This window comes from Fibrobacter sp. HC4 (assembly GCF_023373925.1).
Lineage (GTDB): Bacteria > Fibrobacterota > Fibrobacteria > Fibrobacterales > Fibrobacteraceae > Fibrobacter.
The window spans coordinates 1-115343 of record NZ_JALCZV010000009.1 but is presented as its reverse complement, the minus strand read 5'-3'; the positions used below and the strand labels follow the sequence as shown (position 1 = coordinate 115343).

Genomic DNA, 115343 nt, shown 5'->3' with positions numbered 1-115343 from the left:
GATTCGCTGTAGATCGCGCCGTAGACGGGCATTGTTGTGCAGAACTGTTAAGCAAGGCAAGCGACAATTACTACAACATAATCCTTATGGACATCCAGATGCCCAAAATTAACGGTTATGAAGCAACTCGCATTATCCGCAGTCTGAGCGACACCAAGAAAGCGACAATTCCAATTATTGCTCTCACAGCTAACGCATTCGAAGAAGATAAACGAGCCGCATTTATGGCAGGCATGAACGGCCACCTATCCAAGCCAATCAATGTCAAAATGCTCTTGCAGGAACTTACGAGAATTCTCGGTAACCAAAACTAGAGAAGGAGTCCATGACACAACCATCTAACAAAAATTCAAGATCCGACAAGATTCATGTTTATCTGCCCCTAGTTTTCATTTGCGTTGTACTGGAATCGATATTCATCATTTCCACCTATTTCTCCGTAGAAAAACAAATCAAGACAGAAGCCAAGGCCCACGCAGAAGAGATTGTGGCCAGCATCCAGAGCGAGCTCAACAAGAGTTTTGAAACGACCAAGTTGTTGATTGACCTCCACAAAGTTTATGGGGACGTATTCCTTAAAGACTTTAACGAAATCTGCCTAGAACTGACCCGCGACAATCTGGCCATCGGTAGCATGTACTTTGCACCCAAGGGAATCATCAAGTATGCATTCCCCGACGAAGTGGATTCTGCTACGGCGAATTTCAATATGTTAGAAGATCCCGTTCAGGGATTAAAGTCACAAAAAGCCCTAGAAGACCGCAAGGCAACCATTGCCGGCCCCCACAACCTGATAGAAGGCGGCGAAGGCTTTATCCTACGAAATCCTGCCTTTATCAACGAAGAATTCATTGGATTTTCCATTGTCGTTCTGGACAAAGGTTTACTTCTGAACCAGATATCGAACAATCTCCATTTTTCTAATTACAATTTTGCCGTATGGAAGGAACCGGACTCCACTGCAGTTCTAGATAAAAATGGATTTATCCTGACCAATTTCAACAACGGAAAGATTGGTAAGGATGTTCAGCTATCATTTGACATTCTTAACGATACCTGGCACATTACCTTGGAACCTATAGGTGGTTGGAACACCCTAAAGGCAATGAGGGGATCCCTTCTCACATCGTTCCTGATTTTAGCAACACTACTTTTCCTGTTATACATGCATTCCCTTGCAGCAGTCCGCAAAAGAGAACTGCAGATGCAGATTTTTGCTAACAAGGCAAAAAGCAGTTTCCTCTTTAGCATGAGCCACGACATTCGTACACCCATGAACGCCATCATCGGCTTTGCCAACCTGATGCAAAAGAATTTAGGCAATCCAGAAAAAATCGCAGACTATCTAAACAAGCTTCAGGCCTCCAGCAAATTTCTCCTTTCCCTAATCAACAATGTTCTTGAAATGGCCCGCATCGAAAGCGGTAAGATGACTCTTGAAGAAGACATCATCTATGTAAAGAATTTCCAGAATGTTACCGATGCCGTATTCACCGATCTCGCACACGAAAAAGGGCTGGATTTTCGCAACGATTCTAACCTGATCAACGATTACGTCATCGGCGACGAAATGAAGATTAGGGAACTAGTGTTAAATATCGTAAGCAACGCCATCAAGTACACCCCTTCTGGCGGCTTTGTTCACCTATCCCTGACAGAATCTAAATGCGATCGACCCGGCTACACCATGTATACAGCCATCGCAGAAGATTCAGGCATCGGCATCAACAAGGATTACCTCCCCCACATCTTCGAGGAATTCTCTCGAGAAAAAAATTCCACGGAGAGCAAGATTAGCGGAAGTGGTCTTGGCATGCCCATTGTCAAGCGCCTGATCGATTTAATGAACGGCACCATAGACATTCAGAGTAAAGTCGGCAAAGGAACGAAGATAACCATCGTTCTTTACCTGCGTCTCCCCACGGCCGAACAAATTTACGCCGCAAAACAGGTAAACGAGAACGCCAACGGGAAAGTCCACGAAGAATCAACCTCGGAATCCAAATCCTTCCAGGGGAAGCGAATTCTCCTCGTAGAAGATAACGACCTAAACGCAGAAATTGCAGAAGCACTCCTTGAAGAACTAGGATTCACCATAGAACGAGCAGCCGACGGGCAATCCTGTATCAAGATGATAGAGGCCCAGGATTACAATTATTATGACATAGTTCTCATGGACATTCAAATGCCGATTATGGATGGGTATGAAGCCACTCGACATATTAGGCAATTCAAGAATAAAAACAAGCGAAAAATTCCCATTGTGGCCATGACAGCAAACGCCTTTGACGAAGATCGTCAGAAAGCACTGAATATCGGTATGAATGGGCATGTCGCAAAACCAATCAACACCGCTGATTTGGTAAAGGCATTGACCAACGCACTTTCGGACAGGCAATAATTTTTTAAATTTGCCCCCACTATGCCCGAATGGTTTAAAAATTTTTCCTGGGAACGAATATTCGACGCATTGGCCGCCGTTTCTCCGACCCCTATAAAGATTGCAGTAATCGCTGGCAAGTCTTTCCTGTATTTCCATGGTCTTACCCGTGCAGCAGCCTTGACCTACACCAGTTTCTTGGCTGTGGTCCCCATGCTGATCCTGCTGACTTCCATAACTATTTCTGCCGGCTTTGGTAGTTTCTTCTCTGATTACCTCCCCCACCTCTTTGACATTCTTGATTTGGACTGGCCCACAGAACCCCTGGTAGCCATCGTGCAGAATGCAGAACACGTACCTATCGGTCGACTGGGCTTCATCGGCGCATTGGGTCTTTTCGTCACCTTCATTCTGTCTTTCGGAAGTCTGGAATCCAATTTCAACGTCGTTTGGGAAAACAAGACTTCTCGCCCCCTCCACAAGCAGATCCGTATCGCCATCCCCCTGTTGCTGGTATATGCAGGCATCATCGGCATTTACGCAGGTCTTGTAAACCAGCTGCAGGAAGCCCTTTCCCTGATCGTGGTAGATGGTTTGCATTTCCCGCCCTCTGTCATCAAGACCCTCATTAATGCATTCTGGTTCTCTTCTTTCCAGTTTGCTGTAATCTTGATGATTTTCATGGTATTGTACGCCTTGCCGGCCCGGCCCGCAGAAAAGCGATCCTACACCAAGAAGCAACTGATATTGACCTCTATCGGAGTATCCCTGCTGGCCTGGATCTGCATTATCGCCTATGTGAAGATTTTGGTGCTCATCCAGACCGCACTGGTCACAAGAATGTCTATTTTCTATGGGTCCTTAGCTTTTATTCCCCTGGTGCTTTTCCTCGTTTTCGGAATCTGGATTATCATCTTGTGCGGCAACAGTCTGGTATGGACCATTTGCAACTGGCCCGAAGCCGCAAACCGTACCTGGAACTGGGATGGAATTACAGCCGAAGGGCACGGACTTACAACGGAGGATCGTCTATGATTTTCAAGAAGATTTTGATTACGGGCCTTGCCCTCATGGGTTTGGCATCCACCGCCAACGCCGAACTGCAATCAGTCAAGTTCACCCCCGAAGAAAAGGTGAATGACGGTTGGAAGGCCTTCCTTGGCATCGGTGGAGGTAATTCCCTGGTTGCTGACGACGGAGCCATCTTCGCCAATCTGCGAATCGGTATCCAGTGGAACAACCTGCTGGCCTCCGGCCTTTTCGCCAACTTCCTCATCAGCGACATTCGCAATTATAATGTGCCCCAGAAGCAGATGTTGGACTACAATTCCTTTGGAGCCTTCATCGAACTGTTCCCGGTGCGCATCAATGAAGCATTCAGCATTTCCGTTCCCATCGAAGTGGGTGGCGGCGCCATCAATGTCATCGAAAATGGCGACAACAATTTTTCTTCCGAAGATTACTTCTTTGTAGCCGACATGGCCGTTCATTTCAACTATCGTGTAACAAAGATGTTGGAAGTTTCCATCGGTGGAGGCTACCGCATGTTTAACGGCATCGAAGAAAACGGATTGGAAAATCTGGACTTCTGCACCCCCTTTGGCGAACTCCGCTTTACCATTAAGGAATAGGGTTCAGTACGTCTGACTTTATAACACTTCGTGGATGCAGACTCCACAACCTAAGGAATGTGGATGTCCAATTCCCCTTGGGGAAGATTACGGTTGTCTGTGGACCTTCGGGGTGTGGAAAGTCGACCCTGGTCCTTGATACATTACACGGAGAATCCAAGCGCAGGTATCTAGAAACCCTATCGCCCTACGCAGCCGAAATGCTGGGCGGTCGTAAGGTTATACCCCTTGACAGTGCTGACGGTCTGCCCGCTAGCCTTGCCATTGGCCCAAGCCACGGAGAAGCCAGCGCCAAGTCCTACGCCTTAAGCATTTCTGAATGCGACAGCAGTTTGCGAACTCTATTCGCAGCTTTCGCCAAACCGGCCTGCCCTGTTTGCGGCAAGCCCATGGAAAGCACTAGCCGCGAAGACATTATCCGCCAGGTTGCGAGCCTTCCCGAAGGAACCAAACTGCAATTTTTCGCCCGAATCGACACCGGTGCAAGTGAGGACGCCTCCGGTCGCAAACGTAGCGGCCAATCGCTAGACAAACTTTCAGCCGCTTTCCTGGCCCAGGGTTTTACCCGTGCCGTTGCTGACGACCAAGTCATTTCTCTAGCAGACCTAACAGACGATCAACGAGCAATCTGCCCCAGTGAATTCTTTATCGTTGTGGACAGAATCATAGTCCGTTCCAACACCCGCACGAGAATTGCCGAAGCCGTTGACGGAGTCCTTAAGCTAACTCACACCGAAGTTACACTAGATGAAAACGGCAATCGCCGAGTATTTAGCACAGTCCCCAGCTGTAAGGAACACGGTGCTGCGGACTTTCACGCCTTGGACGCCTCGGACTTCTCCCCCTACTGCAGAAGTTCCGTCTGCCCCACCTGTGGTGGAACCGGCACCTGCGAAAAAGACGGCAACATCGAAGATTGCACGGAATGTAAAGGTCTCCGTCTCAAGAAAGGTCTGCTCAACGCCACAGTTCAGGGAACCCGCTGGAGCGACTTGCTGACGACACCCTTCGCAAACCTGGAAGAAAAAATCCACGCGGTTTTTGACGGTCCCATACAAGAAAGTAGGCAGGCAACTTTGTCCCGTCTTACGGCATCCCTGTCCGAACGAATTCAAGCCATCAACGAACTTGGCATCGGTTACTTGACTCCGGGCCGCGCAGGCACCACCCTTTCCGGAGGCGAAATCCAGCGTCTCCGTTTGGCAAGCCTTTCTACAGGTCATTTAAACAATTTGCTGATTGCGCTAGATGAACCGGCAAGTGGTCTCCACAAAAACGACGTGGAAGCCCTCTGGAACGTCCTTAAAAAAGTGCAGGCCCGCGGGAATACTCTAGTCCTTATAGAACACAATCCAGCCATTATCGAGAAAGCTGACTGGATAATAGAAATGGGACCGGGCGCAGGAGAAAAAGGCGGAGAAGTGCTGCACATGGGATCCGCCGCAGAGATTTTGAACAACCCCGTCTCCCCCACCGGAAACTGGATTAAGTATTTGAAAGGCACGAGGCGCGAGACTGAACGTCATTCTGAGCCGAAGGCGATATATGAAACTAGGGACTTTAGTCCCCTAGTTGAATTAGGTTCGAAGGAGCAGAATCCAGGAGCATCCATTCTCGTTCGCGATTTTGCCCTCTTCGATATGAAATCCGTTTCGGCAGATTTCCCTTTAAAGAAATTCAGCGTGATCACAGGCCAGAGCGGTAGCGGTAAGTCTACCCTCATGTTCAAGAATCTGGCACCTCGCGCAGAAGCCGGCGAATTCGCCCCCTTGGGAATCGATGCCCTATCCATACTTTCTACAGGCGATTTTCATGGAAACCGTCGCAGTACGGTATTAAGCGCCACCAACATGAGCAACCTTTTGCGGGACCTTTTCGCAAAAATGCCCGAAAGCAAAGTCCGTGGTTACAACGCCGCCAAATTCGCCACCCACGCTGCTGGCGGACGCTGCGAAAACTGCAAGGGAGAAGGCGTCATCCTGGACCCCTCCGGCTATGAAGAAAACGAATGCCCCGTTTGTCTGGGCAGACGTTTCAAGGATGAAGTCCTAGACATCCGTTTCAAGAGCAAATCCATCGCCGACATTCTGGATATGGAAATCGGGAACGCCTACAAGCTTTTCTACGACATGAAGCCTTTCGCCGATAAGTTGAAACCTCTTGTAGACACAGGCCTCGACTACATCCGTCTGGGGCAAAGCACGGCCCACATGTCCGGTGGCGAACGAGCCCGCTTACGACTTTCCATCGCTCTCGCCCGTGCGAAAGCACCTAACACTCTTTTCCTGTTTGATGAACCCGCCCGCGGTCTCCATCAGGTCGATATCAATCACCTGCTAGAGCTGATCCGCGGCCTCACGGAAGCGGGCCACACCGTAGTAGCTATCGAGCATGCACAGGACTTTGTGAATGCAGCCGACTACGTGGTGGAATTAAGCAGATAGAAACTAGTCTTGGAGACAACGAACCGACTTTGCGAAGTTCTTGTTGCTGTAGTTGAGTATCGCACTCTCCTCAGCGGAGTCCAGGTCCAAGAAGAAGGCGTTGTTACTATAGTCCTCACCCGACGACCAGAAGTTAGCGTCGTAACCGATATAGTCGAATTCACCGGCGATTTCTCTGCCGCCACCGGGGAGCGCAGAGAAACCATAGGTATCCGTTCCGTTGCCTCCAAATTTCCAACCGGACTTGGACTTCAAGAACTCGCCCGCAGTAGATGAACTGACGTTACTGGCATGTCCATATCCGAATGACGGATCAATGTAATTGATCAATGTTTCAAATTCCCTATAGCTCGGCAAGTGCCAGCCCTGGGGGCAAACACCGCGAACCGGAGTTGTTGGATTAAGGGAAACTCCGCAGGTTTTGCCATAAGTACAGGCAGCTTCATCCATGGCAACTTCCCAAGTATACAGACGACCGTATGTTGTACAATTTGCAGCAATTTCTTCAGCAGTCAAATTTTTATTACTGGAATAATCGTAGCCTCCGTCACCGTAACAGCCGCTCCATGCGTAGGAGCCCATACTAGAGACATCGCCCGGGTTATAGTTCAAGTTCTCCGCCATCCAGGTCTGGGTTCCGATGGTTATTGTCTTGTAATTTTGACCGTCGCGAGAATCAGTTAACGATCCATATTCAACGCTGGAGGAAGAGGAAGTTTCGCTCCCCTCGCTAGAGTCCCTGAGACAACGAACGTAAGCACCGGAGTTCAGCTTATTGAGCCATGCGTCGGGCACGTCGTCGATGTTGTAGTTGAAGAACCAACCGTACGCATAGTTTCTATAGAGTTCAGTAGAACTCCAGAAGATTGTGCTTTCGCCTTCGTCGTAGGAATGTTCATCATCGCCGCGATAGCCTGCCGGCAGAACCGCGAAGTCGAAGGAATCGGTACCATTGCCACCACTAAACCAACCACTGGTAGATTTCAGTGACCTACCGGCAGAACTGATTCCACCTACGGCAGTCCACAGAGTATCCCATTCCGTGTAACTTGGTAAGTGCCAACCTGTAGGGCAAGCATCCATAGCAGCAGACCATTCATATAAACGGCCATACTTAGAACAATTTCTTGTTTCACTTTCATAGCAGTAACTTTTGTTTGTATTGTAGTTCAAGTTCTCCGCCATCCAGGTCTGTGTACCGATGGAAACGGTCTTGTAAGTTCGACCGTCGCGAGAATCGTTTAACGAACCATATTTGACGCTGGAGGAAGAGTTCGTCGGCTTCGCCTGCGAGCTCGACGAGGAGGCTCCGACCCCCTCGTCGGAATCCCTGAGACAACGTACGGAATAACCTTCGTACTTTTCGACGCGGATACGGGCCACGTCGCCGTAGTCGCAGTGGAATGTCCAAGAGTACGCGGAGTAGCTCTTGTACTCACCAGAACTCCAGAAGTCAGCGATGTCTTCCTCTCTCATGAAATCGCCATCATCGATGCCGCGGAGGCCTGCCGGAAGAACAGTGAAACCGAAGGAATCAGTACCGTTACCTTTATGGTACCAGCCGCTGGTAGATTTTAGTTTTGCTGCGGCAATCCTGGTTCCACCTACCACAGTCCACAGAGTATTCCATTCAGCATCGTTGGGCACATGCCAGCCTTCGGGACAAATACCGCGGTGGGGGCTGTTGGGGGTGCAGGTCTTGCCATAGCCACACTTGGTTCCTGCATTTACATTAAACTGGGCAGCACTATCCATCACGGCACTCCAGGTATAAAGGCGACCGTACTTGTCGCAGTTGGAAGCCTTGTTTTCGTAGCACCAGCTGGTGGAATCGGAAGTGTAACCTTCGTAGTTGAACTTCACGCCAGTGTATGCGTAGTTCAGGTTTTCGGCCATCCAGGTCTGGGTGCCGATGGTGACTGTCTTGTAAACTTGACCGTCGCGTTCATCAGTAAACTCGCCGTAGTCAATGTCAGGGTTCAGGTAGGACCAATTCGCCTTGGAACTGCTGGATCCTTCGCTATCGCTCAGGATGACACTAGAGGAGGAGCTCAGGATGACACTGGAGGAAGAAGAGTCGTCATCATTAGCCGGTCCGTTTGAAGATTCGCCGTCGCCACAGGCGGCAAGACCCAAAGCCATGGCAAAAGCACCAACTGCAATCGCACTAAATCCAAAATTCGGCTTCATATTTTTCATAGATTCCTCAAACCACCCGTTTTTCAAGATTTATTCTACAAACAAATCCATAAATTACTTTCTCAAACACCCTGCGTATTGGAACAAACTAAGTCCAAATTCAGGCAGCACCGCAATCAGGTGGTCAAATATGTCAGACTGGATTCCTTCGTAGGCCACCCACTGGGTAACATTAGCGAAGGCATAAATTTCCAGAGGCAGACCTTCGGGAGTTGGAGCCAGCTGGCGAGTCATCAAAGTCATGTCCTGCGCCACATTTTTTAGAGAGCGTAAGTACGCCGTACAATAGGCGCGGAAAGTTCCGATGTTAGTCATGTGACGACTATTCACCATGTCCAGCTCCGTAGGCACGGCACCTTCTCCGTACTTGGCGGTAAATTCCGAAGCCAACTCTACGCGCTTTTCATCCATGTAGGGTTTCAAGATTTCAATCTTAGACAATCGTTCGATTTCTTCTTCTGTCAAGAAGCGGATACTCTGCTGATCAATGAAAAGTGAACGCTTGATTCGGCGACCACCGGATTCTTCCATTCCGCGCCAGTTCTTGAAACTGTTGGTAATGAGGTCATAAGCAGGAATTACCGAAATGGTCTTGTCCCAGTTTCTGATTTTCACAGAGGTAAGAGTAATGTCGATGACTGTACCATCAGTATGGTGACGTTCAATCTCAATCCAATCCCCTTTGCGGAGCAAGTCAGACAAATTAATCTGGATACCCGAAACTACGCCCAGAATGGAATCCCTAAAGATCAACATCAAGATGGTTGCGGCGGCACCCATAGCGGAGAGTATGAATACGGGGCTCTTGCCAATAACCTGCGATATGACAACAATGGCACAAACGCAGAACAAAATCAGTTTAACCGCCTGGAATGTTCCGTGGAAAGATTTGTTCTTTCGTCTTTGGTTCTGGTCGTTCAAGGTTTCGACCACATCAAAGAAGGAGCTTCCCGCCGCAAAGGCAATCAGGGCAAACCATACTGCAGAAACACGGGTACAAATATCGTACACAAGGGACTGCTGCTCCACAAAGCGGGCAAAGGCTGCGCTAAAAATTGTTGCGGGAACAAGCTGCAAAGCCCTAGAAAAGAACCGTTTTTCTACAAGGAGATCGTCAAACTTGTTGGGAGTCTTTTCTGCAATTTTTCGGGCAATAGGATTCACCACGAACATGCAGAGTAGAAGAACAACGAGAACTATGCTTAAAAAGATTACAAAATTCAAGCTCATAGCCCTAAAATACAAAAATGAAAACAGCCTAAACGGTATGCTCTAGCCTGGAAAAGAATAAATTGCTAGATTTTCGGCCATGAAAAAGTCAGTACCTATTACAGTGCTCACCGGTTACTTAGGAGCCGGAAAAACTACTCTTCTCAATTACGTTCTTAACAACCAGCAAGGCTATCACGTCGCCGTTATCGTTAACGACATTGGCGAAGTGAATATCGACCAGACCCTGATTGAAAAGGGCGGAAACATCACTAAGGCCGACGACGGCACCGTGGTTCCCCTTTCCAATGGCTGCATCTGCTGTTCCCTGAAGCAGGACATGCTGGAACAGATTGCCGAAATTCTCGAAACAGGCAAGTTCGACTACATTCTTATTGAAGCAAGCGGTATTTGCGAACCGGTACCTATCGCACAGACCATCTGCATGGCCGGCATGCAGCTCCAGAGTACCAAGGGCGAACCTCTCCCCTGCCACCTGGACAACGTGGTTTCCGTGGTTGACGTCTGCCGTCTGGCCGACGAATTTGGCGGTGGCCAGAAGCTCCTTCAGAAGGATCTTGAAGAAACCGACATCGCAAACCTTCTGATCCAGCAGATCGAATTCTGCAATACCATCATCATGAACAAGGTGGATCAGCTTTCCAAGAACGATCTCGAAAAGGTGAAGGCCGTGGTTCGCGCCCTCCAGCCCGAAGCCAAGATGATCGAGACCAACTTCGGTAAGGTTGAAATGTCTGACATTCTGGACACCAAGCAGTTTGACTTTGAAAAGGTGGCAAATTCTGCTGCCTGGGCAAAGGAACTGGGTAAGTCCGTAGACGAAGAAGACATCGACGAAGACGATGACGATCACGACGATCATCACCATCACGACCACGACGAAGACCATAGCGACTGCGACCATGAACATGGCGTCTGCCATCACCACCATGATGATGACGATGATGACGAACATGAACATCATCATGACCATGACGAAGACCACAGCCACTGCGACCACGAACACGGCGTCTGCCACTGCGGTCATCACCACGACAAGGATCATCCCCATGGCGATGAATACGGCATTTCTACCTTCGTGTATGAACGCCGTCGTCCGCTGATCCGCGAACGTTTCGAAGTGTTCCTGGATAACTATCCCAACGCCATCATCCGCACCAAGGGTCTCCTGTGGTTCGAAGACGAGCGCGATACAAGCTATCTGTTCGAACAGGCCGGCAAGCAAGCCTCTGCCCAGAATTTCGGTCCCTGGTTCGCCTCTGAACCCGAAGCCGAACAGAAACGAATCCTCAAGGAAAATCCGGACCTGTTGAAGGTCTGGGACGAAAAGTACGGCGACCGCATTGTTCGCTTGGTCTTTATCGGCCAGCACATGGAAAAGAAGAAGGTTATCGCCGCCATGGACGCTTGTCTCGGCGAATAATCTCGCAAAACCAATCCATTAAAAAATCCGGTTTCGTTCGTCGCGAAATCGGATTTTCATTTTTTAAAGTTTCGGTGGATTACCCCAAATTCTCACACCGTTGCGATACACCGCTATAAACGGATTTATAGGAACATCAGCAACGTCTCCATAATCCTTATCTTCTTGCGGCATTCCCACATAATCAATTCCATCTACATCAGCAGAATGGGGCATCCACGACCAGTCCTTTTCATTGGGAATCAAGAAACGTTTCTTTGCAGGTTGTCTAAACGTTTCACACCAATCATTCGCATAAATACCATAAGAAAAACCAACATCAAGTCTCATCGAAGATTTCGAATTTATCACCGCAGAAGCTAAAGGTACTGTTATGACCCAAACGGACTCTCCTGTTACAGGATCATAAGAATTCGTTAAAGGAAGAGGAACAACTTCACGCATCGCACCTCTCATAGAAGCATCTGCATATTCGCCATTCTTTCCTAAGCAAGGTTGATTAAATCCGTTTTCATCATAGGCTTGGCAAATATCAGCATCTACAAGCAAAGGGCATGAACCAATTTTATCGTCAACACCCGCTACAACTTTAATCTCTTCAGGTTTTGCTTTTGCATACAATCTCAACTCAACACTATCCAATATAAATTCTTCATTATTTACAATTCTTAACTGAAGAAAATCAAGACCGCCAAATTCATATTGATAGGAACGGACTTCCATATCATAAAGTTTTTCCGCAACAAGTTCCCAAGACGAAGAGGAAACTACGTCATTTGAACTAGAACTATAATCCTGTAAAGAAATTTCAGATGATGATGACGTTCCAATCGTCTCCGGAATTGAATCGGTAGAAGATTCGATCTTACTTTTTTCTGAGGAAGACGATTCCGCCTCATTTAATTCGGAAGAAGATTCAGCTTCAATTTGCCCGGAAGAACCAGTATTTTGTTTATGCGAAGATGAAGAAAGCTCTTCGACAATCACATTTTCATTGGCATCGAGATTGACGTCCGAGCAGCCGGTCAAAAAAGCCAGTCCACAAAGGGCAGCACTCAAGGTACGTTTACTTTTAAACAAACAGTTCATTTGCAAAATCCTTCATCCTTTATCATACCAATCTAGCTTAATTATTGTTATTAGTGTCCGGTAAAAAATATAGCCAAAAATAAAAATGGCAGGCTCCTCAGACGAAGAAGCCGCCTCAACGGGCTGCCCGGATGGCTGGGACGGCTCAAAATCATCGATTCCACAACGGAGACGCTGTTCTCCAACCTGGTTTTCAGGGGGGTCGGCAGGGACCCGAAAATTGGAAAGAAGAAAGGCGGTATAAAGGTCCATACAGTCATCATCGCGAACCTTCTCCTGACCCTTGTGCAGCGCAGCCTTGAACGGTACTGGGAACGCATGCTGCAGCATCCACCTTGCACATCGTAGCACCCAAATTTCTAGGGAGGGGGCTTGCAACGGCAAAATAAAAGTCTAGACCGCGTAAAATCTGGAGTCTAGACATTTTGAAAATTTTCTCCGTACACTAATAAATTATTATATTTCCCGTACGTATGGAGGATACGACTGTGATTTTCAAAGCAAATTTTTCTTGTTTAGGAATATTCATTATTTCCTTAATCTGTGCCTGTTCAGATAATTCAAGCGGACCGTCTACCGAAAGTTGGGTATCCAATCCAGCAAATGCAGGCGAAGAGGTTTATTCAAACAAGAACGGAGACCGACTTAACGGCATTGAATGCAGCATTTACGCAAGCGAAAATGCTGTATACGAAGTTTCAACAACAAATTCTTCGGGTTTTCATGTAACAACGACTGTCCAAACGATAATAAAGTACCCAACAGCCAGTACCACTGTTTACGTTGAAGCGGATCCATCCTCAGAAGACGTCATGGAGGCACTTTGTTTATCCGTCAAAAAGGATAACCAAGATGCAGACATTGAATGCACCAGGAACTACGTAAAGCTAAACAATAGCGGAGCAGTCAATGGACCTTTTAAAGATATTTTTGATTACGTAATTCAAAACGCAATCAGCCGTTGTTCCAACATATAAAAAGATATTTCATACTAAATTTTTTCGAAAAAACAATGGGGGTTCTATGAAAATGAATAAGCGTCCTTTTTTCCTTGGTGCATTGTCCTTGGGAGCAATTCTATGCGCCTGCACATCAGAAAATTCTTCCAACGCAACAGCTTCTTCTGTTACCGAGGAAAACTGGTTCAAGGATCCTGCCAGCACAGGCAGGGAAGTGTACACAAGCTCCAATCAGAAGGGCGATAAAAGTTACAGCTGTTCCATCTACGCTACAGAAAATACTTTTACAGTTGTTTCAAGGACTAGCCAACCCAGAGAAACAACAACCTCAACCGGCCACTCCACCTACACCCCAGGCTATCTTGAAACCACCTCTTATACAGAGTCTTCATTAGCATCTTCGCCAACTATGAAATCACTGTGCGAACAAGCCAAGACCATGTATGAAGCCATGATTAAATCTGGAAAGGCAAATATTGATTGCGAAGACAACCATGTCCAGATCTACTCCAGTGCAAATACATCCATGGATATGAATCAAATTATTCAAGTCCAGATTAGCCTTTGCAAAGCGGGGGAGCAGGAGTTCTTGGCAGGTTCCAGCACAAGCGATACTGTCACAAATGACGTGCCAGTAACAAACGATCCTCTGCCAGAAACATCACCGAATGGTGGAAATTCAACGACTCAGGAAAATTCCATTTCCTGTCAAATATCGCCCAGCGACCCCTATACTATGCAAATTGTCACTGCAGACGGCCGGTCGGAAACTTCATATATGACGATAAACAGTAATGGAGCATCCATAACCGACACCTATACCGGCATTGACGCAGAAACATTTACAAAAATCTGCCAGAAAGTCCAGGAAGAATTCAACGCTCAATGCGAAGACTATACAATTTACATAACCGATCCAGAAATGACTCCGGACCTGCTTCCTCCCTCAACCATCGTTGAAATGATGGAACAGGACTGCATCGATTTGTTGAGTGGAGCCATCACGTTTGATGAATACATCCTGGACTAAAGTTTCGTGAGCAGGCTTGGCATAAATTTTGCAAGATTTTTCTAGATTTTTAGCCGAAAAATCTAAACACAAAACCACCATAGCAGTGAGTTATGAGTAGTGAGTGATGAGTTTAAGTTAGGCGCCCTCGGTGCGACTATTTAGCTCACAACTCAAGACTCGTAGCTGATAGCTTCAGGAGACACTATGCTTTTCAATTTCGACATGATCCAGAAGGTCTATGCCAAGATGCCAGCCCGCGTTGACGGCGCCCGCAAGCTCCTTGCCCGCCCCCTCACCCTTGCAGAAAAGATTCTCTACACCCATTTGATCGACGGTGCAGAATCCAAGCAGTATGTTCGTGGTACTGATTTTGCCGAATTTAACCCGGACCGCGTTGCCATGCAGGACGCAACCGCCCAGATGGCACTCCTCCAGTTTACAACTGCTGGAAAATCCAAGGTCGCTGTTCCAAGTTCTGTACATTGCGACCACTTGATCATCGCCAAGGAAGGTGTAGAAGTCGACCTTCCCAAGGCAAAGCAGGACAGCAAGGAAGTGTATGACTTCCTCCAGTCCGTTTCCGCAAAGTATGGCATCGACTGCTGGCTCCCGGGCGCAGGCATTATTCACCAGGTGGTTCTCGAAAACTACGCATTCCCCGGTGGCATGATGATCGGTACCGACTCCCACACTGTGAACGCAGGCGGTCTCGGCATGCTGGCTATCGGTGTTGGCGGTGCTGACGCTGTGGATGCCATGGTTGGCCTCCCCTGGGAATTGAAGTACCCGAAGATGATCGGTGTGAAGCTCACCGGTAAGCTCCAGGGCTTCGCAACCGCTAAGGACATCATCCTGAAGCTCGCTGGCATCCTTACTGTTAAGGGTGGCACCAACGCTATTATCGAATACTTCGGCGAAGGCGCTCGCAGCCTCTCCGCTACCGGCAAGGCAACCATCGCCAACATGGGTGCAGAAGTGGGCGCTACCTGCTCTACCTTCAGCTACGATGATTCCATGAGCCGTTACCTCAAGGTCACCGGCCGTGCAGAAGTTGCCGAAGCCGCCGACAAGATCGCTTCTTACCTCCAGGCAGACCCGGAAGTTGAAGCCGAACCGGAAAAGTACTTCGACCGCGTTGTGGAAATCGACCTTTCCACTCTCGTTCCCCATTACAATGGCCCCTTCAGCCCGGACCGCGCTTACGCAGTTACCGACATGGCTGAATCCATCAAGGCTACGGTCGCCAAGCCGGAATCTACCCCGGTGGTTTCCGCAGCCCTCATCGGTTCCTGCACCAACTCCAGCTACGAAGACCTCTTCATGGCTGCAAGCATGATCAAGCAGGCTCTGGCAAAGGGTCTTACCCCCAAGTGCCCGCTCATCATCAACCCGGGTTCCGAACAGGTCCGTTACACTGCAGAACGCGACGGTCTCATCGATCTGTTCAAGCAGTTTGGTGCCACCATCATGACCAACGCCTGCGGTCCTTGCATTGGCCGTTGGGACCGTGCAGGTGCCGACAAGAAGGAACTGAACACCATCGTTCACTCCTTCAACCGTAACTTTGCAAAGCGCGCCGATGGCAACCCGAATACTCATGCATTCGTAGCTTCCCCGCTGATGGCTGTGATCGCCGCCCTCTCTGGCGACATCCGCTTCAACCCCATGACCGACACTCTCACCAACATGGAAGGCAAGGCTGTGAAGCTGGATCCTCCTGAAAAGTGCGAACTCCCGGTCAACGGCTTCGAAGTGAAGGACGCAGGCTTCCAGGCTCCGGCAGAAGATGGTTCCTCCATCACCGTGACCATCAATCCGGAAAGCAAGCGCCTCCAGGCTCTGGCTCCGTTTGCAGCATGGGATGGCAAGGACATCATGGGTGCTCCGATCCTGATCAAGGCCAAGGGCAAGTGCACCACCGACCACATTTCCATGGCTGGTCCGTGGCTCAACTACCGCGGTCACCTGGAAAACATTTCCAACAACATGCTCATCGGCGCTGTGAACGCATTCAACGGCGAAACCAACAAGGTTCTCTGCCAGTGCGGCGAATACAAGGAAGTTCCGGAACTTGCCAAGGTTTACAAGAACAAGGGCATCGGCTCCATCGTTATCGGTGACGAAAACTATGGTGAAGGCTCCAGCCGCGAACACGCCGCCATGGAACCCCGCTTCCTGGGCGTCAAGGCTGTGATCGTGAAGAGCTTCGCCCGCATTCACGAAACCAACCTGAAGAAGCAGGGCATGCTGGCCCTCACCTTCGCTAACCCGGCAGACTACGACAAGATTCAGGAACAGGACGTGTTCGACATTCTCGGCCTCACCGAGTTTGCTCCGGGCAAGCCCCTGACTCTCGCTATCCACCACAAGGATGGCTCTGAAGAAAAGATCCAGCTGAACCACACCTACAACGAACAGCAGTGGGCATGGTTCAAGGCAGGCTCCGCACTGAACTTGATCAAGCTGAACAACAAGTAAGCCGAGCGCAGCGCGGTGCTCCCGTGCGTCCATAAAAATTCAAGAGTCATTTCCTTAGGGAAATGGCTCTTATTTTTTTACAAATCAGCATTACTTTACTTATATATATTAATGAAGATAAGCAACCCTTTCTACAGTTTCTATGCAATCTTTTTTGCATTGGCGATGTTAAATGCCCCCCCCCCTCGAAAAAGACATCAACTGCTACCGATACAAAGCCGAAGCCTACATTGTTATTGAGACTTCCATCCCAGAACAGGTGGAGGACACAGTCACACATCACCCTGCCGGTTTCAAATGCTTTAAAGACAGTTTAACTTGCGAAAAATCCTTAACATTCCCTGACCCCCAAAGCTTCCCAATTTTTACGGGCAGCGTTTCCGCGGAAGTCAAAGCGAAACCAATTGCAACACAAGCAAAACAAAACGCACCGAGCAGGAATTTGATGTTCTGCTTATGGGCTTCTGCGAAAAAAACGATCCCGGTAGCCCACTACTGCGTACACGAAGGAAAAAAGCCTGCCCTACAACGGACCGAAGTTTTTGAATGGATTACTGTAAAAGTAAATAACCCACTTAAAAGGCCTAAATACGTCAAAAAAGCCCAAAAAGAACGTGCAGAACCACATCTTTGCAGTTTTTTTGGGCCATATCTTGACCGAATAATTTAATTATCATATTTTTGTTACAAAGTTTGACATCGCAGTCAAAAACCACGTTTTTGCAAGGAGATTATTAAAATGAAAAAGTTTTTTGTCGCCGCATTGTCTGTTGCAGCTCTTTTGATTGGTTGTTCCAGCACTCCCCAGCAGAAAGCAGCAAGCGCCATGACCGAAATGCAGAACCTCAAGACCAAGTACATCAAATCTGAACACAAGATTGCTGGCCTCGGCAAGGGCGTTTCCTCTGACGAACAGGTTGCATACGAAAAGGCAGACCAGAATGCCCGCGTTGACCTGGCTCGCGCTGTGGACATTCAGGTCAAGGCAATCACCAAGAACTTCAAGGAACAAGTTGACGTCGAAGGAAAGGAAGCCCTGGTGGAACACTTCCAGACCACTTCCAAGACCAAGATCGACACCCACCTGAACGGCGCTACCTTTACCGATGTGAAGGTTGAAGTTTCCGAAGACGGTAAGTTCAACGTCTATGGCGTGATGGTCCTGGACGTAAACCTGGTTGACGAACTGATTGCTTCCATGAAAGAACGTAACGACAAGCTGGATGAAGCCACTGTGCAGAAGGTTCGCGCCCTGGCAGAAAAGTCCTACGCAGAACTGGACTAATCCTTTAGGTTTAAAAGTCTAAATTCAAAAGCCTTGCAGTTTATCTGCAAGGCTTTTTTCATAGGCTTACCTAAATAATAAAAGAATTAACGATGCTCGTTGGTCGTAGGTTCAAGACCGCGGAAGAACGCCAGGCCATCACAGTCATTCTTTAGTGCCTGCACACATTCGCCAATCATGTAGAGACTCCCCGTAATCAGCACGGGAGCCGCATCATCAGCAGAAGCAGCAGCGCTCACCTGATCCAGGAACTCACGAGAAAGTAAGCCCTCACTGGCCACATTCAAACCGAGCCCGGCAAGAAGTTCACGCAGGTCATCCAGTTCTCTAAACCTAGGATAAGGTGTCTTGGTAATATGCCAATGACTTACATGGGGTGCCATCAGCTTCAGCATTTCACCAACATCCTTGTCTTTCAGGGCTCCAAAAACACAATGGAACTTCTGCCCCGGATAATACTGCGACAGCGTTTCCACCAGGCGTTTAACGGCATGGGAATTGTGAGCTCCATCCAAGATGAAACGCACCTGACCATTTGAGTCTGACAGGGTCTGCATACGACCAGCCCAACTGCGGGTCGCCAAGGTTCGTACCGCCAGAGCATCATCAAAAGCCATGCGTCCAGCCATTGAATTGCAGAACATCTTCGCCGCCATCATCGACAGGCTGGCATTTTCCACATAATGACGTCCAAGATTCGGAAGCACAATGTCTCCACGGATTTCAGGCACGGCTAAAGTGGCACCACGATTTTCGGCAAATAGACGAGCCTCTGCCAAAAGTTCCTGCGACAAGCCTCCAACTACAAATGTCTTTCCGGGAAGGTCGCCCTCCCCCAGCACAGCCATCTTTTCTTTCAAGATTGCCGATTCCGTTGTCCCGAGAACCTCCGTATGTTCTAGACCGATGCTGGTCACCACGGCAATATCGCCCTCGGCAACGGCAGTGCTATCCAGTCGACCGCCCATACCCGCTTCCAGAACAACAACATCTATTTTCTGTTCCGCATAATAGAGGAATGCCACAAGCGTAAGCACTTCAAAGAAGGTGGGTTCGATTACCACTTCCGCGGCACCGGCGTTAATGGACTCTGCAGCAGACTTTACCTTCAGAAGCAGGCGATCCAGATCTTCGGCACCAATGGGCAAATCGTTTACGCGAATACGCTCCTGCAAACTCACCAAATGAGGGCTGGTATACAAGCCCGTTCTATAGCCATGGGCCTGAAGGATTCCCGCCAGATAGAAACTGGTAGAGCCCTTGCCGTTAGTACCCACCACATGGATGGTCTTAAACTTTTCCTGAGGGTTGCCTAAGGCCTCGCAAAGTCTACGAGTCGATTCGAGCCCCGGCATCATCCCGAACATCAGTCGGGAATTCAAGTATTCCATACCTGCGTTTTGCATGCGCCAAATTTAAAAATTAATGTACCTTTATAGCACATCCATTTTTTATATCGAGTATTCTTTATATGTCCAGAAAAAAAGCGGGAGCACGCCATTTTTTTACGTTTATACTGCTGGCCGTAATTTGCGGTCTAGCCATAATTGTCCAGGCCAAGGTCGATCCGGAGGCCAAACCCAGGCATTATAATTACCGCGAAGCAGGCAAGCAGATGCGCCGCATCTATTATGGGGAACTGCAGGAAACCCTGTACTGCGGCTGTCGATACCTAGACAAGAAAACCGTAGACTTTTCCTCCTGCGATTTCGAGCCCCGCCACAACCCCAACCGCAAAAGCCTGAAACGCGCCCACTCCATCGAATGGGAACACATCGTGACCGCCCACAACATGGGCCACTTTCTCCCCTGCTGGAAAGATGGGGGCCGCAAGAACTGCAGCGCCAACGATTCCACATTCAAGATCATGGAAGGGGACCTTCATAACCTCTACCCGGCCATCGGCGAAGTGAACGGGGACCGCAACAACTTCATGTACAGCCAGTGGACCAACAATCCCGAACCCATGTACGGCAAGTGCAAGACCATCGTCGACTTCAAGGAGAAAAAAGCCCAGCCTAGAGAAGAAGCGAGAGGCATTATTGCACGAGTCAGCTTCTACATGGAAAAGACTTATGGGATTAATTTGTCTAAACAAGACCGCAAACTTTTTGAAGCCTGGGACAAAATGTACCCAGTCACAGAAAAAGAATGCGAAAGAGACCGTCGAATCTTCAAAGTCCAGGGCGACCACAACCCATTCGTCTACGAAAAATGCCGGTAAAGCCTAAACATTGTATGTTTTTGGTAAGAAATACTCCATTTTGAGCCTTCCTTAAATAGGTGTTTTTTTTACTTATGTAAATTTCTAGTTATATTGTATAACATACGAGGTTTTAAGTATGTGTAGAGGTTTTAGGTTTATTCTGGCGGTTTCCGCCCTATTTGCAAGCAATATTTTTGCCCAGGTGGAATTTCCCCTGGGTTCCAAGGTCATCAACGTCACCAAGGATCCGTATCACGCCAAGGCCGACGGCAAGACCGACGACACCGAAGCCATTCAGAAGGCATTGAACGACCATCCGGATGGAGACTACATCATCTATCTCCCCCATGGCATCTATAAAATTACCGACCAGCTGGTTTGGCCCACCACAGAAAAGGCAGAAAATTCCAGCAGACGAACCATTCTTCAAGGTCAGAGCATCGGCGGAACCATTCTCCAGTTAGCTGATAGTACCTACGGCTTTGACAATCCGGACTTCCCCAAGGCAGCCATTAACACGGGTATGGGTCCCGAGCCCAGAATCCGTAACGCCATCCGCGATATGACCATCCGTACCGGCAAGGGCAACCCCGGCGCCATCGGTATCCAGTTCAACGCCTCCAACCAGGGCGCCATCAACAATGTAAAGATTTACTCCGGCGACTCTACCGGTGTGTATGGTATTGACCTGGGCTTTAGCGAAGGCGTTGGTCCCCTGCTCCTGAAGAACGTGGAAATCCGCGGTTTCCAGGTCGGCGTTTACGCCAAGGGCGAACAGGGAACGGTCACCATGGAACACGTCACCCTGGGCGGACAGACCAAGTACGGTCTGGAAAATGAAGACATGAACCTGGCAATTAGAGCCCTACGTTTCAAGGGATATGTTCCTGCAGTCTACAACCACGGCCCTTATGCCATCATGAGCCTTGTAGACGGAACCCTGGAGTTTGACAACGAACAGAAGAAGGGCAAGCCCACAACCGCAATCAAGAACGAAAGCGAACTGTTCGCAAGATCCATGAAGGTCAGCCGTTTCAAGACCATGCTGACCTCCAAGAAAAAAGGCGTCATGGACGCCCTGTCTAACAGCGAAATCATTGAATTTACCACTCAGGAAAGCCGCCAGCTCTGCCATAGTCCCAAGCAGACTATGCGTGTTGCCGTGGCAGAAACCCCCAACTACGCAGAACAGAAGGCCGATAACTGGATTACCATCGCAGGCGACTACGGTGGACGCTCCAATACCGGTTCCGATGACTCCAAGGCCATTCAGGAAGCCATTGATGACGGTGCAGAAACTCTGTACTTCCCCCCGGGAGGCCGCTGGACCATCAACCGTGACATTTATATTCGTAACCGAATCCGCAGAATTATCGGTATCGAAGGTCGAATCGACGGCAAGGGCAAGTTCATCGTAGAAAACGGAGCCTTCAATGAGTTGACCATCGAACGATTCTCTGAATTCGGTAGCGGCATCATCCAGAAGTCCACCCGAAGCATTTTGATCAAGAACACCATGCTCCGATCTCTGGAAACCGATGAACACGGCCGAGGCGACTTCTTCCTGGAAGACGTGGCTGTTGGAACAATCCAGCTGAACCACAACCAGAAGTTGTGGGGCCGTCAGGTTACCATGATGGGCGACACCAAGGGTCCCAAGATTACCAACAATGGCGGTACAATCTGGATTTTAGGTCTTACTGCCAAGAAGGGTAACACCATCCTTCAGAACTTCAACAAGGGTTCCGCAGAACTGATCGGCGTGCAGGTGGTGGATAGCGACAAGGCCAAGGACCGCCCCATGTTCATCAATGACAACGCAGGCCTTTCTATTGTTGGCCTCCGTGAAACATTGACTCGAGGCAACCCCTTCCACAAGGTTATCGAGGAATCTCGACAGGGATCTGCAATCAAGTCCCTCCTGGGCACAGAACTTTCCCGAACCGAAAGCGGCGGTGCATTGTTGCCCGTGTTTGTGGGCTATGCTCCTAAGCAGGGTTCCAACGAAAAACCCATCGCCAAGATCCCCGACGAATTGCTGATTGTTCAGCCGAACCGCATCCGCGTTACCGGCACGATTATCGATGACGGTCGTGGCGACGGTCTTTGCGAAGTGCCGGTCCACTGGAAAAAAGGCGCCGGTCCGGGTAAGATTATTTTCTCTGACAGTTCCGCATACGAAACCGACATTTCCTTTACGGCAAGTGGACGTTACAATGTGATTTTCTCTGGCGATGACGGTTACCAGATTGGATACGATACCGCAAAGGTTTACGTGTTCGACAAGCGCTACACCACTCTCGACAACGATGGAGACAACATCCCCAGCGGTCGCGGTGCAGCCACCTGGATTTCTGAATTCGACAACTATAGCCCCCACAACACAGACCCTGAACTGCGAGTTTCAAACACCGCCGGTTCCGTGGGAAAGATTTACCTCAAGTTCGACCTTTCCGCATTGCCCGGCCCTCTGTTTGACGCAGCCCTTAAGTTGGAATTCGATCCAGCAACCGTGGACTCCATCAAGAAGCCCATGCAACTGAACATCTTTGGCCTCAAGGAAACTGGAAAGGACATGAAGTTCGGCGACCAGAAGCTAGGCGTTGACTGGCCCGACTACGAACTTACCTGGGAAAACGCTCCCGCCAACCTTCCCCAGCCCGGTGGTCAATTCAACATCCGCAAGAATTCTGGTGGCGGTGTCGACACCAAGTATGCAGACTTCCTTGGCATTATCACCTTGAATCCCAAGGCTCCTCTTGGTGCATTCCTCCGTACACCTACACTTACAGAATTCTTCAAGCGCAAGCATCCTTCCAACCTGTACACCTTGATCCTAACCGCAGTCGACACCAACGACGTCGTTCTTCCGTCTCATAACGCTGGCAAAAACTTTGCTCCGTCCCTGATGGTCGGCTACTTCGACAACACCAAGTCCGTAGGTGGTGACGCCATGGATGGTGGTTATACCTTGACCAAGGTCGTTGTAGATATTTATACTCTCGAATGCAGCTTTGACTTGACCGTCGGTTACCCGCAGTTTGTTCAAATTGAAATCTTGAACGAATTCGGCAAACGTATGCTTACCGTTGCCGCCCGCGAACTGGACGGCGAAAAGAAGACCACGATCAAATTCAAGGCAAAGGCCTTCCCCACCGGCAAGTACGTTCTTAAGGTGGTTGGCGAAGCATTCTCTGCCGAACAGAAATTCTATATCTTGAACTAGGGAACAATTATGAGCATCAAGAACATCTTTACTCTAGGACTTAAGTTAGCCGCCATTGCCGGCACCACTTGTCTCCTTTTCGCATGCGGAGACGATTCCAGTTCCAATTCAGAACCGGAAGAATTCGGTTATGTACCTTCCAGTTCATCCATCAGCACCCGAGCCGACATCGACTACGGTGACACTATCGTTTTGAACAAGAAGATGGACTTGAACATCGAACTGATCAAGGATACAGCCGATGCAAAAGACAGTAGCGAAATCTACATCGACAGTCTCGCCACAAAAGTTCCTCTGTACATCGGTGAACTCACCCGAGGCAGCCGCATCAGAGTCAAGGCTTCCGTGGCAAACATTGCCAGCGAAAAAATCCGCATTAGAAGCGAATACGGCGAAGCACTGAAGGCTCTTACGGCAATTCCTCGTAACGATGCCCATCGTGATTCCATTTATGACAACTACATGGTACCCAGTCTGGGAACAAAGCCGGACTCCACCTATAGGGACTCCAACCAGTTTGTCGTATTCACCCCCAACCACTACTACCTGGAAATCGAGGGTGAATTCACGAACGAATCTACGGCACGTCTTTTTGTTCAGATTGACACATCCTATTACAAATACACCGGCGAAAACGATTCCGTTTCCATGGAAATGAGCGACACCTTGCGTGGCATCATCCTTATGGGTGATGACGCTCCCGAAAACATCACGATTGATTTCGCCGCCAGCGAAGGCCACAGCCTGAACCTGACCACCGAAGGAACCAACCTGAACAAGTGCGAACTTTTCGAAAACGATTCCCTGCTGAGCGAAGCCGTATCCGAAATCGACACCATGATGATTCCCAACGACACCACAAGCTGGTCTCTGAAGATTACTCCGGAAACTTTCTCCAGCGTGTGGAGCGGTCCTTTCGCATTCTTTACCACAACCACCCGTTCCCGCGAACTCGAAAAGGGCGAATACTTCGCCAACCCGGATTCCATCAAGTATCCTGGCGAAACCTTCCAGACGGACCGTCCCAAGGATCTCCCCGAAGCAGAAATCTACCGTTACAACCTGCGTCAGGAACAGTTCGTTTGGATTGGTAATTACGAGAAGGGCGATTCCCTGATGGTAAAGCACTGGATAGCAAACTACAGTGAAGATAATTTCAACAGCCCCTCCACCTGCGAAATCCTGAACAAGGACAAGAAAGTGGTCGCCTCCATCAGCTGCACCTATGGTGGGGAACTGAAGGTTCCTGCAAAGGGCCCCTACTACCTGCACTACCTGCGTCTGAATTCCTACGCCCTTTCCGGTGTATCGGATTCCCTGAAATACGTGCTGCAGCTTTTCGTGATGGTTCAGCAGCCCGGCCTTCTGAAGAGCATGAACTTCTACGACCTCGAAAAGGATGAACCAATGACTCTCATTAAGAAGTCTGCCGGTTCCGTCCTCCGCTTCAAGGACATTAACAACTTCAACTTCGAAGCAAAGAGTTCCTCCCAGTGGAAGGAAATTGGTTCCGATGTGAGCTGGTTCGTTCCCTGCGAATCCCTGAACTACATCAACCGCGACAACTTGTACCGTTGTAGCGATGATGATGATGAACAGGAAATTTCTTCTGATTACCTGATGATCCAGGAAAGCGGTATTGGAGAAACAGCCAAGATTATTGCCCAGAGCAAGGCTGACCCCTCTATGCGCGACACCCTGAAGATTTCGATCATCAAGGCCGCAGACTAAAAAGGATTATTCTTCCCAAATCTGATTGGGAAGTTTTCCGATATCGCGAAAGTCCAGCTTGCCGGCTGCGGGTGCAGCGACACTCACCAGGCGAGCCAAGGGCTTACCGGCACGTTCAATAACAATCTCTTCGTCCTTAATGGCAACCTGGTTCAACAGGTTGCCAAAATTTTGACGTGCTTCCATTGCAGATACAACTTTTGCCATAGTTCTATAAAAATAAAATTTTGGTCTGCATAAATAATTATATTCTGCCCCATGGCGCAAGAAATCAAGTCCTTTACCGTTACCCAGTACCTGACATCCCTAAAAAAGAGGGTTGAAGAAACCCCTTCTGTATGGGTTCGCGGGGTTATTACCCGAATGACGGTAAAACCCAACATTGTCTACATCAGTATCGCCGACTTTGTGGAAGGAAGTGTCAAGCCCGTTGCCGCCCTGGACTTGACTTGTTTTGCCAGCCGTTTTGCCTACATCCTCGCCAAGATCCAGAGTTTTGAACAACCCTTCGAATTACGGGAAGAATTAAAGGTAAGCTTACAGATTAAAGCAGACCTTTATATTCCCACCGGGAGATTACAAGCCCAGATTCTGGACATTGACCCGGTATACACCGTTGGAGAACTGGCCCTTACAAAGAGTGCCATTCTAAAACGTCTGGCCGTAGAAGGCTTGCTAGAAAAAAACAAGAGTCTGGATCTTGCCGAAATGCCCATGCGCATCGGTTTAATTACCGGCGAAAAGACAGCCGCCTTTAAGGATTTTACATCAAAGCTATCAGACTCCCCTTTCGCATTTAAGGTCATGACCGTTTACGCCAAGATGCAGGGAGAAGAAACAGAAAAGTCGGTATTGGCTGCGCTTGAAAAACTTGCCCGCGAGCCTTCTCTCGATGTAGTTTGCATCGTCCGTGGAGGAGGTTCTAAAACAGACCTGAATTACTTTGATAGCGAAGCACTCTGCCGAGCGGTAGCGAACTACCACATGCCTGTATTCACCGGCATCGGCCACGAAATTGATAAAAGTTTGCTGGACGAGGTGGCCTACCAAAGTTGCATCACGCCTACAGATACCGCCAAGCGCATTATTGACCGAGTCAATGATGGCTGGAACAAAATGCTTGTAGCCGCCCAAAATGTAGCCATCGGCGCCAAGGACGCAATCCTTCGGGAAAACCAGACCTTGGCCAATGCAGGTGCCCGCCTACAGCAAAAAGTAACAGCTAAAATTCAGAACGAAAAAACAAAGTTAGCCGTTTGCGGAAGCAATTTAAAACGAGACCTGAATTACATCATTCGAGACGAGAGTGCCCGACTGGACCGAAACACGGAAGGTTTAAAACAAGGATCCCGCAAAATTCTTGACCTCGCCAAATCCAAATTTACTCTATCCGAAGTACGTGTAAAAGCGGCAGACCCGGCAACCACTTTAGCCAAGGGATATTCCCTCACTCTGGACGCCGCAGGTAAGTTTATACGTAACGCAAGTCAGTTAAAAGCTGGCGACAAGATGACCACTCGCCTTCGCGACGGAGAAGTCACCTCCGTGGTGCAGTGACATCAAAATCAAGAACAGCCACTTATTGGAATATTGGCAAAGTCTCAATTTTTTCGAAACGTTTTGTTGTTCCGTCTAGCTTAAAATAACGGACCCCATCCCCAAGGGATAGCATCACATAATTGGGAGTCAAAATCTGCAGGTACTTGTTTAACTGCTGCTGTAAAGCAGGCCAGTTGTATTCCCCGGGAGCCTTGCACTCCACCAGAAGCCAAGGTTTGTCTATCGTAGCACCGTCACGGAAGTTATGGACCATAATGTCCACACGGTCGTCCGTCTTCGGATCAACGACATTCAACGAAAACTCTACCGCAATCAAATGTTCCGGAACTTTCACCTGGTCCAGCAAATAACGGATAGTCGCCTGGCGCACGTGTTCTTCGGGCGTTGCGGGAACATCCTTCTTGCGAATGGGATCATATATGGTTTCAGAAGCCATGTACAAAATGTAAAAAAAATAGGCAGGCTTTTTTCATTTTTTGGGCTCCACACGCCCGCATTTTGCAGATTTGGAGCCCAATATTACACATAAACTAACAATAAAATTCACTTTAACTGAATCCAATGGGCTCCATATTCACAGCAACTCCCATTTTGGAGTCCATTTCAATGAACGTCCCCTCAAAAGCATTTTATACAAACTAAAAACACAGGCTCCAAATCGGGAAAAATCTTAATTTGGAGTCCAATTTTCCCAAAAAAAAGACTTTTTATGCCTTGACTTACATAAAATCCAGAAGTATATTTTTGGACATGAAAATGATTCTTGAACAGAACATCATCGCAGCAGCGATTGCGGCGGGCGCGGCGGAAGCACGAGCCTGTGTTGAATCATACGCGACTGTTCAAGAATTGTAAAGGGTCTATACGCAACCAACAAGCGAATCAGACAAAAAGGAATTCAAAGGGCAGTCCCGCAAGGACGGCTCTTTTTATTTTAGCCAATTTTAAACCAAAAACAACAAACAAGGAAAATTCAAAATCATTTTTTATCTATTATTAAGCGGTAAATTATTTGAATTTTCAATACGATACAGGAGTATAAAATGAGAAAGCGTTTGCTTACCGAAGGTGCCAAGGAACTGTCTTACGAAATTCGTGAGATCGTTAAGAAGGCGAACCTCCTGAAAACGCTGGGCATGCCGAAGATCCACTGGGAAAACATCGGCGACCCCATTGAAAAGAAGTGCCAGGTTCCCGAATGGATCAAGGACATCGTTGTGGACCTTTCCAAGGAAAACCGTTCCTATGGTTACTGCCCGTCCAAGGGTATGTTGGAAACCCGCGAATTCATCGTGAAGGAAACCAACAAACTGGGCGGCGCCCAGATTACCGTTGACGACATCCTGTTCTTCAACGGCCTCGGTGATGCAATCGCCACATTGTACAGCCTCCTGTCCATGACCACCCGTATCATTGGACCGTCTCCTGCATACAGCACCCACAGCTCTGCAGAAGCAGCACATGCACACTCTGCTCCTATCACCTACAGCATGAAGCCGGAAAACCACTGGTATCCGGACCTGGAAGAACTTGAAAACAAGGTGAAGTACAACCCCTCCATCGCTGGCATCCTGATTCTGAATCCGGACAACCCCACTGGCATGGTCTATCCTCTTGAAATTCTCCAGAAGATCGTTGATATCGCAAAGCGTTACAACCTGTTCATCATCTGCGACGAAATCTACAACAAGATTACCTACAATGGAGCAAAGGCTTACGCTCTGGCCGAATACATCGGCGACGTTCCGGCTATCGCTCTGAAGGGTATTTCCAAGGAATATCCGTGGCCGGGTGCACGTTGCGGCTGGGCTGAATACTACAACCGCGACAAGGACGAACAGTTCGACGCCTTCTGCCGCGCTCTTGACAATGCCAAGATGGTTGAAGTCTGCTCCACCACACTTCCCCAGATGACCATTCCTCGCGTGCTGGGCGATCCTCGCTTCATGGAACACCGCCAGGCTTTGAACGAAAAGATTGGCCGTCGCTCCGCCATCATTAACGAAATTCTTTCCGACATTCCGGAACTGTATTTCAACCCCACCTACGGTGCATTCTACAACACCATCATCTTCCGTGAAGGTGTTTTGAACAACCACCAGAGCCTGAAGATCGACAACCCGCAGATTAAGGCCAAGGTGGAAGAATGGTGCTCCAAGACCGAAAACCTGGACTACCGTTTCGTGTACTATCTGTTGGGCGCAAAGGGTATTTGCGTGGTGCCCAGCACCAGTTTCTGCACCGACCTCAAGGGCTTCCGCGTGACCCTCCTTGAAGAAGACGAAGCTGAACTGCGTAGCGTGTTCACTACCATCCACGACGCCATCATCGAGTACCTGCATAGTTAGCAGGTCGCCTTGCAAAGCAAGGCTTCGAGGTTCGAGGTCGGCCTACGGCCTTCGAGGTATGAGTTTTATTAATGACGCCAAAGGCGTTTCATTATAAGTCGCGTAGCGACATGCTCAGACCTCAAGGCGAGCTTCGCGAGTGCCCTCGTACCTCATACCTCTATGAAATCTTTCGATCTTCAGGTCAAGAACGTTTCCAAGAGTTTCGGCTAAAAGGCCGTGCTCGAGGGAATTGACGTATTCATCAAGGACGGCCAGTTCGTGACTTTGTTTAGTCCTTCCGGTTGCGGAAAGACCACGCTCCTTCGCATTATCGCAGGCTTCGAAAAGGCCGACGCAGGCGAAGTGATTCTCAGTGGTGAAGTCATTTCCAGCAAGTCTCCGGCACACCGCCCCATCAATACGGTGTTCCAGAGTTACGCCCTGTTCCCCATCTGAACGTTTTTAACAACATCGCTTTCGGCCTCAAGAGTCATAAGGTTCCTTAGGACGAAATCGAGAAGCGCGTAAACGCCATGATGGAAATGGTGAACGAGCCCGACATTCTGTTGCTGGACGAACCCCTCAGCGCGTTTGATGCAAACCTCCGCAAGAAACTCCAGGTGGAACTGAAGGAAGTCCAGAAGAAGACGGACACTACCTTCATCATGGTGACCCACGACCAGGACGAAGCCATCGCCGTAAGCGACCGCGTGCTGGTGATGTACAAGGGAGCCATCGTACAGGATGGCACTCCCGAAGATGTTTACGAACATTCGGTGAACCGCTTTGTGGCCACCTTCATGGGCGAGTGCAATATTCTGGAATGCAAGCGTGCTTCCGATGACAAGGTAACTTGTGCATTCGGAGAACTGATTGCAGAACTTCCCGGTGTAGGCAACGCAGAAAGCCTTAAGCTCCGCGTCATGACCGACCCCGACGAAATCTACAACCCAGGCGACCTCGTCAAAAGCCCTTGCAAATTTTCCTTAAGTAATTTTCCCATAAAAAGAAAAAGTCCCGCACAAAGTGCGGGACATTTTTCCTTAAGAAGTAAAAGAACTACTTACCAATCTTTGCGGCGGCTTTTTTCTTAAAACCTTCCACAGCCTTGTTGACTGCAGCCCTATACACATCCACGGTACCACTGGCCTTCATGTCAACGCCACCATTGCTATAGCGGGCATAGTCATCACCTTCAAACTGATCCCATCCGCGATCAGAATAAAGGATCATATTACCGGACTTGTCAACCAAGGCCACATCCACACGGACAATCGGAGTCACGCGATTCATCAATTTGGTCATCATCCCTTTTTCGTAGGCAAACTGAAAATCCGCAATAGCGATAGCATCGACATCCAGCTTTTCACAAAGTTCGCCAACCGGCTTTAGAATGAAATCTTCCACCTTCGTGTTATTCACATAGTAATGACCAGATGGAACAATGTAGTTGTAAGGAAGCGGCATCATGCCAGTCGGGGTAACATAACGCGGTTTTTTGGCATTATGGATCTTGTCCATGTGAAGATGGTTTTCGGCATTTTCAATAGCCTCAGCAGTCTTTTGAATTGCATCGCTTGCAAAGAAAGCTTTCACATCTTCGCTATTGAGTGTTTCTTCAAAAGGAACGACTGTCCATCCATCGATGCTACTTAATGCCTTATGCAATTCATTTGCACCATGAGTTACGATGGTCACCTGTTCTTCGGTAAAGTATTCAACATTATCCTTGATAATGCCACCGACAAATGACATCAACGTTTCCTTTTTTTCTTTAAACTCTTCAATGTCAATAAATTCCTCGTTACCAGTAACAGCAAGAATAGCAATCTTCTTTACATTTCCAATATCGGGTTTCTTAACATTAATACCTGCGCAAGAGCAAAGCAAAAGCGCTAAACAACAAAACAAAATTATTCTCTTCATGAGAGCTCCTTCAAATATTTTTTTGTTCAAAAATTGCGATTGTCTTCAAGGCAAAAGCCCCGCACAAAAGTGCGGGGCATTTTTACTTAAGAAGTAAAAATTACTTTGCAAGGAAAGTCGGGCATTGCATGCCTTCACCATAGTAATATTCTGTACCGAACATCTTGTCTCCGGTCGGGCATTCAACAGTATAACCTGCCGGGCAGTTTTCAACAAGTTCGGCATTGTCACCCTGACACATTTCTTCAATCATGTCAGCATTTGCGGTACAATTTGTTACCTGACCATTGTACTTGTAAACGCAGGCCTTGGAGCTTGCGCTAGAAGAGGAATCATCGCTACATGCGGTAAACATTGCGGCGACAGCAAATACAGACAGAAGGATAATCTTATTCATTTTTTTTCCTTGATAATTGTGATATGGTAGAATATAGCTTAAAAAAGTTTCCAGAACAAGGGATTTACGTTCCTTATTTCTTGTAAAAATTCACGAATTGTCTACGAAAAAATCCTATATGTAACAGGGTGAAACATATAGAAAATTCGGCTAAAAATACGTGGAAAATGAGGAGTGTTTGAGGGAAAGCGGTTGTTGCGGGCGGTCGGGAGTTACTTGGTTCTTTTCTACTATTTGGTTGTAAAAGATCGAGGAAAACTTTATGAAGTTTGGTTTGTTGAAAGTTTTTGCGCTTGGAGGCGTCGTTCCGCTCGCTGTTGCGCTCAATGCCTGCGGCGATGATAGTTCCACTAGCGGGTCTAGCGATGGCGTGAACCGTGGTGGTATTCCCGACACCATCGAGACATTCATGGAACTGTCGGATTACGACTGCGGCAAGAGCCAGAAGTGTGTCGCCACCTACCTGACGGAATACCATGACATGGTAGTGTGCGATGGCGAGGATGGCTGGGTCATCGGGACTCTCATCGAGAAGATGGACTGCGACTTTTCTTCATCGAGTGCCAAGTCCAGCGACAGCAAGTCCAACGATCCCGCCGAAGTGACCGACGACTCCAGCGACAGCAAGGACAATCCTTCTTCGGCAGGAACATCGACCAAGTCCAGCGCTTCCAAAGAGCCGGACTCCAGCGGCTCCGAAGGCGTGGAAGGCTCTTCCGCAAGCGTTCCCGGCGGCAGCAGCGACGCCAGCGCCTACGACGTGGTCACCGGCACGCTTACCGACTCCCGCGACGGACAGACCTACAGGACCGTGAAAATCGGTGACAAGGTGTGGATGGCCGAAAACCTGAACTACGCCTACACCGGTGTTCCCTATAAATATGGTAGTTACACCTCCGATTCCACCAGTTGGTGCTACGACAACGCCCCTGCCAACTGTGCCAAGTACGGCCGTCTTTATACCTGGGCTGCGGCCATGGACAGCGTGGGCGAGTGGAGCACAAACGGCAAGGGCTGCGGCTATCTTAAGACATGCTTGCCGATATACCCAGTGCGTGGCGTTTGTCCCGAAGGCTGGCATCTGCCGACTCAATCGGAATGGAACACCCTGTTCACGGCGGTGGGCGGTTCATCGGTCGCCGGAACAAAGCTCAAGTCTACGTCCGGGTGGAATAGTAGCGGCAACGGCACGGATGCCTTCTCGTTTTCGGCGTTGCCTGCTGGCCTCAGGAACCTCAGTGGGAATTACGACAACGAGGGCAACTACGCGTACTTCTGGAGTTCTACGGAGCACTATAGCAACACCGCGTACCGCATGTACTTGAACTACGACGATGCGAACCTGGACGTCAGCAACAGGAACCGCGGGCTTTCCGTCCGTTGCGTCAAGGATTCTGACTAAATCTCAAAAGGTTTCCCTATGAAAAACACGTTCGCGAAAAAGTTTACGGTCTGCGCCCTTGCGGGGGTGTTCGGGTTTGCCCTTTCGGCTTGCGATAATTCGTCATCGGCGGGTGGCGATGAGTTCCCTGCAGAAGTCGAGAACTTGGCGGAGCTGCATACTTATGAATGTAATGACGAAATAACAGGGAAAAAAATTTATGTCTCTGAACAAGCTCTGAATTACGAATGTGACGGCACAACTTGGCAAAAAACAAACGACAGGACCACACCGAGTTCCTCTTCGAACAAAACATCCAGCAGCTCATCCAAGAAAAATACATCGGATATAAATCCCGAAAATTTAAAAACAGCGGACTTCTTAAATCCGGGAATTTCCTATGGAGAAATCAAGGACAGTCGCGATGGCGAAGTCTATAAGACCGTAAAAATCGGGGACCAGACATGGATTGCCGAAAACCTGAGATACCGCTACAAAGGAAAAACTGCCTCTTTGGATTCTTCCAGTTTCTGTTTTGAAGACAATCCGGAAAATTGTAAAAAATTCGGACGCATGTATCTTTGGAGTGCTGTCATGGACAGTGCGGGAATTTTGAATGACGACGGAAAAGGATGCGGAAACGGAGTCATGTGCAGACCGTCTTATCCTGTACAGGGAATCTGCCCGGAAGGCTTTCACGTGCCGAACGGAATCGAATACCAAAAGCTTTTATATTATGCGGGAGCACATTATCAAAAAGTAAATACGGGCTACTATCTTCATAATGCAAATGCCTTTTACTCGGAGATAGGTTCAAACGGGAAAAAAACGACTGGAACCGATGATTACGGATTCTCTGCGATCATGTCAACTCATTCCGGGTATTACAAAACGAATTTTTCCGTCTTTTGGACTTCTGTGCAAAGAAGTTCCAAGTACAGCAAAAAATTCTATCTCAGCCCACAATATGCCGCAGTCTACGATAATGGCTCTCTGGAATCTTCCCACAAAAATTACCTGCGCTGTATTAAAACAGAAGAAGATTCCACTTATGCCATTTCCACCGATATCCAAAATGACCTTAATCGCGCTGTAGCCTGTAAAACAGACGAAGTCGATTCTTGTAAATATGGAACCCTCATCGATTCCAGAGATGGACAAAAGTACAAGACCGTCCAAGTCGGGTATATGATCTGGATGGCGGAAAATTTGAATTACCGCTATTTGCAACCGTCGGCTACAGAAGATTCTACAAGTTCCTGCTACGAAAACGATCCGGAAAATTGTAAAAAAGATGGGCGCCTCTATTCGTATAGTGCGGCGGTGGATAGCGCGGGAATTTTCAGTGATAATGGAAAAGGCTGCGGCTACGGAATTGAATATTGTCCCTATCCGGACACGGGATTTATCCGCGGAGTCTGCCCGGAAGGTTGGCATTTGCCGTCTGGTGCTGAAGTGTTGGATCTTAAATATATGGCTTACAAAAATAAGGATATCGAATCCAAAACGGAATTCAGTGCCGGCGGAGCTTTTTCACTTGGGTTAAACATCCGTCCAGTTGGAATCAAACGAGGACACTGGTACGAAGGCTATGGCGCCCTTATGTGGACAAGTTCATCTGTCGAAGAAAAATATGCCACCTATATGCAAGTACATAGTTATTTATTCGATCATGATTGGGAGTATCAGGATAAAAGTAACCACATGTCCGTAAGATGCGTTCGACATTTCGATTCTTACGAACCGACCGAACCGGATACAAAAATTTCCTTCCCGACTTTTGACGAAACCATTCCCGTCATAGACCCCTGCAAAGGCTCCGGATGCAGCGATTCCATTGTGGATGAGCGAGACGGAATAGTTTACCGAACTGTTAAAATTGGAGACCAATGGTGGATGCAGGATAACCTACGGCTTCAAGATACGACAGACACGCTTTACAACAAGTATGATAAAGAATATCCTTGGAGCGTTGCCATGGATAGTGCAGGAATTTATTCAACAGACGGCAAAGGCTGCGGCAATGGAAAGTTCTGTTCTACATCCGGCAAAGTTCGAGGCATTTGTCCAAAGGGTTGGCATTTACCGACCACAAAAGATTTTTGGACTTTGATGGCCCATGCAAGCGATAAGCCTCTAAAATGGAAAGATGATTTAAACAATCTCTATTTTAGACACACTGCAACCCAGCATACCACCCAGTATTATGGAGGTAAAGCGTTGACTTCTTGCTATTGGGCTTCCACGGAAAAATCTGAAGAAACCGCTTCCCAAATGTGCGTTTCCGCAGATGATGGATCCTTGTTTGCAAATTTTGTCAGCACGTCAGGAGGCGTCAAAAAGAATAAGGATAAACATACGGTGCGCTGCATCAAGGACTCGGATTAAATCTCAAGAGGTTTCCCTATGAAAAATACATTCGCGAAAAAGTTCACGGTCTGCGCCCTTGCGGGGGTGCTCTGTTTCGCCCTGACCGCCTGCGATGATTCGTCGTCGGCGGGAGGCGATGACGTCATTCTGAGTGGCGATAGCCGCGAAGAATCCAGTGATTCTCGCTCCAACGATAAGGATGAAGCAATCTCCAGCAACGGTAAAGTGGAGTCGAATAGGTCCAGTAGTTCGGCAAAAGAAACGAAGGACTCATCTGACACCAAGAGTTCCAGTTCTGTGAAGTCTGGAAATTCTTCTAACAGCCATAAGGGCGATTCTAGTTCGTCGGTTGGTTCTTCTTCGAGTGAAAAGCAAAGTAGCAGTGCCATGAGCAAGGTAGAGTCTTCGTCGAGTGAAGAAATGAAAAATGCATGGGATTATCTAAATCCGGACGTAGACTATGGTGAGTTTATCGATGAACGGGATGGACAAGTGTACAAAACCGTGGTTATATGCGACAGAGAATATGGCGAAAATTGTCGAATTTGGATGGCCCAGAACTTAAACTACGCCTATACCGGAGTGCCTTATAAGTACAGTGCCGACAATAGAATCTATGTTTCAGACTCCACCAGTTGGTGCTACGAAAATGATTCTTTCAACTGCGATAAATACGGTCGTCTTTACACCTGGAGTGCAGCGATGGACAGTGCCGCACAGTTCAGTGAAAATGCAGGAACTGAGTGTGGCTATATGAGATCTTGTACACCAAACAACCTGCACCGTGGCATTTGCCCTGATGGCTGGCATGTGCCTACAAATGCAGAGTATGACACCTTGTTTTTTTACACTGGTGGTTTCCTCAGTGCTAGTTGGAATTTAAAATCCGCTAGTAGCTGGTATAGCGGTTTCAGTGCTAACCAATACGGCTTCTCGGTGCTTCCTGCCGGTATTAGGGACTATAATGGCAATTTCGTCGATGAGAGATACCGCACCTACTTTTGGACTGCTTCTGCGGGTAATATGAATGACTACGCTTGGGGCAAGTGTTTCTACTATAAAGACAGTGAAGCATCAAAAGTCGGCAAACAGAAGAAAGTTGGCCTAAGTCTTCGTTGCGTCAAGGACTCAAACTAGCCCGCCGATGAATTATCAATTCCGAAATCCGAATTCATAAATCCGAATTTCCAAAAGGTTTTGCTATGAAAAATACATTCTCCAGAAAGTTTACGGTTTGCACCTTTGCGGGGGTGCTTGGTGCTGCGTTTATCGGTTGCGGGGACGACGGGTCGTCTTCGCCGAAAGGGACGGGGCTCCCCGCCGAAGTGGCCGACATGGAAGAACTCGAGACATACGAGTGCAGCATGGATGTCATCGGCGAAAAAGTGTTCGTGGAAAGCGAAGACCTTCTGTATGAGTGTGATGGTGATGCGTGGTTCAAGTCTTACGACCAGACAAAGCCGAGTTCGACTTCTACAAAGTCGTCGAGCAGCAAGAAGTCCGACGGGTCCAGCGATTCCAAGAATTCTGATAAGGACGGTTCATCGAGCAGCGACGCTACGACATCTAGCAGTTCTGCGAAGTCCAGCAGCTCGCGCCCGACGGAAATCCTTGAACCCGAAATCACCGTGAACGAGACCTGCACCGAGGTGGGCGCCTGCGACGCCATGGTCAAGACCGACATAAGTACATGGCACTTTGTTCGCAAGGACAACTTCGGCGACGATGCGGAATACACCTACACGGTGGACGGCAAGGACCTTATCGTGACCATCAAGAGTGCCGACGGCTCGACTGATTCTAAGACTTATTCTATGTATAATATGGAATCCGAAGCGGGCGTGGAGATGGCATTCAATGCCGCAAAATCGACTTGCAAGAACGGCGGCGGGAACGACAACAAAGTAAAGAGTTGCGTGAAGGATACGGTAAAGGCGTTGCCAGAATGCGATGCGAGTAGGGAAGGATTTATCGGAAAGAAGGATTCTTCGTCCTATGTAGCCTGCAAGTCGGGTTCTTGGGTCAAAGCGACTGATTTGGAAATAGAGCTGAAGTCTGCCTGTGTCAAAGATTTGCGGGGCGAGATGATGCCTGCGTATGACTTGGAAAAAATGGATTCAGTTTTTTATGTCTGCGGAATTTCAGGCTGGAGAGATGCTTGGACATTTGAAATTGCTGTAGGATCGGGGTGCACGGAATCTCTTCTAGGGGAGATTCGCTCTGTATATCCTTCGCCATATAATAGCCGTGATACAATCTACTTTATTTGTAAAAAAGCGGGCGATGATTGGCGTGAAGCGTCCTCTTTGGAAAGAAACACATACAAAAAAGAATGCCCAAAAGATTTTAAGCTGGTTCCTGGAAATATACACACCGATATGCTGTATGTCTGTGATTCTAGTTCATTTAGGGAAGCTACAGGTAGCGAGCAAGCGATTGGACTTGGCTGTACAAGTGAAAATCTTGGAGCGAAAATAGATCTTGAAGGGTATCCATTAAAATGTTATAAATTTAGTGAATCAGGCTCTTGGGGGCTAGATGATGAATCTATTGTCGAGGGAACCTTTACTGACAAAAGGGACGGTAGGGCATACAGAACTGTGACTTATGGAAGCCATACTTGGATGGCGGAGAACTTGAATTATGCTTACAAGGGTGTGAAGTATAATTATAACGGCTACACTTTTGACTCTACTAGCTGGTGCTATAACAACGATACGGACTACTGCGATGAGTATGGCCGTCTCTATACCTGGTCCGCTGCCGTAGATAGTGCTGGAATTATGAACGACGACTGCGAAAATTGTGGTTTTGAATCATCCGCTGTTCCGAAGCGGACTCCTGTACGCGGTATTTGCCCTGACGGCTGGTACTTGCCTGATTCAACGGAATGGCTTCTATTCTTGCAGGTAGCTAGTTTTTGGAACAGCTTCTCTAAAGAACGTTTACAAAGTGAAAACCTTTGGAAAGATGGTAAGGGAACTGATTACTGGAAATTTTCCGTTAAGCCATCAGGAATTAAGAAAAGTACGCTTTGCGTAGGCGATTGTTTTTATAATTTAGGCTTCAGTGCTAGTTTTTGGAGTAGCACTCCTCACGATTTTAATGAGAAAAAAGATGCTGCAATGGCTAGTATTGATCAAGTTTCAATAGGCATGGGTAGTTTTCGCCATTCAAAAACAACAGCTTACTCCGTCCGCTGCATCAAGGACTCCGACTAACCCGCCGACGGATTGTCAATTCCACACCGCACATTTCACACTTCACACTAGAATCGCGTTAGGGATGGAAGTGGCGAAGCCATTCGGACTCGCGAAGCGAGGCTGAACGGACGCACGGCTGCCTTATTCTTGCCATAAAAATTGCCGTGCGATAACGCGACAGCCCGACCCGGCGAAGCCGGGGAACGCCCAATAAATGGCTAAATTTCTAAAATTATTTAGTAGGTAAATTATTTTTCTGCTGGATAATTTATTTTGCCCAAATCTACCATAAAATTGGTCGACTAGACAAGATGGTGATAACTATGCCTACACACTGGAATTGCGCCTCGACTTCAACAGTGATAGCTACAGCGATACCGAATCCAAGGAATATGCCAATTCTGTTCGTTGCGTAAAGGTCTAGCGCAAGTTCCGTGGCTGAACATTCGCGTTAGGCCCCGCAGCCCGCATGGGGTCGGACTCGCGCGGCGCTTGCCTTGTGCAGTCGCACGGAGCGCGAGGCTGAACGAACGACTCGCTTCGCGAGTCGATAGCGCAAGGCACCGACCCCGGCGAAGCCGGGGGAACGCCCAATCATCAGGCCATGAATGTTTTGACAGTTGTGTTCTATAGGCACATGGCCATGTAGGCGGGCAGGCAAATAATTCCGTCGTCCTTGATTTCGAAATTTTTGGGGTGTATAATGTATGCCTCGCCGATTCGCTTGCGGAACTTTTCGCAGAATCTTGTCAACGATTCGTATTTGTACCGCTTGCCCGACTTGACTTCGATGGGAAAAATTTTGAAGTTCACCTTGTTGTTGTCGGTTATGATAAAGTCGATCTCGATGTCGTTCCGGTGCTTTTCTTCGTTGTAGTGGGTGTAGAAAAATGCCTTGTGTCCGTTTGCACGTAACATTTGCGCTAAGGCGTTCTCGTACAGCATGCCTTCGTTCAAGTTGAGCTTGCCGTTGAGAATTTGCTTGTAAAGTTCGTTTTCGGTCATGGCGTTTTCGCTAAAGGCGTGGCTTGCCAGGAGACCGGTGTCGCCCATGTAGCATTTTATGTAGGCTCTTTCTTCGTTAAGTGTCAGGCCTACATTAGGGTCAGTGCAGTTAAAGCATTCGTTGACGATCCTTGAATTGCCGAGCCAGAAGAAGGTGTCTGCATATTGTGCAAAGTAGGAGCCCGCCTGGATTTCGCTGAAGACGATGCGCTTTTCGTGCTGCGAAAGGAATGCGGGAATCTGGTCGAAGATTGCCAGTACGCGGGACTGGTAACGGTCCTCGATTTTCATGATGTCGTCGCGGTACAGCTTTAGAATGTCCCGCTTTTCTTCGTCGCTCCTTTGGAAGGACCGCTTTTCAAGAAACGCCGCGACGCTTTGGGGCATGCCGCCAACAAGAATGTACTCCTTGAAGATGAGCATGGCTTTTTCGTGAAGCCCTCTTTCTAGGGGAATTTTCTTTGCAAAGCAGTTCTTGATGTATTTGACCAGCATGGATTCGCCAAGTGCGTCGCAAAATTCCTCAAAGTCCATGGGGTGCATGTCCATGGCGCGTTCTTCGGAAGGTATCGTGATGTCCTTCACGTTCTGCTGTATGGAAATGAGCGATCCCGTTTCAAGGTAGTCGTAGCGCCCGTCCTTTACGAGTTTCTTTATGGATTGCCTTGCCTTTGGAAATCGCTGCACCTCGTCAAAGATAATCAGGGATTCCCTGTTGAAAAGTTCTACGCCATATTCGGTGGAAAGCACCATGAAAAATGTGTCCAAGTCCCCCAGAAGGTTGTTGAACGCGTTGATTACTGCATCGGAGACATCGTTGAAGTCGATAAGGATGTAGGATCTGTATTCGTGCCTAGCGAACTCTTCGGCGATGGTGGACTTGCCGATACGCCTTGCGCCCTCGATGAGCAGGGCTTTTTTCCCTTGGGTGGTGTTTTTCCAGTCAAGCAGCTTGGAGTAGATTTTTCTTTTGAATGCCATAAATACTCGTATTTTTTTGAGAGTGCGCAGGTATAAATATACTAAAAATTAGAGAGAGTGCGCAGGTATGAATGATGTATTTTTGATTAGAGTGCGCAGATAATCCATTGAAAACTTTTTTGAGGTGTCCTTCCCTAAAAGAGTTGACATTTTTTTTGAACACATCAAAAAAACAGCCTATATGTAACAGGGTGTAACATATAGAAAAAACAGGCAAAAAATGTATGGAAAATGCGGGGTATTTTCGAAAAATCGGTAGCTGCGGGCGGTCGGGAGTCGCTTTGTTCTTTTCTACTATTTGGTTGTAAAAGTATGAGGAAAAATTTATGAAGTTCAATTGTTTTAAAGCATTGGCTCTTGGGTGCGCAGTACCAATCTTTATGGCACTCGTAGCCTGCGGCGATGATAGCGGTTCTGGTCCATCCAAGGATGGTTCCGAACAGTCAAATCAAGACGTTTTGGATACGGTTCCGCATGAATCCTCGTTTGACAGCCTGAACGTGGGAGAGTTTTACGATTCCAAGAGCGGCAATACCTATGCTTTGGTGCGGTTCAAAACGTACCAGTGGCTCATGAGCGACATTCATTACGATACGTTCTCTGCCGGCCCCATGTGTTACGACCTGGATGATGCGAACTGCGAAAAATTCGGCATGCTCTATCGTGCTACAAAAGCGGAGAAAGCTTGCCCAGAGGGCTTTGAAATTCCATCGGAACAGGATTGGAAAGAGCTGAAAAAATACAGAAGTTCGCTAGACAAGGAACAACAGTTCGGTATGAACGTCAGGAAGGCTGGCTTTTGTTCCGAGGCCGACGACGGTGAACTGAGCTGCCAAATGCAAGGTTCGAAGTCGTTCTACCTGACAGCGAACAATACCGTATTCGTGACAAATGACGGGTTGACCGGTTCCTTTGCGCCTGCCGAGAATAACGGTTTCTATTCGCTACGCTGCATTTCTAGAACCTACATAGTGAAGTCCGTAGAAAACCTCCCTACCTGCGATAGTTCTTCTCAAATGAGCCTCGGGGAATTCTATGTGACGGATGCCCAGAGTAACTACCGCTGCAACGGCTCCTACAAGTGGGTTGACAACTTCAATAGTGATTGCGAACATGTAAGAAAGGGCTACACCTCGGTAGTCAACGACACTACCTACATTTGCAAATATGGTTCCTGGGAAATTGCAGAAATAGATGACGTGGATCTTGAGTGCGGTGCTGCCAATGACGGCTCTACAACGAAGTTCAACGGCGTTGACTATGTTTGCCAAAATGATTCCTGGCGCAAGTTTACCGCTACAGAAATAAAGCTTGGCCTATGCAATGCCGAAGCTCTTGGCTTTGTCGGCTCCATTGAAAATGACAATTACTATTGTGATTCTACAGGGTGGCGCAAAGCTTCTTTTGAAGACATTGTAGGGGAATGCAACAAGAAAAAAGAAGGGCTATATATTCCGTACAATGGAGATTATTATGGTTGCAACGATACCGGCTGGGTCCGCCTTTCTGATATTGAAATTGAATTCGGCTTTTGCACAAGCAAGATTGCGGGTGCGCTAGATACGCTAAATGAAGTTATCTATGTGTGCAACGATTCCCTGAGGTGGAGGACGGCAAACCTTGTCGATGTCTATGGCAAGTGTACAGAAACCCGCAACGGAGATTCCGCAACATTCAATGAAAATCGTTATGCCTGCGCGGACACTTCTTGGCGCGCGTTTACCACCCTTGAAAAAACTCTTGGCAAAATTTGCTATAGCAAGAGGTTCGGTTCACTGGAGAAGGACGGGTACAACGCCTATTATGTTTGCGATTCTACCGGCTGGCATTCTGCGGGGGCAAGCTACATTTCGAAGGTTCACGGGGAATGTACCGCTGACAGGGCATACGATATTGTTGACTGGACTTCAGGCGGTAACACTTCGCCAACAAGATACTACTGCTCTACAAGCGGCACCTGGTCTGTATCTTCTACGCTAGAACAGAAAATCGGCTTGTGCCAGGCAAGCAACCGTGGCGAATTCAAGGTGTATAACGGCAGTAACTACATGTGCGATTCTACGGGTTGGAGAACCGCTACAGACAAGGATTTCCTTGGAAAGTGCGACAACAGTAACCTGGGTGCGACCAAGAAGTATATCAGCAAGTATTACGGCTGTTCCGAAAAGGGCTGGGTCGTTACTACGGCGCTCAACTGGAGCATCGGGACTATGTGCATGGAAAATTTCGAGGGCAAAACGGCAACCTATGCCGGGGCAAGCATGGTATGCAACGGCAGCAACTGGGTTTTGTCTGGCGACTTGACGCAGGCCCTTGGCGCATGCGATGAAATAAACTATAGAAAGCTTGTTAATGGGCTAGACGGCCAGCGCTATTTCTGCAATGGAACGTCATGGGCTATTTCGAAGTAAGGAGTGAGACATGTTAGACAAGTTTATCAAGACTATTTGCATTGCCTTTTTATCCATTGGCTTTTTTGCTTGCAGCGAAAGTTCTAACAGCGCACTAGATGAAGAGGAAATTTCGTCTGGGCTTGAGTCCTCCGACAGCGATTCCCCGGAATCTAGCAGCGACTCTAAAAGCAGTTCTTCTACAAAGTATTCTTCGACTACGCATATCGATATTTCTGAAATTAATATCGATGAGGGCTTTTACCTGGATGAAAATACAGGCATCAAGCACAAGACGGTTACGGTCGGCCCGTTTGTTTGGCTTGCAGAAAACATTTCGGTAAAGCCGAAGGTCATCAACAGCACCTGCTACGGTAACGATGAAAAGTCTTGCGAAAAGTACGGCAGACTTTACAGGCCGTTGGATGCGGGGGAGCTGTGCCCGGGCAACTTTAGGCTACCGCTCAAAAGCGAATGGGAATACCTTGTGCGGAATGGAAGAATTTTTGATGAAAAGTTTGGAATTACGCTTGGCGGATTCTGCAATACTTCGGATTCCTCCGGTTGCGTTGGCGCTGATTCCGTAGGAGCATTCATTACGGCAAAGAACAAGGCCTTCCATATTTCGAAGGATTCAAGCTACGCAACGGAGCAGGATAACATGACCTACTATTCGCTGCGCTGCATGAAATACGCCCATGTGGTTGCAAAGTTCGATGATCTTCCAGAATGTGACGACGAAGCGCGTACCCTTGTGGATTCTTTTTATGTATGGAGCATAAAAGACGATCTGCATTGCGGGGAATATGGTTGGAGGCCAGTTTATTCTTCGAGTATCTTTGTAGACCACTGCGACGATGCCGGTGCGCTGTTCAAGAGCGATACTGCCATATTCGTTTGCAGGAGCAAGCGCTTTTACAAATCCGAAACATGGTCCTACGCAGCACCAGTCGATCTTTACGACTGCGATGATTCCATGCGTGATTCCGTCATGACGATAGGCCCCATAACGCAGGTCTGTGAAGAAGATGGCTGGAGATCGCTCGAGGAAATTGAAAAAGTCCATGGATTCTGCAAAAAGCCCAGCCAGTATAGGACGGAAATGTTCCAAAACCTTCCATATACCTGCGATGAAAACGGCTGGAACTTGTCGCTGCAGACAATCTTGAGTTCCTCTTCGATCAATATTTATTCCAGTTCTTCAAACCCGGCGAGCTGCACCAAGGAACTTTCTGTAAAGGTTGACGGCAATACGGCAATGCGTTGCGAAGCCGGGAGCTGGGTCGCCATTTCTGACACCGTTTACCTTGGCGTTTGCAACCAGGCGAAAATGAACAAGGTTACCGCAATCGGAACCAAGTCTTACCAGTGCCGCACCTACGGCTGGCAGCAGCTTAGCAGCATTGAACAATCCATTGGCGCATGCACCGACACTACCTTCGGCAAAATCAAGACGTACAGGGACACATCCTATTTGTGCAGAATCGAGGTTCCGTCATCGCAGTCGCAAAACGTACAGTTCTCCTGGGGGAAAATAACAAACGATGTAGCTTCTCTTGGGGCATGCACTGCTGACCTTATCGGCACCATAAAGAAAACTGCAAGTGGAATTTCTTACAAGTGCACGAGCAATTCATGGGTTGCCGCTACGGTAAGCGATGTTTATGGAAATTGTTCTTCGACAAAAACTAAACTGTCGGGCGTTTTCAACGGAGTCGAATACATTTGCGACATTGACCGCGGATCGTACCAGTGGTATGCAATGCAGCCGATTGACTCGGTAGCAGGCTACTGCGCAAAACCCAGGGCAAACTTGCTGATTAGCTACAAAGACGTGTACTACATCTGCTCTGGAACCCCCGACCCTAACGTTTGGAAGGAAGCTACAAGGGAAGAAATACTCAAGAAGTGCACAACTGCGCTGGAAGGTGCTATTTATTCCGACTCAATGGTTACCGCCAAGTGCACGGCCAGTTCATGGAAGGCTGTTTTGACCGAAACCCTCAAGGACCCTCGCGATGGAAACGTTTACTACACAACTACTTTTGACGGAAAGACCTGGATGGCCGAAAACTTGCGCTACAAGGGCGCTGGAGTAGATCGTTTCTGGTATCCAAGCGACAACATCAAATATGAAAGCAGGGGCCTCCTTTATCAATGGCACACTGCTATGCAGCTTGATTCCATCTACGACAAGACCATCCTTGGATATGACCAGATAAAGCCACAATGGCAGGGACTTTGCCCGGCAGGGTGGCATATCCCGGATGAAGACGAACTATCGTCGCTTAGAAGAGCTGTGAACAATTCGAAAATTCCTGTATATGCAATCGGCCTGAAAGTCGCAGGGACAGGCTTCCGTTACCAATGGTATCGTAACGGCATTGATGTTGTTACAGGTTTTGAAAAGATAGATACTACCGGCTACTTTTGGGGAGCTAGCTTTGCTAACAGCAAAACTACGATAATTTCAAATGTTGTGGATTATGACAATTTTTCGACCACAACTCCAGAAATGTACATGCTCAACAGCAAGGTTTTCGCTCATGGCGTCCGTTGCGTCAAGGACTACTAGGGAGGTTGAAAAATGAAGAGCTATCTTAAATTATTTTTCATGACAGCATTGCTCTTTACCTTTGCTGCATGCAGTGATGACAGCGCAAGCAACAGTGGCGAAGAAAACCCGGAATCCTCCAACGACCTTGAACAGGAATCTTCCTCATCGGCTCAGAGCAGTTCCTCTTGGAAGGAACTTTCTTCGGCGGTGGTCATTGACATTTCGCAGTTCAAAAATGACGATACCACGGTTGTCGATTCCGTAAACAACGCCGTTTACAGTACAGTCGTTATTGGGCCCTACAAGTGGATCAAGGAAACCATCCGTATCGAAAGCGAAAGCGTCAAGAGCACCTGCTACGACTATGATGACGGCAATTGCGAAAAATACGGAAGGCTCTACTACAACAGGTATAGCATTGGCAAAGTATGCCCCAAGGGATACAGCCTTGCAAGCAGGGGAGCATACTCCTATTCGGCGGCAAAGCTCGAACTATCTACCGGCGGCTACTGCCAAAAGAACGATACGTTGGCCTGCAAGAACCTTGGAACCTACGGCTACTATAAAACAGGCGACGGCTATGCGTTTGTCATAGACTCCCTTGGCAAAAACTTCTTTGAAGATGATTCTTCAAACGGTTTCTATTACGCCAAGTGCGTAAGGCCGCTCGGCATTGTGGCAAAGTTCAACGAGCTCCCTGCATGCGAAAGCTACAACCGCTACGAAAACGTCTTCGTGGCAGAAAAAGATTCCAGCTATGAATGTGGCAGTGACAGCTGGCATGCTGTTACAGGCACATCCGCAAAGGCATGTTCCGATACCTCGGCCAGGTTCTGGTATGCAGACACAATGCTCGTTTGCTCCAAGAACGGATGGAAGGTTGCCGGTCCTACAGAAATTGGCGAAGTTTGCCAGCCCGAAATCCGCTATAAGCAAGTGGAAATCAGCGGACGCACCTACGTTTGCGAAAACTGGTACTGGACGGAACTTGTCGGCCTCAATAAGGAACTTGGCTATTGCTACCAGGATATTTATGGAAAACTGGATACTGCAAAAACTGGGGAAGTCTATGCATGCCACGGCAGTTCCTGGGAAAAGCCATACATCAATGACATCTACGGAAAATGCGACAGCAGCAATGTTGGCCGAGTCGTTACATTCGATTCTGTACAGCAAGTGTGCCCGTCAGCACAGCAAGGCTGGAGACAGCTGACCGAAATAGAAAAGGAAATTGGCCCGTGCACCGATTCAAGCTACCATAAAGTCGTGCTGTACGAAAAAGACACCACGGTACGCGTCTGCGAAAAGGGAACCTGGAAACTCGGAGACTACACATGGGTCTTTGAAACATGCAATACAAGCAACCGCGACATACTCGATACTTTGTTCGGGACTCCGTACAAGTGTCTGAATTCCACCTGGAAAAGACTGAGCGACTTGGAAAGGCAAATTGGACCTTGCCTGAACAAGAACAATGGCGAACAGGTTACGGTATCGGATACGGTATTCCTTTGCAGCGGCGGACAATGGACCAAAAAGACAAGCCCAGGTAGTTCCAGCAGTTCTGTAAAAAGTTCCAGCAGTTCCGCCGTGAGCTCTAGCAGTTCAATACAAACCATGCTCTCGGTTCTTGGGGAATGTAATTCCGCACGCATTGGCGTGCTCGTTGACAACGGACTCAACAAGACAAAGTGCACCGCAAACGGTTGGGAATACCCCTATGGAACATTAACGGATTCTCGCGACAACCATGTTTACAGAACAACAGAAATCGCCGGACGCACATGGATGGCCGACAACTTGAAATACAACGGCAGCGATGTTGATGAAAGCTTGTGCCCTGGCCTTGCCGAAAGCAACTGCGAAAGCATGGGCCGTCTCTACAAATGGCACACAGTCATGAAACTCCCTGAAAATATCGACTATTCACTGCAACAGGATTCCACACAGTATCTGAAGGCTCAAGGAATTTGCCCGACTGGCTGGCACGTTCCGTCGTATGAAGAGTGGAATGACCTGGCGAATGCCATTGATTCTACGGTAGGTTCCTATTCAAACTACAATGACTATGTTGGTTTCCCTAAAATGCTGTCAGGGTATATTTCAGAAACCGAGATGGCAACTGGGTATTTGAAAGATTCGTATTTCCGCTCCTCGACAATTTACTTAGCCGCTTCGGATTATTCATACTTAGGCGCTTCAACCTCGGATCATTCATACAGCATGAATTCCAGTGCTAGACTGCATGCTTCATCAATGTCACGAAGCGCATCACTTTCTCTCCGTTGCATCAAGGACTGATCAAAATAAACTTTTTGCGTCCACTTTCCTTACAACTGCAAAATGCAAAAGTCAAGCAGGAGACCATCAAAAATAGTCTATATGTAACAGGGTGTTACATATAGAAAATTCGGCTAAAAACGCGTGGGAAATGTGGGGCGTTTGAGGGAAAGCGGTTGCTGCGGGCGGTCGGGAGTCGCTAGGTTCTTTTCTACTATTTGGTTGTAAAAGATCGAGGAAAACTTTATGAAGTTCGGTTTGTTGAAAGTTTTTGTGCTTGGAAGCGTTGTTCCGCTCGCTGTTGCGCTCAACGCCTGCGGCGATGACTCCAGTTCCACCAGCGGGCCTGTAAACAACGACGGTTACCGCGGCGGCATTCCCGATACGGTTGAGACTTTCGTGGAACTGTCGAACTACGACTGCGGCAAGAGCCTGAGGTGCGTTACAACCTACCTGGTAGAATACCACGGCAAGGCTGTGTGCGATGGCGAAAATGGTTGGGTGTTCAGCCCACTTGTCGAGAAGATGGGTTGCGACTTTTTCACGGAATCCGGCCATTTCCGCGAAGAAGAATTCTCGTCCTCTTCAACCGAGCTCGTCCCCGACCCAAATTTGGAAACTGAAGAGTCCAGCGTCAGTTCTAGCAAAGGCGCATGGGCTTACTTGAATCCTGACATTGACTACGGTGAGTTTACTGATGCACGCGACGGCCAGGTCTATAAGACCCTCTCTACCAGCACCCAGACCTGGATGGCCCAGAACTTGAACTACGATCCGGGTGATGTTTCTGACATGGGCGAATACGCATGGAGTGGATGCTACAACAACAAGGCGGATTCCTGCTCCAAATACGGTCGCCTTTATACCTGGCAAGTCGCCATGAATAATGCAGATTGTGCTCATGGAAAGGAATGCAAGCCAAACGGCTTTGTTCAAGGAGTTTGCCCAAGCGGCTGGCATTTGCCGAGCCTCTATGAGTATGAAGTACTTATCAACAACTTCGATTCTAAATTCGGTTATAACCACACTATTGAAGCACTTTCGTCAACAGCGGGCAAATATCTCAGGTCTATGACAGGTTGGGATTCTAGCGGCAATGGAACTGACTCCTCTGGCTTCTCTGCGCTCCCGGCTGGCTACAGGAACTACCATGGCGATTTCTACGATGCCGGTCGTTATGCCACCTTCTGGTCTGCTAGCGAGTTCAACAGTACCGACGCCTACTACCTACGCTTGTACTACAACATGGACGATGTCATCCTGAACTACCGCGATAAGGGCAATGTGTTCTCTGTTCGTTGCTTCAAGGACAACTAATCAATCCTTCAGGCAGCGAACATTGGCATAATCATTTGAAGCCATTTCATAGGACCCTGAGTGCACAGTATATATAAGATACTCTATTTCTCCAGAAGTCGATTCCTTCTCCGAGGAAGTCCATAAGCAAGCCTCAAGCTCCAAGCTCTGGAATTTCAGCGACCCATCCGTTTTTACAGTAACAGAACCCGTTGGATAAAGATTAAAACTATAAGGATCCGTTAAACTCTTATAGTAAACAGAACTCCAACCTTCGGCAGATTTCAAGGACGAAGCCGTTTTCCCCGTATGAGCATACAAATCCTCATAGTCCTCGGCCGTTGGCAGATGCCAGCCTTCTGGGCAGATTGTCCTAGACTCACTTTGTGAATACATTCTACCGTATTTTTCACAATTGCTTTCTTCGTTATCATAACAATAACTTGTGGATGCGCCCTTATATTTCAAATTGTCGGCCATCCAGGTCTGCGATCCAATTGTCGCAATCTTGTAAACATGATCATCTCGAGAATCCGTAAGACTTCCAGTCACGACTGTGGCTGGATCTACGACGTAGTTTGCAAATTCAGTAGCAGTACCCTTTATGCAACGCAGAGACATGAAAGCACTTTTTTGGGTTTGCATGAATTGAGACCAAGATCGTTCCTTGACAAGCAACCATACCCATGCATTCCAATCATATTCCGTGGTCATGATAAAAGTTGCCACAGCTCCAAATGAGCCTGCATCGGAACTATACGCAGGATTATAGAGACCTCCAGCAGGCAAAGCGCTAAATCCATAATCATCCGTTCCAAACATTTCTTCCGTCGTAGCTCTTTCTCCGGCCACATCCTTCCCACCCATTTCTTCTTCAAGAATTTCAAAGTCATCTAGATTCGGGATGCGCCAGCCGTCGGGGCAAATGCCCTGGATGTTTCGACCGGGATTGCAGATATCCATTCCTCCACAATCTTTTACGCCCTTTCCAAAAACATCCGCGGAATCCACAGCAGCGGACCAGGAATACAATCTGCCGTACTTTTCACAGTTGGCCGGATCTCCTCCCGGGCAGTAGCTAAGTGAATCCAATGTTTCTGTAGAAACCAGGTAGGCGTAGTTCAGATTTTCAGCCATCCATGTTTGGTCTCCGATCTTCACAGTTTTATACACATGGCCGTCGCGTTCATCTACAAACAAGGTGGAAGCAACTTCCGCAGGTTCCTCATCTTCAGGATCCTCCGGGGCGTAGAATTCAGCGATGCAGCGGTTCTTCATTTTCTTGGCGGTGCCTTGCAAATATTCGTTTGCGGTAACCTTCGGCTTGAATTTTACAACACATATCAAATGGAGAATGGTGCATTTGTCCAGCTTGAATAGGTCTGTGACGATTCCGTCGTTTTCGGAACAGTAATCCACAAAGGCCGTAGAATCGGCCTGGCAGTTTGCCACGGCGCTGTCGCCTTCGTAGGTATTGTTCAGATGGTCTTCCACCACGGCGTCCAGGGAATCGCGGCTCAAGAATTCCGTATGCGCATCTTTCTTGTAAACGCGAGTCAGGTTCATGCGGACACCATTCTGTTCGGTATACAGATCTACGGTGCAGGCATCTTCCACTGTCTTGCCAGTGTGTTTGTAATAGGAGTTGCCTGCCGTCGTAAACTGGATTTCGTACCAAGACTTGCCAAATTCAGCGTTGTTAACCTTTCTCAAAGCCACAGGGGACGCAGGTTCCCATGTCATCAACAGCGCATAAGCCGCGCTATCCAAATTGGTCGCGTTCTGTTCCTCTGTATAGCCGTTTGCAACTTTCTTCTCAGAATCGCTACAGGCGGCAAAGAACAAGAAAGTCCAACAAAAAGCGAGAATCATTCCCAAAGAAAACTTCATTATTCAATCTCTTTTGTCACCGGAAACAGTTGCAAGTTCAACCTGTAAATCCGGTCACACTCCTCTGCGGCCGAGACAATTGCGGCGATTTTCTTGCGGCAAGAGTCAAGTTCATTCACAATCTGATCATAAGCAGCCCGATTTACGGAAAGCGTCATGCCAGAAAAATTACGGTCACTTACGGAGAAATTATCTACAGCCTTCTCTGCAAAAAATGCCATTTGTTTATGCATGTTGCGAATGGCCTTCGGAATCTTTTCCGAGGAACCAAGAATAGCCTTATCGGTCTGCACATAACTTTTCTTGTTCTTTTTCAGGAAGCCAGCCTGAACCATGAAATCCAGAGATTTCCTCACATCCTCCGAAGACACATTCTCATAGAACAGGCTCGCGATTTTTGCAGGTATCGCAACCGCTACTCTAGGGGCAAGTTCCCTTAGTATCGGATTCCACCAATCTTTATAATAATCATAAGCGTCGTCCCCTACAATCCGAACTTTCTCGTCCTTCGCTATAGCCTGCATATGCTCATAGGCGACTTGTTTTCTGCGTTCTACCGAAGTGTTGCAATAGGAAACCAATGCTAAGAAGTACGATGATTGAACTTTAGAAAGTCCCATGACCTTTGCAAGGCGGATCGCGCCGACACTACTCAGCTTCGACTTCCCGTCACAAACTAGTTTTAAGAACCTTGGAGAAGCATAGCCAGCCATTTTATTGAAACCGCGCCAGGACAAGCCGGTCATCAACTTGCGTTCTTCGTAGAAATCCCTAATGTAAAGGCGATAATCGTTGTAGTCAGAAATCGGTTTCATGGAGCGTTCCAAATTTATGTTTTTAAGCAATAAATTTCAATTTTATTACAGAGGAGAAAAGACAACAAACTGAAGTTTTTGCCATCAAAAAAAGCAAAAAAACGTCATATGTCTCACCATGAGACATATAGGAAAAACTTTCCCTTTTTAACTTTCTTCCCTCAATTTTGCAACAACCGCAAAAAACCCCTTGCAAAGTTCCATAAATTGTACTATCTTTGGTCTCACCTAAGAAAAGCCCAGGTAGCTCAGTGGTAGAGCACTTCCTTGGTAAGGAAGAGGTCTCGGGTCCGACTCCCGATCTGGGCTCTTAAAGAGCAAAACCCGCCTTTAACTACAAGGCAGGTTTTATTGTATATTTAGGGAAAAATCTATCCTTTTTTCGACGTCACGGAGGTTCCCATGAGACTTTTCACCACAGACTTTATCTCGGGCAAGGAAATCGAAACTATCTGCATGGTCAAAGGTAGCGTCGTCTTCAGCAAGAATGTAGTCCGCGATGTTTTTGCAGGTCTTAAATCCATTATCGGTGGCGAACTGGCAGGCTATACAGAAATGCTGAACGAAGCTAGGCAGCAGGCTACAGAACGAATGGAACGGGACGCCCGCAATGTTGGCGCTGACGCCATCGTTGGAATTCGCTTTATGACTTCAGCCGTCATGGCAGGCGCCGCAGAAATCATCGTCTACGGAACCGCAGTAAAAATAAAGAAAAAAGAAATCTAGCGGGGGGCACCCCATAAAAAATGTTAGGAGACATAAAATGAGTTTATTAAAGAAGCATTGGCAGAAGTTCATCATTGCATCATTTGCCAGCTTTTGGGCAAGTTGCAGCAATTCGGAATCATCCACACAGCCTGTTTACGACGGGCCGTCTAGTTCCGACGCAGCAACGTCTAGTTCCAGCGAGACAACCCCTAATTCTAGCAGCAATGTGGAACCGACATCCAGTAACAGCGAAAATACGATTCGTCCCTCAAGCAGTTCGTCGAATTCCATTCCCCAGATAGTGCCGCTGTATGGTGTAGTGCAGGAGCCGCTACAGCCGACCTGCAAGCCAGCCATGGTCGAAAGCTATTCGGCCCCTCCTTGCTACGGCGAAATCTGCCCGGATTACGGCGTAGAAATTGTAGAAACGGAAGGCTGCGACTGCAGTGACGGCAGTTCCTACACTCTAGAACAATTTTCCAATCTCTTTGGTGTTAATGAAGACGCAGCAAGAGAATGCAATCCTGGCAACGCAACAGCTCCGAACAATTCCAACGAGGAAAATTCCAGCAGTTCCATGGGCATTAATGAATCGCCTTTTGTAAAAGACAGCGCCTTCATCGATCAACCCGCAGTTTATGGACCTCCTTGTTTTTTCGACGGGACCTGCGCAGAAATTCCTGAAGTTCCCAGCACCGAAGAAAAGGAATAGTCCCGATGAAACTTAGCTTGAAGAAGCGTTTGGCGCTGGAATTTTACCGTCTTTACCGTCATAACGAAATCAAGACTCATCCGCTGACTTATTTCTTCTGGGAATGCACCCTGCGCTGCAACCTGCATTGCCTGCACTGCGGTAGCGACTGTCTGAAGGACGCCATTCCCGACATGCCTCGGGAAGATTTCATGGCTGTGCTGGACCACTTGGCCCCACACATCGACCCCAAGCACTTCATGGTGGTCATCACCGGTGGCGAGCCTCTGATGCGCCAAGACCTGGTGGAATGCGGTCAAGAAATCAAGAAGCGCGGTTACCCCTGGGGAATGGTCAGCAACGCCCTTGCCATGACGCCGCAAAAATTCGTGGACTTGCTAAACGCAGGTCTTCGTTCCCTAACCATTAGCCTCGACGGTCTCCACGATAGTCATAATCACTTCCGCGGAAGTCCCAACAGTTTCGACAACGCCATCCGAGCCATCAATATGGCAACCCACACGCCAGGCCTTACCTTTGACACCATGACCTGCGTCAATAAGCAGAACCTGCCGGAACTTCCGGAAATCCGCGATATGCTGGTCAAGATGGGAGTCAAGCGCTGGCGAATTGCCACCGTATTCCCCAAGGGGCGAGCCAAGGACAATCCGCTGTTCCAGCTCTCCAATCAGGAATTCAGACAGGTCTTTGACTTCATCCGCGAAACAAAGCGGATGGGAGTCATCAACGTAAACTATGGCTGCGAAGGATTCCTGGGCAGCTACGAAAAGGAAGCTCGCAACTATCCTTTCTTCTGCCGAGCCGGCGTAAACGTAGGTTCAGTCCTTGCCAACGGAGATATTTCGGCATGCCCCAGCCTCCGTGGCGACTACATCCAGGGAAACATCTACAAGGATGACATCTGGGACGTATGGCAGAACCGCTACCAGATTATGCGAGACCGCAACTGGGCCCGCCTTGGAGACTGCAAGAAGTGCAAGTACTGGCGTTACTGCGAAGGTTCCAGTCTCCATCTCCGCGACGAGAAAACCAAGGAACTTGCATACTGCCACGTCAAGCGTTTGGAAGACGCCGGGGCGTAACCTCAAAAAAACAGATATCAAAAAAAAGGCTGTCCCATTTTCAGGAACAGCCTTTTTCATATTTGCGCAATCAATTATCGGAGCGTCGGAGTAGTCCAGTCAATCCAATCGGACTTATTCCACTTAATCTGCTCAGAATTCTTGGTGTAGTCAATCTTACCAGTCTTGATTCCATCCTTTTCCAGCAGGAACTTATTGATGAAATCCTTGACTTCGTCAAACTGTCCGTTGGGCAAGGAACAGTGGGCGTGACCGCCTTCCTGGGAATAGGTGTAATTTTCGCTTACGCCCAATGCGTCAAAGACTTCCTTGGAAGCCTGGCCGCAATAGTTGGAAGGAACTTCTCCAAGCCATTCCTGGCCTGCGTTGTCGATAATCAGCAAGGGACGAGGCGCCACCATAGCCACCAGCATATGCTGGTCAAAGGGCAAGGTGTTTTCCTTTCCGTCGTAGTTCTTGAAGGTTGTCTTCATCCAGTTGCCTTCTGAGCCCGCACTATTCAGGCCCTGTACAAACTGTTTGCCCTTCTGCTTGTTAACCTGAGCGCCTACACGCCAAAGAGAAGCGCCACCGGAACCGGATTCCTGGGGAATGGTCAAGGCAATACGGGTATCAAAGGCGCCAACAGCAAGAGAGCCCTTGCCCCAGCGGGAACATCCGGTAATGCCAAGATGCTTTACATCGATGCCAGCTTCCGGAGTTTTTTCCAGAGCGTCAATCAGGCGGCTCACACCCCATGCCCATGCCATGATGGTGCCAGTGCTAGCGTTGGATCCATAAATGTCGTAGAACTTACCGCTACCACGCTGGCTTTCAGGAGCAACATTATCGGGGTTGAAGATAATCTGAGCAATGTCAAGACCAGAGAGGGAGCCACCCAGGCTACCGCAAGTGTTACCCATAAAGCCACCGCCAAAGCCGATCATGGCGGGCTTCGGGTTATCCTTGGTGCCTGCGCCATTGATGGTTACAGCGAAGGAAGCCGACTTACCCTTGTCGGTCACGGTCACGGTAAAGGTGCTTCCTGCAAGTTTGCCTTCCACTTTTTCGGGATTACGAGGTTTATCGCCGTACATGATCTTTTCGTACATGGCGCCAATTTCTTCACGACGGCACTTCCATTCGTCCTTGGAAGAAATTCGTGTTCCAGCCAAAGTGGTGAACGGGTCCGGAAGTTTTGCATTGTTGACGCTAGTAGGAATTTCACTAATCGAGCACTCATCTCGGTAGTCTTCCTTGAAAGCAGGGGCGGCCTCCACTATCGCGCTGGAACTAGAAATCTCTGCGACTTCTGAACTGGAAGACAGCACCTCGCTTTCCGCGGAATCTGCAGAACTTAAAGGCAATTCTGAAACGGAACTTTCCGGATTGACGGAAGAGCTACTTTCCCCCTCCAGATTAGGAACTTCCTCTTGCTCAGAACTCAGGGCCTCTCCACCTACGGGATCCTGCAACACCGACTCGGAGCTTTCCGGCCCCAATAGGCTTTCACTGGAGACAACCCCATTGACGTCTCCCTCTGGTCCAAGACCATTGCTTTTATCATCAGAACAGCCATTCGCAGAGAACAGCCCCAAAACAGCTATGGCAGAAACTGCCAGCATTTTTCTTGTTTTCATAAACCCATCCAATCCCTCTTCTCAACCATTTGAGATCGAGGCCCATACAATATAATCTCAAACGTGACAAGAATCACATTTTGTCCACGATTAACGTTGTTAGACACTACAACATTTTTTCCGGGAAAAACGCCCCTACCGTGCTTTACAAAATTTGTTTTTTAGGGTCAAACGTTTTACGTCTCTTGAAAAGTTCCTTTTTGGATTTTTAGCATGAAAACCCCAAAGCCCTTATTTTTCGCTTATTTCACAATCTGTACAACACGACACCCCCTTTTTTAGATATAATTGAGGGTAATGGATCAACTGAATCTTTCATCTAACCAAGAGCACATTATTGATGTGCTGATTAGAAAGAATCCCGACCTAGATCGTGGGATTCTGTCTAAGGCTGTTGCCTTTATCGCCCAAGCTCACGAAGGACAGTACCGCAAGAGCGGCATGCCCTACACCGAGCACCCCTACGAAGTGGCCAAGATTCTTGCGGACCTTAAGCAGGACCAGCCCACCGTTTTGGCAGGCCTGTTGCACGACGTCGTCGAAGATACGGATCATTCCCTGGAAGAACTTGCCGAAATGTTCGGCGAAGACACCGCATTCATGGTGGACGCCGTCACAAAGATTACAGCAGCCCAGGAAGCCAACAAGACTGCCCAGAAGGCAGAGACTTACCGAAAGCTGATTATCGCCATGGCCAAGGATCCCCGCGTCATCATGATCAAGATCGCGGACCGTATCCACAACATGCGAACCATGCGGTACATGAAGCCCGAAAAGCGCCAGCTGATTGCCCAGGAAACCCTGGACATCTACATTCCGCTGACCCACAGATTCGGTCTCTACAAGCTTAAAAACGAACTTGAAGACCTGAGTTTCAAGTACGTGAACCCCGACGAATACCAAAAACTGGTAGACGCTCTTATCGAGAACAAGGAATCCCGCGAACAGTACATCCAGTCCGTGATTGGCCCGCTCCAGATCAAGATGGCCCTGGAAGATTTCGACTGTACCATCCAGGGACGCACCAAGAACATCTACAGTATCTACAACAAGATGCTCAGTCGCGGCTGCCAGTTCGAAGATATTTTCGACATTTTCGCAATCCGCATCATCGTGGAGTCCATCCCCGAATGCTACCTGGCCCTAGGCTACGTCCATAACCTGTGGACTCCGCTGCAGAGCCGCTTCAAGGATTACATCGCCACCCCCAAGCCCAACCTTTACCAGAGTATCCATACCACGGTTATCGGCCCCGACAACAAGATGGTCGAAGTCCAGATTCGAACCAAGGATATGGACCTTACGGCAGAAAAGGGTTTTGCCGCACACTGGGCCTACAAACTGGAAACCCAGCACGAAGGTGAAGAGCTGGCCTGGTTGAACCACATGGTGAAGCTCCAGTCCGAGATTTCCGACTCCAAGGAATACCTGGACTTCCTGAAGGTTGACTTGAAACCTAGCGGCATGACCGTATTCACCCCCAAGGGTACATCCATAGAACTGCCCCAGGGTGCCATTGTCCTTGACTTCGCCTTTGCCGTACACACGGAACTGGGTCTCCACTGCATTGGCGCAAAAATCAACGATGAAGTGGTAAATCTTGACACCGTGGTCACCCATGGAGCCACCATCCAGATTTTGAAGAGCCCCCACCAGGAACCCAGCCCCGAATGGCTCGAAATGGTCAAGACCGTAAAGGCCAAGCAGGAACTGCGTCGCTGGATGCGAAACAGCATGATCCAGCAGTCCAAGGACTTGGGCAAGGAAATCTGGATTCGAGAACTGCGTCTTGCAAAAATTGAAAAGGACAAACGTCCTGCAGAAGAAGCCATCAACAAATATTTCGGGACCACAAGCGTCGACGACTTCTACGAACGAATCGGCCAAGGTGAACTGCCCCTGGTAGACATCCAGAGATTCCTCAACGGCGACCGCGCCCAGAACAGCAACGATTCTGCAAAGGCTCTGAAGTTCTTCCCCTCGTTCAACAAGGACAAGAAGGCCGAATACCGCGACGAAATGCCGCTGCAGATCGGGCGCGAAACCAGTTTGATGATCCACTTCGCCAAGTGTTGCGCCCCTGTTCCCGGTGACAAGATTGTCGGTGTCCTACGCCCCCAGATCGGTATCGAAGTCCACAACGAAGATTGCCCCGAACTAAAGAAACTGACCGATGGTCAGCAGATCGCCGTGCAGTGGAGCGAGCAGTCAACCCATGCCTTCGAAGTTCACTTGTCCATCGAAAACGACAACCGCAAGAACTTTACCTACGATGTGCTGAAAGCCCTGAAAGACGAGAATCTGTTTATGGATCGGATTTCCTCTGCCGGTGTCAATTATTCCGGCAGGGTTCGTCTCGTATTCAAGGCATACCGCAAGGAACAGGTCGACAACCTTATTTCAAACATCAAGAAAATTCCAGGCGTACGCCAGGTGGTTAAATCATGATTACAACCCTCCACCACAGCGACTATACATTGAAGAACCGTGCATTCAACTGCCGAATGCGCAATCGTTACTACGAAGAAGTATACTACGCCTTCAGAGCCATGTTCCCAAACGAAGTGGCCGAACGCAAAGAACCAAACCCGGTTGCCGATGCCATCTGGTTTCAGCATCTTGGTCACGAGACCAAGCATTTCGAGCATCGTCTTGTGACGTGCCTTGAATATGCCCAGGCAGCAGTTTTTTACGGCAAAGCCGAAAACGCCTCCCTCTATAGCAAGGACAAGCGTTGGGGTATTTTGCAAGAAGAAATCTTCTTGGTACACTTTTTGCGAGAGCTCTTGTCGACGACACGTTACGTGATTGCAAGAATCGAGACAGACCAGATGCTTCAACAATGGGCAGGCGAAATGCAGGATTTGAAAACCAAGCCGGTGGGTTATGGTTACGTCAACGCTATTCAAGAAAAGTTGAACGAAATGAATGCAGCCACCATTGATGAATTCAAGGATTTGCTCAAGCACGTCCTAGACCGATTCCAGATCGGCAACACACTCTTCGGAACCGTACAGGAACTGCAGAACTTCTATTAAGAGGCGCGAGAAATGTCAGAATATGTAATTCTATCCATTTTCCTTTTTTTGGGAGCGTTTATCGCCGCGGCCGCTACCGTGACAGGCCTATTGCTAGGTTACCGCACCAAGAAAACAAAAAACAAGATGGCTCCCTACGAATGCGGTATGGAAACCATCGGCAATGCTCGAATTCAGTTCAAGGTGGGCTACTATCTGTTTGCCCTCCTTTTCCTTGTTTTTGACATCGAAGCGCTGTTCCTGCTTCCTGTCATGGCGAACTTCAAGGAAATCATGGCAGGGCATACAGCCCTCTCCCCCATCGTTGTTGTAATTGACTTGGTAATCTTCCTCGCCATTCTTGTTTCTGGCCTTGCCTACGCCTGGAAAAAAGGACTTCTCAAATGGGAATAATCAACTTTGCTCCTAAGATTCTGGACCCCATTCCCGGCGGCAAGTACGTCGTGAATGCGGTTGACTATGTGGTCAACTGGGCCCGTGCCAATTCCATTTGGCCCCTGACTTACGGCACCAGCTGCTGCGCCATCGAAATGATGAGCAGTTCCATGGCCCGCTATGATATTGCACGTTTCGGTTCCGAAGTGTTCCGAGCATCTCCCCGTCAGGCAGACTTGTTCATTATTGCGGGAACCATTACCCGTCGCATGGCCCCCGCCCTGCAGATGCTGTGGGAACAGATGCCGGGCCCCAAGTATGTGCTTGCCATGGGAGCCTGCACTATTAGCGGTGGCCCCTTCAAGTACGACAACTATTCCGTCGTTCGCGGAGCCGAAAACCTTATTCCCGTAGACGTATTCGTTCCCGGTTGCCCGCCCCGTCCCGAAGCACTTTTCCATGGTCTGCTGACCCTCCGCGAAAAAATCCTCAAGGAAACCTGCCGCGACCCCTGGCACGAGGGTGAAACCAAGGATACAGCCAATTTTGACCGTTACCGCGAAGCCGCCAAGGCCTGGGCCGAACTTGAAAAAATCAAGGACGAAGAAATGGCCGAAGCCCGCGTCAAGTTCAAGGAAGAGAATCCGGACTACAAGAGCGCCTTCAAGCCTGTTCGCGTCGTAAAGGAAACCTTCCCCGAAATTGTACGTGAACCTGTTGCAACCCGCGGTCTTTCCCAGGCAGAAATGTTGAAGAAACTGCAGGAAAAATTTCCGTCAATTACCGTCCGCACCGCTGGAGAAGATTCCGTGGAAACGACGGTCCAGAATATGACCGCAGACACTCCCCTGGAAGTTCTAGTCGATTCCAACGACTACCTTGCAGCGGTTGAATTCGTAAAGAAAGACGCCTCGTTCAAGATGGATTACCTAATTGACGTAACCGCCGCCGACTACAGCGATCATTTTGACTTGATTACCATGCTCCGCAGCATGGAACACGGACACAAGTTGTTCTTCTGCACACAGCTTAAGAAGGACGAAAATGTCGCCGCAGAAAAGCGAGCCACCGCATTGCTCGCCAAGGTTCCTACCGTCAGCCACCTGTACCCCGCCGCCGAGGTCAAGGAACGTGAAGTCTTCGACATGTTCGGCATAGAATTTACAGGTCATCAAGATCTTCGCCGCATCTTCCTGGACAAGGATTTTGTGGGCTACCCCCTCCGTAAGGACTTTACTCACCCCGATATGATTAAGAGGCCCGTATGAGTGTAACACAGCTCCCCCCGGGATTCAAGATCACCCGAGAATCTAACACCGAAGAATTCTTCGTGAACATGGGCCCCCAGCACCCCAGTACTCACGGTGCCTTGCGTCTGGCCCTTCGAATGGATGGCGAAACCATCATTGAAGTCGTTCCCCACTTCGGTTACATCCACCGCGGTATGGAAAAGCAGGCTGAGTCCATGACTTACCTGCAGTACATCGGTATGTCTGACCGTCAGGACTACCTGACCGCCATCCAGAACAATCTTGGCGTAGTTCTTGCTTTGGAAAAAGGCATGAACATCGGCGTTCCCGAAAGACAGGAATACATCCGCGTCATGCTCTGCGAACTTGGACGTATCGCAAGTCATCTGGTGTTCTTCGGCTGCTTTGGCGGCGACCTTGGCGGACAGACCTGCTTGCTGTTCGGCTTTAAGGAACGTGAAATGATTCATGACATTCTTGAAGAAGTCACCGGTTCCCGCTTGACCACAAACTACTTCCGCCCCGGCGGAAGCCGTTTCGACGTCCCCGAAAATTTCATTCCTCGCGTCAAGGCATTCCTGGATCATCTGGTCGGTGCCATGCGGGACTACGAACGTTTCCTTTCCAAGAACATCATTGTGCAGGAACGTTCCATCGGTATTGGCGTACTTTCAAGGGAAGACGCAATTGCCTACGGATGTTCAGGCCCCGTACTTCGCGCCAGCGGCGTTGACTTCGACGTGCGTAAGGCAAATCCCTACAGCATCTACAATCAGCTGGAATTTGACGTACCCACCACAACCAATGGCGACTGCTATGACCGCTACAACGTTCGCATTGCTGAAATCCACGAATCTATGCGAATCCTCCGTCAGTGCATCGACAAGTTCCCCACAGAAGGTCCCTGGCGTTCCAAGGAAAAGCCGGTGAAGCTTCCCGTCGGTCGTTTCTACAGCGAAGTTGAAACCGCGAAGGGTCTCTACGCCACCTATGTGGTTGCAGAAACAGCCAGCGACAAGCCCTATCGTATTCATACCCGCGGCCCCAGCTTCCCCCATATTGCAGCATTGAACAAGATGGTGCAAGGTCACACGGTTTCCGACTTGGTAACCATCATGGCAACTCTGGACCCGGTGATTCCGGAAATTGACAGATAAGGAGTTTGACTTTTATGTTCGTACCCTCTATCACAAATCCAATTGGCGATGTTGTTCGCGAATGGGTGCCGAAGCTTGCAGAATACCTGCCGGCAGCCATCCAGTCCGACACACTGAACACGATCGTAGCCTTCCTGGTAAACGCAGTCATCTGCGTCATTGCAGTTTGCGCCGTAAACATCGGTTCCGCCCCCATCCTCATCTATATGGAACGTAAGGTTTGCGCCCATGTGCAATGCCGTCTTGGCCCCATGCGCCTTGGCTGGCACGGCACCATCCAGACCATCGCCGACGTTCTGAAGATGCTCTTTAAGGAAGTGTACAACCCCGGTGGCGTTGACAAAGTCATGTACTACATGGCCCCGCTGATCGTGCTGATAGCCCCTTTCATGGTAGCAGCCCTTATTCCCTTTGGCCCCACCCTGGTGGTTGCCGATGTAGATATGGGCATTCCCCTGATTATCGCAGTCAACGGATTTGGCGTTCTCGGCATCTTGCTGGGCGGCTGGTCCAGTAACAACAAGTACTCCCTGCTCGGAGCCCTCCGTAGCGGCGCCCAGATGATCAGCTATGAAATTTCCTTCGCCATGATTCTGCTTTTCGTGGTGATGTTTTCCGGATCGACCAACCTGATGGATATCACCCAGAGCCAGAGCGGTACCGTTCTTGACTGGATGATTTTCAAGGTTCCTGTACTTGGCTTTATCGCCTTTATCCTGTTCTTCATTTCCAGTACTGCAGAAATGAACCGCGCGCCGTTTGACATTGCCGAAGCGGAACAGGAATTGACCGGCGGTTACCACACGGAATACACAGGCACCCCCTTCGCCATGTTCTACCTGGCAGAATACATTGCCCTCGTCACCAACTCCGCACTGGCCACCACCTGCTTCCTGGGAGGTTTCCACGCACCCTGCATCGGAGTCGCTGCCGTAGACACCTACCTGAACATGGTTCCCGGTGTTATCTGGTTCTTTGCAAAGGTCTACTTTATGATCTGGTGCTACATGATGGTCCGCTGGACTTTTGTGCGCCCCCGTGTAGACCAGTTGATGAGTTTCGAATGGAAGTTCCTGCTGCCGGTAAACTTGTTGGTACTGGTAGCAGGCGCAATCTACATCGCGTTGTTCTAAGAGGATTTTATAATGGCTGAAAGAATAACTGCAAAACAGTATTTCAAGCGCTACTTGAAGCGCTGCATTACGGGTCCCTGGAGTCTGATGTGCGGTTTGTCCGTTACCCTCAAGTACTTCTTCAACCCCAAGCGTATTGTTACGGAACAGTACCCCGAAAACCGCAAGACTTTGAAGATGCACGAACGTTACCGCGGCCGTCTCCAGATGGTCGAAGACGCCGAAGGAAACAACCACTGCACCGCTTGCGGCATGTGCGAACGTGCCTGCCCCAACGCAAGCATCAACGTTCTTCCCACGAAGAACATCGCCGGCAAGAAAGTGCTGGGCCGTTACGTCTATCATTTTGCCAGCTGCACCCAGTGCGGTCTCTGCGTAGAAGCCTGCCCCTTTGGCGCAATCCGCATGTGCCAGGAATTTGAAGTGGCTACCACAGACCCCAGCACGCTGGAAATGATCTTGAACAAGAAGGAGGGACAAGGTTAATGCCTAACATTTCCCAGATACTTCCTGCACTGTCTCAGGCCTTCCCCCTCGGCGGCATGGACATTGCATTCTATGTGGTTGCAGCCATCATGCTGTTTACCGCACTGTTGACTGTTGCCGTACGAAACATACTGCAAAGTGCCGTATTCCTCATTTTCTCCTTTGTGGGTACAGCAATCCTTTACATGTTGCTCCATGCGGAATTCATCGCCTTGGCCCAGATCATGGTTTACGTGGGCGGCGTGGTGATTTTCGTCGTATTCACCATCTTGCTTACAAGCCACTTGGGAGAAGATTCCTTCAAGGCTAAGATGCCTCGCACCTTTGCGGCATTCGCACTGGCTATCGCCTTTGTTGCCGTAATGGTCAAGATGATCTTGCCTGTTAAGGAACTGACAGTTTCTACGCCTAGCGCACCCGAAGGATTCGCTTCGCTGAACGCCTTTGCCTTACGGCTTTTGAGTTACGGCGCAGACGGATTCGTCATACCTTTTGAAGTTGTAAGCATTTTACTCTTGATGACCTTGATCTGTTCCATCACCATAGCTCGCAAGGGCAAGGAAGACATGAAGGGAAACAAGGAGGTTCAAAAATGACTTTGATGAACTGCCTAATCCTCGCATTTTTGCTGTTTGGCATTGGCGTCTGGGGCCTTATGCACCGTCGTCACCTGGTGGGTATGCTGATTTCCATTGAACTCATGCTCAACGCAGCAAACATCAACTTTATCTCGTTCGCCTATTTCACAGCTAGTGACGCTACGGCGGGCGCCCTGTTTAGCATTTTCGTCATTGCCGTAACGGCCTGCGAAATGGCAATCGCCCTTGCCATTGTAGTCAGTATGTATCGCCGCTACAAGAGTCTTGACGTTGAACAGTTGAGGGACCTCCATGATTAACGACGTTTCCATCAGCTATCTTATCTTCTTGATGCCGCTTCTCACTTTTGTGGTAAACGGTATCTTCCTGGGACGTAAATCAGCCAAGGGTGCAGCAATCTTTGCAATTATCTGCAACGGCATCGCATTCGCTTCGGCTCTGTCCCTGGCCATAAGCTACTTCAGTTCCGGATACGCTCCCCAGAAGGCAATTCTTTTCGAACTTCCGTTCCTGAAGTTTGCAGAAACCTTCGTGGCCAACATAGGCCTTCTGGTAGACCCTCTCAGCATCATGATGCTGGTGGTGGTTACCTTTATCGCCTTCATGGTCAATATCTACAGCGTAGGCTATATGCGTGGCGACCGCGCCGAAGGACGTTTCTTTGCGCTGCTTTCGCTGTTCAGCTTTAGCATGCTGGGCCTGGTTGCCGCCACCAACCTATTCCAGATGTTCATCTTCTGGGAACTGGTGGGTGTATCAAGCTACCTTCTGATCGGTTTCTGGTATCACAAGCCTTCTGCAGTAAGCGCCTCCAAGCAGGCCTTCATCCTCACCCGCTTCGCTGACAGTTTCTTCCTGTTCGGCATCGTGTTGGTCAGCTATGTTCTGCAGACCTTTGACTTCGCCAACATCAACAGCATTTCCCTCATTGCATTCAAGAAGCAGGTCATAAACCTGGGCATCATGAGCATTTCCCAGGCAGACGCCCTGATTCTTGGTTCCATCATGATCTTTACTGGTGGCTGGGGCAAGTCTGCCATGTTCCCCATGCACATCTGGCTGCCCAATGCCATGGAAGGTCCGACCCCGGTATCCTCCATCATCCATAGTGCAACCATGGTGGTGGCAGGTGTCTATCTGGTAGCACGCCTGTTCCCCTTCTTCGCCGCCTGCGGCGATGCACTTACCTTGATTATGTGGGTTGGCGCATTCACTATGGTATTTGCCGCTGTAATCGCCTGCACCCAGAAGGATATCAAGCGTATCCTCGCCTACTCTACCCTGAGTCAGCTGGGCTATATGATGTTCTCTCTCGGAGCCTGTAAGATTGGCGATGCCGTCATCGTAACCGGTTGGACAGCCTCCACCTTCCATATCTTTACTCACGCCTTCTTCAAGTGCAGTTTGTTCCTGATTGCTGGTAGCTTGATTCATCAAGTTCATACCAATGATCTGGATGCCATGGGTGGTCTCCGCAAGAAGATGCCCATCACCTACATCTGCGCCCTGATTTCCATTTTGGCCATTTCCGGTATTCCGCCCTTCTCCGGTTTCTTCTCCAAGGACGAAATCATTCTGGCGGCATTCCAGGGTCATCATTATGTAGTGTTCGGTTTGGCCTTGCTCACCAGCGGTCTCACCACCTTCTACATGTTCCGTCTGTTCTTCCTGGCATTCCACGGTAAGCCCCGTTGCCACTCCGTTGCAGAAGGCCACGTTCACGAAGACTTCGCCATGACCTTGCCTATCGCAATCCTTGCAATCCCTGCTCTGGCTAGCGGTTTTGCAGCAAAGGGTCTGTTCGAACATTTCTTTGTGCCGGGCAAGCTCCGTGTTCCTCAACTGGTCTTACTCCCCGAGGCTCATTGGATTCCTGTTGTCGCCATTGGCGTTGCTGTTCTCGCCCTGTTGATTGCCTGGTTCCTTTATGCAAGTCCCAAGGCTAAAATTGAACGGGCCCTGGATGACACCAACCGCTGCGGAATCTACAAGACCATCTATCACAAGTTCTACTTCGACGAAATGTATTACTGCGTCGTCCGCCAGTTCGTCATTGGTGGCATCGCAAAAATCGCTCGTGGAATTCAGGACGTGGTTATCGAAGGTCTGGTCGCATTCGCCGTCTGGTTCGTACACAAGTTGGGAAATCTGGTTCGTACCGCCCAGAGCGGCAACCTGACTTTCTACGTGGGCACACTGATCGTGGGCATTATCATTTGGCGTTTCATCGGGAATCTCCCCTTCTAAGCAGGTTTAAGCATGGATACTTTACTTTTTAACCTGATTTGGCTTGTTCCCCTTTTCACAGTTCTTGTCTGTGCTCCGATTCCTTCGGCAAAGGCAAAACTGATCAAGGGCATCCACGGCACCTCCGCCACGCTGGTGTTGTTGCTGGTGGGTTATCTGACCTATCGTCTCTATATGCTGAGCGGCACCCCCGCCAATGAAGCAACGGCTCCGCTCCTGCTTCAGTTTTTCACGGACATTCCCTGGATAACAGCCTTCAACGCCCACTATATGGTTGGCGCCGACGGTCTGAATATGTTCCTGCTGTTGCTCACCGCTGTCATCGTATGGGCCGGTGTATTTGTCAGCTGGGAAATCAAGGGCAACCAGAAGGTGTTCTTCGCCTTGATCCAGATGCTGGCCACCAGCGTCTACGGCGTGTTCATGAGCATGGACCTGATTCTGTTCTTCGTCTTCTACGAAATGGAAGCCCTGTGCATGTATCTGATGATCGCAGGTTATGGTTCCGGTCGCAAGGATTACGGTGGTAAGAAACTGACCCTTACCCTTGCATTCGGTTCCTCCATGATTCTGGCAACGCTGTTCGGTCTCTACTTTGAAAGCGGAATCAATAGCTGGAGCATCATGGAACTTTCCAAGATTACGATTCCTATGGATTTCCAGATGTGGGCCTTCCCCCTCATGTTCATGGGTTTCGCCGTCAGTTCCTCTTTGTTCCCCTTCCACTTCTGGAGTCCCGACGGCCACGCCAGCGCACCTACCGCGGTTTCTATGCTTGCTGCAGGCGTCATGATGAAGATGGGTGCCTATGGTTGCCTTCGCATCGCCATGTTCCTGATGCCCGAAGCCGCCAAGATTTGGCTCCCGTGGGTTGTTGCCTTCCTGATTTTCAACGTGGTTCTTGGGCCTTTCATCGCCCTCCGCCACAAGGATCTGAAGTACATTACCGCCTACAGTTCCATTAGCCATCTGGGTCTTATCTTCCTGGGCCTTGCCGCCATCACTCCCGTGGGTCTCCGCGGTGCAGCCCTCCAGATGATTTCCCATGGTTTCCTGACAGGTCTGTTCTTCGCCACTATCGGTATGATTTACGAACGCACTCACACCCGCGACATCACCCAGATGGGCGGCATCATGCGTAAGATGCCCTTCCTGGGCGTGGGTTTCGTAATCGCCGGTTTTGCAGGTCTCGGCCTTCCGGGCTTTAGCGGATTTGTCGCCGAAAGCACCATCTTTATTGGAGCTTTTGCCCAGGAATCTACCCTCACCCGCATCGTGACCATCCTTGCAATCCTCTCCATTACAACCACTGCAGTGTACATTCTACAGACCGCAAACCGTATGCTTCACGGCAATATGCCCGCCAAGTACGAAACCCTTACCGACGGATGCTTCCGCGAAAAGCTGGTTATCATCGTTCTGGTGGCATGCCTCCTGCTGATCGGTATTTTCCCGGGTTGGATTTCAAACATGCTGGACCAGAGCATCGCCCCCATCTTTGCAAAGATCTCTGCAGCAGCTTCTAGCGCATCCACCGCAGGAATTGGAGGTTAACATGACTTACATTCCGAATTACGTTATTCCCGACTTGTTGCTTTTGCTGCTCCCCTTCCTCGTCATCGGTAGCAGATTGTTCGTCAATGAAAATTCCAAGATTCCCTGGCGCGTTGCCAACATCGGCCTGGTTCTGATTTTCATCCTGCTGAACACCATCCCCCTGGCAAGCGCAAAGTTCTTCATCAGCAACTGGCGTGTGGATGATTTCGGCACCCTCATGCGTGAAGTACTGGTACTCAGCGCCATTCTCGGGGTATGGCTTTCCAAGGATTACTTCGATCATGGTGGAGACGGCAAACCGGCCATGCGCCAGCTGGCTGAGTTCATTGGAACCATCGTCTTTGCCACTTTCGGTGGAATCACGGTTATTTCCGCCAGCGACTTGCTCACATTCTTCCTGGGTCTCGAAATCGCAACCATCCCCATGTATGCCTTGACCGCATGGAATAAACGCGACCAGTTCGGATCCGAAGCCGCAACCAAGTACATCCTGATGGGTTCCGTGGCAACAGCCTTTGAGCTCTTCGGATTCAGCTACTTGTACGGTTTTGCAGGAAACATCCGCTTTGACGCCATCCAGAGCGCAGCAAGCACACCCAACGCATTGCTTTGGATCGCCGTGCTGTTCCTATTCTGCGGCATCGGCTTCAAGCTGACCCTGTTCCCCTTCTACACCTGGGCCCCCGATGTTTACGAAGGCGCCCCCACCCCCGTTACCGCGGTGCTTTCCGTAACCTCCAAGGCAACAGCAATCGCATTCCTGGTGGTGCTGGTGTATGGCCCCCTGGCTCCGATCCGCGAACAGATTGCCCCCCTCATCGCCCTGCTTGCAGGAATCACCCTGTTTGTAGGAAACCTGGGAGCCCTAAAGCAGACTCGCCTCCGTCGCTTCATGGCATACAGTTCCATCGCCCAGGCCGGTTACATCATGGTCGCCTTGCTGGGTAACGGAGAATTGGCAAAGACAGCCATCATCTACTACCTGTTTGTCTACACCGTCGCAAACTACCTGGCATTCTTCGTTTTCGCCATCATCGGACACTACCGCGAAGAAAACTTCGACAGCCTCCGCGGTCTCTCCAAGCAGAATACCCCCCTGGCGGTAGCCCTGGCGGTAGCCATGTTTAGCCTGGCAGGCATTCCTCCCCTTGCAGGTTTCTTCGGCAAGTTCCACCTGTTCTTTAGCGGTGCATCTACCGGCCATTATGGCATTGTAGTGTTCGCCGTTTTGAACAACGTTCTTGCTTTGTTCTACTACCTGCAGGTCATCAAGAGTGCCTGGGCAGATGAAGCCGACGATAACCTGAGCCCCCTCCGTATGACCAAGCGTCAGCGCTGGGTGATCATCGCCCTGACAGCGACCGTAATCCTCATTGGTGTGTTGCCCTTCATCAGTAATAATGTGTTCGCAGGTTTTACATTCTAACCTGAAAAGAGAACATGATGAAAAGGCTCCTAGAAAATCTAGGGGCCTTTTTTTTGGTTCGTTTTTTTATTTCGCAGTCAAAACGTTCAAACACTATGAACAGTTGTAAACACTTTCGTCGCTTTCCTTATGGTCTGCGGTTTTAAAAATGCTATTTTTATTTTTGAAAAAATTTTAACCCTCCATTCAATGGAAATCTATATGAGCACTAAAGAATACCTTGCCGGCGCCAAGATGGCCGGTTCCGTCCAGAAGCTTATGACCCCGGGTCTCGCCGTGGAATTCATCCAGCCCTGGTATACCCCGCTTTCTACCACTCCGTCTACCACCGGTATCGCAGTGGGCGGCATTGGTTCCACCTTTACTGCAACTCCCGCAGGCACCACTCCCGTAATGAACGTGATGCCGGGTGTTCAGGTTCGCACCGAAAAGGCTTCCGACCTCCGCTTCAACAACTTCTTCTTCCGTGAAGCAGTCATCAGCGACAAGGCCGCTCTGGCCATCCACAACTTTGCAGCATTCACCACCTACCTGGGCAAGTTCGCCCTGGTTGACGCCAAGGGTGCAGCCCTCTTCACCGCAGCCGACCTGGCCGACCAGAAGAAGGCAGAATCCAAGCTGAACAAGATTCTTTCTGACAAGGAATTCCTGAACAACAACTCCGCCGCTTTCGAACGCTGGCACATCCAATGGAGCGACCGCACCGCTGCAATTCTTTCCAAGAAGGGCGCAAAGGTTGAAGAAGTGAACCGCGCAGTGGTTATCGACTTCTTCGATGGCGTTGTTGGCGAAAAGATCGCTCGTCAGGGCGCATTGACTGCCGCATGGGCAGACGATACCACTTTCCTGGGTCAGGAAGGTTACGATGCATCCAAGATGCAGTACACCGCACTCTACCCCGTTAGCGAAACCAAGTACGAAGGCAAGGGCGTCCAGATTACCAAGACCCAGTCTAGCTACGTGACTCCGGGTGATGAACGCCTCTCCAGCCTGCCGGTTAGCGCAACCGTGTTCACTCTGGAAAACACCACCAAGGAAACTCGTGAAGTGACTTTGGTCCAGGTGCAGGACAGCCTCTGCGGCTACTATGCCCGTAAGGATCGTCAGGGTGTTCAGGACTCCAGCTTCGTCCTGGTTCCCATGGCCAAGAATCCCAAGGCCGTTCAGTTCGACAAGGAAGTTGCCGATGGTCGCCAGGTTCGCGGTATCGAATTCTACAACGAAGAACAACAGCCCGCTAGCGATTTCAACGGCTGCATGGGCATCTCTGTGGCATGGAACAAGAAGGACAACCTGAACGTTTCCGTGAAGCCCATGTTCTATCAGGACGACGCAGCCGCTACCGTTAAGGCAGCACTCCAGAGCGGTCGTCTCTCCAACACTTTCGTGAAGAACGTCTACAGCGGTCGTGAAACTATCGCAGGCGCCATCGCCGTGACCGTCGTTCTCAAGCCCAAGCAGAAGGTTTCCTTCCAGTTCAACACCGTTCTGGACTTCCCCGAAATCAAGCTTGTAAAGCTCACCAGCCAGAAGAAGTACACCGCCTTCTACCCCGAAGCATTCGGCCGCGTAGGCGCTATCCTGGAAGAAGCCCTGGCAGCAGACAAGACTTTCGACGCACGTCTCAAGGCATTCGAAGCTCTGGTTCCCAAGGCCAAGGTCGCTAAGATCTACAAGGAAGCCAAGAAGCAGGTTGAATTCAAGAGCCTCGCCATCAACACCCTCAGCTTCCTGGCCGAAGCCACCGTTTGGGACAAGGACGACCGCTTCCTGATTCGCGAATGTGCAGACTATCCCTTCTTCAACTCTCTGGACGTTTACTTCTACGGCAGCTTCAGCCTGCTGGCTCTCATGCCCCGCCTGGACGGTGTTGTGATGAAGCGTTTCGGTGACGCCATTCTCGCTGTTAACGAAAACCGCCGTCGTCATCACGAATACGTGAACCTGCCCTTCGCCGATCTTCCGGATCCGAAGCTGGAAGGCCCCCGCGCTGTTCGCGGCGCCGTGATTCATGACCTGGGTAGCCCCTTCGATGCAGAACCGGATGCCTACGACTGGCACAACGTGAAGGAATGGAAGGATCTGGCTCCCAAGTACGTTTTGATGGTACTCCGTCACTTCCACAAGACTCAGGACATGCAGTGCCTGGCCGACTGTAAGGAAGCTGTCTACGCCGCCATGGAATATCTTGAAAAGATGGTGAATGAAGGCGAAAACTTCCCGCTGACTCACGGTACCGACGATACCTTCGACAACCTCAGCTCTCATGGTATTTCCGTTTACTGCGGTTCTCTCTGGATTGCTGGCCTCCGTGCTGCAGCAAAGATTGCAGAACTCCTGGGCGACAAGGAACAGGCTGCCAAGTGGAACGAAAAGTCCACCCTTGCAAACAAGGAATTCGACGAAGCCCTGTGGGACGAAAAGGGCGGTTACTACCACTTCTTCGTTACCCCCATGGAACTGAAGGACATCAATACCGAAAAGTATGCAGAACTTCGTGAAGCTGTCAAGGAATCCATTGAACTGCCCGAATGCCCCAAGGCTGGCGTTGCAGCAATCAATACCTGGCTGAATTCTGGCGAAATTCCGTCTGACGTCGAACTTTCCAAGTCCGAACTCCGCGGCCTCAAGAAGGCATGGCTCACCGCTCAGTGCAAGGAAGCCTTCAACGCCTCTTGGGAAAAGAAGGTTGCTAACGATTGCGACGACGTTTTTGTTGACACCCTCCTGGCAGACACCTACCTGCGCATGCTGGACCTGAAGCCCATCTGCGATGCAAACAAGGCCAAGAAGAACCTCCTGAAGGTCTTCAACACCAACTACAAGGCAAACAGCCCGCTGATCGGTGCCGCAAACCTTGTTCACAAGGATGGCAGCCCGCTGGATGAATTCAACTTCCAGGCTCACGACGTTTGGATCGGTATTCAGTACAGCGTCATGACCGCTTGCATGATGCACGGCCTCGTGAAGGAAGCCGCTGACCTTGGCGATTCCATGACCCGTAACCTCTACGACGAAGCAAAGGTTCCCTTTGCAGCACCGGAAGGCTTTAACGGTTCTTGCCGCCTCCACGCTGCCGCCCTGGTCGCAAACTTCGGTTTGTCTCAGGCCGCTGCAGACAAGATGCACAAGGCTCTCCTCGCTAAGGGCGCTCTCCTCGCCGACTCTCGCATCAGCCCCAAGCTCCCCCGCAACGTGGCCGCCTTCACCAAGGCTTACGGCGCCATCGCCAAGGATGCAAAGGTTGACGCAGAAAAGCTGTTCACCCTCATGCACAGCACCGCTCTGAAGTACACCGCCGGTAAGTACTTCCGTCCGGGCATGGTTTTCGCTCTGCTGTACAAGTAAGAGTAAGCCCATTTTTCCTAAAGGAAATTCAAGAAGCGTCTGGTTTCAGGCGCTTCTTTTTTGTATAAAGAAAACTACCGGCTAGGCCGGTAGTTCCGTAAAAGCCTTCTGGCGGTCATGGGAGAAAGAAATCCTTTGATTAATATTGAAATGCGGTCTGCCAACTGCATAACAATAAAATCAAAGGATATAAAATGAATGATAGAAATAAATCGACAGCTCATACCACATGGAACTGTAAGTATCACACCGTGTTCGCTCCCAAGTTCAGAAGGAAGATTCTCTACAATCAGAAACGAGAGATCGTCGGAAAAATCCTTAGAAAATTGTGCGAATGGAAAGATGTTGAGATAATTGAGGCCGAAGTCTGTCCGGACCACGTCCACATGCTGGTTGCCATACCGCCGAAACTCTCTGTTGCGAGTTTTATGGGATATTTGAAAGGAAAGAGCAGTCTTGAATTGCTTGACATCATCCCGGAACTGAAGAATAAGTACCGAAACAGGGTCTTTTGGTGCCGTGGTTACTACGTTGATACGGCTGGTAAAAACGCAGATCGTATCAAGGCGTATATTCAGCAACAGTTGGAGGACGACAAACTGGGCAAACAACAGTCAATGTTTGGCGGTTAGTGCCCGTTTACGGGCGGCCTAGTAAGGACCCTTGCAGGTGGCAGTTTACCGTGCGTGCCCTTGCACGCCGCTAGTATCGTAGGGCTACGCCCGTATATGAAGAACCGCCGGCGGGTCACTTTTTTGCGTTATAAAAAAACTCCCCCGCAAACGCAGAGGAGTTAAAAAAGACAAGAGCCGAAATAAGCTACTGCTTGATTTCTACCACCAACCTGATTTCTGCGGAAAGCGTTACGGAATCAGCAATGGCGTTCATGTCGGCGGAACGGTTTAAGCGGGCGCCCTTCATCATGGGACCGTTAGACAAAAGCATCACATCGCCGGCATCATGCATAACCACACCGTCACTATAGCCGGTACCGATATTGATGATCTTGCCCAGCTTGGCACCAACGCTGCCTGCATACATAGCAGCCTTTTCCATGGCCTTCTTGCCGGCGGCATCGACGATGGACTTCTGCAGAGAATCCGTATTCTTCAGCGTGGCGATGGTACGGCCCACATCAATATCAAACTCGATAGACAAGGCTTCCACCAGGTTAGCAGCGTTCTGCTTATCGTCTACGGTAATGGAAAAATTCTGAGTGCCGTTATATTGAACAAACTTGCGAACGCCTTCGCGATAGGACCATTCCTTACGGAGTTCAACGCTGTTCTGCTGAACGTCACTCTCGGGAATTTCCAGTTCTTTCGCAATGGCAAAAATCTTATTGCGACGTTCCCCCATCTGCTGAGAAAGAACGCTCTTGTCTCTGTTGGCCATCTGAATGGAGGCGTAAACCACAAACTGATTCGCCTGGAATTTCTTGAATTCCGTGGCATTCACTTCGATGGACGGCGTTACCATCTGAGTGTTGACAGGAGCATTTCCCGGCACCGCAACAGGGACTGTATTATCGGCAGCACTCTTCTGGTTCACAAGAATGAAACACAGGACAGCCAAGGCCACAATAACCAGATATGAAAATTTTTGAGACATGAATCACCCAACCTTTTTTTAATTAAAAATATAACGTTCCCAATTTGCAGAAAAAATATTATTTCAAGGCGCACACGCCAGCGATCATCACCAGATCCATCTGCATTTTTTCGGGATTTTCGAAAGCGGACTTCACCAGGGATTTTACAGTATACTTTTTGGTAATTTCCTTGTAGGTACATTCACAGACGCTGCGGGCGGCCTCACCACTTTCGGCGACGCACTGGTTCACGAAAGCCTTTCCCATTTCGGCTGTAAACTTTTCGGGCAGGCAGGGCGCAATCACGTCGAAGCCCCACTTGTCAAAGCCATCGTCGTTGTCGGTGGTGGCCAAGGCATAAAGCAGCTTGTCATTCTTGATCAGTCCGTCGTAAGCGCAACTACAAGATTTGGCCGCCTGATCGGCACCCAGCAAGGTTGCCGATTCTGCGGTACATTGTTCGGTAAAGGAGTTCTTGAACATTTCATTATTCAAGAGCATACGGATCATGGCCATATCCTCTTCGGTAATTTCAAAAGCGGGCATGGTCGTCGCAGGAGTGGGCGCAGACGCCTTGGGGTCAATAGGAGCGGCTTTCGTCGGAGCCTTCTGACCAAAAACTAGAGAAACAGACAATAGGGAAAAAAATGCTATTTGTATAAACTTCATGGAATACAATATACAAATTGCATCCACATCCAAGCTAATTCAAGTCTGGAGTTTCCCAGTCGATCCACTCGGACTTATCCCACTTGATCAACTCAGAATTCTTGGTGTAGTCGATCTTACCGGTCTTGATACCTTCCTTACCAACCAGGAACTTGTTGATGAAGTCCTTGACTTCGTCAAACTGTCCATTAGGCAGTGCACAGTGAGCGTGGCCGCCTTCCTGACTATAGGTATAGTTGTCGCTTGCGCCAAGAGCGTCGTACACTTCCTTGGAAGCCTGGCCACAATAGTTGGAGGGAACTTCGCCAAGCCATTCCTGGCCGGCATTGTCAATGATCAGCAAGGGACGAGGAGCCACCATAGCCACAAGCATGTGCTGGTCGAAGGGCAGAGTGTTTTCGCGACCGTCGTAGTTCTTGAAGGTGGTCTTCATCCAGTTGCCTTCGGAACCGGCACTGTTCAGGCCCTGAACAAACTGCTTACCCTTCTGCTTATTGACCTGTGCGCCAACGCGCCAGAGGGAGGCGCCACCGGAACCGGATTCCTGGGGAATGGTGAGGGCGATACGGGTATCGAAGGCGCCAACGGCCAAAGCCCCCTTACCCCAGCGAGAACAACCGGTAATACCAAGACGCTTGACATCGATACCGGCTTCCGGATATTTTTCAAGAGCGTCAATCAGGCGGCTCACACCCCATGCCCATGCCATGATGGTGCCAGTGCTAGCGTTGGATCCATAAATGTCGTAGAACTTGCCACTACCACGCTGGCTTTCAGGAGCAACATTATCGGGGTTGAAGATAATCTGAGCAATGTCAAGACCAGAGAGGGAGCCACCCAGGCTACCGCAAGTGTTACCCATAAAGCCACCGCCAAAGCCAATCATGGCGGGCTTCGGATTATCCTTGGTTCCTGCACCACTGATGTTTACAGCAAAGGAAGCTGTATTTCCCTTGTCGGTTACGGTCACGTAAAATGTGCTTCCTGCAAGTTTGCCTTCCACCTTTTCAGGGTTACGAGGCTTGTCACCGTACATGATCTTTTCGTACATGGCGCCGATTTCTTCGCGGCGGCAGGTCCATTCAGCCTTGGTGGAAATTCGGGTACCAGCCAAAGTCTTAAACGGGTCAGGCAATTTAGCGTTTTTCAGGGAAGTGGGAATTTCACCAATGGTGCATTCACTACGGAAGTCTTCCTTGAATGCCGGGGAGTGTTCCACAGCGGGAGTGCTGGAACTAGACGATTCCTTGACCTCGGCAGAGCAAGAAGACTGTTCTTCTGCGGAACTTTTAGCATTTTCAGTTTCGCTTACAGAAGATTCTATTTCCTTTGCAGAACTTTTGGGAGATTCTTCCTTTGCGCTGGAGGAAGATTTCTTCTGCTGATTACCAACAGAGGAACTTGATGAATTTTTTGCAACGTCGGAACTAGCAGGTTTTTCGTCAGATGATTCGCTGGAAACGATGGTTTCTTCGCCATTTTCAGCCCCGGTGGAGGAGCTACCGTCATCAGAACAGGCGTTTAAACCTAGCAGACCCAAAAAAGCCAGAGTAGACACAGCCAATATACTTTTCTTGTTCATACAAAAACCTTACGGTAGTACTTGATGGCCCAAAATTAGTTTTTTCCGCAATCTTGTCAAACAACATCCATGGTTTGTCTTAAGACATTTCAATTTTAAGGAGCAACTTAAGATTTTAATCACTAAACAAAAACCGGCCGTTTTACTAAATTGTGGCTACTATGAGCTTAAAATTCGAAACCCCGATTACTGAAGTCCCGCTGTTCCACCAGGGTAAGGTACGTGATATGTACGACCTGGGCGACAGCTTCCTGATGGTCGCCTCCGACCGTCTCTCCGCCTTTGACGTGGTTCTCCCCACCCCCATTCCGGGTAAGGGCAAGATCCTGAACCAGCTCTCTCTGTTCTGGTTCAAGCAGCTTGGCATGAAGAATCACCTGATCACTGCAAACGTGGACGAATATCCGGAAGTGCTGAAGAAGCACGCCGACTACCTCCGCGGTCGCTCCATGATCGTGAAGAAGGCTCACCGTCATTCCGTGGAATGCATCGTCCGCGGTTACATCGTGGGTTCCGGCTGGAAGGATTATCAGAAGACTGGTCGCATTTGCGGTCATGTGCTCCCCTCCAACCTGCAGCTCTGCGACAAGCTTGAAAACGCCCTCTACACTCCCAGCACCAAGCCGGATGTAGGCCACGACGAAAACATCAGCTTCGAACAGACCTTCGACATCGTCGGCGAAAAGGTTGCAACCGACCTGAAGAACATGTCTCTCGACATCTACACCAAGGCTCGCGACTACGCCGCATCCAAGGGCATCATCCTGGCAGACACCAAGTTCGAATTTGGCGAAATCGACGGCGAAACCGTTCTTATCGACGAAGTTCTGACTCCGGACTCCAGCCGCTACTGGCCTGCAGACAAGTACCAGGTCGGCAAGAACCAGGAAAGTTTCGACAAGCAGTACATCCGTGACTGGCTGGAAACTCTGGACTGGGGCAAGTGCTATCCGGGTCCCGAAATTCCGGCAGACGTCGTGAAGAACACTCTCGACAAGTACATCGAAATTTTTGTTAGACTCACAGGAAAACAGCCCGAACTCTAACAAAAATTTGTCCTGTTGAAAAATCAACAGGACGATCCCGGATCAAGTCCGGGATGACACGTACGTCTCACTGGCAAGCAACCGGAACTGTAATTCCAGAAGTCAGGCCGAATCCAATCGGCATTGACTTATGAAAAAGATCTGTCACGACAGGTCTTTTTCTTTTTTGACGGGGACACGGATTAAACCTTGGGCCAACGATAATTTTACTAACCAAATTGAGTTTTTTGCACATTTGGTAGGTAGTATCCCAAACGCCTACTTACCAAACACACCCTCCCCATAGATTTGGTTAGTAGTATTTTAGTTTATTCATAAAGGTTTTTATATCCAGTCAGGGAAAGATACTAACCAAAATTGATTTCCATTCTTTTTGGTTAGTAGTTTTATTTTCACCGGCACTCAGCACACTCCAAAAAAACGGATTTTTACTAATCAAACCAGGCTATTTCGCCAACTTAGTTAGTAAAAGCCCCCTTTTTCAAAGTAAAAAGCGCTTGATTAACCGTTCCGCATAAGCCGGAGTCATTGGATGGTTTAAATTTTCCACCGAAATAATCAAGTTTCGCCCCACATCAAACCCTTTGGAACTAAGTTTGACAACCTTGGAAACAAATCCCTGCACATAATCAGGTTTGTCCATCAAGCCGAAATGTTCCCACAAAAATTCCTCACGGGTTCGCATATTCAAGCAAGTAAAATCAGGATACCAGCAAGATTCCGCCCCCATATTTAGCGGACATTCGTAGCGAAACGGAACTCCAAGACGATTCAAAGTCTCTGCAATAATCGCTTCGGACTTTGACCGAACCCGAATTCCCGAAGAAGTCACCTGTTCAGCCGAATCTTCCAAAAACGCCTTCCCCTCATAAGGGACCGAAAGCCAACGCTCTGCAAAAGCATCCTCTTGCAACACAGCCGGTTCCACAAGCGACATCCTATCATGGCCCATCGATGAATAGATTTTTTCCAAAGTCGATGGATGATACCGTTTCCGAACAAGTTCAAGGACCTTGATTTCATCCAAAATCTCCTTCAACATTTGCTCATCATAGCGTTTCTGCGCAAGAGACCTCACCTGAGCAAGTTTCTCCTTTGAGATGTACTCGCCTTCCAATTTTTTATTTGATTTCACCCAAAAATATTGAACAGCTCCATTGCTTTTCCCAAGACGAAGCCTTCCCGCGGGGGCCCTCTTTAACTTTTTACGAAGACGTTCCGCATACAAATTCAATTCCGCCAAACGTTTTTCAACAGCCGGCAAAACACAATCAACAGAGAGTTGACTCATGAGTAAATTCCTTTTCCCCTAAAAAACTGTTAAAACATATAATAACAGTGAAATCAACGAGAATCCAGGAATACCATTCCTTACGTCGGGCTTCACATTCCAGCAGCAATATACACATCTAAAAAAAGATGTCAAGAGAGAACCCCATAACCGATTCATTATGCAACCGGCAAGCAGCCCGAGCTGTAATCTGCAAATCACCTAGCGCTGTTTGTATATGAAAAAGACCTCGCTTTTAAAGCGAGGCCTTTTTTAGTGGAGGTGAGGGGAGTCGAACCCCTGTCCAAGATTTCATCCCTGTCCATTCCTACAAGCTTTCCCTTCGCATTTGAGATCTCGTCTAATCCACGCCCAAGAAGGTCGGCGCGAACTTTGACCAGCCTAGTAAATCTCGGGAACTGCACCCAGGCATTACAGTCCCCCATCCCATATTGCGTCCGGACGTACTACCCAATGGGAGTGAGTCGAGGCCCGGCGTAGCCGCTAATTAGGCTGCGAGTGCGTAGTTTTCTTCAGCACTTATTTTTTTTCAGACTTTTTTACGGGTGCCCTCGTCTGAGACCCCGGCTTGCAACTAACACTTCAGTAACCCTGTCGAAACCAGAGCACCCCCAGGTGAGTGTCGCGAAAATGAACTTGTTCATTTTCATGACCGAGCCGCAGGTGCTACTGTCCAAAGGACAGAAAGCACCCCCGTTGGGGGACCCAGAGAGTTGAAAACCGCCTCTCAAGGTATCTCAAATATAGTAAAATATTCGCTTAAACGGGCATGCCAACCCTTGGCGCGGCTAGGACTTGCTTTGCAATATGCTTTTCTTCGTCCGTTCCACGGCCTCAATTACCTTGTCGCACCATTCGTCGAATTCCGAGTCCTCTTCCTGCAATTCCGGATGGGTCAGTACATTCTCGATGGTCTTGCGGATTCCCTGATCAAAGCGTGTGGTGGCGCAGAAACCAGGCACAGCCTTCTTCAGCTTGGAATTGTCGAAAACCACGGAATTGGCCTTGTCACCAAGGAGGCTTCCCGTAAAGTCATAGCCAAACGGGTCCCCCACAGCGGCCAGGAACTCAGATGCCACATGGACCGCCTTCAGTTCTACGCCCAGCACATTGGCAATGCCCTGGTACACCTGATTCCAAGTGACGGTTTCATCGCTGGTAATCTGGAAGCTTTCGCCGATGGCGTGAATGTTTCCCATCAGTCCCACGAAGCCCTTGGCGAAATCGCTGTTGTGGGTCATGGTCCAGAGGCTGGTTCCGTCTCCGTGAATAATTACAGGTTTACCTTCAAGTATGCGCTTGGCCACCTGCCAGCTTCCCTTCTTGCCGTGAACGCCCAGAGGAATCTTGCGTTCGTCGTAGGTATGGCTGGGGCGCACGATAGTAATGGGGAAACCTTCTTCGCGGTACATTTTCATCAGGTACTCCTCCCCCGCAATCTTGTTACGGGAGTATTCCCAGTAAGGGTTAGCCAAAGGAGTTCCCTCGTTAATGCGGTAGTCAGAAAGAGGCTTCTGGTAGGCACTGGCGGAACTGATGTACATGAACTGCTTGGTCTTGTTATTGAACAGTCGGTAGTCACGTTCCAGGGCGCTGTAATGGAAGGCAATAAAATCGCAAACCACATCGAACTGCAAGTCCGCAATTTTAGAAGCCACTTCAGCTTCATCGTAAATGTCAGCGGTAATCTGCTTTATTGCGGGAGTTCCATCCGCCAACACAGCCATAGGCAAATCCGCGGCGTTTCTATTTCCGCGATTCAGCAAATAGATTTCCCATCCCAGTTCCACAGCCAGGCGAGTAATGGCCATGCTGATGGTCCCCGTTCCGCCAATAAAAAGTGCACGCATAATATGAGTTTGTTAAAGTTCAGGTGTGAGGTCGCTCCCCTTACAGGGGAGCTTTGGGGTATGAGGTATCTATGGAGAAAATTTGCCTCATACCTCTAGGCACGAAGTGCCGACCTCATACCTCACAGCTAAATTAAACTGTTGCCTTGGCGGCAATCTGATAAACCTTAGTCACGTCGTCGGCATTCAGCGGCTTAAAGCCCCAGCCATTACCCGGATTCAGCTTACGCACCATTTCGGGAATGTCTTCTTCCTTGGCGCCAAGTTCAGCAAAGTTGATGGGCATGCCGATGCTCTTGAGGAAGCTGCGGAATGCGCGAATACCTGCGCGAGCCGTTTCTTCGGGCTTTTCGAAATTCATGGCGCAGCCGAATACGCGAGTAGCCATCTGGCAGAAACGCATCACATTGTGGTCCATGACGTATTCCATCCAGGAGGGCATAATGACAGCAAGACCTGCACCGTGGGCGCAGTCATACATGCCAGAAAGTTCATGTTCGATGGCGTGGCTATTCCAGTCCTGACCGCGGCCAACACCGACGATATTGTTATGAGCCACCATGCCTGCCCACATGATGTTGGCGCGGGCTTCGTAGTTGTTGGGGTCAGCAATAACGCGGGGAGTTTCCTTCACCATGGTCATGAGAACCGCTTCGCAAAGACGGTCGGTAACTTCCACTTCGGTAGTGTTGGTGAAGTAACGTTCAAAAACGTGAGCCATGATATCGGTTGCACCGCAGGCAGTCTGATAGGCCGGCAATGTGCAAGTGAGAGCCGGGTTCAGCACAGAAAAACGGGGACGGATGCAATCGCCACCGGCACCGCGCTTCAGCATGCCATCTTCCTTGGTTATGACGGAGTCGCCGGAACCTTCGGAACCTGCAGCGGCAATGGTCAGCACTGTACCCACCGGCAAGGCAACAGCCGGAGCGGCCTTTCCGCAATAGAAATCCCAGAAGTCCCCTTCGTAGGGAACGCCCATGGCAATAGCCTTGGCGCTATCGATAGAAGATCCGCCACCTACAGCGAGAATAAAGTCAATTCCTTCCTTGCGGCAAATTTCAATGCCTTCGTAGACCTTGGTATCCAGCGGATTAGGGTGAACTCCACCCAGTTCTACGAAAGGAACGCCTGCGGCATCGAGGCTTGCCTTAACGCGGTCAATCAATCCGGAACGAACGGCAGAACCGCCACCGAAATGAAGCAAGACCTTGGAGCCGCCATGCTTTTTTACCAATGCACCGCATTCATTTTCGCGGTCGCGGCCAAATACAAATTCCGTAGGACTATAAAAGTTGAAATTTTCCATTAGGACCCAATCCCTGTTAAAGTTTTTATAAAAAATACCCTTTTCTTTAAAGAAAAGGGCAATTTCATCAAGTAATTTTGTTCACAAAAGAAACCAGCTATTCCATGGTCCCCTTGCTCCTGCCGCAAACGGGAATAACGCGGACCTCATTCTTGTCGTTGACTATAAAGGCGACACCAGCCAGGTAATTAATCCACTGCTTATTGCTTTGGGTTTCATAAAAACGCAAATTCAGCTGTCGATCTGTAGCCCATGCCACCAGAGGAACCACCAGCAGGTCATGGGAAATGGCCACGTTCAGCTTGCTCATGCTATCGTAATCCCCGGCCAGCAAATTCTGCAGTTCCACCATCTTTTCGTTGAGATCGTAGAACACGCCCGTGTAGCCCCCGGAATAGGCCCAGCGAGAGAAGACAATCCAACTGCTGACATCGCCTTTCTTCTGCACATACAGTTCCTCATCCTTGATCAGCCAGGAATCCTTCAATTCAGCCAAGGTGTCGTTTTCGAAGGAAGACAAGCCCATCCCCTCAGCAATGTAGGCACAAGTTTCATAGGAACGTTTGATCTCGGTATTATAGAAATGGACGTCCGTAAAGTTCTTCAGTTTTTGACCAAATTCTCGAGACTGATTCATGCCGTTATCGTTCAGACCACCCGACGCAGAATAGTCATTGCCTCGTTCGGCGTGGCGCAAGATCAAGGTTGCCTTTTCATTATCCTTCAGGCTTTCAAGAACGTCCTCGACGCGAACAAAATACGCCATGGGAGCCTGAGCCTTTACATAAAGTGTATCCTTCTGGACAACAGTGTCAATGGAATAGATGGTATCCTTGCTAAAAATGGAATCCAGAACCACCAAGGTATCCAGCTGATAAAGGGTATCCACATGGAAAACGGAATCCAGCCGAACCAAGGTGTCGTAAACCACCAATGTGTCGGATGCAACCACCAGAGTATCGTTATTGACAAGGGTATCCTTTACAACAAGAGTGTCCTTAACGACTAAGGTATCATTTACAACTAAAGTGTCCTTGACGACCAACGTATCTTTCAAGGTTTCGCCAGGCATTTCCTTGACAACAAGGGTGTCCCTGATGACCAAGGTGTCCACTCGAGAAACGGGAATGGTTTCGGGATCCACCGTTTCAACAACTTCTGTTGTATCAAGGCAGGCGGAAAAAAGCATTGCGGCCAGAGAGAACGCGCCGGCGGTCAACGCAGAACGAATCGTGGGGATGTATTTCACAGAATCCTCATGAATTTGACGGTGCATAAAACCAAAACTCGGATAAAATTTAATTCTTATTACTAAAAAATTACAGAGTTGAATCCAAATAAAAAAATAAAGTGTGTAAAAAGCAGTAAGTACCGCAAACAAAAAAGGGTTGGACACCTTACGGTATCCAACCCAGGGGGGTTAGGAGGAGCTCTTTAATGCAATCATTTAGCAAAAAATCTTTTGAACTTAGTCTAAAAACGTCATACGACGCAACTTGTTCCTTCTTCGTTCTTAAATATAGAACAGGAATTCAATTTTGGGGAAGATAACCCGCAAATTTCCCATAATTTATAGTAAAAAAAACTTCAGGATCACTCCTGAAGCTTTATTTTGCTCAAAAAAAATGTTCTGCTTAGGCGATATTGAGAGACTGTTCGCGGATGCATTCCACTTCGTTCTTCAGTTCAATAGCGAGAGCGGCAATTTCAGCATCCTGGCACTTGGTCCCCAAAGTGTTTGCTTCGCGGCCCATTTCCTGAAGGATAAAGCCAAGGTTCTTTCCCTGGGCGCCACCTTCCTTGAGGGCGTTCAGGAACAACTTGTTATGACTCTTGAAGCGGGTGATTTCTTCCTTGATGTCCAACTTGTCTGCCATGATGCAGGCTTCCTGCAGCAGACGGACTTCGTCGATTTCGGAATCCTTCAGAAGCACGTTGATGCGGTCGCGGAACTTGACCTTCCAGTTTTCGATGCGCTTGGGATCCAGCACTTCAACCTTTTCGAGAACGGCATTCAGATGGTCCACGCGGTTTGTCAAGTCGGCTGCCAGGTTAGCACCTTCCTTGGCACGCATTTCGTTCACCTTCTCCAGGGCCTTGTTCAGTTCGTCGGCCAAGTGCTTTTCAAGAGCTTCGGTATCGGCACCGCTGTCGGTAAACTGCAGAACTTCAGGCAGGGCCATGATGTTTTCCAGTTTGATATCACCGGCAATTCCAAATTTGGTCTGCATTGCCTTTGTGATTTCCACAAACTTCGCAATGGCCTGTTCGTTGTAGGAAACGGGAACATTACCGCCAGTGCCTGCACCAAGAGTAACGCTAAAGATCACAGAACCGCGAACCAGCTTTTCCTTGATCTGATTCTTGAAGGAATTTTCAAGATAAGCCAGGTTCTTGGGAAGCTTGCAGCTGATGTCCAAAAAACGGTTATTCACGCTACGAACTTCAATCACACAAGGTGCGCCCTGGAACATGGACTCACTCTTGCCAAAACCAGTCATCGATAAAATAGCCATAATTAGTACCGAGCTCGTGCTTCGCACTTTCAGGAAAGAGGTCGCTCGCACAGCTCGCTTTGAGGTTAAACAATTGACGCTTACGCGTTTTTATAATTTTGCGCCTACGGCGCCATTCTCCAGCTCAGAACTCACGCCTCACAACTCACTGCTTACTTACCATTGCAATTACGTGTTCGGCGCCGAAGTTCTTGAGGCCAACGGCGGTCAGGAACTTGCTAAGGCACTGTTCATTCTGGAACGCCATCTTCTCGATCTTAAGGCCTTCCTTTTCGCAAAGGGTGTAGAAATCCTTAACGGTGAGCAAACGAATGTTGGGTGTGTTGTACCATTCGTAAGGCAGTTCCTTGGACTTGGGCATACGACCGTGGAGCATCAGGGAACCGCGGGCAGACCAATGACCGAAATTGGGGAAAGTCACGATAACGCGCTTGGCCACGCGGAGGATTTCGCTGAGCAAGGCCACCGGGTCGCGAATTTCCTGGATGGTGCGGTTGATAATGGCGTAGTCATAGCTGTCGCTTTCAATATCAGAAATACCGCGTTCATCCAAATCGCGCTGGACCACGGGGACGTCGTTTTCCAGACAGTCCATAATGTCCTTCATGCGCTTTTCGATACCAAGGCCAATCACATTCTTGGTACGGCGGAGGTAATCGATCAAGTCGCCGCTACCGCAACCAAGGTCCAGCACGCGGCTATTTTCCTTGACCATGGAACCCAGCAGTTCAAAATCCTTCTGGTCGTGGAAAACAGGAATGGTCTGCTTGCCAGTCAAGGCTCCATACTTGCTATCCAGGAATCGGCCTACCGCCTTACCCAGATCTTCATCTTCGATGAGGAAGCCATCGTGACCGAACAGCGTATCCAATTCAAGGCTAGTCACGACCTTGCGATCGTTCAGCAAGGCGCTCGTAATACGGCGGGATTCGTGGGGCGGGAACAACCAGTCCGTAGAAAGGTTCACGTTCAGCACTTCGGCCTGCACATTCTCAAAAGCCTTTTCCAGGGAACCGTATTCCGTTTCCAGGTCGAAGCTATCGGTTGCATGGGCAATATGCAGGTAGCTGTTGGCATCGAAGCGGTCCACAAACTTCGCACCCTGGTAGCGCAGGTAGCTTTCCAGCGGCAGATCCAGGTCAAAGGGAGTGCTGTAAGTAATGGCGTGATTCTTGTGCTCATGATCCTGGGCGCGCTTGAACTTCTTTTCCATTCCTACGGCACTGAGGTAGGTAATGTGAGCCAGCTTGCGGGCATTGGAAAGTCCGACGTCCGGGTGAGCGGATTCATAATAATCGCCATTGTTGTAATTGGGGTCCTGGGTAATCACATCGCGGGCCACAATTTCAAAACCGAGAGCCTGGCTGCTAAAACGGGGAGACGTTGCAATCAGAACACAACGCTTTACCAGTTCAGGATAGTAGATCGCCCACTTCATGGCCTGGAAGCCACCCATGGAACCGCCAATGACGCAGTAAAGTTCCTTGACTCCCAAATAGTCAGCCAGTTCCTTCTGGGCGTGGACCATGTCGCCGATGGTGATGGTGGGGAAAGTGCTGCCGTAGGGCTTGCCGGTGCGAGGATTGATACTTGCGGGGCCAGTGGAGCCCTTGCAGCCACCCAGAATGTTGCTGCACACCACAAAGAAACGATCCGTATCCACAGGCTTACCCGGGCCAATGAGAGCATCCCACCAACCGGGCTTCTTATCTTCGGGGGAATAATAACCGGCCACGTGGGCATCGGCGGTCAGCGGAGAGGTGACCCAAACGGTATTATTCTTTTCGGCATTCAACTTGCCGTAAGTTTCGTAACGAATTTCCAAAGCAGGAAGAGTCTTGCCATTCTCAAGCAAAAAACCTTGATCCCCATAATCCTTGTTAAAAGTCTGGGGAACAACCGGGCAAAGACTACCATTATGCAAAGATTCACTCATATGCATAAATATAGAAAAGCGGTAGGAAAATTTTATTTATCTAGAAAAACCTTAGGCTTTCTTGGGAGAGCCTGTCCAACCCAGCTTTTCGCGGAGAGCGCCCACGAAACCCGTATGACGCATGCGGAGGAAGGTGGTAAAGGATTTGCTCTGAGTCAGAACGACATAATCATCCGGTTCCAGAGGAATACAGGTGCGGCCATCGAAAACCAAGTCCAGGGTCTTGCCTGCGGCCGGACGCAGCACCAGTTTTTTATCTGTAAGAGACATGACCAGCGGACGTACCGAAAGGCTACCGGGAGCCACAGGAGTCAGCACCACGGCATATGTGGCCGGATGGATAATGGGGCCACCTGCCGCAAGGTTGTATGCAGTGGAGCCTGTGGGAGTCGAAACCAGCAGGGAGTCGGCCCAGTATTCCGTATAGTCGGTACCATTGTATTCCACGTTCACATTCACCATACGTTCGGGAGCGTGGGCGCGGAAATGGACTTCGTTCAAGACGGTCTGCTTGGCAATGCACTTCTTACCGTGATACACAGAAGCGTCGATCATCATGCGGTCGCGGGTAGAATACACCCCGGCCAGCAAGTCATCCAGGGTCTGGGAAAGGCATTTGACGCGGGTCTCGGCAAGGAACCCGACGCGGCCAGCGTTCACACCCAGAATGGGAATGTTATGACCAAGAGCCATATGGGCCGCCGAAAGCACGGTACCGTCACCGCCAATGGCCAAAAGCAAGTCGGACTTCAGCAAGGCCTTTTCAGAAACAACCTTTACAGGAGCGCGAACCAGTTCCTTCAGGTTTTCAAGAGCCAGGAACTTGACTTCGGGGTGTTCACTCCCCCATGCGTGAATCTGCTTCAGCGCAAGAGCCAGGTCCGTACTCTTTTCTTTCCAAGCGATAATGCCGATAGTCTTGAACATAAAACACCTTACTTGGTTTCTGCCTCAGGCTTCTTGTTAGCTTCTTCGATAACGCGGTTCAACTTTTCGAGAACGCCAGGATAAGCCGTTTCAATCACGTCGCTATTAGCCACCGGTTCATCGTTCTGCAAGGCCAGCGAAAGAACGCTCAAGGCCAAGCCATTCTGGGGAACGTCTCCGCCGTCAAAGTCAGAACCGTTCACGATGGTTTCTAGGCCGCGGATTACCAGGCCGTCATCGTAGACGCCAACTTCGGCACCGGTCTTACGGAGGTTTTCAGCCAGCTTTTCGTTAACGGGGCGCATCTGCTTGCGGACTTCCTTAGGCAGACGCAAAATGGTTTCGCCTTCGGCATAGCAAGCCGCCACCGCCAAGAAGGGAAATTCCTCAAGCCCCGTGGCAATCACATCTTCAGAAAAACGACGTCCCTGCAAGCGCTTGCCAGAAGCCAGCGTAAAGATTTCGATGTCACCGTACACGTCACCATAACGTTCGCGACGGCTGGTCACTTCGTAGCTTGCGCCCATGCGTTTCAGGCAGGTCAATGCCCCGGCGCGAGACGAATTCAGTTCCACGTTCTTCAAAACAATTTGCGTGTTCTTGGGGAGCGTACCAATAGTCGCCAGCAAAATAAAGGCAATGGCCTCGGTGGAATCGCCGGGCACAAAATAATCGCGACCCGTAATCACCTTGGTCTCGGAAAGTTCCGTAAACTGGGTGCGTTCAATCTTCTGACCGCGGGCCATCATCATACGACGTTCCAGTTCGGTCAGCTGTTCCATGCCGCGGGTTTCGTACTTCAGGTTCACGCCAAAGTACATGAGCATCTTGGTCCACTGATCGTGAACCGTACCCTTTTCTTCGAAAGTGGTATAGTCGTTGCGGATCAAGGCGCGAAGCAGCAAGCGGTTGCGCATGGGGTAAGTAAAATTCCCCAGGGAATCCTTCTTGGCTACAATTTCGTCGGCGCAGAAGGTGAATACGAACTTGGCGGGTTCATCGGTAACGGGCTTTACCTTGAAATACTTCTGCAGCGTTTCCTTGGCAGAAGCCACCTGGGCAATACCGGCCTCGTCAGCTTCGGCAGCAAAGGTGTAAATCTGTTCTGCATCCTTAGAAGCTAACGTCCAAAGAAGAACGTTGGCGTCTTCGGCAAAATCCATAGGCAGCATGGAAGGCAGACTGTACTGAAAGCCCTTGCCTTCAAGAACCAGCTGGTGGCCCTGCTGTTCGTAGTTCAGTCCGAATTCCTTAAGGGCTTGTGCAAATTTTTCGGAGCCTGCGGCCCAGGCGAAGTCTTCCAGAACGGTACGGCCATTTACCAAGAGGGCCATCACCAGAGTGAGCTCCATGCGCTCGCGGTCGGGGTTCAGCAAAAATTCCATTAGCGTTCCTTAACGTCGTAATCCAAGGCGGTAAGAATTTGAATAGCGCGGCGGGCTTCGTCGGGCGTCTTGAAAGCCAGAAGCAAAGTACCGGCCACGTTTTCGCGGACTTTCATCAGTTCGATATCGCGGATATTCAGCCCCCATTCGGCCAAGGGCTTCAGCACGCTGAGCAAGGCACCGGGTTCATCCTTCAGGGGAACCGTAATTTCGGAGAAGGCGGCGGCAGCATTGCGGCCAGGAGCAAACAGGCTGGCGCGACCATCGTTTCCGGCCTTAAAGATGGACTCCAGATTTTCGGAGCAGTCGGCAGCGGCGGGAGTTCCGTCAGAAACCACCTGCAAGCTATCCATGGCGGCGATAGTCTTGTCGAGGCCGTCGCGGACTTCGCGGAGGGCAAGCGCCGTTTCGTTGCGGTTGGTAACGGCGATGTCATGCCACATGTTCCAGCCGCTGGCTGCAATACGGGTCATGTCCCTAAAGGCGCGTCCGGCGTAATGCTGGTAGTTGTACTTGAGCAGACGTTCCGGCATGCTGGCAGCCAATGTGGAGCTGAGCATCTGGGGCATATGGCTAACCCAGGCCATGGTACGGTCGTGATGTTCCGGCGGGAACACAACGGAATGGGCACCCACAAAAGAAATCAGCTGAAGCAAGTCGGCATAGGCGGATTCTTCGACACCATCGGGCGGACACACAAACCAGTATGCGTTCTCGAAAATGCTGGGATCATTATATTCCATGGTGCGCTTCTCGGAACCGGCCATGGGGTGACTTCCCACAAAACAGAAAGGTCCAGGCAGCTTGGCACCCGCCTTGCAAATTTCAACCTTGGTGCTGCCAATGTCGCTGACCAGAATCTTCTTATGGCCGGCCGGCAACTGCACCTTAGAAAGAGCGTCGATAGTCTTCAGAATGTGAAGAATGGGGCTGCACAGCAAAATCAAGTCAGAGCCTTCGGCCCAGGATGCGGTATCATCGTAACCGAAAAATTCATCGGCCAACTTTACTTCGCGGGCGCGTTCCAAAGTAGAGGGGGAACTGACGGCACGAACGATAGTGGGCAACTTCGCCTGCTTAATGGCTGCGGCAACGGAACTGGCCAGCAAACCAAAACCAACGAGAGTAATGCGTTGCATTTTTTAGTCCTCAACCTTGCGGGTCTCTTCCATAATCACCTGGAAGATTCTCTTGATGGAATCAGAAGAAAGGGGGCCTTCGGTCATAGAGCCCACACGGTCCAAAACGGCCTGTTCACGAGAAGCATCCAGAACGGGCAAGCCCAATTCCTTTTTCAGTTTGCCAATCTCGGTTGCATAGGTGGCACGCTTATTCAGAAGAGCAATCAGCTCTCCGTTCAATTCATCAATACGATTACGCCAATCTTCAATCTTCATATAGAAGAATGTAGAAAATCTCCCCTTGAATATTTGGTGTAATCAAGAGGAGATCGCTCTAAAAAAGAACTTCGTATTCGTCAAAAGCCCGCTTGTTGGCCTTCAAATCGCCGCCCACCCAGTCAAACAACGCAGTGCCCCAGGCACCGGAACGTTCCGGCTCCCAGATGAATGCGCCCAGAGCGCGGGGCACCTGTTCCATCACCTGATGGGTCTTTACACGGGATCCGTCAAAGCCGTAATTATCAGGCGTTGAGGAACCATTGTATTCGGCAATAAGAAATTCCAGATTCGTGTAAGTCTTGCCCAAGTTGGTCATCAAGTTTTTCCAGGAATCGGGATTGCCATGCTCGTAAGCGGAGTAGGCGGAGAAAGCCATTACATCCGGCGACACCTTGGAATTCTTGATGATCGAAGACATCCACCAATCTACGGTATTTGTCTTGTGGGGACTTTCGATATGGAATACAACTTTTATGTTGTTCGAAATCTCCTTGACAGCCCGGGAACCTGCGGCCAGATATTTCGCCGTATTGGCGATTCCTGTTGCATTGCTCATGACACCGCTAACGGCCCCATCGGCCGCCTGAACGTTATTGCCCCAGCAATCCGTATTGCTCTTGGGAATTTCGCGGAGCATGCCGTTGGTAATTTCGTTACCCACCTGCACCATTTCGGGCAAGGCACCTGCAGCCTGCAAAGCCAACAGAACATCCTTGGTGTAAGCATAAACGGAATCGGCCATGGCGTCAGAAGTTCTTACACCACGCCAACGTTCCGGAATAATCTGCTTGCCCGGATCGGCCCAGTTGTCGCTATAATGGAAATCCAGCAGCAGCTTGAAACCCGCCGCCTTGGCCCGCTTTGCGTAAGCCACCACATGATCCTTGTCGCCAAACGCTTCCACATTTTGGGGGAATTCACCAGTCCCCTGATTGCAACCCGGAGCGGCATAGCCATACCTGGCGCTGGGGCCCACAAAAGTCTTTAGGCGGATATAATTGAAACCGTGATCCCAGAGCAAATCAAAAATATCCTTGGGCGATCCATCCACATCCAAAACACGGATACCCTTGGCTTCATATTCCTGCATCTGGGAAACATCGGCACCAAGGATTTTGGAATACTCGGGATGAGAACGCAAACTGGAAGAAGAACCGGGAAGCGGTTCGTCCAAAGAACTGCTGGTAGGTTCATCCAAAGAACTGCTGATAGGTTCGTCTGCGGAACTGCAGATGGGTCCGTCTGAAGAACTGCTTACAGAAGGTTCATCCGAGTAACTCAGAGGAATTTCGTCGGCAGAACTGCTGACGGACACGTCAACAAAACTACTGGTCAAAAAATCGTCAGCTGAACTTTCTGGAAGAACCTCAAAAGAACTTTCCGGCAAAGGTTCATTGCCCAATTCATCAGGCAACGCCTCAGTGGAACTGCCGCCGCACCCGATCAAAGCCAGTGCAGCAAACCCAATAATACCCTTAATCTTTCCCATACAGTTAAATTTACCCTTTTTACGGGGCAACATTCGTTAACTGTTGGTAAAAAGTCAGCAGTTTATCGTTTTACAGAACCACTTTCAACGTCATGGCGCAAAACACAATCGTCGAAACGTAGTTAAGGACCTTCTTGAGATAAACAAGATCCCTGGGCGCACGGAGGGAACCATCCTTGTAGTATACCTTGCCATGGAGCAACCAGAACATCTTTGCCTGAGATACCAAGGAAGGGCTGCCCAAGATAGACGTGTTTTCCATGACCGTGTACATGGCATTCCAATGTTTGCGCAGGATTGTACTGTTCAAAAGCATTCTGGGATTCTTATACAAGCCCAATCGGATAAACTGTACGGAATCGGCCCGATCGGTATCCGTTCTTGCAGGGTAAAGCCTTACGTCTACAGATCCGTTATCAAGCTGCATATATCTTAGGCTGGCGCCACTTTCCGACAAAGTAACACACGTCGGAGCAACCAGGTTTCCATCGATATCCCTAGAGACAACGCCCATATCGTAAGGGCGAGATCCCCAGAAAGCATCAAAGCGATACCGACTGGAACCTCCATCGCGCCCCTGGGGGGCAACGACGGCTTTGTATTGATCATTAAACCTGTTAGCCTTATCTTGTTTAAAGAATCGGTTAAAGGTGAACTGGCCGAAAAACTGAAAAGCATCAAATGCTTTCATTTTCTCATGTACATTCATACACTTACCTAAGATTGGGAATCCAACTACCAAAACAATAAATTTGACTCACCAATCCCACTGAATCAAATCTGGCGACAAAGATAAAAAATCTTAACATTCGTTGCGAGGGTGTCAACGATTACTTTTTTACTACATATCAACAACTTTTCAATACTTTTAGATTACTTTTAAAAACATTTTTCTAGCACAAATCCCTTTCAACAAAAGCTAAATTTGCAACAATGCTTTATTCCGACCTGCTCATATCCCCTGCCGTACAAGAATTCATCCTCAGCGCCATCAAGAAGAAGATGGATGCCCTGCAAATTTCTACAGCACTGAACAAGGCCGGATACAGCAATGAAGAACGGGCCGCCATCATGGACTACATGATGTTGGTCCCCAAATTTCGTGAAAAGTTTTTTGGCGAAGCCGGCAAGAAATCAGGCAGCGACGCCTTTTTGCTATGCGACCGCCTAGCTTTGGAACAGAGTACCGCCCAGGATATCGGCCGTTACAAGGCAAACCTGTGGCAAGCGGGAGCCGAAAACATTGGCGAAAGCCCGCGGGTACACGACCTCTGCTGCGGCATGGGCGGCGACAGTTTCTTTATTCCCCAGAATTTCAAAGTGACTGGCGTAGACCTGGACCCCGACCGTCTGCAGATGTACGCCTACAACACAGAAAATTTCCGCGGCGAATCCAGTTCGACGATCTCCGGGGACGTTCGAGAAATCGCCCGCAAAAATGGCGACTCCCCCGCACAAGAAAAAGCAGACTTCTTTACCATCGACCCTGCCCGCCGTGCCGTAGAAGGCGAAAACCAGCGTGACCTCCGCAATCTCACCCCCACCTTCGAAGAGGTTCTTGAAATTTCAAGGCACTACAAGGGCGGCATGGCAAAACTTCCTCCCGGCTACCCCACCAACGAAATTCCCCAGGATGCAGAACTGGTTTACCTAGGAAGCCACGCCGACTGCCGCGAATTGCTGGTGCTGTTTGGCGCATTGGCAAAGAACCCCGGAAAAGTTCGGGCCATCATGGTGGATAAAAATGGCGAGGTTGTAAAAGCCGCAGATGGTACGGATGCAATCTGGCAGGGAACGCTAACCGAGATACAGGCAGCCTCCAACAAGGACGCCGAACACGATCTGCCCGGCTGCGAAAGAAGTTTCCGCAACGCCACCAGCGAAAGCGACTTGCCTGTCGGCGAAGTTTCGGAATACCTGGCAGAACCGACGGCACTGCTGATCCGCAGCCACCTTTTTGGAAGCGTGGCCCAGGCCGCAAACTCTGACGCCCACCTGATTTCAGAAGGCATCGCCTACGTGGCAAGCGAAAGTCCGCTCCCCTCCCCCGCCTTTGCCAACTTCAAGATTCTTGACAACTGCGAAATCGCCACCAGCGCCGTCCGCGATATGCTCAAGCGACATAACATCGGCAAGCTGACCCTAAAGCTTCGCGGTGTAAAGGTAGACCCCACCGAAGAAATCAAGAGGCTAAAGCCCAAGGGCAAGAAAGAAGCCATACTTTTCTACACCCGTCACAAAGGCGAGAAAATCGCAATCCTGGCAGAACGAGTTTAAAAAAGACCTCCGGAGTTTTGAACTTCGGAGGCTTATTTTTTAGCGAATCGCCATTCCCCGTGAAAATGTTTCCATAACTTTTATAGAAACCCGTCGGATAGGCCGAAAAGCCATATTTAATTATCAATGGTCACAAAAAAACTCCGATTTTACATTTTATACAAAACATTTCCATGTTTTCATGGCTAGGTATCAGATACAAGATATGAGATATCAGATATGAGTTTTTATTATCGCGCCGATGACGCCTAATGTCACCCAGAGGGAGCACAGGGTCTCGTGCGGCCATGGGATTCTGAAACAAGTTCAGAACGACCCACGGCGAGAAGGTTTGTTGTGACATTCCGGCGTTCTTATATTATTTTTTCTTGTATGTTCAAGCTTTTCCCTATCTTTACAGTTTCTGCAGCATTGATGTTCGTTGCCTGCGGTGACGATTCCTCCAGCGTTTCTGTCCAAGACGAAACCTCATCCTGTTCTAATTATCAGTCTGCGGAAACATCCTCCAGTTCCCCAAAAGAAGACGGAAATATTAGCGCAAGCAGTTCATCCAACAACGGATCTTCCGCAACCCCGGCAAGCAGCGAGTCAACGACCGTTCCGGCAAGCAGCGAATCCTTGACAAGCAATTCCTCCAGCAGCCAGGCTTCCACGCCGGCAAGCAGTGAAACTGCAGAAGCATCGGATTGGCGCAGTTACTGCCTAGACGTAATTAACAAGTACCGCACCTCAGAAGGTCTGACGTCCCTAGTTCTTGCCCCCGAAGCAAAGCAGACTTGTGTCGAAGAACAGGCCGCAGCCGACCTTAAGGCAAACTCGGCCCATGGTCATTTCGGGGACTGCGGAGAATTTGCCCAGAACTCCGGCCCCAACATCTCACTTTCCTGGATGGGAACCGAAGAGAAAATCGTGGACTACTACCTAGAAATGATGTGGAACGAAAAGAAGTTGGTGGAAAGCGGCCAGCGCGACCCCAACAAATCGGAAGACTACTCCTACATCGGTCATTATCTCAACATGAGCAGTACCAAGTACAGTTCCGTCGCCTGCGGCATCGCAAAATCCTCAGACGGAAAGACCGGCTGGTTTAACGTTAATTTCCACAAGTAGTTATGGCTGTAAAACTCGAAGAATCCTGGCTGAACCTGCTCAGCGACCAATTTGAGCAGGATTATTTCAAACAAATTAAGAATACGCTTTTAGACGAACGCGCCAAACAGCATGTGGTGTATCCGCCGGCCTCTAAAATTTTCGCAGCGCTGGACTTCTGCCCTGTAGACAAGGTCAAGGCCGTTATCATCGGACAGGACCCGTACCACAACCCGGGTCAGGCCCATGGCCTCTGCTTTTCTGTACCCATGGGAATCGAGCCGCCCCCTTCGCTGATCAACATTTTCAAGGAACTGCACGACGACCTGGGAATCAACCCGCCGCCCCATGGCAATCTGGAATCCTGGGCTCAGCAGGGGATCTTGCTTTTGAATGCATCCCTGACAGTTCGCGCCCACCAGGCCGCAAGCCACGCGGGAATCGGTTGGCAGCAATTTACTGACACCATCATCAAGAGGCTTTCGGCCACCCGCGAAAACCTGGTGTTCCTTTTGTGGGGCAGTTTCGCCATCAAGAAGCAGGAGTTGGTGGCTCCCGGCCGCGGGCATCTGATCATGACCGCACCCCACCCCAGCCCCCTTTCGGCCTACCGCGGTTTCTTTGGTTGTAAGCACTTCAGCAAGGCAAACGCCTACCTGCAAAGTAAAGGGCTGGAGCCCATTGACTGGTCGATTGGGTAGTAGGAAGTAGACAGTAGGTAGATGGGAGTTTTTTTATCGTGCCAACGACGCCTAACGTTATATCATATCTTGTAATTCGTAATTATTCACTGTTCACTCTTCATTGTTCGCTGCCCTTATCTCTCCCCTTTTTTTATATTTGAGCTCATGAGTCATAAGAATACATTTGCACGTCTCGTGCTTTTTATTGTACTGGGCTTGATTATCGGCGGTGTCCTGGGAGAATGCCTGGGAGTGCTGTTCGGTCAACTCGGTGAATTGATGAATGCGGGTGGTTACAACAATATCGTTCACAACGTGTTTGTTACAGCTTTTCCCTTTAATATCGGTTTTCCCGACAAGCCGGAACCCGTGGTTCTTGACTTGTACATGATCAAGATTGCCTTTGGCGTTGGCTTCAAGATTAACTTCGCCAGCATCATCGGCATGGTTGTCGGCATCTACATTATGAAATGGTCCGGAGAAAGGTAATGATTACTATTGAAGAATTGCAAGCTCAATTGGCTAGCGGCGCCACAACTTCTGTGAAGCTCACTGAAGAAGCTCTGGCTAAGGTCGAAGCTACTAAGAATTTGAACGCCTACATTTCCGTTCTCAACGAACGTGCTTTGGAAAAGGCTGCTGAATCCGACAAGCGTCGCGCCGAAGGCAAGACCCTGGGTGCTCTTGACGGCATCCCCGTCGCCATCAAGGACAATATGTGCCTGGTCGGAACCCGCACCACCGCCGCTTCCAAAATTCTTGAAAATTTCGTGGCCCCCTACACCGCTACCGCTGTCGAAAAGCTGGAAGCTGCAGGCGCCATCATCATCGGTAAGACCAACATGGACGAATTCGCCATGGGTTCTTCCAATGAAACCTCTTATTTCGGTCCTGTTAAGAACCCTCTGGATGAAACCCGCGTTCCGGGTGGTTCCTCCGGTGGTTCTGCCGTAGCTGTTGCCAGCGGTACCGTCGCCTGCGCACTTGGTTCCGACACTGGTGGATCTATCCGTCAGCCCGCCGCCTGCACTGGCGTCGTGGGTCTGAAGCCCACCTACGGCCGCGTTTCCCGTTACGGTCTGTTGGCCTACGCCAGCTCCCTGGACCAGATCGGCCCCTTCGGTTCTACCGTCAAGGACGCAGCAATCTTGATGAACGCTATTGTTGGCGTTGACCCCCATGACAACACCACCAGCACCCGCCCCGCAGAAGACTTTACTGCAAAGCTGGACGCTGGCGTGAAAGGCAAGGTCATTGGCGTTCCTAAGGAATACTTCGCCGAAGGTCTTGATCCTGAATGCAAGGCAGCCATCGAAGCCATGCTGAAGAAGCTGGAAGCCGAAGGTGCCACCATCAAGGAAGTAAGCCTCCCCAATATCGGCAACGCAGTTTCCAGTTACTACATCATTGCAACTGCAGAAGCTAGCTCCAACCTTTCCCGCTACGACGGCGTTCGCTACGGTTACCGCAGCAAGGATGCCCGCAAGCTGATCGACCTGTACTCTATGAGCCGCAGCGAAGCTTTCGGTAAGGAAGTGCAGCGCCGTATCCTCCTGGGTAGCTATGTGCTTTCCGCAGGCTTCTACGATGCCTACTACGTTCAGGCTCAGAAGGTCCGTCGCCTCATTACCGACGACTTCAACAAGGCTTTCGAAGAATGCGACGTAATCGCCAGCCCCACCATGCCGGGTCTCCCGCTGAAGTGTGGCATGAACGAAAGCGATCCTATGGCAGTTTACCTGAGCGATATCTACACCGTTAGCCTGAACCTGGCCGGTCTCCCCGGCGTAAGCGTTCCTTGCGGTATGGCTGGCGGCCTGCCCGTTGGCCTGCAGTGGATCGGCAAGCCCTTCCAGGAAGCCGACCTGCTTAGCGTCGCTGCTGCAACTGAGAAGCTTGCAAAGTGAGAGTCGCGCCGACAAGCAAATTTGTCGGCATGACCGAACGCAGCAGCGGACGCCAAAGGCGTCAAAAGCTTGCAAAGTGAGCCTGCACGAGGAAGCGCCGCGATTAATGCCGCAGACCTTCGCAAGCAGCTCGCCTCACCTGCATGTTTACGCGGGACAAAGAGCCTGCATGGGTCGCCCCCTCTAAAAAGCGCAGTACACATAATTTATTAAGGATTCGCCCCTCGGGGTGGATCCTTTTTTGTTTCAGGAGGTTCGCTACAACGAAAAAAAAGATACTAAACAGAATTTGTACCCATAAAAAATGATCCTTTTCAATTCTTATAGGTAAAATCACAAACAAACTAACACAAAATTCAACCAAATCTGGGAAAAAAGCCCTACACTACCTATAACAAAACCAGTATTCAAGTCTGTTATAGGTAATTCAAAAAAACATCTTTACAAATAACCAGGTTCCGACCCAAATTATACCCATAATACACCAAATACATTCCAATTTATAGGTAAAAAATGCAAAATCATCTTGTCAAAACACCAATTACCCAAATTCGCAACATCCTGGAAGATGTCGTTGTTCAACTATCCGCTCTTTCTCAGCGAATTTTCCGAAGCAAGGCCAAAAAACAGCAAGGATCCTTACGCATCGCCATCAACAAGGGCACTCCTCAATACTATCACATCACAACGAAAGGAGATACTAACGGAAAATACATTCCAAAGTCTGACTCCAAGCTGATTTCATCACTTGCGCAAAAAGAGTACCTCGAAAAATGCAACCGTATTATTGAAAGGCAACAAAAGGCGCTAGCCCGATTCCTAAAGGATTTTCATCCCGAAGACATCATTGCGGTTCATACAAACCTTACGGAAGCCAAAAGGAGATTCGTAACGCCTTTGCTCTTAACCGACGAGGAATTTGCAGCGCAATGGCAAGGCAAGCCATACAGTGGAAAATTTTTCGCAAAGGATACTCCAGAACATTTCACTAATAGCGGATTACGGGTCCGTTCCAAATCTGAGGTGATTATCGCCGAATGCCTCGCCCGCCACAACATTCCGTTTCGTTACGAAGCCCCGCTGGAATTAATCATCGGGGATACGTCAAGCATAACCGCCGAAACACCGACGAACAACATTCGCCGACGCACCCTCAATCAAGACGCCGACCTCATGCAAAGCAAGGCAGTCACATTCTATCCCGACTTCACCTGCTTAAACAAGCGCACCCGTCAGGAATTCATCTGGGAACATTTTGGCATGATGGACAATCCCAATTACGCCAGAAACGCTATAGAAAAACAACGAAGCTACGCTGCCGCTGGCTACATTCCAGGAATAAACTTTATCGCCACCACCGAGACGACGGATCTTCCCCTGAACATCCCTTACATAGAGCAAATGACAAAATCATTGCTAATGTAAATCTGTCCAAACCTTCACATGCATAAGCATTTACTACCTTTCTCGCCGCTCATGTGAGCTTCATTTTTAAGGGTTAAGAAGATGAACTTAAAGATTTTACTGGGTGCAGCCATAGCTGCATTTTTATTCGTTGGCTGTTCCAGCCCCCGTTTTTTTGTTGATTCCCAATGGACCAATAAACCGGCAAAAGCAAAATTTATTTTTTCTACCGGAGTTGTAGAAAATCAAGAGGATCTAGACGATGTCCTTGTGGAAGATGAAAACTTCACGGTATGGTTTGCAAGGCAGCTCGAAGAAAATGTGAAGTTCTATTCCAACCATGTTGACTTCACTGCCGAAAGAATTTCTAAGGAAGAAATGCTAGAAGAAAAAGTGACCTTAGGGAAAAATCCCGTCACGGTCGGCAAGCCCAAGACATTTAACAGCGACGCCGAAATCTACGTCGTTCTGAACAATCTCTGGTTTGGACGAACTCAAAGGACCTCGTACTATACCCATAATATGGCGGCGGGCACCCCAACAACATCGTCCACCAATTACTTCATATCCATGTCAGGCCGATACGCCTTCTACGACACGGGAACCCAAAAGATTCTTGGCTACGGCGAATTCAACACCAACGAAGAATATGTCCGCAACTTAGGGCGCGACAGCTGGAAACGATTAATCCAGACTTCTATAGAAGAAATCCTTGAAAACACGCCGCTAACTTATCCCGCCGCAAAGTAAGGAAAAGACTTGTTCAATACAGAACAAGTCTTTTTCAATAACGCATGTGGTTCTAAAATCGCACAGCGAATTCTATTTATTTTTCAAGATTGGAGTTCTTGCAAGAGTCTTTTTCACGAGAGCCAACACGCATTTTTCCCAATCACCCCTGGTCATGGCGTAGGCAAACTTGCTCTTGATATTCCAATGTCCAAAGGCGACACGGTTACCAGTCTTGGCGCTATAATAAGCGTAGTCAGCGTAAAGCCACAGACCGTTATCCGCGATGGTGGGGCCTGCGGTTGCCATGCTGTTGTTAGCAGGAGCACCGTAACCATTTTGAGAGACATTCTGGATGTATGCCCAGTTTTCGTAGGAATCTTCGCGACGGCTGAAGTTCACATTAGAAAGCACCAGGTAATAACCTTCGCCATCCATGGCCATGGGCTTCATCATGTTGAATTCCACAGTCTGGATGCTATCCTTTTCGTGGACCAGGTCACTTGCATTCACTTCAACAACGTCGAAAGCCACGGAATTCTTGGTCACCAGATTCAGATCCTTGGTCAATTCAGCCTTGAACCAGGCGCTGAAATTGTCGGCGTATTCTTCCAGGTCATCCTTCACGTCATCCTGATTTTCGACCATGGGCTTGGTGAATTCAACGGTTACGGATGTGGGCTTTTCGGTCCATTCCGGATCAACGAAGAATGTGGGTTTCTTGGCACAGCCTGTAAATGCCATGGCCACAGCGGCCATGCAGCAGAACAATTTGATTTTCATATTTTAACCCCTATATTTTGGTTGACGCAAATATAAAAAATCTAACCAGAAGAAAACCCCGGTTCAAAGAAGAACCGGGGCTTAAATGTTTCAGCTAATGATTAACTTATTTATTCTTGACGCAACGGACTGGCAGACGGTCAGTCTTCAAGTTGTAGCCTTCAATAAAATTATCGCTATATCCTAACTTGAAGGTATAAGCGTACGTTTTAATAGGTGTATACGAAACAGAGGATTCATCTGCGGTAGTCCACATCCTTAATGATCCATGGGATTCAAGTCGATATCCATAATCATCTTCACTATCATACCAACCAGTGGGGATAGCGTTAAAACCAGTTTCCCCGGTAGCATCACCAGACCAACCAGCATCAACAGCCTTGAACTTGTAGGCACAATCCTTATAACCTTCTTTCAGTTCAAGAAATTCTTGTTCGGAAGGCACATGCCAGCCGTCGGGGCAGACACCCTGAAGCTCCGCACCAATAATAGAAGTTGCATATTCGGAAACATACTTGGAATCTATATCCAGTGCAGTCGTCCAATCATAGAGACGTCCGTATGTAGGACAAACCATTTTATAACGATCGGGCGCAGAGCCTGCAAACAGATCGCATGTCATAGGAGACGCAGAAGTCTTCGAAGCAATGGTCGCATTTTCATCTACGTTTCCAAAGGATTTGAAATACAATAGTGATTCGAATTCACTAATTTCTTTACTTTCGCTACCACAAATATCATAGAGTATTCCTGCATCGCAAACCTTCTTTTCCGGTGCAAACTTACCATATTCACCGCACAATGCATAGACCTTGCCATTGCTGCAGAAGTATTTGGTAGAATCGTAGTAAACGGAGCCGGTTGCACCACAGCGGGTTGTAACCACGTTAGATTTGCACCTCTGGTAAGACCGTCCTTGCCATCTTTGCCGTCGGCACCGGAATCACCGCAAGCTAACAAGCCGAGAGAGAGAGCCGACGCAACGGCGGCTCCAAACCACATATTTTTCTTACATAAGAAACGTGACGAAATTTTATAATTTCGCCAGCCTCAATCTCCCCTCCACAAACAAATACTTATGGATTTTTTGAAAAAAAACAGTTATTCCATTATGCAGCGGACACTGGCTTCATACAGGTCATCTGCAAACGGATCCAAATTCACGTCCTTGTTTTGATTGCTCAGATACAGGCCAACGTGGGCACTGGTCTCTCCGTCGTCGGCAACAGAATTCGTAGAACCCCAGAACAGGGCATAATCCGTCTTACTGAAAATGTCGTGCCTACGGAACCCAGCGGGTATGGCGTTAAAGCCGTAGAAATCACGGGCATTCAGACGTCCCCACTTGCCAACAGCCATCAAACCCTCGCCTACCCCGAAATCGCCAGCATGAGCCTTGACGGTATCGAGAAGAGATTCAAAATCCATTTTCTCGGGAAGACGCCAGCCTGTCGGGCAGGCTTTCTGGGCAGCATTCCAGCTATATAGACGACCATACACGAGGCAAGAATCAAGGTTGAAATCACGGCAGTAGCTTTCCCCATCGGGATCTTCGTAATTCAGATTCTCGGCCATCCAAGTTTGACTTCCTATCTTTACGGTCTTATATATGGTGCTGTCTCGTTCGTCTAACATTTGCCCCATCCGCATATCATTCTTAATGCAACGAACCGGCATCCTAATATCCTTGGTCCGGTAAAGCATGGCTTCAACCGTATTTTCGATGGTATAGATCCAGACATCCATATCATCTAAATCGTAGGTCCCAACAGCCGAAGATGTCCAAAAATGAGCTTTCATACCCATCGGGGAACCCCATTCATCAGCCATCCCCAACGGGAGAGCGGCAAATCCCAGGGAATTATATACGTCGGCCTGCCGTTTCAAAGACCACAACGTATCACTCTTCAGGGCGTCATCATAATAGATTGAACCTTTCTTCGCCTTGGCATAATTCACCAAAAGTTCCCACTGCCCCAAAGTAGGCACATTCCACCCTTCCGGGCATACCTTATAAATTTGTACAGAAGTTGTCCAATAGTAAGCCCCATAAATATCGCAATTTGACGGTTTATCATCACGGCACTCGTGCTCCACCCCGGTATACCTTAAATTTTCGGCCATCCACTCTTGGTCGCCAATAGAAACGGTCCTATAAACCTTGTCGTCTCGAGAATCCACCATGACTCCATAGGAGCCCTTGAACCCAGAAACGAAACTGGAGGACGAAGGTATGGAAATACTAGAAGAGGAACTTACGGATGACTCCTGAGAATACCTCCAGGAGGAACTACTGTACCAGGAAGAACTGCTCGCTCCAGAGCTATACCTGTAGCTGGAACTGGAACTACTGAACCCCTCGGCCACAAAGCTTTTTTTATCGAAGCTAGAGGACGACTCGTTTTCCAGGTGGCCGTACAAATCTTCATAATCACCCACATAATCCGTGCAGGCGACAAAAGGCAAAACAAGTAGGCAGCACAAAACAAAAAATCTAACGTTCATCTTTACCGCCTAAAAGAAAATACTGAAACCCAAGCCAACAGCGCCAACGGCACCCATAATGATTCCCACCGTACGCAGGTTCTGTGCCAGACGGATGTCGTTCAAGTTGTCTCGATATTGGTACTTGTTATCGGGAATCTCGTCGTAAGCATCGGCAGCGTAATAGTCGGCAAAAAATGCCCCCACGACACCAATCACGGTGGTTACCGCAGAAACGACAATCAAGGTGGTTCGCACATTGGATTCAGCCATGGCAGGTGCCACCTTCCTTGCGGCACTAGCCTTTTCCTGAGCGGCCTTCTGGGCCACCATGGAGGAATCCTCGGCATAAGTGTACAGACGGGGAACGAGAATCTTGGGTTCGGAATCCTCAACCGTTTCGGGTGCGGAATCCGGGGGCGCTATATTAGTGGATTCATCGACGGGTTTAGGGGATTCGTCGACGGGTGCGTCTAACGGATAAGGAGATGGTTCATTACCACGGCAAATCAAAAAAAATTCGTGGGCTCGAGACTCTACAATTCCAAGCAGTTCCTCGGCATCGACACCGCGGCCAGTAAAGCTGGAAACCAGTTTACTAGAAATCGTTTCGTACAATTCAACTGTCAGGGTGAACTTTTCACCATAGAGACCTACGCGAGCCTGAGCTACATAGTCGGCAGAAATGTTGCGCCCCGTTTCAACCAGACAGCTACCCTCGCAATCCTCGATAGACATATCGGGAGGCAACATGGCATTGATATTATCCCGGGTCATAATGGTAAATCCGAAATCCGCAGGCAAGGCCTTAACAGCCCCGGCACGCAACACGTTAGTGATGAACTGCCTTTCTTGAAAGGGCATGACCGTGGAGTCATTGCAGACAGTCTCAAGCACCGCCACATACTTGGCTGAAGCCAGACAAGGCAACCCGATTATCAATAAGCAAAAAAGAACGAATCTCACTAACCTCATGAATTCAAAGATAGCACAAACATTCAATTTATTTATCTTTCGCACCATAAAATGAAATTCGAAAAAGACACTTTATACGTCTGGGTAGGCGGCAGCTGCGATTACGGCCACAAGGAACGGGCCGGCGGCGGGGCCTACATTGCCGAAACCTTCGCCACCGATTCCAAGGATGGCGTTGGCGGGAAAATCGTGGACACCTACACTACGTCGGACTTTAACACCAAGGAATTTCAGATGATTTACAGGGCCATGGACCACGTCCTGGAGAAGTTCGGTACGTCAGAATGTCACGCGAGCTCTGAAAACCGCGCGGGCACCTTCGAAAAAATCGTATTCCTCTCCAACGTCCAGTATATTCAAAACTACCCCAAACCAGAGAACGTGGAAATCAGAATTCTCCCCTACCACAAGTTCCCTCGCCAAAAGGAAGTTCATGACATGGCAAGCCAGGCCATGCGAGATTTGCGCAGTTCCGGAGAAGGCGTCAACACCTAGGAACAGCCGACAAAATCAACCTATAAAAAAAGCCTGCCACGAAGACTCGTGCAGGCTAATTTCATCTCGTCAAAATTACGGTTTCAGCAACAGCTTATTGTTTGCCTGCAGGCCGTCGTTATCGAAACGTACGGTAGGATTCTTTCCGCTTTTGAAAGCTTCTTCACTTTCGTAAATAGAGAGCGCCACAGAAACTCCCGGCAGCGCCGCCACATTGGTCAGCCTTGCAGGAACTGAGTTAGCAAAAGTAAAATCACGAACCATTTCGTCCTTGAAAGTACCCTTGGAAACCTTGATGGTTTTACCCAGCTGTTCAAGAACTTCGCCTTCGCCGTTGACCAATTCTGCCACCATATAAATATCAAAGAAGCAGGGAGCAATGCCCGTGTTCTTTACGGTGATATTCAATGTATTTGTAGCTTCCTTGTCACCCGTAACCATCAGAAGTTCAGCCTGCTGCACCATGAAATTGTAACCGATCACATGGGTCAGGGAATCTGCCAAGTCCTTGTGTTCACTGTAGATTTTAAATCCGCAATCGCTTTCCTGTTCCAGCACATAGTAGGTCAAATGAGCTGTGGTAATTTCGTGAACCCAACGTTCCGGAGTCCACTTTTTGTACTCACGATCGTCAAAGGTCAGCATTCTTTCGTAGCTGCCAATATTTTCTGCAATAGTCGGAAGCCCTGCCTCGTAGGCACGCACCAAGGAATCTGCAGTACCGGGAATTCCAATAAAGCCGTCGTCACGCTTGGTAATCCCAAGGCTTAACGCATAGGTGTAAATTTCGCCATAGGCATCAGAAGGCAAGGCAAGCAAAGTCTTCTTGAATACAGAAGCGTAATGGTCCAGCAATTCCTTCTGAACCTTTAAGGGCGGCATATCGCTACCATCCAGATGGGAAACGTGCCATTCGCCCCATTCACCAAAGGTACGGACATCAATGTATTCAAGGCGGGGATCCCCATCATACTTTTCTGCCATAGCCGTAGCGAAATCCTTGGCGGCCTTCAGGTAGACAGGATCATCCCATCTGGGAACTTGGGCGCGGGCACCATTATCCTGAAAGATGGCGAAATCCTTCTTGGCTCCCTCTTCGTAAACCCAGTCAGGAGTCCAGTCGTATTCACTTGTGGGCGTATCGTTACCCGTGATGTACCAGGGAGAGTAAGGGAACACTCGCAAAGCGTAACCCAGACCATGTTCCTGAAGTACGTTCAGCAAATCTTCCAGCACGGACCAGTCGTAAACACCTTTACCCGGATTCAACTCATCCCAGCGCTGGTAACCGGAACCGTAAGTAATCAAATCCCATGCGCCATTTTTATCGGGACCGTACCTGAATTCGGGAACGAAATTCCAGGCACCTTCGGTAAGGAGCGTAAAGCCCTTATGAGGATTGGGCAGCGGACCTTTAAAGGGTTTGAGAGTGTAAGCAATCTTTGTAGTGTTACCGCTTGCGGAACCACTGGTGATTTCGTCTGAGGAGCTGGATTCCAAGGTAATAGATTCCGATGAACTAGACACCTCATTAGCTGCGTTTGTGCTGTTTCCATCATCACCACATGCGACTAACCCTAAGGCAAAACAAGCCGTAATACCAAACAAAGAAATTCTTTTCACCCAATCCTCATACGTTATTCTGAATATAATAAAAAAATTTCCCATCAAACAAAACAGAGTCTTTCTAAACAAAAATCCCGCTGCAGCTAAAAACTGCAACGGGATTTTCAAATGGTTAGCGAGCGGCCAAAGTCCGCGGCCAAATTAACCTTCGGATCTGTAGTTCGGGGCTTCCTTGGTGATGGTCACATCGTGGGGATGAGATTCGCGGAGGCCTGCACCAGTGATGCGAACGAAGGTAGCCTTGTCGTAGAGTTCCTTCAGGTTTGCAGCACCTGCGTAACCCATAGCGGAGTGGATACCACCGATGATCTGGTAAATGGTATCGCGGAGCGGTCCCTTGTAAGGAACGCGGCCTTCGATGCCTTCCGGAACGAACTTGCGGGGTTCCTTGATGCCACCCTGGAAGTAACGGTCTGCAGAACCTGCAGCCATGGCGCCCAGAGAGCCCATACCGCGGTAGCTCTTGAAGCTACGGCCATCAGCGAGAATGACTTCACCCGGAGCTTCTTCGGTACCTGCGAACATGGAACCGATCATTACAGCGTGACCGCCAGCGGCCAGAGCCTTCACGATATCGCCAGAGAACTTGAGACCACCGTCAGCGATAATCTTGACGCCAGCCTTGCGTGCAGCCTTGCCGCATTCCACAACAGCGGAGAACTGCGGATAGCCAACACCTGCAACAATACGAGTGGTGCAGATGGAGCCAGGACCGATACCCACCTTGACGATGTTGGCACCGCACTTGGCAAGTTCAGTAACAGCTTCCGGAGTGCAAACGTTACCACCGCAGATGGTGAGCTTGGGATACTTCTTGCGGACGGTCTTCACCATGTTGCGGACACCGATGTGGTGACCGTGAGCGGTGTCGATCACCAACAGGTCGACGCCAGCGTCAACGAGGGCTGCAACGCGTTCCAGAGTATTTGCAGAAGTACCGACAGCAGCACCCACCAGCAACTGGCCATTCTTGTCCAGGCTTGCGGAGGGGTTGTTTTCGCGCTTCAGAATGTCGGTCATGGTGATGAGGCCCTTGAGGTTGCCTGCATTGTCCACCAGAGGGAGCTTTTCGATACGCTTTTCGGCCAGGAGTTCCTTAGCCTTGGCAAGGCTGATCTTCGGGCTTGCGGTGACCGGATTCTTGGTCATCACCTTTTCAATCTTCACATTGTAGTCGGAGATAGTGCGGAGGTCGCGGCTAGTGAGCATACCCACCAGCTTGCCATTCTTGAGAATGGGGAAACCGCTAATCTTATGGGCAGCGCGCATTTCGAATGCAGCGGAAACCGGCTGGTCAGCTTCCAGGGTCACCGGATTGCTAACGATACCGGACTGCCAGCGCTTGACCTTGCGAACTTCTTCGGCCTGTTCTTCGACGCTCATGTTCTTGTGAATAATGCCAAGACCACCCTGAAGAGCAATGGAGATTGCCAGGGGAGCCGTAGTAACGGTATCCATAGCAGCACTGATCACAGGGATGTTGAGCTTAATGTTCGGAGCAAGCTGAGTGCTCACGTCTGTCTGGGACGGCAAAACGGAGGAAGCTGCGGGAACGAGAAGAACGTCATCAAACGTTAAAGCTTCAGGCAAAATTTTCATAAATGAACCTCATTCTATTTTGCAAAGATAAGATAGAAAAAACCGAGCGACACGTCAAAAGGAATTACTTGCCGTTATAGCGTTCCATGCACTTTTCAATGCCGAACTTGAAGTAGCATTCCACTAGAGGTTTGACTTTTTCGAGAGCCTCGTCGAAAGCGGGGCGGTCTTCGGGCGGGAACTTCGCCAAGACCCAGTTGGAAAGGTCAAACTTGGGAGGGCACTTACCCACACCAAAGCGGATGCGGGGGAACTTGTCACCAATTTTCTCGATGATATTACGAAGGCCATTCTGACCGCCATGACTGCCGTTGGCACGGCAACGGATGCGACCCACATCGAGATTAATATCATCACTAAAAACAAGTAGCTGTTCCGGCTTGATTTTATACCAAGTCATAAGAGCCTGAACGGACTCGCCAGACAAATTCATATAGGTCTGAGGTTTGGCCAGCAGACATTCCTGCCCACCGATAACCACCTTCTGGGTCAGTGCCTTGTGTTCAGATTTCCAGTCACCGGAAGTAGCCAATTTTTCGACAGCCATAAAACCGGCATTGTGGTGGGTGTTAGAATACTGAGTTCCAGGATTTCCGAGACCGACAATCAGATACATGTTAACCTCAAACTTTTAATTTACTTTGTCCAAAGGACCTGGGGCCAGTCGCCGCCTTCCTTGCCAATCAGTTTCACCGGTTTGACCTTGGAATCCACCACCAGTGTCTTGGGCAAAGACATCTCTTCACCGGAACGGGTGATGCCGAAATTCTCGGTCATACGTTTGAAGGGGTCCACAACGACCTTAAATCGACTAGCACCCAACTTTTCGACCCAACGTGCAATAGCCTTTTCATCAGTTTCACCGATATTCACAAGAACAACTTCGGTCTTGTTCTGGGTCAACAGGGCATCGGCGGCGGCCAGATTTTTGACTCCTACGCGGCAGGGAATACACCAGGTGGCAAAGTAGACCAGGGCCACACGGTCGTTATTCTGGGCGAGCTTAGTCAGGTGCATCTTGGTAAAAGGAGTATTGGCGACACTCACTTCGCGTACAGCAAACCAGGGCAAGGAATCTGCAATGGCCGAAGGAATCTTCAGCCTTACCGATGGCGGTACATCAGGCTCTTCCACATATTCATCGTCTGGGGCATATTTGGCAGAGGGATTCGCAGAGGGCTGGGGAGCGAACTTGGCAAAAGCCAAAGACACGACGCACAAAGCTAAAATCAATGATTTTTTTAATTTCACTTCATTCTCCAGCGGTTCAGTTCGCGACGCCAATCCGCAAACCATTCAGCCTTGCCGATATTCTTGTTCAGGCGATCCATGGCCTCGGCTTCATCGTACTTGCCGGTACCGGCAGCACTGGCATGCAGTTCAAAATAACGTTCACCTTCACAAGAAGAACCGGTAAGGGCCAAAGTCGCAGAGCACTTGATACCCAAGCTACCTTCCTTACAATTCTGGTCAAGAACGCCAGCCTTCAGGACAAGGCCGCCCTTGCACTGTCCACTGACCACGCTAAAGTTCTGCGAAACCACCGAGAAAATGGAACGTTCCACATCGTTCTCGGGAGCCTCAAAGTACATGGCATAGGTGGAAAGGAATTGGGAAAAATCATTGTGCATGTAGGCGTAATCGGCATCGGTGGCAGCAGAGGATGCTTCGTCAACCATCCCGAAACTACGGAGGATTTCCCAATTGGCTACATAACGGATATACACCTGACGGCCCAACTTGTAAGTCTTGTTTTTCTGAAGGGGATGCGATGCACCCTCATAAGTCTTGGCATACAAGTGGAGGGAATCCTGAAGAACGCCGGCCTTGAAGCGGAAGGGTTTCATGGCATCGTTTCGGGACATGCAGGCAACGACCTTCACCTTACCATTGTGCGGCTGCTTCAAGACAACCTTGGCATCCTGGGCATTTTCAAGATGAGCCAGGACCTTGGTCTCCATATCAAAACTGGACTTGATGATTTCGTGACCATAAGCATCTTCAGTAGAAGACACCTTGGTGTGAGTTGCGGCAGATACTGTCGACTGGATCTGGGCGGCAATGGCCTTCTGAGCCAAAACCACAGCCTGATTGTAATCGGCGTCAATTCCCTCGCCACGAAGGTCCGTGTCATCAGGGCACGTTCCAGATGACTGTGCGTTTATTGCGGCCTGCCCCTGATCTGCAGACGGATTCGCAGACGGATTCGCAGTTTGGGCCGAAGGCTGCCCCGACGTCTGACCTAAATCGGAGTAGGCGGCATTTGCGGAATTTCGGACCGCGGAAACATCCGAGGCAGAAGTCTTTGCGTCAGACGAAAGGGAACAGGAGACAAGCCACAGGGCCAGCGGCAAAAGCAGGATTTGCTTCATAATTATTCAGCGTCGTTATCCAATTCCTGATATGCAGACTGAGCGTTAGCACGGGTAGAATCATAATCAGGCTTGGATTCGCTGCTTGCGCAGGCACAGATCATAAGTGCAGAGGCTACAGTAGCCAGAACAGCAAAAAACTTTTTCATTTCATTCTCCTTTCTTAAAAGTCAGACTTTTTATATCCGACTCAAATATAAAAATAAGGCCAGGAAGTTTTCACCTGATTACGAAAAACGCCCAAGGAACCGAAGTTCACTTGAGCGTCTTTAATCTCGGTAAAGAACCGTAGAAACTAGGGATTAGCCCTGAGCTTCTTCAGTCTTTGCGCCACGCTTAGCGGTGATATTGAAAATCACGACGCGCGGAGTGCAAGCCAGTTCCACACCTTCAGCCAGCGGAAGATCCTTGGCGTAGAAGGTAGTGGGAGCCGGATAGTTGGAGATATCCATTTCGATCAGAGTGGGGATCTTGGTGGGAACAGCAGCCAGCTGGATGTAGCGATTCTGCTGAGCAAAGGTACCACCCTGGGTCTTAACACCAACCGGAAGGCCGTTCAGCTTAACGGGAACGCGAACCTTAACCTTGGTATTTTCGTCGATCTTCAGGAAGTCGATGTGGATGATTTCCTGAGTCAGAGGATCCTTCTGATAGTTGTAAACTACAGCGGCGTTGCCTTCCTTGCCATCAATGACGAGGTCGAGAAGCGTATAACGCTTACCCGGGGCGAGGACCTTGCGAACGTCGATAGCGCTAACGCTAACATTCACTGCTTCCTGACCCTTACCATAATAGACAGCCGGAATCTGACCGGCCTTGCGGAGACGCTTGCTATCAGCGCTCTTGCCCTGTACTCTCGAGGTTGCTACGAGCTTAGTGAGTTCCATAATTTACTCCATTCGAGTTTATGATTAAAAAAAACATTGGGATAGCTGGACTCGAACCAGCGAATAACGGAATCAAAATCCGTTGTCTTACCACTTGACGATATCCCAATGGTGGCGCAAATATAGTATTAATGACAACTTTTTAAAGGGTCGGCACCCAAAAGCGAGTCACTTTTTGATATCTAGAGATGGATTTCATGGCGCCCGCAGCGGTTTCAGCCAGTTCCTTTGAGGCAAAAACGCCAAAAACAGAGGCTCCGGAACCAGACATGAGTGTCGTTTTGGCCCCCAGACGGCTAAATTCAGCCTTCATTTCGGCAACCAGGGGATGCAGAGGGAACACGGATCCTTCAAATGCGTTGAACGAGATGAAAGAGGAAAGACGGGAGACGAGAGTCTTATCGTCAGCGGCAGACTGGAATTCGGCCTTGTAAGAATCCCAACGAGCCGGACCAGACTTTGCCACCCCGGCGTAAGCATCCTTGGTAGGGACAGCATCCAGGGGCGTGCAGATCAACAGGTACTCCCCTTCGGAAAGTTGCAGCGGGTCGATAAAAGTCAACTTTTCACCAATGCCTTCGGCAAAGGCGGTTCCACCCCGAACCAGGAAAGGCACATCGGCACCAAGTTTTGCACCGATTCCTTCAAGAACTTCGGCTGCATAGTTCAGATTCCACAGGCGATTCAGCACACGAAGGGCCGCAGCCGCATCGGCACTACCACCGCCAAGGCCAGCCCCAAGGGGCATCACCTTTTCTAGATAAAGGTCGGCGCCCAGGGATTCTGCGGCAGCCTTTGCAGAGGTTTCGGCCTGTTCCACCGCATAGGCTTTAAGAGCGACGGCAGCCTTGAATACCAAGTCGGACTGAACCGGATATTCCTGGGGTTTGTTGTAGGTCAGGACAATCTCGCCATCGTTGCGAAGTTCGGCGTTCAATGTATCGCCGGCATCGACAGTCTGAAAAATGGTACCTAGATCATGGTAGCCATCTTCGCGTTTGCGGATGACATCCAGAAACAAATTGATTTTTGAAGGAGCATATTCACGCATAATTATGAGGTTCGAGGTATGAGGTTCGAGGTATGAATTATGAGTTACGAATTACGAGATTTTTTTTCGCGGCTTTGCCGCCCTCTTATTTTGCGAGCAAAGCTCGCCATTTGTCTTCTCGTAATTCATAAATCGTACTTTGTAACTATTTATCTAAAGGTTCCTGAGCGTTCCATTTGCATTAGTTCGTCCATACCGACCAGCATCGCACGGGGTTTGGAGTTTCCCTTGCTGGGGCCGCAAACGCCAAGGCCATAAAGCTGATCTACAATTTTACCGGCACGGCTGTAGCCAACACTAAAGTGTCGCTGCACCGCAGAAGTGGAAAGACCGCTCACTTCAATAGCCCAGCATGCAACGTCAAAGAGCAACGGGTCAAGTTTGCCAAGTTGCTTGCCGCCTTCCCCATCATCGTCTCCATCGACGCCTTCAGAAACGTCAAAGGATTCCACCTGCGGGAAGAACACATTCTGGTTAGAGCAGGCATCCGCCAGCTTTTCGGCTTCCTCGTCACTCAGGAAGGCGCCATGAACGCGAACGGGATCCGGATCATTCACAGCTTTAAACAGCATATCACCGCGGCCCAGAAGTTTTTCGGCGCCGGCGTGATCCATTACGGTACGGGCGTCAATCTGGGATGCCACCTTAAAGCTAATTCGGGTAGGCAAGTTCGCCTTGATAATACCCGTAATCACCTTCACGGAAGGACGCTGGGTTGCGAGCACCAGGTGGATACCCACGGCACGGGCCTTTGCAGCCAAACGGGCTACAGACTTTTCGATTTCCTTACCAGCCACCATCATAAGGTCTGCCATTTCATCGATAATAACGACAATGAACGGCATACGATGACCCTTGTCCTGTTCAGGAATATCATCGGGCAGCTCACCCGCTTCGTACTTGGCATTGAAGCCGCCAATGTTACGAACCTTGGCTGTCGCAAGAACTTCGGTGCGACGGTCCATTTCATAGCACAGCCACTGCAATGCCTGAATGGCGATTTCGGGCTTGGTAATCACCGGAGCCAGCAAATGGGGAATGCTTTCGTACATCTTCAATTCCACCGCCTTCGGGTCCACAAGAATCATGCGGAGTTCGTCGGGAGTCTTACTGAAGAGCATACTGGCCATAAGGGCGTTAATGCAAACAGACTTACCGGAACCGGTCTGACCGGCAATCAGCAAATGAGGAGCCTTGGCCAAATCCATGGTAAAGGCCTCGCCAGTAATATCCTTACCCAAGGCCACCAAAATCTTTTCGGGGGACGGCTTGAATTTTTCGCTTTCAAAAACATCCTTACTGAAAACAGTCTGGAACTTGCGATTGGGAATTTCAATACCCACTGCAGCCTTACCGGGGATGGGAGCGAGAATACGAACAGAAGTCACTCGCAGGGGCATGGCCAAATCTTCCTGCAACGCAGTAAAGCGGCTTACCTTTACACCCGGCCCAGGTTCCACTTCAAAACGAGTGATCATGGGGCCCGTTTCGCAACCGATAACATGTCCCTTCACCTTGAAGTTTTCCAGTTTTTCTTCCAGCATCTTACCAATGGCATTCAACTCTTCTTCGGTATAATCCGCAGTCTGAGCCTCGTGATCATTAAGAATATCGCCAATGGAAGGAACCTTATATTCGTCATAAACTTCTGTGGGATCCGGCTGCGGAATAGGGGCTGCCTTACAACCGTTCAATGTTCCACCCAAAGAGTCTTCAGACGCAACAAAGCCCTCGCCATCGTCTTCGGCGCCATCGTCAGCACCATAAACTACAGGGGCGCAGGTTTCATCACGTCCACCATCACCACCAAGCAGCGATTCCGGATCAAAAGACGGAGTCAAAGTTTTTTCAGCAGCATCATCCGCTTCGGCAGCAACGCCCGCCACTCTTGTCGGTTCGGGATCAGCAACAGGAACATCCACAATAGCTTCTGTAGCCATGGAAGGCTTTCCGTCTTCACGACGGACATCACCCTTTACCTGCATGCGGCCGCGATGTTCCTTTTCCCAGGCAATCACTTCGCGGGCCCTGCGCAGAGCGGCAATACGGTCCTTCACCTCTACGATTTCAAGGGCGTTCATATTGCGTCCATTGACACGCAGATATTCCTCAAGTCGGCGAATTTCAGGATCTTCGTCCATATTGTATTCACCAGCCACATTCATGGTCGGTTCTGGCAGAGGTTCCGGAGCAATTTCCACCGGATTACGAACAACAGGATTTTCCTGGGTGGGCGTTGCGGGCACGGGAGCCACGCCGTCCATCGTTCCCAGCCAGTTGTTGCGGCCGCTAAAGGGAACAACCTTCCCCTTCCTGCGAATCTTAAATTCATCGGGTTGCAGCATAACCGTGTTGTCGTCCATATAGGCGCCCTTGGGCAAAACCCCGGCATCTACGGCGCGGTCCAAATCAGCGCCCCTCGACCTTTTCATGGAAATGTTGCTCTGGGTACCTGACGCATCCACCACCTCACCTTCCAGCGGTTCCTTTTTCCTGAAAGTATTCTGGATCCATTTCGTACCCTGCACAATGAAATAAAAATGCCTCGGGCGAAGTCCAAAAGAAAGCACAAGGATCAGCAAGAACGTTACAGCCAGAATAATCAAGGGCGCAATGCAGGACTCAGCACCAAAAACCGGAATGGCGATATTCTGGGTAAAAAATTGTCCAAGTATGCCACCGCTCAAGGCGAGCACGTCTTCGGAAACCTGGGCAAGGCCATAGTTTTTAAGAGCAAGCAGGAACGACAGATCCAGGGAAATCAATGTCAGGCCAAGTCCATAGCGAATCAAACGGCCCCGAATTCCCGAAAAGGCAAGACCAAGCCCCCACAGAATCAGGGACACCGTAAAGAAAAGCACAGAGACCTTGCCAAACAGCAAAGTCACCCCATCCGGAATCATCTTGCCTAGATAAGGGCCCAACCAGTTACCGTGTGTTCCGCTATAGACAGAACTTACGCAACCCAAAAGAAGCAGAACGCCTATGGCAAAAAGAAACCAACCGCCAAGAACCAGGCCAAAGCCCTGACCATCATCGACCGGATTAGTCGAACTAGACTTTCCCTTTTTATTCCCCTTGGAACCCCTCTTAGAGCCAGAAGTTTTTCTTTGTGTAGCCAAAAATGCCTCCGCAAATTTTACCGCTAAAATATACTCACTTTTCATGACACAAAAGTGTCAATCCTTTCCATCTTATTATCTTTATTTCTATGGAAGAGAAAAATTCAAGGAACGAACAAAAACAAATCAAGATTTCCAAGAGAATCAAGAAGGTCGCCTCGGGCCTTTTGATATCGGCCTTCTTTGTTTTTATCATTCTTATTTTCGGAAGCACCCAGAACGACATTACGGGCATGACCCGCAACGGTGCAGAATCCCTTGAAAATATTTTTGAGGCATCATCAACATGTGTGGAAGCATTTAGGCAGCCTTGCTAGATGATTCTCTCGATTCCGATTCCCATTCGTAGGCTATCTTTACATCTACATAGGAACAGCTCAACATTATCAGCGACAGCATGTTGTTCATGTTCCTGAAGCCATAGGCAGTCCGTATCAGTAGCTTTATCTTGTTGTTCG

Annotated in this window: 93 protein-coding genes, 2 tRNA genes, 1 other RNA gene and 2 pseudogenes (1 of these 98 running past the window's edge); 56 read left to right on the top strand and 42 right to left on the bottom strand. The window is 49.3% G+C overall.

Translation table 11 applies throughout. From position 1 onward, the window contains the following. The 5 genes in view from MMG03_RS07750 to MMG03_RS07730 are tightly spaced (at most 59 nt apart) and all read left to right on the top strand, a layout consistent with a single transcriptional unit that may run on beyond the window. Positions 1-314, top strand: partial view of an ATP-binding protein gene (locus MMG03_RS07750; RefSeq protein WP_249506022.1) — the end only. The gene continues 2512 nt to the left of window position 1, outside the view; only the last 314 of its 2826 coding nucleotides appear in the window; the start codon falls outside the window, past its left edge; its stop codon occupies positions 312-314. Between the two features lie 11 nt (positions 315-325). Beyond that, positions 326-2401: a response regulator gene (locus tag MMG03_RS07745; protein ID WP_073284408.1), complete on the top strand. Its 2076-nt coding sequence runs from the start codon at positions 326-328 to the stop codon at positions 2399-2401. A gap of 21 nt (positions 2402-2422) precedes the next feature. Continuing rightward, positions 2423-3415: a YihY/virulence factor BrkB family protein gene (locus MMG03_RS07740; RefSeq protein WP_073158391.1), complete on the top strand. Its 993-nt coding sequence runs from the start codon at positions 2423-2425 to the stop codon at positions 3413-3415. Then, positions 3412-4011, top strand: coding sequence for a hypothetical protein (locus MMG03_RS07735; protein WP_249506021.1), 600 nt, complete (start codon positions 3412-3414; stop codon positions 4009-4011). Before MMG03_RS07740 ends, MMG03_RS07735 begins: the two co-directional genes overlap by 4 nt. 59 nt (positions 4012-4070) lie before the next feature. After that, positions 4071-6455: an ABC transporter gene (locus MMG03_RS07730; RefSeq protein WP_249506020.1), complete on the top strand. Its 2385-nt coding sequence runs from the start codon at positions 4071-4073 to the stop codon at positions 6453-6455. 3 nt (positions 6456-6458) lie between these two features. On the opposite strand, the gene MMG03_RS07725 is transcribed toward MMG03_RS07730, so the two are convergent. Further along, a complete protein-coding gene (locus MMG03_RS07725; protein ID WP_088666192.1) occupies positions 6459-8654 on the bottom strand; it encodes a fibrobacter succinogenes major paralogous domain-containing protein in 2196 nt (731 codons plus the stop codon). Between the two features lie 54 nt (positions 8655-8708). Further along, entirely contained in the window at positions 8709-9884 is a 1176-nt protein-coding gene (locus MMG03_RS07720; RefSeq protein WP_249506019.1) for a mechanosensitive ion channel family protein, read from the bottom strand. Between the two features lie 79 nt (positions 9885-9963). Between MMG03_RS07720 and MMG03_RS07715 the strand changes: the two genes are divergently transcribed. Then, positions 9964-11307 (top strand): GTP-binding protein, encoded by a 1344-nt coding sequence (locus MMG03_RS07715; protein ID WP_249506018.1) that lies wholly within the window; start codon positions 9964-9966, stop codon positions 11305-11307. Between the two features lie 63 nt (positions 11308-11370). Here the strand turns inward: MMG03_RS07715 and MMG03_RS07710 are convergent, their stop codons facing one another. Then, positions 11371-12396, bottom strand: a complete 1026-nt coding sequence (locus tag MMG03_RS07710) for a hypothetical protein (RefSeq protein WP_249506017.1) — start codon at positions 12394-12396, stop codon at positions 11371-11373. Positions 12397-12528: 132 nt separating this feature from the next. Here MMG03_RS07710 and MMG03_RS16090 point away from each other — a divergent pair. The 6 genes and pseudogenes from MMG03_RS16090 to MMG03_RS07680 all read left to right on the top strand — a co-directional run. Beyond that, a pseudogene (locus MMG03_RS16090) lies at positions 12529-12666 on the top strand (transposase); the annotation flags it as partial. Positions 12667-12869: 203 nt separating this feature from the next. Continuing rightward, positions 12870-13373, top strand: a complete 504-nt coding sequence (locus MMG03_RS07700) for a hypothetical protein (RefSeq protein ID WP_139259128.1) — start codon at positions 12870-12872, stop codon at positions 13371-13373. Between the two features lie 46 nt (positions 13374-13419). Continuing rightward, entirely contained in the window at positions 13420-14385 is a 966-nt protein-coding gene (locus tag MMG03_RS07695) for a hypothetical protein (RefSeq protein ID WP_249506016.1), read from the top strand. A gap of 186 nt (positions 14386-14571) precedes the next feature. Beyond that, complete coding sequence (locus MMG03_RS07690) at positions 14572-16845, top strand: aconitate hydratase (RefSeq protein ID WP_249506015.1); 2274 nt, start codon at positions 14572-14574, stop codon at positions 16843-16845. A gap of 172 nt (positions 16846-17017) precedes the next feature. After that, entirely contained in the window at positions 17018-17515 is a 498-nt protein-coding gene (locus MMG03_RS07685; RefSeq protein ID WP_249506014.1) for a hypothetical protein, read from the top strand. A gap of 69 nt (positions 17516-17584) precedes the next feature. Further along, on the top strand, positions 17585-18130 hold the full coding sequence (locus MMG03_RS07680) for an LPP20 family lipoprotein (RefSeq protein ID WP_073158354.1): 546 nt from the start codon (positions 17585-17587) through the stop codon (positions 18128-18130). 86 nt (positions 18131-18216) lie between these two features. Here MMG03_RS07680 and MMG03_RS07675 read toward each other — a convergent pair whose 3' ends face one another. Continuing rightward, positions 18217-19536, bottom strand: coding sequence for a folylpolyglutamate synthase/dihydrofolate synthase family protein (locus tag MMG03_RS07675; RefSeq protein ID WP_073237671.1), 1320 nt, complete (start codon positions 19534-19536; stop codon positions 18217-18219). Between the two features lie 65 nt (positions 19537-19601). Between MMG03_RS07675 and MMG03_RS07670 the strand changes: the two genes are divergently transcribed. The 3 genes from MMG03_RS07670 (at position 19602) to MMG03_RS07660 (ending at position 25293) form a co-directional block, all read left to right on the top strand. Then, positions 19602-20354 carry an endonuclease gene (locus MMG03_RS07670; protein ID WP_249506013.1) on the top strand — a complete coding sequence of 251 codons (753 nt, stop codon included), beginning with the start codon at positions 19602-19604 and terminating at the stop codon, positions 20352-20354. Between the two features lie 118 nt (positions 20355-20472). Continuing rightward, positions 20473-23562, top strand: coding sequence for a glycosyl hydrolase family 28-related protein (locus tag MMG03_RS07665; protein ID WP_073284433.1), 3090 nt, complete (start codon positions 20473-20475; stop codon positions 23560-23562). Positions 23563-23571: 9 nt separating this feature from the next. Beyond that, a complete protein-coding gene (locus tag MMG03_RS07660; protein WP_073158342.1) occupies positions 23572-25293 on the top strand; it encodes a hypothetical protein in 1722 nt (573 codons plus the stop codon). 6 nt (positions 25294-25299) lie between these two features. Here MMG03_RS07660 and MMG03_RS07655 read toward each other — a convergent pair whose 3' ends face one another. Continuing rightward, complete coding sequence (locus tag MMG03_RS07655; protein WP_073158340.1) at positions 25300-25500, bottom strand: type II toxin-antitoxin system Phd/YefM family antitoxin; 201 nt, start codon at positions 25498-25500, stop codon at positions 25300-25302. A 51-nt stretch (positions 25501-25551) separates the two neighbouring features. On the opposite strand from MMG03_RS07655, the gene xseA reads away from it, so the two are divergent. After that, positions 25552-26850 (top strand): exodeoxyribonuclease VII large subunit, encoded by a 1299-nt coding sequence (gene xseA / locus MMG03_RS07650; RefSeq protein ID WP_249506012.1) that lies wholly within the window; start codon positions 25552-25554, stop codon positions 26848-26850. Positions 26851-26872: 22 nt separating this feature from the next. Here the strand turns inward: xseA and MMG03_RS07645 are convergent, their stop codons facing one another. Then, positions 26873-27289 carry a type I restriction enzyme HsdR N-terminal domain-containing protein gene (locus MMG03_RS07645; RefSeq protein WP_249506011.1) on the bottom strand — a complete coding sequence of 139 codons (417 nt, stop codon included), beginning with the start codon at positions 27287-27289 and terminating at the stop codon, positions 26873-26875. Positions 27290-27896: 607 nt separating this feature from the next. Here MMG03_RS07645 and MMG03_RS07640 point away from each other — a divergent pair. The 3 genes from MMG03_RS07640 (at position 27897) to MMG03_RS07630 (ending at position 30277) form a co-directional block, all read left to right on the top strand. Next, positions 27897-29201 carry a pyridoxal phosphate-dependent aminotransferase gene (locus MMG03_RS07640; protein ID WP_073158328.1) on the top strand — a complete coding sequence of 435 codons (1305 nt, stop codon included), beginning with the start codon at positions 27897-27899 and terminating at the stop codon, positions 29199-29201. A 219-nt stretch (positions 29202-29420) separates the two neighbouring features. Next, positions 29421-29639, top strand: coding sequence for an ATP-binding cassette domain-containing protein (locus tag MMG03_RS07635; RefSeq protein WP_249506010.1), 219 nt, complete (start codon positions 29421-29423; stop codon positions 29637-29639). 77 nt (positions 29640-29716) lie between these two features. Beyond that, positions 29717-30277, top strand: coding sequence for an ABC transporter ATP-binding protein (locus MMG03_RS07630; protein WP_249506009.1), 561 nt, complete (start codon positions 29717-29719; stop codon positions 30275-30277). Here MMG03_RS07630 and MMG03_RS07625 read toward each other — a convergent pair. After that, complete coding sequence (locus tag MMG03_RS07625) at positions 30243-30938, bottom strand: hypothetical protein (protein ID WP_143395228.1); 696 nt, start codon at positions 30936-30938, stop codon at positions 30243-30245. The two genes, MMG03_RS07630 and MMG03_RS07625, sit on opposite strands and share 35 nt — an antisense overlap. A 271-nt stretch (positions 30939-31209) precedes the next feature. Continuing rightward, complete coding sequence (locus tag MMG03_RS07620) at positions 31210-31506, bottom strand: hypothetical protein (RefSeq protein ID WP_073158317.1); 297 nt, start codon at positions 31504-31506, stop codon at positions 31210-31212. 262 nt (positions 31507-31768) lie between these two features. Between MMG03_RS07620 and MMG03_RS07615 the strand changes: the two genes are divergently transcribed. From MMG03_RS07615 to MMG03_RS07600, 4 genes are all read left to right on the top strand, one after another. Next, the gene (locus MMG03_RS07615; protein ID WP_249269306.1) at positions 31769-32908 is read left to right on the top strand and encodes a fibrobacter succinogenes major paralogous domain-containing protein; all 1140 of its coding nucleotides are present in this window, start codon (positions 31769-31771) and stop codon (positions 32906-32908) included. A gap of 18 nt (positions 32909-32926) precedes the next feature. Beyond that, positions 32927-35275, top strand: coding sequence for an FISUMP domain-containing protein (locus MMG03_RS07610; protein ID WP_073284448.1), 2349 nt, complete (start codon positions 32927-32929; stop codon positions 35273-35275). An 18-nt stretch (positions 35276-35293) separates the two neighbouring features. After that, entirely contained in the window at positions 35294-36394 is a 1101-nt protein-coding gene (locus MMG03_RS07605) for an FISUMP domain-containing protein (RefSeq protein WP_073284451.1), read from the top strand. A gap of 65 nt (positions 36395-36459) precedes the next feature. Continuing rightward, on the top strand, positions 36460-38478 hold the full coding sequence (locus tag MMG03_RS07600) for an FISUMP domain-containing protein (protein WP_073284454.1): 2019 nt from the start codon (positions 36460-36462) through the stop codon (positions 38476-38478). 609 nt (positions 38479-39087) lie between these two features. Here the strand turns inward: MMG03_RS07600 and MMG03_RS07595 are convergent. Continuing rightward, on the bottom strand, positions 39088-40446 hold the full coding sequence (locus MMG03_RS07595; protein WP_249506008.1) for an ATP-binding protein: 1359 nt from the start codon (positions 40444-40446) through the stop codon (positions 39088-39090). Between the two features lie 326 nt (positions 40447-40772). Here MMG03_RS07595 and MMG03_RS07590 point away from each other — a divergent pair, with 326 nt between their 5' ends. The 4 genes from MMG03_RS07590 to MMG03_RS07575 all read left to right on the top strand — a co-directional run bounded on the left by MMG03_RS07590 (position 40773) and on the right by MMG03_RS07575 (position 48990). Beyond that, positions 40773-42857 (top strand): FISUMP domain-containing protein, encoded by a 2085-nt coding sequence (locus MMG03_RS07590; protein ID WP_249506007.1) that lies wholly within the window; start codon positions 40773-40775, stop codon positions 42855-42857. Between the two features lie 10 nt (positions 42858-42867). Then, on the top strand, positions 42868-45411 hold the full coding sequence (locus MMG03_RS07585; RefSeq protein ID WP_249506006.1) for an FISUMP domain-containing protein: 2544 nt from the start codon (positions 42868-42870) through the stop codon (positions 45409-45411). Positions 45412-45450: 39 nt separating this feature from the next. Further along, complete coding sequence (locus MMG03_RS07580) at positions 45451-47694, top strand: FISUMP domain-containing protein (RefSeq protein ID WP_249506005.1); 2244 nt, start codon at positions 45451-45453, stop codon at positions 47692-47694. Positions 47695-47919: 225 nt separating this feature from the next. Then, a complete protein-coding gene (locus tag MMG03_RS07575; protein WP_249506004.1) occupies positions 47920-48990 on the top strand; it encodes a fibrobacter succinogenes major paralogous domain-containing protein in 1071 nt (356 codons plus the stop codon). Here MMG03_RS07575 and MMG03_RS07570 read toward each other — a convergent pair whose 3' ends face one another. Beyond that, entirely contained in the window at positions 48991-50859 is a 1869-nt protein-coding gene (locus MMG03_RS07570) for an FISUMP domain-containing protein (protein WP_249506003.1), read from the bottom strand. Continuing rightward, positions 50859-51674 carry a TIGR02147 family protein gene (locus tag MMG03_RS07565; RefSeq protein WP_249506002.1) on the bottom strand — a complete coding sequence of 272 codons (816 nt, stop codon included), beginning with the start codon at positions 51672-51674 and terminating at the stop codon, positions 50859-50861. The genes MMG03_RS07570 and MMG03_RS07565 overlap by 1 nt, the downstream gene beginning before the upstream one ends. Before the next feature lie 237 nt (positions 51675-51911). Between MMG03_RS07565 and MMG03_RS07560 the strand changes: the two genes are divergently transcribed. From MMG03_RS07560 to MMG03_RS07545, 4 genes are all read left to right on the top strand, one after another. Then, positions 51912-51983 (top strand) — tRNA-Thr (locus MMG03_RS07560). Positions 51984-52076: 93 nt separating this feature from the next. After that, complete coding sequence (locus MMG03_RS07555) at positions 52077-52400, top strand: YbjQ family protein (RefSeq protein WP_101479472.1); 324 nt, start codon at positions 52077-52079, stop codon at positions 52398-52400. 37 nt (positions 52401-52437) lie between these two features. Continuing rightward, positions 52438-53094, top strand: a complete 657-nt coding sequence (locus MMG03_RS07550) for a hypothetical protein (protein WP_249506001.1) — start codon at positions 52438-52440, stop codon at positions 53092-53094. 5 nt (positions 53095-53099) lie between these two features. After that, the gene (locus MMG03_RS07545; RefSeq protein ID WP_249506000.1) at positions 53100-54176 is read left to right on the top strand and encodes a TIGR04133 family radical SAM/SPASM protein; all 1077 of its coding nucleotides are present in this window, start codon (positions 53100-53102) and stop codon (positions 54174-54176) included. Positions 54177-54250: 74 nt separating this feature from the next. Here MMG03_RS07545 and MMG03_RS07540 read toward each other — a convergent pair whose 3' ends face one another. After that, positions 54251-55795: a hypothetical protein gene (locus MMG03_RS07540; protein WP_249505999.1), complete on the bottom strand. Its 1545-nt coding sequence runs from the start codon at positions 55793-55795 to the stop codon at positions 54251-54253. 297 nt (positions 55796-56092) lie between these two features. Between MMG03_RS07540 and MMG03_RS07535 the strand changes: the two genes are divergently transcribed. The 15 genes and pseudogenes from MMG03_RS07535 (at position 56093) to tnpA (ending at position 73043) form a co-directional block, all read left to right on the top strand. Next, positions 56093-58243 carry a bifunctional (p)ppGpp synthetase/guanosine-3',5'-bis(diphosphate) 3'-pyrophosphohydrolase gene (locus tag MMG03_RS07535; protein ID WP_249505998.1) on the top strand — a complete coding sequence of 717 codons (2151 nt, stop codon included), beginning with the start codon at positions 56093-56095 and terminating at the stop codon, positions 58241-58243. Next, positions 58240-58833 carry a hypothetical protein gene (locus tag MMG03_RS07530; protein ID WP_073158258.1) on the top strand — a complete coding sequence of 198 codons (594 nt, stop codon included), beginning with the start codon at positions 58240-58242 and terminating at the stop codon, positions 58831-58833. Before MMG03_RS07535 ends, MMG03_RS07530 begins: the two co-directional genes overlap by 4 nt. 12 nt (positions 58834-58845) lie before the next feature. Next, positions 58846-59226 (top strand): NADH-quinone oxidoreductase subunit A, encoded by a 381-nt coding sequence (locus MMG03_RS07525; protein ID WP_073158255.1) that lies wholly within the window; start codon positions 58846-58848, stop codon positions 59224-59226. Next, a pseudogene (locus tag MMG03_RS16085) lies at positions 59217-59699 on the top strand (NADH-quinone oxidoreductase subunit B); the annotation flags it as partial. The gene MMG03_RS07525 and the pseudogene MMG03_RS16085, both read left to right, overlap by 10 nt. A gap of 117 nt (positions 59700-59816) precedes the next feature. After that, the gene (locus tag MMG03_RS16080; RefSeq protein WP_346348707.1) at positions 59817-60476 is read left to right on the top strand and encodes an NADH-quinone oxidoreductase subunit C; all 660 of its coding nucleotides are present in this window, start codon (positions 59817-59819) and stop codon (positions 60474-60476) included. Next, positions 60473-61615: an NADH-quinone oxidoreductase subunit D gene (locus tag MMG03_RS07515; protein ID WP_073158250.1), complete on the top strand. Its 1143-nt coding sequence runs from the start codon at positions 60473-60475 to the stop codon at positions 61613-61615. Before MMG03_RS16080 ends, MMG03_RS07515 begins: the two co-directional genes overlap by 4 nt. Before the next feature lie 14 nt (positions 61616-61629). Next, positions 61630-62748, top strand: a complete 1119-nt coding sequence (locus MMG03_RS07510; RefSeq protein ID WP_073234971.1) for a complex I subunit 1 family protein — start codon at positions 61630-61632, stop codon at positions 62746-62748. Positions 62749-62760: 12 nt separating this feature from the next. After that, on the top strand, positions 62761-63234 hold the full coding sequence (locus tag MMG03_RS07505; protein ID WP_073158244.1) for a 4Fe-4S binding protein: 474 nt from the start codon (positions 62761-62763) through the stop codon (positions 63232-63234). Then, entirely contained in the window at positions 63234-63830 is a 597-nt protein-coding gene (locus MMG03_RS07500) for an NADH-quinone oxidoreductase subunit J (protein ID WP_083538125.1), read from the top strand. Before MMG03_RS07505 ends, MMG03_RS07500 begins: the two co-directional genes overlap by 1 nt. After that, positions 63827-64132 (top strand): NADH-quinone oxidoreductase subunit NuoK, encoded by a 306-nt coding sequence (gene nuoK, locus MMG03_RS07495; protein ID WP_073158242.1) that lies wholly within the window; start codon positions 63827-63829, stop codon positions 64130-64132. Before MMG03_RS07500 ends, nuoK begins: the two co-directional genes overlap by 4 nt. Then, positions 64125-66080 carry an NADH-quinone oxidoreductase subunit L gene (nuoL, locus tag MMG03_RS07490; RefSeq protein ID WP_073158239.1) on the top strand — a complete coding sequence of 652 codons (1956 nt, stop codon included), beginning with the start codon at positions 64125-64127 and terminating at the stop codon, positions 66078-66080. Before nuoK ends, nuoL begins: the two co-directional genes overlap by 8 nt. 12 nt (positions 66081-66092) lie before the next feature. Beyond that, a complete protein-coding gene (locus tag MMG03_RS07485; RefSeq protein ID WP_249505997.1) occupies positions 66093-67634 on the top strand; it encodes a NuoM family protein in 1542 nt (513 codons plus the stop codon). A 1-nt stretch (position 67635) separates the two neighbouring features. Next, on the top strand, positions 67636-69063 hold the full coding sequence (locus MMG03_RS07480; RefSeq protein WP_073158233.1) for an NADH-quinone oxidoreductase subunit N: 1428 nt from the start codon (positions 67636-67638) through the stop codon (positions 69061-69063). Between the two features lie 234 nt (positions 69064-69297). Next, the gene (locus MMG03_RS07475) at positions 69298-72411 is read left to right on the top strand and encodes a GH116 family glycosyl hydrolase (protein ID WP_406600063.1); all 3114 of its coding nucleotides are present in this window, start codon (positions 69298-69300) and stop codon (positions 72409-72411) included. Positions 72412-72605: 194 nt separating this feature from the next. Further along, positions 72606-73043: an IS200/IS605 family transposase gene (gene tnpA, locus MMG03_RS07470; protein WP_249505995.1), complete on the top strand. Its 438-nt coding sequence runs from the start codon at positions 72606-72608 to the stop codon at positions 73041-73043. A gap of 187 nt (positions 73044-73230) precedes the next feature. Here tnpA and MMG03_RS07465 read toward each other — a convergent pair whose 3' ends face one another. From MMG03_RS07465 to MMG03_RS07455, 3 genes are read right to left on the bottom strand one after another with little or no spacing between them, the layout of a single operon-like run. Next, entirely contained in the window at positions 73231-74022 is a 792-nt protein-coding gene (locus MMG03_RS07465) for an SIMPL domain-containing protein (RefSeq protein ID WP_073234960.1), read from the bottom strand. Between the two features lie 58 nt (positions 74023-74080). Next, the gene (locus MMG03_RS07460; protein ID WP_249505994.1) at positions 74081-74671 is read right to left on the bottom strand and encodes a hypothetical protein; all 591 of its coding nucleotides are present in this window, start codon (positions 74669-74671) and stop codon (positions 74081-74083) included. Positions 74672-74705: 34 nt separating this feature from the next. Continuing rightward, a complete protein-coding gene (locus MMG03_RS07455) occupies positions 74706-76253 on the bottom strand; it encodes a hypothetical protein (protein ID WP_249505993.1) in 1548 nt (515 codons plus the stop codon). 161 nt (positions 76254-76414) lie between these two features. Between MMG03_RS07455 and MMG03_RS07450 the strand changes: the two genes are divergently transcribed. Then, complete coding sequence (locus tag MMG03_RS07450) at positions 76415-77299, top strand: phosphoribosylaminoimidazolesuccinocarboxamide synthase (RefSeq protein ID WP_073158461.1); 885 nt, start codon at positions 76415-76417, stop codon at positions 77297-77299. Between the two features lie 481 nt (positions 77300-77780). Here the strand turns inward: MMG03_RS07450 and MMG03_RS07445 are convergent, their stop codons facing one another. The 13 genes from MMG03_RS07445 to MMG03_RS07385 form a co-directional block, all read right to left on the bottom strand. Continuing rightward, the gene (locus tag MMG03_RS07445; protein WP_073234949.1) at positions 77781-78590 is read right to left on the bottom strand and encodes a hypothetical protein; all 810 of its coding nucleotides are present in this window, start codon (positions 78588-78590) and stop codon (positions 77781-77783) included. Between the two features lie 253 nt (positions 78591-78843). After that, positions 78844-79203, bottom strand: a transfer-messenger RNA (tmRNA) gene (gene ssrA, locus MMG03_RS07440). Positions 79204-79378: 175 nt separating this feature from the next. After that, positions 79379-80440: an SDR family oxidoreductase gene (locus MMG03_RS07435; RefSeq protein ID WP_249505992.1), complete on the bottom strand. Its 1062-nt coding sequence runs from the start codon at positions 80438-80440 to the stop codon at positions 79379-79381. 133 nt (positions 80441-80573) lie between these two features. Then, positions 80574-81749, bottom strand: coding sequence for an iron-containing alcohol dehydrogenase (locus MMG03_RS07430; protein ID WP_073158214.1), 1176 nt, complete (start codon positions 81747-81749; stop codon positions 80574-80576). Positions 81750-81846: 97 nt separating this feature from the next. Then, positions 81847-83025 (bottom strand): histidine phosphatase family protein, encoded by a 1179-nt coding sequence (locus MMG03_RS07425; RefSeq protein WP_249505991.1) that lies wholly within the window; start codon positions 83023-83025, stop codon positions 81847-81849. A 358-nt stretch (positions 83026-83383) separates the two neighbouring features. Beyond that, a complete protein-coding gene (locus MMG03_RS07420; RefSeq protein WP_073234934.1) occupies positions 83384-84265 on the bottom strand; it encodes a YicC/YloC family endoribonuclease in 882 nt (293 codons plus the stop codon). A 145-nt stretch (positions 84266-84410) separates the two neighbouring features. Then, a complete protein-coding gene (locus tag MMG03_RS07415; RefSeq protein ID WP_083538131.1) occupies positions 84411-86201 on the bottom strand; it encodes a homoserine O-acetyltransferase in 1791 nt (596 codons plus the stop codon). Between the two features lie 51 nt (positions 86202-86252). Continuing rightward, on the bottom strand, positions 86253-87128 hold the full coding sequence (locus tag MMG03_RS07410; protein ID WP_073158203.1) for an NAD(+)/NADH kinase: 876 nt from the start codon (positions 87126-87128) through the stop codon (positions 86253-86255). An 8-nt stretch (positions 87129-87136) separates the two neighbouring features. Continuing rightward, positions 87137-88513, bottom strand: coding sequence for a 3-phosphoshikimate 1-carboxyvinyltransferase (locus tag MMG03_RS07405; RefSeq protein WP_073158201.1), 1377 nt, complete (start codon positions 88511-88513; stop codon positions 87137-87139). Beyond that, a complete protein-coding gene (locus MMG03_RS07400) occupies positions 88513-89652 on the bottom strand; it encodes a prephenate dehydrogenase/arogenate dehydrogenase family protein (RefSeq protein WP_101479486.1) in 1140 nt (379 codons plus the stop codon). Before MMG03_RS07400 ends, MMG03_RS07405 begins: the two co-directional genes overlap by 1 nt. Positions 89653-89655: 3 nt before the next feature. After that, positions 89656-89910, bottom strand: coding sequence for a chorismate mutase (locus tag MMG03_RS07395; protein WP_073158195.1), 255 nt, complete (start codon positions 89908-89910; stop codon positions 89656-89658). A 58-nt stretch (positions 89911-89968) separates the two neighbouring features. Further along, positions 89969-91402 (bottom strand): glycosyl hydrolase 53 family protein, encoded by a 1434-nt coding sequence (locus MMG03_RS07390; RefSeq protein WP_073234925.1) that lies wholly within the window; start codon positions 91400-91402, stop codon positions 89969-89971. A gap of 70 nt (positions 91403-91472) precedes the next feature. After that, positions 91473-92093 (bottom strand): hypothetical protein, encoded by a 621-nt coding sequence (locus MMG03_RS07385; protein WP_073234922.1) that lies wholly within the window; start codon positions 92091-92093, stop codon positions 91473-91475. A 242-nt stretch (positions 92094-92335) separates the two neighbouring features. On the opposite strand from MMG03_RS07385, the gene MMG03_RS07380 reads away from it, so the two are divergent. The 7 genes from MMG03_RS07380 (at position 92336) to MMG03_RS07350 (ending at position 99512) form a co-directional block, all read left to right on the top strand. Then, positions 92336-93679, top strand: coding sequence for a class I SAM-dependent methyltransferase (locus tag MMG03_RS07380; protein WP_249505990.1), 1344 nt, complete (start codon positions 92336-92338; stop codon positions 93677-93679). A gap of 372 nt (positions 93680-94051) precedes the next feature. Continuing rightward, positions 94052-94789 carry a CAP domain-containing protein gene (locus MMG03_RS07375; RefSeq protein ID WP_073284507.1) on the top strand — a complete coding sequence of 246 codons (738 nt, stop codon included), beginning with the start codon at positions 94052-94054 and terminating at the stop codon, positions 94787-94789. A 2-nt stretch (positions 94790-94791) separates the two neighbouring features. Beyond that, positions 94792-95469 carry a uracil-DNA glycosylase gene (gene ung, locus MMG03_RS07370; RefSeq protein WP_249505989.1) on the top strand — a complete coding sequence of 226 codons (678 nt, stop codon included), beginning with the start codon at positions 94792-94794 and terminating at the stop codon, positions 95467-95469. A gap of 147 nt (positions 95470-95616) precedes the next feature. Further along, positions 95617-95940 carry a DUF4321 domain-containing protein gene (locus MMG03_RS07365; protein WP_073158178.1) on the top strand — a complete coding sequence of 108 codons (324 nt, stop codon included), beginning with the start codon at positions 95617-95619 and terminating at the stop codon, positions 95938-95940. Next, positions 95940-97358, top strand: coding sequence for an Asp-tRNA(Asn)/Glu-tRNA(Gln) amidotransferase subunit GatA (gene gatA / locus MMG03_RS07360; RefSeq protein ID WP_073158175.1), 1419 nt, complete (start codon positions 95940-95942; stop codon positions 97356-97358). Before MMG03_RS07365 ends, gatA begins: the two co-directional genes overlap by 1 nt. A 513-nt stretch (positions 97359-97871) precedes the next feature. Beyond that, a complete protein-coding gene (locus tag MMG03_RS07355; protein WP_112131849.1) occupies positions 97872-98783 on the top strand; it encodes a hypothetical protein in 912 nt (303 codons plus the stop codon). 81 nt (positions 98784-98864) lie between these two features. Next, positions 98865-99512 carry a hypothetical protein gene (locus MMG03_RS07350; RefSeq protein WP_112131850.1) on the top strand — a complete coding sequence of 216 codons (648 nt, stop codon included), beginning with the start codon at positions 98865-98867 and terminating at the stop codon, positions 99510-99512. A gap of 72 nt (positions 99513-99584) precedes the next feature. On the opposite strand, the gene MMG03_RS07345 is transcribed toward MMG03_RS07350, so the two are convergent. The 4 genes from MMG03_RS07345 to MMG03_RS07330 form a co-directional block, all read right to left on the bottom strand. Next, entirely contained in the window at positions 99585-100274 is a 690-nt protein-coding gene (locus tag MMG03_RS07345; RefSeq protein WP_073158168.1) for a hypothetical protein, read from the bottom strand. Between the two features lie 106 nt (positions 100275-100380). Further along, entirely contained in the window at positions 100381-101160 is a 780-nt protein-coding gene (locus MMG03_RS07340; protein ID WP_112131851.1) for an FISUMP domain-containing protein, read from the bottom strand. 215 nt (positions 101161-101375) lie between these two features. Continuing rightward, on the bottom strand, positions 101376-102779 hold the full coding sequence (locus MMG03_RS07335; protein ID WP_249505988.1) for an FISUMP domain-containing protein: 1404 nt from the start codon (positions 102777-102779) through the stop codon (positions 101376-101378). A 9-nt stretch (positions 102780-102788) separates the two neighbouring features. Continuing rightward, positions 102789-103733, bottom strand: coding sequence for a hypothetical protein (locus tag MMG03_RS07330; RefSeq protein ID WP_141100352.1), 945 nt, complete (start codon positions 103731-103733; stop codon positions 102789-102791). 51 nt (positions 103734-103784) lie between these two features. Here MMG03_RS07330 and MMG03_RS07325 point away from each other — a divergent pair, with 51 nt between their 5' ends. Continuing rightward, a complete protein-coding gene (locus MMG03_RS07325; RefSeq protein WP_249505987.1) occupies positions 103785-104228 on the top strand; it encodes a hypothetical protein in 444 nt (147 codons plus the stop codon). Positions 104229-104303: 75 nt separating this feature from the next. Here the strand turns inward: MMG03_RS07325 and MMG03_RS07320 are convergent, their stop codons facing one another. The 10 genes from MMG03_RS07320 to MMG03_RS07275 form a co-directional block, all read right to left on the bottom strand. Beyond that, entirely contained in the window at positions 104304-105851 is a 1548-nt protein-coding gene (locus MMG03_RS07320; RefSeq protein ID WP_249505986.1) for a beta-galactosidase, read from the bottom strand. Between the two features lie 144 nt (positions 105852-105995). Continuing rightward, entirely contained in the window at positions 105996-107453 is a 1458-nt protein-coding gene (gene guaB, locus MMG03_RS07315; RefSeq protein WP_073158156.1) for an IMP dehydrogenase, read from the bottom strand. A gap of 64 nt (positions 107454-107517) precedes the next feature. Next, positions 107518-108069 (bottom strand): aminoacyl-tRNA hydrolase, encoded by a 552-nt coding sequence (gene pth / locus MMG03_RS07310; protein ID WP_249505985.1) that lies wholly within the window; start codon positions 108067-108069, stop codon positions 107518-107520. A 20-nt stretch (positions 108070-108089) separates the two neighbouring features. Then, a complete protein-coding gene (locus MMG03_RS07305; protein ID WP_249505984.1) occupies positions 108090-108704 on the bottom strand; it encodes a TlpA disulfide reductase family protein in 615 nt (204 codons plus the stop codon). After that, positions 108701-109825 carry a hypothetical protein gene (locus MMG03_RS07300; RefSeq protein WP_249505983.1) on the bottom strand — a complete coding sequence of 375 codons (1125 nt, stop codon included), beginning with the start codon at positions 109823-109825 and terminating at the stop codon, positions 108701-108703. The genes MMG03_RS07305 and MMG03_RS07300 overlap by 4 nt, the downstream gene beginning before the upstream one ends. 2 nt (positions 109826-109827) lie before the next feature. Then, complete coding sequence (locus MMG03_RS07295) at positions 109828-109974, bottom strand: hypothetical protein (RefSeq protein WP_158236659.1); 147 nt, start codon at positions 109972-109974, stop codon at positions 109828-109830. A 153-nt stretch (positions 109975-110127) separates the two neighbouring features. Then, positions 110128-110712: a 50S ribosomal protein L25 gene (locus tag MMG03_RS07290; RefSeq protein ID WP_249505982.1), complete on the bottom strand. Its 585-nt coding sequence runs from the start codon at positions 110710-110712 to the stop codon at positions 110128-110130. A gap of 36 nt (positions 110713-110748) precedes the next feature. Continuing rightward, positions 110749-110820: transfer RNA gene (locus MMG03_RS07285), tRNA-Gln, on the bottom strand. A 34-nt stretch (positions 110821-110854) separates the two neighbouring features. Further along, on the bottom strand, positions 110855-111763 hold the full coding sequence (gene ispE, locus MMG03_RS07280) for a 4-(cytidine 5'-diphospho)-2-C-methyl-D-erythritol kinase (protein WP_073158142.1): 909 nt from the start codon (positions 111761-111763) through the stop codon (positions 110855-110857). Positions 111764-111912: 149 nt separating this feature from the next. Then, positions 111913-114885, bottom strand: a complete 2973-nt coding sequence (locus MMG03_RS07275) for a DNA translocase FtsK (RefSeq protein WP_073158139.1) — start codon at positions 114883-114885, stop codon at positions 111913-111915. An 89-nt stretch (positions 114886-114974) separates the two neighbouring features. On the opposite strand from MMG03_RS07275, the gene MMG03_RS07270 reads away from it, so the two are divergent. Continuing rightward, a complete protein-coding gene (locus MMG03_RS07270) occupies positions 114975-115202 on the top strand; it encodes a hypothetical protein (protein ID WP_249505981.1) in 228 nt (75 codons plus the stop codon). The last annotated feature ends 141 nt before the right edge of the window (positions 115203-115343 follow it).

What these genes read in the sequence shown, in the direction of transcription:
- MMG03_RS07745 (WP_073284408.1), top strand. Translation starts at nt 326, where the DNA reads ATGACACAACCATCTAACAAAAATTCAAGATCCGACAAGATTCATGTT.
- MMG03_RS07740 (WP_073158391.1), top strand. Translation starts at nt 2,423, where the DNA reads ATGCCCGAATGGTTTAAAAATTTTTCCTGGGAACGAATATTCGACGCA.
- MMG03_RS07735 (WP_249506021.1), top strand. Translation starts at nt 3,412, where the DNA reads ATGATTTTCAAGAAGATTTTGATTACGGGCCTTGCCCTCATGGGTTTG.
- MMG03_RS07725 (WP_088666192.1), bottom strand. Translation starts at nt 8,654, where the DNA reads ATGAAAAATATGAAGCCGAATTTTGGATTTAGTGCGATTGCAGTTGGT.
- MMG03_RS07720 (WP_249506019.1), bottom strand. Translation starts at nt 9,884, where the DNA reads ATGAGCTTGAATTTTGTAATCTTTTTAAGCATAGTTCTCGTTGTTCTT.
- MMG03_RS07715 (WP_249506018.1), top strand. Translation starts at nt 9,964, where the DNA reads ATGAAAAAGTCAGTACCTATTACAGTGCTCACCGGTTACTTAGGAGCC.
- MMG03_RS07710 (WP_249506017.1), bottom strand. Translation starts at nt 12,396, where the DNA reads ATGAACTGTTTGTTTAAAAGTAAACGTACCTTGAGTGCTGCCCTTTGT.
- MMG03_RS07700 (WP_139259128.1), top strand. Translation starts at nt 12,870, where the DNA reads ATGGAGGATACGACTGTGATTTTCAAAGCAAATTTTTCTTGTTTAGGA.
- MMG03_RS07695 (WP_249506016.1), top strand. Translation starts at nt 13,420, where the DNA reads ATGAAAATGAATAAGCGTCCTTTTTTCCTTGGTGCATTGTCCTTGGGA.
- MMG03_RS07690 (WP_249506015.1), top strand. Translation starts at nt 14,572, where the DNA reads ATGCTTTTCAATTTCGACATGATCCAGAAGGTCTATGCCAAGATGCCA.
- MMG03_RS07685 (WP_249506014.1), top strand. Translation starts at nt 17,018, where the DNA reads ATGCCCCCCCCCCTCGAAAAAGACATCAACTGCTACCGATACAAAGCC.
- MMG03_RS07680 (WP_073158354.1), top strand. Translation starts at nt 17,585, where the DNA reads ATGAAAAAGTTTTTTGTCGCCGCATTGTCTGTTGCAGCTCTTTTGATT.
- MMG03_RS07675 (WP_073237671.1), bottom strand. Translation starts at nt 19,536, where the DNA reads ATGCAAAACGCAGGTATGGAATACTTGAATTCCCGACTGATGTTCGGG.
- MMG03_RS07670 (WP_249506013.1), top strand. Translation starts at nt 19,602, where the DNA reads ATGTCCAGAAAAAAAGCGGGAGCACGCCATTTTTTTACGTTTATACTG.
- MMG03_RS07665 (WP_073284433.1), top strand. Translation starts at nt 20,473, where the DNA reads ATGTGTAGAGGTTTTAGGTTTATTCTGGCGGTTTCCGCCCTATTTGCA.
- MMG03_RS07660 (WP_073158342.1), top strand. Translation starts at nt 23,572, where the DNA reads ATGAGCATCAAGAACATCTTTACTCTAGGACTTAAGTTAGCCGCCATT.
- MMG03_RS07655 (WP_073158340.1), bottom strand. Translation starts at nt 25,500, where the DNA reads ATGGCAAAAGTTGTATCTGCAATGGAAGCACGTCAAAATTTTGGCAAC.
- xseA (WP_249506012.1), top strand. Translation starts at nt 25,552, where the DNA reads ATGGCGCAAGAAATCAAGTCCTTTACCGTTACCCAGTACCTGACATCC.
- MMG03_RS07645 (WP_249506011.1), bottom strand. Translation starts at nt 27,289, where the DNA reads ATGGCTTCTGAAACCATATATGATCCCATTCGCAAGAAGGATGTTCCC.
- MMG03_RS07640 (WP_073158328.1), top strand. Translation starts at nt 27,897, where the DNA reads ATGAGAAAGCGTTTGCTTACCGAAGGTGCCAAGGAACTGTCTTACGAA.
- MMG03_RS07630 (WP_249506009.1), top strand. Translation starts at nt 29,717, where the DNA reads ATGATGGAAATGGTGAACGAGCCCGACATTCTGTTGCTGGACGAACCC.
- MMG03_RS07625 (WP_143395228.1), bottom strand. Translation starts at nt 30,938, where the DNA reads ATGTCATTTGTCGGTGGCATTATCAAGGATAATGTTGAATACTTTACC.
- MMG03_RS07620 (WP_073158317.1), bottom strand. Translation starts at nt 31,506, where the DNA reads ATGAATAAGATTATCCTTCTGTCTGTATTTGCTGTCGCCGCAATGTTT.
- MMG03_RS07615 (WP_249269306.1), top strand. Translation starts at nt 31,769, where the DNA reads ATGAAGTTTGGTTTGTTGAAAGTTTTTGCGCTTGGAGGCGTCGTTCCG.
- MMG03_RS07610 (WP_073284448.1), top strand. Translation starts at nt 32,927, where the DNA reads ATGAAAAACACGTTCGCGAAAAAGTTTACGGTCTGCGCCCTTGCGGGG.
- MMG03_RS07605 (WP_073284451.1), top strand. Translation starts at nt 35,294, where the DNA reads ATGAAAAATACATTCGCGAAAAAGTTCACGGTCTGCGCCCTTGCGGGG.
- MMG03_RS07600 (WP_073284454.1), top strand. Translation starts at nt 36,460, where the DNA reads ATGAAAAATACATTCTCCAGAAAGTTTACGGTTTGCACCTTTGCGGGG.
- MMG03_RS07595 (WP_249506008.1), bottom strand. Translation starts at nt 40,446, where the DNA reads ATGGCATTCAAAAGAAAAATCTACTCCAAGCTGCTTGACTGGAAAAAC.
- MMG03_RS07590 (WP_249506007.1), top strand. Translation starts at nt 40,773, where the DNA reads ATGAAGTTCAATTGTTTTAAAGCATTGGCTCTTGGGTGCGCAGTACCA.
- MMG03_RS07585 (WP_249506006.1), top strand. Translation starts at nt 42,868, where the DNA reads ATGTTAGACAAGTTTATCAAGACTATTTGCATTGCCTTTTTATCCATT.
- MMG03_RS07580 (WP_249506005.1), top strand. Translation starts at nt 45,451, where the DNA reads ATGACAGCATTGCTCTTTACCTTTGCTGCATGCAGTGATGACAGCGCA.
- MMG03_RS07575 (WP_249506004.1), top strand. Translation starts at nt 47,920, where the DNA reads ATGAAGTTCGGTTTGTTGAAAGTTTTTGTGCTTGGAAGCGTTGTTCCG.
- MMG03_RS07570 (WP_249506003.1), bottom strand. Translation starts at nt 50,859, where the DNA reads ATGAAGTTTTCTTTGGGAATGATTCTCGCTTTTTGTTGGACTTTCTTG.
- MMG03_RS07565 (WP_249506002.1), bottom strand. Translation starts at nt 51,674, where the DNA reads ATGAAACCGATTTCTGACTACAACGATTATCGCCTTTACATTAGGGAT.
- MMG03_RS07555 (WP_101479472.1), top strand. Translation starts at nt 52,077, where the DNA reads ATGAGACTTTTCACCACAGACTTTATCTCGGGCAAGGAAATCGAAACT.
- MMG03_RS07550 (WP_249506001.1), top strand. Translation starts at nt 52,438, where the DNA reads ATGAGTTTATTAAAGAAGCATTGGCAGAAGTTCATCATTGCATCATTT.
- MMG03_RS07545 (WP_249506000.1), top strand. Translation starts at nt 53,100, where the DNA reads ATGAAACTTAGCTTGAAGAAGCGTTTGGCGCTGGAATTTTACCGTCTT.
- MMG03_RS07540 (WP_249505999.1), bottom strand. Translation starts at nt 55,795, where the DNA reads ATGAAAACAAGAAAAATGCTGGCAGTTTCTGCCATAGCTGTTTTGGGG.
- MMG03_RS07535 (WP_249505998.1), top strand. Translation starts at nt 56,093, where the DNA reads ATGGATCAACTGAATCTTTCATCTAACCAAGAGCACATTATTGATGTG.
- MMG03_RS07530 (WP_073158258.1), top strand. Translation starts at nt 58,240, where the DNA reads ATGATTACAACCCTCCACCACAGCGACTATACATTGAAGAACCGTGCA.
- MMG03_RS07525 (WP_073158255.1), top strand. Translation starts at nt 58,846, where the DNA reads ATGTCAGAATATGTAATTCTATCCATTTTCCTTTTTTTGGGAGCGTTT.
- MMG03_RS16080 (WP_346348707.1), top strand. Translation starts at nt 59,817, where the DNA reads ATGGCCGAAGCCCGCGTCAAGTTCAAGGAAGAGAATCCGGACTACAAG.
- MMG03_RS07515 (WP_073158250.1), top strand. Translation starts at nt 60,473, where the DNA reads ATGAGTGTAACACAGCTCCCCCCGGGATTCAAGATCACCCGAGAATCT.
- MMG03_RS07510 (WP_073234971.1), top strand. Translation starts at nt 61,630, where the DNA reads ATGTTCGTACCCTCTATCACAAATCCAATTGGCGATGTTGTTCGCGAA.
- MMG03_RS07505 (WP_073158244.1), top strand. Translation starts at nt 62,761, where the DNA reads ATGGCTGAAAGAATAACTGCAAAACAGTATTTCAAGCGCTACTTGAAG.
- MMG03_RS07500 (WP_083538125.1), top strand. Translation starts at nt 63,234, where the DNA reads ATGCCTAACATTTCCCAGATACTTCCTGCACTGTCTCAGGCCTTCCCC.
- nuoK (WP_073158242.1), top strand. Translation starts at nt 63,827, where the DNA reads ATGACTTTGATGAACTGCCTAATCCTCGCATTTTTGCTGTTTGGCATT.
- nuoL (WP_073158239.1), top strand. Translation starts at nt 64,125, where the DNA reads ATGATTAACGACGTTTCCATCAGCTATCTTATCTTCTTGATGCCGCTT.
- MMG03_RS07485 (WP_249505997.1), top strand. Translation starts at nt 66,093, where the DNA reads ATGGATACTTTACTTTTTAACCTGATTTGGCTTGTTCCCCTTTTCACA.
- MMG03_RS07480 (WP_073158233.1), top strand. Translation starts at nt 67,636, where the DNA reads ATGACTTACATTCCGAATTACGTTATTCCCGACTTGTTGCTTTTGCTG.
- MMG03_RS07475 (WP_406600063.1), top strand. Translation starts at nt 69,298, where the DNA reads ATGGCCGGTTCCGTCCAGAAGCTTATGACCCCGGGTCTCGCCGTGGAA.
- tnpA (WP_249505995.1), top strand. Translation starts at nt 72,606, where the DNA reads ATGAATGATAGAAATAAATCGACAGCTCATACCACATGGAACTGTAAG.
- MMG03_RS07465 (WP_073234960.1), bottom strand. Translation starts at nt 74,022, where the DNA reads ATGTCTCAAAAATTTTCATATCTGGTTATTGTGGCCTTGGCTGTCCTG.
- MMG03_RS07460 (WP_249505994.1), bottom strand. Translation starts at nt 74,671, where the DNA reads ATGAAGTTTATACAAATAGCATTTTTTTCCCTATTGTCTGTTTCTCTA.
- MMG03_RS07455 (WP_249505993.1), bottom strand. Translation starts at nt 76,253, where the DNA reads ATGAACAAGAAAAGTATATTGGCTGTGTCTACTCTGGCTTTTTTGGGT.
- MMG03_RS07450 (WP_073158461.1), top strand. Translation starts at nt 76,415, where the DNA reads ATGAGCTTAAAATTCGAAACCCCGATTACTGAAGTCCCGCTGTTCCAC.
- MMG03_RS07445 (WP_073234949.1), bottom strand. Translation starts at nt 78,590, where the DNA reads ATGAGTCAACTCTCTGTTGATTGTGTTTTGCCGGCTGTTGAAAAACGT.
- MMG03_RS07435 (WP_249505992.1), bottom strand. Translation starts at nt 80,440, where the DNA reads ATGCGTGCACTTTTTATTGGCGGAACGGGGACCATCAGCATGGCCATT.
- MMG03_RS07430 (WP_073158214.1), bottom strand. Translation starts at nt 81,749, where the DNA reads ATGGAAAATTTCAACTTTTATAGTCCTACGGAATTTGTATTTGGCCGC.
- MMG03_RS07425 (WP_249505991.1), bottom strand. Translation starts at nt 83,025, where the DNA reads ATGCACCGTCAAATTCATGAGGATTCTGTGAAATACATCCCCACGATT.
- MMG03_RS07420 (WP_073234934.1), bottom strand. Translation starts at nt 84,265, where the DNA reads ATGGCTATTTTATCGATGACTGGTTTTGGCAAGAGTGAGTCCATGTTC.
- MMG03_RS07415 (WP_083538131.1), bottom strand. Translation starts at nt 86,201, where the DNA reads ATGAGTGAATCTTTGCATAATGGTAGTCTTTGCCCGGTTGTTCCCCAG.
- MMG03_RS07410 (WP_073158203.1), bottom strand. Translation starts at nt 87,128, where the DNA reads ATGTTCAAGACTATCGGCATTATCGCTTGGAAAGAAAAGAGTACGGAC.
- MMG03_RS07405 (WP_073158201.1), bottom strand. Translation starts at nt 88,513, where the DNA reads ATGGAATTTTTGCTGAACCCCGACCGCGAGCGCATGGAGCTCACTCTG.
- MMG03_RS07400 (WP_101479486.1), bottom strand. Translation starts at nt 89,652, where the DNA reads ATGCAACGCATTACTCTCGTTGGTTTTGGTTTGCTGGCCAGTTCCGTT.
- MMG03_RS07395 (WP_073158195.1), bottom strand. Translation starts at nt 89,910, where the DNA reads ATGAAGATTGAAGATTGGCGTAATCGTATTGATGAATTGAACGGAGAG.
- MMG03_RS07390 (WP_073234925.1), bottom strand. Translation starts at nt 91,402, where the DNA reads ATGGGAAAGATTAAGGGTATTATTGGGTTTGCTGCACTGGCTTTGATC.
- MMG03_RS07385 (WP_073234922.1), bottom strand. Translation starts at nt 92,093, where the DNA reads ATGAAAGCATTTGATGCTTTTCAGTTTTTCGGCCAGTTCACCTTTAAC.
- MMG03_RS07380 (WP_249505990.1), top strand. Translation starts at nt 92,336, where the DNA reads ATGCTTTATTCCGACCTGCTCATATCCCCTGCCGTACAAGAATTCATC.
- MMG03_RS07375 (WP_073284507.1), top strand. Translation starts at nt 94,052, where the DNA reads ATGTTCAAGCTTTTCCCTATCTTTACAGTTTCTGCAGCATTGATGTTC.
- ung (WP_249505989.1), top strand. Translation starts at nt 94,792, where the DNA reads ATGGCTGTAAAACTCGAAGAATCCTGGCTGAACCTGCTCAGCGACCAA.
- MMG03_RS07365 (WP_073158178.1), top strand. Translation starts at nt 95,617, where the DNA reads ATGAGTCATAAGAATACATTTGCACGTCTCGTGCTTTTTATTGTACTG.
- gatA (WP_073158175.1), top strand. Translation starts at nt 95,940, where the DNA reads ATGATTACTATTGAAGAATTGCAAGCTCAATTGGCTAGCGGCGCCACA.
- MMG03_RS07355 (WP_112131849.1), top strand. Translation starts at nt 97,872, where the DNA reads ATGCAAAATCATCTTGTCAAAACACCAATTACCCAAATTCGCAACATC.
- MMG03_RS07350 (WP_112131850.1), top strand. Translation starts at nt 98,865, where the DNA reads ATGAACTTAAAGATTTTACTGGGTGCAGCCATAGCTGCATTTTTATTC.
- MMG03_RS07345 (WP_073158168.1), bottom strand. Translation starts at nt 100,274, where the DNA reads ATGAAAATCAAATTGTTCTGCTGCATGGCCGCTGTGGCCATGGCATTT.
- MMG03_RS07335 (WP_249505988.1), bottom strand. Translation starts at nt 102,779, where the DNA reads ATGAACGTTAGATTTTTTGTTTTGTGCTGCCTACTTGTTTTGCCTTTT.
- MMG03_RS07330 (WP_141100352.1), bottom strand. Translation starts at nt 103,733, where the DNA reads ATGAGGTTAGTGAGATTCGTTCTTTTTTGCTTATTGATAATCGGGTTG.
- MMG03_RS07325 (WP_249505987.1), top strand. Translation starts at nt 103,785, where the DNA reads ATGAAATTCGAAAAAGACACTTTATACGTCTGGGTAGGCGGCAGCTGC.
- guaB (WP_073158156.1), bottom strand. Translation starts at nt 107,453, where the DNA reads ATGAAAATTTTGCCTGAAGCTTTAACGTTTGATGACGTTCTTCTCGTT.
- pth (WP_249505985.1), bottom strand. Translation starts at nt 108,069, where the DNA reads ATGTATCTGATTGTCGGTCTCGGAAATCCTGGAACTCAGTATTCTAAC.
- MMG03_RS07300 (WP_249505983.1), bottom strand. Translation starts at nt 109,825, where the DNA reads ATGAAGCAAATCCTGCTTTTGCCGCTGGCCCTGTGGCTTGTCTCCTGT.
- MMG03_RS07295 (WP_158236659.1), bottom strand. Translation starts at nt 109,974, where the DNA reads ATGAAAAAGTTTTTTGCTGTTCTGGCTACTGTAGCCTCTGCACTTATG.
- MMG03_RS07290 (WP_249505982.1), bottom strand. Translation starts at nt 110,712, where the DNA reads ATGGAACTCACTAAGCTCGTAGCAACCTCGAGAGTACAGGGCAAGAGC.
- ispE (WP_073158142.1), bottom strand. Translation starts at nt 111,763, where the DNA reads ATGCGTGAATATGCTCCTTCAAAAATCAATTTGTTTCTGGATGTCATC.
- MMG03_RS07270 (WP_249505981.1), top strand. Translation starts at nt 114,975, where the DNA reads ATGGAAGAGAAAAATTCAAGGAACGAACAAAAACAAATCAAGATTTCC.